This is a genomic window from Erythrobacter ani, assembly GCF_019204025.1.
Taxonomy (GTDB): Bacteria; Pseudomonadota; Alphaproteobacteria; order Sphingomonadales; family Sphingomonadaceae; genus Erythrobacter; species Erythrobacter ani.
The window spans coordinates 630,178-745,520 of record NZ_JAGSPB010000002.1 but is presented as its reverse complement, the minus strand read 5'-3'; the positions used below and the strand labels follow the sequence as shown (position 1 = coordinate 745,520).

Below are 115,343 nucleotides of genomic sequence, written 5' to 3'. Positions count from 1 at the left end.
GGATGACCGCTTCCTTTGCTCGCACCAGGAATTTCGCGACTGGGCCGAGGACCGCAAGCACCTGACAATGGAACATTTCTACCGCGAAATGCGCCGCAAGACGGGTATTCTGATCACGGGAGACGGGAAACCGGAGGGCGGCGACTGGAATTACGACAAGCAGAACCGCGAACCTCCGAAAGAGGAGATGGATCCGCCTCCCGTACCCAAGTTCGAACCGGACGCGATCACCCGCGAAGTCATCGAATTGGTGGCGGACGAATTCGGCGATCACTTCGGCGATCTCGAACCGTTCTGCTGGCCAGTCACCCGCGACGAAGCCGAAAAGGCGGCCGATGCCTTCTTCGCCGAGCGGATCGAGAAATTCGGTCCATACCAGGATGCGATGGTCCACGGCGAGGACGACATGTATCATTCGATGCTGTCGACCAGTATCAATTGCGGGCTGCTCGATCCATTGGAGCTGTGCCAGCGGGCCGAACAAGCGTACAAGGACGGCAAGGCTCCAATCAATTCGGTTGAGGGTTTCATTCGCCAGATCATCGGTTGGCGAGAATACATTCGCGGCTTCTACTGGCTGCACATGCCGGGGCTGGAAAGCGATAACAAACTGAATGCCCAGCGCGCGCTTCCCGAGTTTTTCTGGACCGGCGAAACCGACATGCGATGCCTTTCGGACTGCATCCGCTCGACGCGGCAGAATGCGCACGCGCACCATATCCAGCGCCTGATGGTCCTTGGCAATTTCTGTCTGCTTGCAGGAATCAACCCTCGCGACGTGCAGGACTGGTATCTCGCCGTCTATGCCGATGCCTATCAGTGGGTGGAATTGCCCAATGTCTCTGCGATGATCCTGTACACCGATGGCGGCAAGCTCGCGACCAAACCTTATGCAGCAAGCGGAAATTACATCAACAGGATGTCGAATTACTGCAAGGACTGCACCTATTCGGTCAGCAAGAAAACCGGCGAAGGCGCCTGCCCCTTCAACCCGCTTTATTGGCATTTTATGGACCGCCACCGCGACCGGCTGGAAAGCAACCGCCGCGTGGGACGCATCTATTCGAACTGGGACAGGATGGATGACGACAAGAAACAGGCCTACCTCGACAGCGCACAGAATTTCCTCGACAGCCTTACCTCCGCCGATAAGAGCTGGGCGCGTAACGAGTAGAGGGAGTTTCCAGACATGCTGACCGTCCACCACCTGCGTATCTCGCAATCCGAACGCATCGTCTGGCTGTGCGAGGAATTGGGCCTCGACTACGATCTCAAGCTCTACAATCGCGATCCCGAGACGCGGCTCGCGCCGCCTGAACTCAAGGCGATCCATCCTATGGAAATCGCACCGGTAATCGAGGATGGCGACCTGAAACTCGGTGAAAGCGGAGCAATCGTCGAATATATAGTCGGCAAATATGCACCCGATAAAGCGCTCGCGCCCGGCGCCGACAAGGCCGACTTTGCCGATCATCTCTATTGGTTTCACTTTGCCAATGCGACGTTCATGACCAACGGAATGATGCAGATCGCTGTCGGTGCCGTTGGTGCGGAGATGCCGCCGCCACTCGCCAAACGGATTACCAATGCGTGGTCGCAAATTGAACGACGGCTGGGAGAGGCCGACTATTTCGGGGGCAAGCAGCTGACGACCGCCGACATCATGATGGTGTTTCAGCTAACGACTAGCCGCGCCTTCAACGGTATGACCATCGACCACCTGCCCAACCTGAAAGCCTACCTCCAACGCATCGGTGCGCGGGAGGCGTATCGGGCGGCGATGGCGAAGGCCGAACCGGGATTCACGCCCAAGCTGGATTAGGTGGCAAACACCGTCCTCGCGGCATCTTCGATCTGCGCCATCGCGCTTCTCCAAGGCCCCGGTCCATAGCTGATCCGCGCGACCCCGAGCTTCGCAAGCTCGGCATTATTAGCCATTCCCGGTAGCCGCATGACGTTTATCGGCAACTCGACGGCTTCGCATAGCCGCGCGATGAGAGCCGGATCGCTCAATCCCGGAATGAAGAAGCAACCCGCCCCGGCTGTGCGATAGATCGACGCGCGCTCGATCGCTGCATCGACGAGCTCAGCGCGGTTCGGGTCTTCACCGGCCATCCACGGGCCAAGAAAAGTATCAGTGCGCGCATTCACGAACAGCCCTTCTCTGTTGATCGTGGCGATGCGCTCGGCCTGTTCGTCAACCGAGCGCAAGCCGCCGGGCCGGATTAATCGATCTTCGAGATTGCAGCCGATCACGCCGACATCGCGTAAAGCGGCGGCATTGTGGCCAAGGTCTGCGAGGTTGGTCGCGAAACCGGCTTCGATATCGACCGATATCGGCAGATCGACCGCTTCAGTGATTTGCTTGGCCGTATCGACCACCCGAGCAAACGGAATGTGCTCGCCATCGTCATACCCTTGCGATCCGGCCAGCGACGCGCTTCCAGTCGCAATTGCCTTCGCTCCCGCCTTGGCCACGGCTTTCGCGCTGCCCGCGTCCCAGATGTTGAAGAGGATCAGGGGATCGGCACTGTCATGCAACGCTGCAAAATCACCTTTATTCATGACTTTTCCTCGCTTTCGCGTTTGAGCAGTTCCGCTTTGATCTGCGGACCATAGGCATAGCCGCCCAGCGAGCCATCGGCCTGCACCACACGGTGACACGGTATCAGCACGGCAATCTTGTTTGCCCCGTTTGCGCCGCCGACCGCGCGGCTGGCTTTTGGATTGCCGAGCGCGGCGGCAAGATCGCCGTAGCTTCGGGTTTCTCCCGCTGGAATTGCTCTGAGCGCCTGCCAAACGCGCTGCTGGAAGGCAGTCCCCTTCACATCAAGCGGGATCGCCGAGACGTCGCTCGATGGTTCTTCGACTGCCGCGACCACTTTTTGGAACAAGGCTCTGAATTCGTCACCGGCCTTGATCAGCTCCGCTTTGGGAAAACGCGCGCGCAGCTCCGCCTCACCCTCGCCGAATGCTAGGCAGCAAACACCCTTGTCCGTCGCGGCCACAAGCATTTCGCCGAGCGAGGTTTCAATGACGCTCCAATGCACGGTTCGCCCCTTTCCGCCGTCGCGCCAATCGCTTGCCTCCATACCCAACCGTCCTTTCGTATCCGCATAAAAGCGCGAGGGCGCGGAATAGCCCGCATTATAGAGTGCATCGGTAACAGTTGCACCGGTTTCGAGAGCACCTCGAACACGTTCTTCGCGCAGGGCCCTTGCAAAGGCGGCAGGCGATAGCCCTACCGTGCGCTTGAAGAGCCGCTGGAAATGCGTCGGTGAATAGCCCGTCAGGTCTGCCAGCTCGGCGAGCGTTTTCGCGCCGTCCGAACGTATCGCAGAAATCGCAGCCAAAACGGACGCTTCCTCGGCGCTTTGGGTATTCGGAGAGCAACGCTTGCACGCTCGCAGTCCAGCGGCTTCGGCGTCGGCAGCACTCCTGTAAAAGCGCACGTTCTTGCGCAAGGGCGCGCGCGCCGGGCAGCTTGGCCGACAATAAATGCCTGTCGAATGCACCCCGGTAACGAATGCCCCGTCAAATCGGCGATCCTTGGCGAGCGCGATCTGCCAGCGTTCTTCGTCGGTGAGCTTCCCGGTATCAATCATGCGCCGCTTTTGTCACAAGCGGGGTTTCAGCGCATCCCGAAGCTTGCGGTCAATGACCCGCATTGCGTAAAGACCGCCGCGATGAAGAGATTGACGCACATTTTCGCAGCACTGCTAGCATTGCTGATCGCGCCGCAGGCCCTTGCCGACGCGGGCGATGTAGAAGCTGCATCGCGCGGCGTCGTGCGGGTCGTCATCATAAGCCAGAATGGCGATGAATTGGTACCGGTGACGCACGGTAGCGGTTTTGCCGTTACACCGACCAAGATTGTCACCAATGCACATGTTATCCGCGAAGCCTTGCAGGACGATACGCTGCGGATCGGTATCGTGCCCAGCGAAGGCGACAATGGCGCATTCGCCCGTGCGCTGGCGGTCAGCCCGCGCAATGACCTGGCTCTGATCGAGATTGCCGATGATGCCATGACCCTCCCGCCCCTGACGATCGCCGGCGGGGTCGGTGCGAATTTGGGTGAAGTGTCCGCGGTTGGCTACCCGATGAATGTCGATCTGGCGCAGGGACTGGAAATCAGCGACATCTTCAACGCGCAGCCGCCGGTGAAAAGCCGCGGCTTCCTTTCAGGTGAGAGACCGAGCCGCCAATTCGACACGATCCTGCACACCGCACCGATTGCACGCGGAAACTCGGGAGGTCCGTTGCTGGACGGATGTGGGCGTGTCTTGGGCGTGAATTCTTTCGGTGCGGATTCCAACGGGTCGGATGCCGAGTTCTATTTTGCGGTGAGTCTTCGCGAATTGCTTCCCTTTCTGCGCGCCAACGAAATTGAGCCGCAGACCAACGCTCTTCCGTGCCGCTCGATCGACGAGCTCAACGCTGCCGAACGTGCCCGCTTCGAGGCCGAAAGGGCCGATGCTCGCGCGCTGCTGGAAGCTCGCGAGGATGAAATGCGTGAAGCCCGCGCCGATGCGCGGCTGGCAGCACAAATGGCGGTCATGGAAGAACGCGACAACGCGATGGCGATGGCGGTGATTCTGCTCCTCGTCGCCATCGGATCGGGCTACGCCGCGATCCAGCTGCGCCAGCAGTCCCGGTCGGAAACCGAAGCCGATGCAAAGGCACAGGCGCGCACCATGATCGCTGCCGGTATTGCCGGTGCTGCAATTATCGGGACAATCCTGATCTGGATCACCCGCCCTGGCTACAGCGAGATCGAGGACCGAGTGGCAGCCGCTCTCGAAGAATTGGAGTTGAATGGCGGCGAAGGGACACAGCCCATCTCGCTCGCGGGTGATGGCACGCTGATCTGCACGCTCGTGCCGGAACGCAGCCGTATCACCGGTGCGCGGACCGACGATGTGGAGTTCGATTGGGCCGCCGATGGCTGCGTCAACGGGCGCACGCAATACGGCATGAACAATGGCGAATGGTCGCGCGTCCTTGTCCCGAATGACGAGGCGGCCGTCTCGATCAACACGTACGACCCGCAGACACGGATTTTCCGCACCGAACGTTACTTGCTGAGCCGGGCCACAATGCAAGCAGCGCGCGAGATCCGCAGCGCCTATACGCCGCCCGCGTGCGGAGTGCTCGATGCAGCGCGTATCCTGGGCGAGCAGCAATCGGGCGTGCTGGCGCAATTGCCAAGCAGGCCCAATGAACGCCTCGTTTACACCTGCGAGGCCGCTGCCGCACCGAGCGCGGGCGGCGAGGAATAGGGTTCAGCCGATTAAGCGGCCAGCGCGTCACCGGATAGAGTAATCCGGTGCATCTCGCGGCGGTGGCCCTGATAATCGTTGATCGCGTTATGCCACGTGGTCCGGTTGTCCCAGATCGCGACTGTCCCGAGCTTCCACTGCAGGCGGCACTGGTTATCGCCTGTTAAGGCAGCGTCGCACAGGCGCTGAAGCAGCGGCAGGCTTTCCTCGCGCGTCCGGCCGACAAAGTTGATCGTAAAAGCCGTGTTTACATAGAGCAGTTTTCGACCCGTAAGCGGGTGACGGATGACCACCGGATGGACGGCCCCGGTCTTCATATCCTGCCCGCGCAGGCTCTTGCCCATATCGGTCTGCGCATAAAGGCCGTCGGCCTTGTAGACGTGATCGGCGGTATGGAACGCTTCCAGGTCCTCAATCTCGTCTTTCAGATCATCAGGCAGTGCATCGTAAGCCGCGCCCATATGCGCCCATTCGGTGTCACCTCCCTGCGGAGGAAGCTCGCGCGCAACCAGCACCGATCCCATGGCCGGTATCTGATCGTAGGAATGGTCGGTATGCCACGCCCCGCCGATATTGGTCGCCTGATCGGCTTCCTTTTTGACCACTGCGATCTCGCCGTAATCTTCTTGCAGCGGAAAATAGTTGTTGATGTCGATCCCGCCCCAGCGTTTGCCGAATTTAATGTGATCTTCGGGAGAAAAGTCCTGATCGCGGAAGATCGCAACCCCGTGTTCGTAGATCGCCTGCTTGATGTCCTGCATCTCGGCATCTGTGCAATCGGCCAGCGAAACGCCTGAAATTTCGACCCCGCATTTGGGTGCCATCGGTGTGAGCTGCATAGTTCCTCTCCTCCGAGCGCATTCGCTCTTGAGTACAGTTGTGCCGTGGGCAATCTACGATGTCCAGAATTCCCGTGCGCTTCGCTTGCGGAATCACGAAGACATTGCTAGGCGCGCGCCAGCTTCGTCGGGATGCTCTCATGCGACCCGAGCCCTCGAAGCGATGCATCGTTATTCTCGAAGATCCTAAAGGACATCGAAACGCGTGGATATTTCCGCCGGTATTCAGGCTAGCCTGGCAGGCCGTTACGCCTCAGCTCTGTTCGAACTCGCTAGCGAAGCGGGGATGGTGACAGCTGTCGAATCCGATCTTGCCAAGCTGAGCGAAGCGCTCAGCGAATCGGACGACCTTCGCAGCGCCACCACCAATCCTCAGCTTTCACGAGCCGTGCAGGGTGAAGCGGTTAATGCCGTAGCCAAGCACCTCGGCCTCGCCGAATTAACCACCAATTTCCTTGGCGTGCTCGCGGACAATCGCCGTCTGGCATCGCTGCCCGACATGATCGCCGCATTCAAAGCCATCGCCGCTGCTCAGCGCGGTGAGGTCACCGCCAAGGTCACCAGCGCGCATCCGCTGACCGACGGCCAGCTTGCAGAACTCAAGAGCAAGTTGACCGCCCGCGAAGGCCGCACAGTCATGCTTTCAGCCGATGTGAACCCCGACCTGCTCGGCGGTCTCGTCGTCACCATAGGATCGCAGCGCATCGACGCCTCGATCCGCACCCGTCTCAATTCACTTGCCCAGGCCATGAAGGCTTAAAGGAAGAAACATGGAAATCCGCGCCGCAGAAATCTCCAAGGTCATCAAGGACCAGATCGCCAATTTCGGCACCGAAGCGCAAGTCAGCGAAGTCGGCTCCGTTCTCAGCGTGGGCGATGGTATTGCCCGCATCCACGGCCTCGACAAGGTTCAGGCCGGTGAGATGGTCGAATTCGCCAACGGCGTTCAGGGCATGGCCCTCAACCTTGAAGCGGACAATGTCGGCGTCGTGATCTTCGGGTCGGACGCCGAAATCAAGGAAGGCGACACCGTCAAGCGGACGGAAACCATCGTGGACGTTCCGGTTGGCAAGGCCCTTCTGGGCCGCGTTGTCGACGCTCTCGGCAACCCAATCGACGGCAAAGGCCCGATCGAAACGACCGAGCGTAGCCGCGTCGAAGTGAAGGCGCCGGGCATCATCCCGCGCGAGTCGGTCAGCGAGCCGGTGCAGTCGGGTCTCAAGGCAATCGACGCGCTCGTGCCAGTGGGACGCGGTCAGCGCGAACTGATCATTGGCGACCGTCAGACAGGTAAATCGGCTGTCGCCATCGACACCTTTATCAACCAGAAGGACGCGCACCAAGGCGACGATGAGAAGCAGAAGCTTTACTGCATCTATGTCGCCGTCGGTCAGAAGCGTTCGACGGTTGCACAGATCGTGAAGCAGCTCGAAGAAAATGGCGCGATGGAATATTCCATTGTTGTGGCGGCAACCGCTTCGGAGCCTGCACCGCTTCAGTACCTCGCGCCCTATACCGGCTGCGCGATGGGTGAGTTCTTCCGCGACAACGGCATGCACGCCGTGATCGTGTATGACGACCTTTCGAAACAGGCTGTTGCCTATCGTCAGATGTCGCTCCTGCTGCGCCGTCCTCCGGGCCGTGAAGCGTATCCGGGTGACGTGTTCTATCTCCACAGCCGTTTGCTGGAGCGCGCCGCAAAGATGAACGACGACAATGGCGGCGGTTCGCTTACCGCACTGCCGATCATTGAAACCCAGGCGGGCGACGTGTCGGCCTATATTCCGACCAACGTTATTTCGATCACCGACGGTCAGATCTTCCTCGAAACCGATCTGTTCTATCAGGGCATCCGTCCCGCAATTAACGTCGGTCTGTCGGTGAGCCGCGTGGGCGGTGCCGCCCAGACCAAGGCGATGAAGAAGGTCTCGGGCTCGATGAAGCTCGACCTTGCTCAGTACCGCGAAATGGCGGCGTTTGCGCAGTTCGGCTCCGATCTCGACGCATCGACGCAGAAACTCCTCAATCGTGGTGCGCGTCTGACCGAGCTGCTGAAGCAGCCGCAGTTTTCGCCTATGCCTTTCGAAGAACAGACCGTTTCGATCTTTGCCGGCACAAACGGTTTCATCGACGATGTCGCAGTCGACCGCGTCGGTGAATACGAAGAACAGATGCTGGCCTTCTTCCGCAGCGAACACGGCGACATTCTCGGCGACATTCGGACAAGCAAGAAGTTCGAAGGCGACGTGAAAGACCGCACGGTCGCGGCGCTTCAAGCCTTCGCCAAGCAGTTCGCGTAAGGTAACGCCAGATGGCAAGCCTCAAGGAACTCAAGGATCGGATCGGGTCGGTCAAATCGACCCAGAAGATCACCAAGGCCAAACAGATGGTCGCCGCGGCGAAGCTTCGCCGGGCGCAGTCCGCTGCCGAGGCCGCGCGTCCTTATCAGGAGCGTTTGGCTGCCGTCATGGCGAGCCTCGCGAGCAAGGTTTCGGGCGACAGCGCACCAAAACTGCTCGCCGGCACAGGCTCCGATAAGCGCAACCTGCTGGTCGTGGTCAACACCGACAAGGGTCTGTGCGGCGGGTTGAACTCGAACATCGTCAAGGCTGCCAAGGCCAAGGCGGAGGAATTGCTCGCAGCGGGCAAGGACGTCGAATTTTACCTCGTCGGAAAAAAAGGCCGCGCGCCGATCAAACGCGAATACGCAGATCGAATCGGGCAGCATTTCGATACAAGTACGGTCAAGACGCCCGGTTTCGAGGAAGCCGACGCGATCGCTGCAGAGCTGATCGAAATGTACGATGCTGGCAAGTATGACATCGCGCACCTTATCTACCCGACGTTTAAATCCGCGTTGGTTCAGGACCCGACCGTCAATCAGTTGATCCCGGTCCCCTCGCCCGATGTCGCAGACGATAGCGATGCCGTGGTCGAGTACGAGCCAGGCGAAGAAGAAATCCTCGAAGAATTGCTGCCGCGCTACGTAAAGACGCAGCTGTTCGGCGCTCTGCTGGAGCGTGAGGCATCGGAGCAAGGCGCCTCGATGACGGCGATGGACAACGCGACGCGAAATGCGGGCGATCTCATCAAAGACCTCAATATCGAATACAACCGCCGCCGTCAGGCCGCGATTACCACCGAACTCATTGAAATCATTGCAGGCGCGGAAGCGCTTTAATCGAAGGCTAAGGAACACAACATGGCCACCGCACCAGTCCTCAACCAGACCACCAACGGCACGATCAGCCAGGTCATCGGCGCAGTCGTCGACGTGCAGTTCGAAGGTGAACTGCCGGCGATCCTTTCCGCGCTGGAAACCAAGAACGATGGCAAGACCCTTGTTCTCGAAGTAGCCCAGCACCTCGGCGAAAAAACCGTTCGTACCATCGCTATGGATGCGACCGAAGGCCTCGTTCGCGGCGCTGAGGTGGTTGCAACCGGGGCGCAGATCTCCGTGCCCGTCGGTCCAAAAACCCTCGGTCGCATCATGAATGTCGTCGGTGAAGCCATCGACGAGCGCGGCCCTGTCGGCGCTGAAATGACCGCCCCGATCCACGCAGAGGCTCCTGCTTTCGTCGACCAATCGACCGAAGCGGCCATCCTGGTCACCGGGATCAAGGTGATCGACCTTCTCGCTCCTTACGCAAAGGGCGGCAAGATCGGCCTGTTCGGCGGCGCTGGCGTGGGCAAGACCGTTCTCATTCAGGAGCTCATCAACAACATCGCAAAGGGCCACGGCGGCGTGTCCGTCTTCGCCGGTGTGGGTGAGCGTACCCGTGAAGGTAACGACCTTTACCACGAATTCCTCGACGCTGGCGTTATCGCCAAGAACGAAGCTGGCGAAGCCATTTCCGAAGGCTCCAAGGTGGCTCTGGTGTTCGGCCAGATGAACGAACCTCCGGGCGCGCGTGCCCGGGTTGCTCTGTCGGGCCTGACCATGGCGGAATACTTCCGCGATCAGGAAGGGCAGGACGTGCTGTTCTTCGTCGACAACATCTTCCGTTTCACGCAGGCGGGTTCGGAAGTGTCAGCACTTCTCGGCCGTATCCCTTCGGCTGTGGGTTACCAGCCAACCCTGTCGACCGACATGGGTAATCTGCAGGAACGCATCACCTCGACCAACAAGGGCTCGATCACCTCGGTCCAGGCCATCTACGTGCCTGCCGATGACCTTACCGACCCTGCCCCGGCGACCTCGTTTGCCCACTTGGACGCGACCACCACGCTGAACCGCGCGATTTCGGAGCTGGGCATCTACCCGGCAGTCGACCCGCTCGATTCAACCTCGCGCGTTCTCGAACCACGCGTCGTCGGCCAAGAGCACTACGACACGGCTCGCCGCGTTCAGGAAACGCTGCAGAAGTACAAGTCGCTGCAGGATATTATCGCCATTCTCGGCATGGACGAGCTTTCGGAAGAAGATAAGCTCACCGTGGCCCGTGCCCGCAAGATCCAGAAGTTCCTGAGCCAGCCGTTCCATGTGGCAGAGGTATTTACCGGCATCGACGGCATATTCGTACAGCTCGAAGACACCGTAAAATCGTTCAAGGCAGTGGTCGACGGCGAATACGATCACCTGCCTGAGCAGGCATTCTACATGGTCGGCGGCATTGAAGACGTGGTTAAGAAGGCCGCTCAGATGGCCGAGGACGCCTAAGCGACATGCCACTCCACTTCGAACTCGTAACCCCGGCCAAGCTGGTCCGATCGGAAGACGTCCACATGGTCGTCGTCCCCGGTGCCGAAGGCGAATTCGGCGTACTTGAAGGCCATGCGCCCTTTATGTCTACGATCCGTGATGGCGCGGTGCAGGTCTATAAGAGCGAAGGCGCGGAGCCGGAAACCATCGAAGTCAGAGGCGGCTTCGCCGAAGTGGGCGATTCCGGATTGACCGTTCTCGCGGAGCACGTCGAAGGCTAAACTCTCCGATCTCGAAGCATTCAGAAGGGCGGTCCTGCTTTCATGGCAGAGCCGCCCTTCTTCATTTCGGAACTCTGCGCTCCGCCTCCCGTTGGTTAGTCGGTGGTTTTGGGTAGCATGGGGATTGGACTATCACTCGCATCTTGATGATGATCTGGCTGGCGCTGATTGCGTTTCCCATCGCCGCTCAAGGTCCGAGCGATGTGCCCGCCTCGTCCGAGCCCCACGTCTACGAGCTCGACGTCATCAATCCCGGCCTTCCGCAACCGGCGGAACTTCTCGATCTGGAAACCCCTCAGGCGCTGTTCGAAAGCCTGATGGATGCCGGACACGCCGAAGAATGGGACCGCGTCGCGACCGCGCTCGACCTCTCCGATTTGTCCGTCTCCGAACAAGCGGCTCGCGGCCCTGAACTCGCGCGGCAGGCCTTTGATATCGTCAACCGCTCGATCCTGATCGACTGGCGCGGGCTTTCAGACCGGCCTGATGCGGTCGAAGTGATCGCCAGCGACAAGGAGCCATTGGCAGGCGAACCGCGCCGCAGCATCGTGCTCACGCATTTGCGTGCCGATGGCCGCGATTACTCATTCCGCATTGCACGTTTAAAAACCCCGAACGGCGAGCCAGTCTGGATGATAAGCCGCCAGACGGTCGAGAACATTCCGGCGCTTTACGAGCGGTACGGTCCGTCGAAGTTCGAAAAGTCCCTGCCCCCACAGCTTCGCAAGCAGGCCTTCTGGACCCTCGCCTGGTGGGAAGTGATATCGCTGCCGGTCGTTCTGATTCTGGCGTTGATGGCCGCAGCGTTGGTTTATGCTGGCATCAGGCGGTTTCGAGAAAATCTCGATGAAGAGCGATTGGCACACAGCATCGCCCGCGCAATCCACCTTCCCGCTTCGCTCACAGCGCTCGCCGGGACCTTTGCCCTGCTGCGCAGCTCAATCTTCAATTTTTCTGGAACCGTCGCGAGTATCCTCGACCCACTGGAAATCACGCTGTTCGTCGCCGCCATCGGAGCTTTGATCCTCGTCATCATTGAGACGATCATTGACTTTGCATCGGGCCAGCGGACGCGGGAACTGGAAGATCCCGACAACGAAGAAGCGCGCGACTACTTCACAAAGCTGGCGGCGGGCCAGCGGATTATCACTGTGTTCGTTGTACTGATCGCGGCAGCAGTGGTGCTTATCCAGACCGACATCGCCAGCACGCTGGGCTTTAGTCTGCTCGCATCTGCCGGTGTGCTCGGCCTGATCCTCGTATTCGCCGCGCGGCAGGCGCTTGGCGACCTGATGGCGAGTATCCAGATCGCCTTCGCGAAAACCGCGCGCATCGGCGATGCAGTCTACTGGCAGGGACAGTGGTGCTATATCGAGCGGATCGGCTTCACCCATCTGCGCCTCCGCACTTGGGATGAGCGCCGCCTGATGGCTCCGGTTGCCGCATTCATCGGTGAAAGCTTCGAAAACTGGACCAAGACCGACCCAAGCCTGATGACCCATGTCGAGCTGATGCTGGACCACCGGGCGGATATCGACCGACTGCGAGAAGAGTTTCAGCAGTTTGTCGAGAACGACGACGCAGTGATGGATGCCGAAGAAGCTGAAGTCCAGGTCGTGGGCCACGATGCTCAGGCGATGACTGTTCGCTTTCTAGCGCGCGCGGAAGATCCGAAGGCCGGATGGAAACTGCAATGCCGCGTGCGCGAACACATCCTTGCTGCGATCGGGAAAATGGACGCCAGCGATGAACGGACGCCAGTTTTCCTTCCGCGCGAACGCGAGGTTCAGGTGGCACAACAGGCAAGCTGAAAACTGGCGGGAAATCCGCTGCTTAGCGCTTGGCTTTTCGCGATACCTTGGGCAAACCCAAGATACAAAATTCCCAAGCGGAGAGGACATTTGAGCTTTGTTTCAACACTCGCATTGGCGGCGGCCATGACTATTACTCAAGCGACCGGCGCATCTGCCAATAACCACGATCAGGAGGCGGCAGCTGATGGCGTACCAGGCCCCGAGCAAGATCCGTATATCTGGCTTGAAGAAGCGCGAAGCGATGAGGCACTGGCCTGGGTCGAGAACGAGAACCAGCTGACGCAGGCAGCGTTGGAAAGCGATCCGCGTTTCGAACACCTCAAGGCGGATGCTCTCGCTATATTCGACAGCGAAGACCGCATCCCGTTCGTCAGCTTCCGTCCCGACGGACTTTATAATTTCTGGCAGGACAAGCAGAATCCGAAAGGCCTCCTGCGGCGGACCACACTTGATAGCTATCAGACGGAAGAGCCCGTTTGGGAAACCGTGCTAGACGTCGACGCGCTGGCCGCGGCGGAGGGGAAGGAATGGGTCTACAAGGGATCGACCTGCCTTCCCCCTGCCCGCACCAAGTGCATGATCGCGCTATCGGATGGCGGCGAGGATGCGACCATCTTGCGCGAGTTCGATACAGCCACGAAAAGCTTCGTCGAAGGCGGCTTCGTCATAGAAGAAAAAAGCCAGGGCGGGATCAGCTGGATCGATGAAGACACACTTCTGGTCGGTCGCGACTTTGGCGAAGGAACGCTGACCGACAGCGAATACCCTTTCACCAGCCGCGTGTGGAAACGGGGCACACCGCTCTCAGACGCAGAGGAAATCTTTCGTGGTGAACCCAGCGACGTATGGGCCGGCGCGAGCCTGCTGCGTGACAACACGGGGACAATCCACGCACGTACGGCAATGAGAGGCGTCAGCTTCCACGAGGCGGAGTATTTCGTCGACATGGATGGCGAGTGGGTGAAGCTCGACATTCCGAAGAAAGCTTCGCCTTATGGAATCGTCGATGGTCACCTGCTCTATTCGACCGACGTCGATTGGGATGTGGACGGACAGACCTTCCCTGCCGACAGCTTGATAGCAGTCAATCTCGAACGATGGAAAGCCGATCCCAATGGCGCCGCCAAGACGCTGGTGTGGGCGCCGGGCGATCGCCAGACCAAGCGCGGCGGCGCGATAACCGGAAACGCGCTGTTCGTTGATATGCTCGATAATGTTGTCGGCAAGGTATTGCAGTTCAACTACGTTGACGGTTCCTGGGTGAGCGAGCAGGTCGCCCTGCCCGACAATGCGACAGTCGGCATCGTCGCGGCATCGGACGAAACCGACCAGATAATGTTCACGGTCACCGATTTCCTCAACCCGACGACGCTATACTATGCGGACGGAGACGGGGCGCCGCAGGTGCTCAAGACTTCGCCCAGCTATTTCGATAAAGCGGGAATGGAGGTCGAGCAGCACGAGGCGACGAGCGCCGACGGAAACAGAATCCCGTACTTCATTGTCAAGCCTGCCGGAATGGACATGAACGGCGAAACAGCAGTGCTAATGACCGGTTACGGCGGATTTCAGGTCCCGCGCCTGCCCGGCTATCTTGGCTCGACTGGTAAGCTGTGGCTCGAAAATGGCGGCGCATATGTGCTCGCCAATCTGCGCGGCGGCGGCGAGTTCGGTCCCGGTTGGCACCAGACAGCGATCCGCGAAAACAAGCAGCGCACCTGGGACGACTTTATCGCTGTTGGACAGGACCTCGTCGATAAAGGCTTCACCTCGCCCAAGCATCTCGGCATCCAGGGCGGCTCTCAAGGCGGACTGTTGGTCGGCACGGCGTTTACCCAGCGCCCCGATCTGTTCGGCGCTGCGATCGTCCAGATCCCGCTGTTTGACATGCTGCGCTACCACCTGATCGGCCGCGGTGCGTCGTGGATCGGCGAATACGGCGATCCACGGATCCCCGAACAGCGTGCATGGATCGAGGCGTATTCGCCCTATCAGAAGATCGAGAAAGGCGTGAACTACCCCACACCGTTCCTGTGGGCTTCGACCGCGGATGACCGCACTCATCCCGCACACGCGCGCAAAGGTGCCGCGCGTCTCAAAGAGCTCGGTCAGCCCTACTATTACTTCGAAGACATGACCGGCGGGCATTCCGGCGGTGTTGATAATGAACAACGCGCCAAGCTTCAGGCGCTACAATATGTCTACCTGATGCAGCAGTTGATGGACGATCAATCCGGCGGCTGACACGCGCTGTAATGCTGCGATGAACGGGGGCGATTCCTTTGATGGAACCGCCCCTTTTTCGTAGCCGAAATCAAAGGTGTAAAACAGAGCGACACTTCGCACTCACTTCACCGCAAGCCAGCCACGTAGGGCGGCGTCAACGCGGTCTTAACCATCCTTGGTAGGACCGAATTAAGCCTGAAAACCCGACTGTTCTGCCGTCAACAGAGGGCGCTTTGAAATTGGGGCACCTGAACTAAGGAGTAAAAACGTGGCATACCCCCGACACATGTCCATATCCGATGCGATCAAGCAATATGGTCTTCCGAAATCGCACCGGGTCTATTGGTCAAAGGCTAAAAAGGCAGACGTTGTTCAGGCGGTCCATGACCGCGTGATCAGCTTTCACGAAGCGCGAGAACGATACCTGTTGAGCCGCAGCGAATTCGAGCAGTGGGAACGGGAAAGCGGTCGGGCCTCGACCGCCGCAACCAAACGCACTCTCGAAGACGCGTAAAGTATGATCGGACCTTGGCGGCCGGCTGAGCCCCCTTATTCGGCCGCCACTTCGATCATGACTTCGTTGCGCCGCATTGGACCCGGAACCATCGGCGCATCGTAGCCAGCATATTCCGGCCCGCCGACTGTCGTCAGACCCCGGTTGGCTATCCAGTCCAACAGCTTCGCTTCCATTTCAATCAAGGTCGCCTCGCGCGCATTCCCACTGAACCGCACGGCTGCCATCCGGCGGGCCGGCACCTCAGCAAGGATGATGTCCGGCGGAGCGGCAGGGAGCGTCTCCAGTGTATATTTGGCAGGCATGACGAAACGCATCCGCCAGGTATCGCTGCCCGTCTGATCCTGCAGAACCGGCGCCGTCATCGCGATCTTCTCATCCTGGTCGACCCGGTCACTCAGCACCGGTGCTGTCATCGCTATCTTGTCGCCTCCACGTGGACGATCCTGTCCGAAAATATATGCTGCAAGGCGGCGAAAGCTTGCACTTCTTGCCTGCCGTCGCTGTCCGGTATGGGTAACTTCGGCGACGATAATCGCGGGATATTCCCGCACCTCGAACTCGCCGTCTTCCAGAACAACCTTATAAGGTGCCTCTTCGGTGTCGCTATATTGCGCATAGGCGGCGACTGCACCGACTGCCGCGATACCCAGACCTGCGGCGACCCATCGACCGATACCCATAGTAATGCTCCTGCTAATGCTTTGATTAATCAGCATCTGTGCAGGGCAAAAGTTCCCGAAAGCCGCAATTCAGCCGCGGGTGGGAGCGTGAAAGTCGGGCGGCTTGCCAGCCACCCACCGCATAAACTTTTCCACCGCCGGATCGCTGCGAACGACCTCCGCATCATTGCCGATGCGCGCAAGTTCGGAATTGGTGTAGTTCGCGTGGATGGTCTTGTGGCAGATCGGATGGACGGGGACAGTGCCGCGCCCCTTCTTCGATTTCGGGACCGGATGATGCCACTGGATCAGCGTCTCGAAGGGCCGGGAGCAGAGCCAGCAAGTGAGCGGCTCTTCGGAAGTCTCCAAAAGGCTCACCTTTTGTCCTTTGGCCGTTTCGCCATGGCCTTTTTCTTTTTCATAGTATCATGGAAACGGTCGGCCCAGCCCTGCTTCACTAATTGTTCGGCGCGTACCATGCGTAGCTCGCCTGCGCTGACATCTCGGCTGACGGTCGACCCGGCCGCCACAATGGAATCGGGACCGATGGTGACCGGCGCAACCAAAGCGCTGTTCGAACCGATGAATGCGCGATCGCCGATGGTCGTGTGGTATTTGAAATAGCCATCGTAATTGCAGGTAATCGTCCCCGCGCCAATATTGGCGTTCGCCCCCACCGTGGCATCGCCAATATAACTGAGGTGGCTGGCTTTCGCGCCCTTGCCCAAGGTCGCTTTCTTCATCTCGACGAAATTTCCGACGAAACTGTCTTCTTCGAGGACTGCACCGGGTCGCAGGCGCGCAAATGGGCCAACCTGCACGCCGCTTGCAAGGGTCGCGCCTTCGAGGTGCGAGAACGATTTGATATGCACGCCGTCGGCCACCGTCACTCCAGGTCCGAAGACAACATTAGGCTCGATCACGACATCCTTGCCCAATTCGGTATCCCAGCTGAAGAAGACGGTCTCGGGCGCCTTCAGGGTCGCGCCGCCCGCCATCGCCTCTTCGCGCTTGAAAGCTTGCCACTGCGCTTCGGCAGCGGCGAGTTCGGAGCGGCTATTGATCCCCGCAACCTCGGACGGATCTGTCTCGACCACTTTGACCGTATCGCCACGCGCTATCGCGCCGGTCGCGACGTCGGGAAGGTAGTATTCCCCCTGCGCGTTGTCGTTGCCAACCTTATCCAGAAGCGGCCACATATCGTCCGAATGCGCAACGATAAGGCCCGAATTGCACAGGTCGCAGGCCCGCTCCTCTTCGCTCGCATCCTTGAATTCGATCATCTTGCGCACCGTGCCGTCCGCGTCTGCGATCACGCGGCCATATTGCAGGGGATCTTCGGGCCGGAAGCCGAGCACCGCAACCTTTGCGCCGTCATCCAGCGCGGCTGTGAGCTTCGCCACCGTCGTGGCTTTCACCATGGGGCAGTCGCCAAAACAGATGAGGATATTGCCGGTAAAGTCCTTCAGCGCTTCGCGTGCCTGCAACGCCGCATGCGCTGTCCCGTGTTGCGGCTCCTGCAAAGCCGTCGTGATGGCCCGATCCGCGAGCGCATCGTCAAGTTGCTCTCGCTTGTCACCCACGACGATGACCGTGCGCTTGGGTGACAACTCACCGAAACTGTCGAGCAGATGCATCAGCATCGGCTTTCCCGCGATGGGATGCAAGACCTTGTGGAGGTCGCTCTTCATACGGGTGCCCTTGCCAGCGGCGAGGATGATGGCGGCAAAATCGGTCATGCTTTCTCCAATACGCGCCGCGGCGCTTGCCATCAAATGCTTGCGGTTTGAAGAGCGTTCCGTCACGCGGTCGTGCATGACTGACTTTGCTTTCACCGCAGTGGGGTTCGACCTCGACGGCACACTGCTCGATACGTTCCGTGATTTGGGCACGGCGGTGAACCATGCGCTGCAAATCGGCGGGTTCAATCCCGTCCCTATCGATAGCTGCAAGGACCTGATCGGTGGCGGAGCGAAAATTATGCTCGCGCGCGCTGTGGAGGCGCAAGGCGGGATGCCGGATGAGGATTTTCACGCGCTCTACAAGCAGATGCTAAGATATTACGCCGACCACAACGCCGTGCATTCAAAGCCGTACCCGCATGCCCGCGAAGTCGTGGCTGATCTGGCCGGACGCGGTGTGAAAATGGCGGTGGTCACAAACAAATTCGAGGATTTCGCCCGTTCGATCCTGACCCAGCTCGACTTCATCGAAACTTTTGAAACAGTCATCGGCGGCAACAGCATGGGTAAGGGAGACGACGGCAAGTACCTTTCAAAACCGCATCCCGCCCCCCTTGTCGAGGCCAGAAAACGCTGCGGCGGCGGGTCGTTCGCGTTCGTGGGCGATTCAACTTATGACGTGAATGCTGCCCGCGCTGCGGGCGTGCCCGTGATCGCGGCAGCATATGGATATTGCGATAAGCCGCCGCACGAACTGGGCGCAAACGGCGTGATTGATTCGCTAGACGGCCTGATTTCCGCCTTGGAAACACTCTGAAGCAAACGCTGCCCCTACGGCGTGCACGGTTCCCGCAAGCCGGTGTTGCAACGCAGCACAAATCCTGCCACCCAGCGGCACGTAACTTTACGCCCGCGTAAAGCGTAATTCATAAAGACAAAACGCACGGAAGGATCCAGTCATGAGCATCGATTTCAAGGACAAGGTAGCAATCGTCACGGGCGCAGGCGGAGGCCTTGGCCGCGCTTACGCGATCGAACTGGCAAAGCGCGGCGCGAAGGTCGTTGTAAACGATCTCGGCGGATCGCGCGACGGCACCGGCCATTCCGACATGGCGCTGGAAGTGGTCGAAGAGATCGAGAAAGCGGGCGGCGAAGCAATGTCGAACGGCGGATCGGTCACTGAATTCGATCAGATGGAAAAGATGGTCGCCGACGCCAAGCAGAAGTGGGGCGGCGTACACGTCCTCATCAACAATGCGGGCGTCCTCCGCGACAAGACATTCGCTAAGATGAGCCCGGAAGACTTCGAGTTCGTGCTCAAAGTGCACCTGACGGGCTCGGCGTTCGTGACCAAGGCATGCTGGGAAACCTTCCGCGAACAGGGCTATGGCCGCGTGCTCATGACGGCATCGTCCACCGGGTTATTCGGCAATTTCGGTCAGGCAAACTACGGCGCCGCAAAGCTCGGCCTTGCTGGCCTCACGAAAACGCTCCAGCTCGAAGGCGCGAAATACAACATTCGCTGCAACTCGCTTTCGCCGGTCGCAGGCACGCGCATGACCGAAGACCTCTTCCCCGAAGAAGCATTCAAGCTGTTCGCACCCGAGAACGTTGTTCCAGCCGCACTTTTCCTCGTGAGCGAAGATGCTCCCACTAACGCCATTGTTGGCGCCGGTGCCGGCGGTTTCCACTCAGCGTGGGTCGTGATGAATGATGCGGTCTGGCTTGAGGACGGCAATCGCACCGTCGAAGGTTTCGCCGAACGCTGGGATGACATCAGCTCGTTCACCAACCTCGTCGCTCCACAATCGGGCAACGAACAGTCTGGCGCGATCCTGAAAGCGATGCAGAAGGTTACCGGCACCGGACCGAGCAGCGCCCGCGGGTAAATGTCGGGATACTGGCTAGCAGCCGCAATCGGGGCGGGCAGCGGGTTACTGCTGCTCGCCTTTCTTGTGCGTCTCGATGCCAAGACCATCGCCAACCAGGGACTGATAGCGTTGGTCGCGATGCTCGCGATCTACGTTGGCGCACGGCTGGTTTCCGGGTCTCTCGAAGAGATACTGTGGGAGACGGCGCTGGCGCTGGCCGCGGCGAGCGTGACGCAGGCGATCATGCTCCGCTGGCCACCGATCGTCGGCGTCGCGATCCTGCTCCATGGCACCTATGATGCCCTTGTCGGCCCGCACACTGGCGTTGCCGAATGGTACCCGCCGTTATGCGCAGGATTCGACTTCGTCGTCGGGGCCGGATTGCTGGTTATCCTCCTCCGCCGTGAGCGGGCGTATTGACACAGTAATACACCGAGACTAGCTTCCCTTGCGAACGCAAGCGGAGGCTGGGCCCGATGTATAGTGAAGACGATATCAATTCTGCCGTTGCAGCAGGTGCGCTGAGCGCCGAGGCTGCGCAGAGTTTCCGCACCCATATGAGTGTGGTGCGTGAGATACCGCGTTCTTCGGAAGAAAATTTCCGGCTCATAAACAGCTTCAACGATATCTTCGTCGCAATCGGGATCGTTATCCTTCTGCTGGCGGTGGGTGCCATCGGGCAGGCCATTGCCGCGATGATCGTGCCTGCAGAAGATTATATGACAGCGTTCGCGACCGGGGCAGCTAGGACCGAGGCCGAAGTCACCGCATGGCGCGAGGCGAATGACCTGCAGCAAGCATGGCAGATTTCACTCGCAGGTCTGTTCGTCGCGGCGACGTCCTGGCCGCTTGCCGAATTCTTCACCAGCAAGCGGCGGATGGCGCTGCCTTCGATACTCCTTCTGCTGGCGTTCGTCGGGGGCACATTCGCAACGATCCTCGGTGTGGGCATTGCGCTGGTCGAAGGCGGAAGCGATCGCCTGGGTGCGCTGGCGATATCGCTTGCCGCGTTGGTCGCCGCTGGTGGTGCCTTTCTACATTGGCGCCGTTTCATGGTCCCGATCACTGTTGCCGCAGGTGCGGCCGCGGTCGCCGGGACGATAATAGGCCTGATAGTCACCGGGATTGGCCCCGACAATGTCAATGAGACAGTCGTGCTGTCTCTCGTTTTCGCTGCGGGACTCGCGGTGTTCGCCTTCGCGATGCGGTGGGATATTTCGGATCTCGAACGCACTTCGCGGCGCAGCGATGTTGCGTTCTGGCTGCACCTGCTTGCCGCACCAATGATCGCGCATCCTATCTTCGCTCTGATCGGTGTGACCGATGGCAACAATATCGGTATCGGCGCGGCCTTGGCCGTTATAGCGGTCTATATCGGGTTCGGATTGCTGGCCCTAGCCATCGATCGCCGAGCGTTGCTCGTATCCGCGCTCGCCTACGTGCTGTTCGCACTGACGTTCCTGTTCCGCGAGTTCGGAGCGGTAGAGCTAAACTTCGCTCTGACCGCGCTGGTCATCGGATCTGCGCTGCTCAGCCTGTCAGCATTCTGGCAGCCGATCCGCCGCGCGGTGGTCACAGCCTTGCCGGAAAGCATTCAGGAAGCGTTGCCAGCCACGCACGATCTGACACTGACGGCGCAGACTGCCTGAGGAGCGCCGGACAATTCGCCGCTAGCTGCCCTCGACCGATTTCATGAGCTGGCGTTCCATGGGTGCGAGCACCCCGGCCAGTTCGTGACCACGTTTGAGCACCTGTCCGTGCTCACCGAAGAGGGTCCACATGCCCTGCTTTGCCCTTAGCGCAGGACGTTTCTCAACGCGGGCCTGTGGTCGCTCCGACGCCCGGCGAAACGCGGCGAAGGTTGCGGCGTTCTTGCCGAAATCCATCGCATAATCGCGCCACTGGCCGGCAGCGACCATGCGGCCATAAAGGTCGAGAATTCGCTGTAGCTCATCGCGCTGGAAACCGACTTGGCCGCCCGCGCGGCCTGGAAATGCAACGACCTGTCCGGTACTGCCCGGCCTCGCTCCTGAGCTCATCAATCGTCGGTTCCGCTTTTCTTCGCATCAAGATCGAATGCGGCCTGTTCCGGGGAATTGGCGCTTTGCTCCGCACTCCTTTTCAGCGCGGCAATCTCTGCCTTCATGGCGGTCAGCTCGGTTTCGAGTTTTTCGATGCAGTCGACCCGATTGCCCTCGGCATCCTCGCACGGCGTCCCGTAAGGGATGAACTCCCGCATCCACTGCTCTGCCGGGACAAGCGTCGAGCGAGCCTTGAGACCGACCATGGTTGCGCCCGCTGGCACATCCTCCATCACGACCGCATTCGCTCCAACACGTCCCCGCTCACCGACAGTGATCGGGCCGATGATTTGTGCTCCCGATCCGATGATGACGTTGTCCTCCAGCGTCGGATGGCGCTTGCCTCCCTGCCCGTTGGTCGGGTTCGTGCCACCCAATGTCACGCATTGATAAATCGTCACGTTGTCGCCGATTTCGGCAGTCTCTCCGATGACGGTGAAGCCATGATCGATGAAGAAGTTTTTCCCGATGGTCGCCCCGGGATGAATATCGATGGCAGTCAGCGCACGCGAGAAATGGTTCACGAGGCGGGCGAGGAAATACAGCTTGGCATCGAACAGCCAGTGAGCAATCCGGTGGAAGAATACCGCCCAAACTCCGGGATATAAAAGGATTTCGGCGCGCGAGCGCGGTGCCGGATCGCGGGCCTGGATCGAGTCCAGATAACTTTTGAGCGTGTCGAACATCGCATTTTTCTCCCACCAAACGGGCGATTTTGCAAATCCTGCTTACAACAGTTTTTGTTGTTCGGGGCCTTGCAGGGCTTCCAAGGCGGCGCGCCAAACCGACATGGTGGCGGGGGCCTGACGTTCAAGACTGATGCGATCGATCGTCGCAACAAGGGCTTCGAGTGCGGCAAAACTGCGCTCGGTACGGGGAACGAGATATTCGGACGCACCATCTGCTAGCGAAAGCGCGCGCTGCTCCGCAAATGCCTCGATCAGTTCGGCAGCCATTGCGTCATCCGGCTCACCTATTTCTAGCTGCAGCGACCCGCCGAGCCGCGATGCAAGGTCCGGGAGCTTGATCTCCCACGGCCTTTCATTGGCGATCAGCAGGAGCGGCTCCCCCGCCCTCGATCCACCTTCCTGCCCGGCATTCCAGCTGTGGAACAGCTCCGTCTCATCGACCTCGTCCGCACTGTCGATCACCCTGATGCCTTGCGCTTCGGCCCAGCGACCCAAGAGTGATTTGCCGGAGCGCTTAGGCCCGGTCAGCACGGCGCTGCCAAATGGCCATCGTTCCGGCTCTCTTAGCGCTTCGATCACATGCGCATTGGCATTGCCGATGACAATGCGCTGTGCGGCGCCGCCATCATGTGAGACGAGAGGTAATGCAATCTGCTGGGCGGATGGTGCAGGTCTTGCCATCGAAGTCGGCGCCAAGACCTTAGCGACTGATGGCGAGAGCGTTTGCGCCCTGGCGCACAGTAAAGCCGCGCGCACGCAGAGCTGCGGCAAGCTCGTCCAGCGTGCCGCTGAAACTAACCGTCATTACCGAAGTGCCGCCCATTGCAGTGCTGGTTACGGCGACGCCGCGAACGCCCGGTGTCCCGCGCACGCTCGTCAGTGCGCTGTCGAAGGCGCTGCCATCAGCTGTCTCGAACTGGACGGTATAATTGCTTGAGCTGACCGGGGCTGGAGTTGCAGTTTCGACCTGAGCCGTGCCGGTCTGTGCGTTCGCACTGGCTTCTGCTGCTTCAGCCGCCGCCGCTTCGCGCGCCCGCACGGCCCGGCCGATATCGATAAGACGCTGGAGCGCTGGATCGATCTCTCCTGAGGCGCCCGCTGTCAAAGTCGGGTCGGGCTGCAATTTGCCATCGACCAGTGCGGTCTCGTAGATCGAATCGATCCTTGCCACCGCCTGCTGCAGCATATCGTCAACCTGCGCCGGGCTGCCCGCCGTCAATTCAAAAGTCTGAAGCACCCGGCTGTCAGGACCATAACGCGCTGTGAAGGTGCCGGTCACCGGACCTCCAGGAAACTGGTAATGCAGGCGAGCAATCGGAACCAGCGCATCGGCAGCGCCATATTGATCGAGCGTAGTGCGCCACCACGCGCGGCTGCGGCGGCCCGCCTGACCATAGCCGAGCAAAAGCGAATCGCCCCCTGCCCCGCTTGGCCGAACATAATCGATCCTGCTGCGACCCGGATTGAATTCAGCCCAGGCGCGCTGCCACGCATTGCGCACCTCGAATGTCGTGAAAGTCCCTCCGCTGACCGTGACCGGGAGAAGCAGCATGGGCGCTGAAGAGCGCGACGTCGCGGCGCCCCCGAGGTAGCGACCGGCACGCTGGCGATCGAAGATCACGCCAAGAGTGGCAATATACCGCTTGGGACCGATCCGCTCCTGCTGGATTACGATGGACGACACCATGCTGGAAAGCTGGCTGTCCGACACGGGTGGCCCTTCGATCTGCTGCCATGCAAGCCGCTGCGCGCGGCGCCACGCCTGCTCGCGGGCTTCCTCTCCTGTATCCGCGCGCTCATCGACCTCGATCCCGCGAACCTCGTAATCCGCTGAAGAGGCGGTGGGCGCGATCCCGCGATCGCCCTCAACCTGCGCGAGCACGATCGCGAACGCCCCGCCCAGGAGAACCAAGGCAATCAGCGTGGCACCGATACGGCGCAGCGCTGCGCCAAGCGATGCTTGCAGGAAGGCCCCGTTTAGGAGGCGAGAAGGGGCGATTGTCATGGCCATCGTGGAAATCAGCGGCCTTTTGCCCAAACCGAAGTGGAATTCCAAGCCAGAAAGGCTAAACGCATGGGCTTAGGTCGGGGATTGTATGACTACTGATACGGGTTCAGGCGGCAAAGACCGCGAGCGCCAGCATGGCGGCGGCTACACTTATGCCGGTGCAGGCGTGTCGATCGAGGCGGGCAACTCCTTGGTCAAGGCTATCGCCCCGCTCGCAAAAGCCACTGCACGCCCTGGCGCGACGAGCGAGCTTGGCGGATTTGGCGGGTTTTTCGATCCCAAGGCGGCCGGGTACAGCGATCCTCTGCTGGTCGCGGCAAATGACGGTGTCGGCACCAAGCTGAAGCTCGCGATCGAGCATGATCGCCACGACACCGTCGGGATCGACCTTGTCGCGATGTGCGTGAATGACCTGATCGTTCAGGGTGCGGAGCCGCTGTTCTTCCTCGATTATTTCGCGACCGGGCAGCTCGAAAACGGTGTCGCCGAAAGGGTTGTCGCCGGGATCGCCGAGGGCTGCAAGCTAGCGGGCTGCGCACTGATTGGCGGCGAAACAGCAGAGATGCCAGGCATGTATGCAGATGGCGATTACGACCTTGCAGGCTTTTGCGTGGGCGCGGTCGAGCGCGACGAACAATTGACCGGCGAGCGAGTTGCACCGGGCAACGTCCTACTCGGCCTTGCATCCTCTGGCGTGCATTCGAACGGTTATTCGCTGGTCCGGCGACTGGCGGACGATTTCGGCTGGAAGATGGATCGACCGGCCGTGTTCGATCAGGAACGCCTTCTCATTGATACCTTGATCGAGCCGACTCGTATCTATGTCGCCAGCCTGCTCCCGCTCATCCGCGAAGGTCTGATCAAAGGGCTGGCACACATCACCGGAGGCGGCTTGCTCGAAAATATCCCGCGCATCCTGCCCGAAGGCGCTCATGCGCATGTGGATGCGGATCGCTGGGACCAGCCGCGCCTGATGGCGTTCCTGCAAGCGCAAGGAAATATCGAGCCCGCCGAAATGGCCCGCACCTTCAATTGCGGCGTCGGAATGGTTCTCGCGGTCGAGGCTGAAAGGGCGGAGAGCGTTGCGGCGCGGCTCTCGGAAGTGGGCGAGACCGTATTTCGCGTAGGCACGGTAGCTGGCGGTGAGCGCGGATGCACCGTTCGCGGATCGCAAGGTACCTGGGCCGGCAGAATCGATTGGGAGGCCGTGCACCTTGGCTGAAAAAGCCAGAATCGCGATCTTCATTTCGGGCACCGGCACCAATATGGCGGCGCTGCTCTACGCCGGTCTGCTGGAGACCAGTCGATATGATGTCGTGCTGGTTGCAAGCAACGTCCCCGATGCACAAGGCCTCGAGATTGCCCGCGCAGAGGGGATCGAGACCTTCGTTCACTCGCATAAAGGCCATAGCCGGGAGGAGCACGACGCGGCGATGGAAGCCGCACTCATCGCTTCGGAAACGGAATATTTGGTTTTGGCGGGGTACATGCGGATCCTGTCAGACGATTTCGTTCGCCGCTGGGAAGGTCGCATTCTGAATATCCACCCCTCACTACTGCCCAAATACAAGGGCCTGGATACTTTCGCACGGGCGATCGCTGCCGGTGACAGCCATGCCGGGGCCAGCGTGCACATTGTAACACCCGAGCTCGATGCAGGAGAGGTGCTCGCACAGGCGAAGGTTGCGATCCGCGAATGCGAGACGCCCCAGACTCTCGCCGAGCGGGTCAAATATGCCGAGCACCAGCTCTTCCCGCGGGCCGTTACCGACTACGTTTCACGGCCTTACGATGCCCGCTACGTGTACGAGCGCGTGCGCGATATCGCGCTGGCGCTGCCGGAAACTCATGCGCGCGACAGCCACGGCTCCCCCGGATTCCGGGTTGGGGCCGAAAAGTCGGGCAAATTTTTCGCCCATTTCAGCGAAAATCACCACGGCAGCGAACACATCGCCGTGCTGGTCAAGACGAGCGGAATGGACGAGCTGCTGGACCTCGTTGAAGCGCAGCCCGACACCTATTTCAAGCCTGCCTATTACGGCGCGAGCGGTTGGATCGGGCTGATCCTGAACCGTCCCGGGACGGACTGGGTGCATGTGGCGGAGTGGCTTGAGCGCAGTTGGCGAAGTGCCGCCCCGGCGCGGCTGACGAAACTCCACGATGCCGCGGGCATGTTCTGATGACCGCTCACCCTACCCGCTCTCACCCCCTCGCCCGCGCACCGATCGTCGACCGATTGAGCGGCTGGCTGGGCACAGCGTGGCAAAGGGGCTGGTTGCCGGTACCTTCACTCGATCCGAATGAACTGTGGCATTCGGCGGCCAAGGGGTTTGGGGACCGAAGCGAAGAGGCCGAACAGGCGGGCCGAGATCCCGAAGACGTGGCAGATTTCCGTTTGCGGCTCGAGGCGCTTTGCCAAGCGGTAACGGAAGAGGCTCGCCTTAACCCGCTCGGCAAAGCGATGGCATGGGGCCAACTTGTCCGCGTCATCCGCAACCGGCTGCGCTTCGGCGCGCTTTGGGCAGAGCGTCCCGAGCTACTCGCGACAAAACTCGCACCTCCAATCATCGTCATCGGACATATGCGCAGCGGCACCACGCGTATCCACAAACTGCTGGCCGCAGACCCGGGGCATTCCGCGACGCGATATTGCGATGCCTCCCATCCGGTGCCGAGCTTCCCCGACATGCGGCGGTTGAAGGGCGCTTTCGATCTGATGATCATGCGCCGGATCAATCCGTGGATCGACACGATCCATCCCATGGCGAGCGGTGAGGTCGAGGAAGAACTCGGCTGGATTGCTGCCGCGCTAAACCATTCAATCTACGAATCGCAGTGGCGTATCCCAGGGTATTCCGCTTTCAGCGAAGCCCTCGATCCCGCGCCGATCTACCGAGAATTTGCGCGCATGCTGAAAACCGATGCGACGCATCGCCGCCTTGCCTCACGGCCGCGCGTGCTGAAAGTGCCCGCCTTTTCCGAGGACCTTGCGACCTTGCTCACGCAATTTCCCGATGCCCGGATCGTCATTGCGGAGCGTCAAAAAGAAGCAGTTCTACGCAGCGCTGTTTCACTGGTCGCGAACCAGATGGCAATCCAGTCCGACGAATGCGACCTGACCTGGATCGAAAACGAATGGCGGCGCAAGCTGGAATTGCGCGAGGCACGGATGGCGGCGGCGCTTGATCGCTGGAAGAAACCTGTCGCGCGGCTACATTTCGACGACCTCAACGCAAATTGGGAGCGCGAGATCAGACGTACCTACCGCGAAATCGGCATCAGTCTGAGCGGCGAGGCCTTAGCCGCAATGCGCCGTGAGATGTCGGGCAGTGAACGCGGCCAACACCGCGCGCATTCTGCGCAGCTTGCGCATTTCGCCAAGATTACAGCGACCGCAGGCTGATCAAACGAAAAAGGCCGCCCCAGAGGACGGCCCTTTCATACTCGGACAAAATCGAATGTTTATCCGACGATTTCTTCTTTGTTAAAGAAGAAGTCGATTTCGATCTTCGCGTTTTCTTCGCTGTCGGAGCCGTGAACGGTATTCTCGCCAATCGACAAGGCGTGCTCTTTGCGGATCGTGCCCGCTTCGGCTTCCGCCGGGTTAGTCGCACCCATGATGTCGCGGTTGCGCTTCACGGCGTCTTCGCCTTCGAGCACCTGTACGACCACTGGTTCGCTCATCATGAATTCGACAAGCTCACCAAAGAATGGGCGTTCCTTGTGAACCGCGTAGAACCCTTCGGCCTGCTCACGGCTCATGTGAATGCGCTTGGATGCCACGACGCGCAGGCCAGCTTCTTCCAGCATCTTGGTGACGACGCCGGTCAGATTGCGACGGGTGGCGTCGGGCTTAATAATCGAAAAGGTGCGGGTAACCGCCATGGTTCAGGTTCCTTGAGAAATATGCGCATGAATTGCGCCGGGGGAGGCCCGGTAGGCAGGCCGGTTGATTTCCGGCGCGCGCTTAGCCTCGCATGCGCAGCAATTCAAGCTTTACTAGCGCCTTACCGGCCCAGGTCACCAAGACCCGTTGTGAGCTGTCCGGTCGTTTTGCCCTCGTCAGTCGTCGCGTTCAATGCGAAGACCGAGCCATCCTGCGCCTTGCCGGCAAGCATTCTTCCGCCATTGATCGTCGCATCGACCTCTATCGCGATCCCGGCGCCTTCGGCCTCTGCTCTGTAATAGCTGGCAACATCTTCGGCGCTGTCATCGCTTTCGAATGATAGCAATACGACGCGCGTGCCCTCGCCCTGATTGACGACCGTGTTGGTGACCACGGTTGCGCCTGGGTAGAGGCTGAAACCATCCGGTAGATCGACGGGAACGTCCGCACCGGATCGCAGCGTGGCCGTTCCATCGGCTGTCTCGATCGTCGCGGTGGTTTCTCCGGTAGAACTGTCGATCGAATATTCGCCGGCTCCGCCGTCCTCGATTGTAAATTCGCCTGAGCTCTCCGATCCGCAAGCGCTCAAGAACGCGGCCGCGCAGGCGATCGTGGTGATGCGGTGCATTGTCGTTTCCCCTGTTGAGGAGCGAAGCATCTCTTATTGCAGGCAATTCTTCAAGGGATCAGGCGACTTTGACCCATTTGCCGTTTTCCTGTCGGAAATAGGAGCGCTCCAGATCATCCTGGTCATCGAGCGCACGCCACGTCTCGCGCGCCTGTTCCAGCGTCTTCTCGTTGAACAGCAGGAAGCTACGCGTGAAGCCGGAGATTTCGCGAAACTCGCCATCGGCGAAGATCACGTGGCTGGCCGTGTTAGACGCTTCTGTCGTTTCGGACAGCAGCACCGGCTGGCGTTCGTCACCCGCGGCCATCGCCTCACCATTAGCAAGAAAGCTGGTGGCAGATGCCTTCCACAGGGACTTCGAAATGGCTTCGCGCTGTCCCGCATCCTTGCTGACGACGAGTAGCCGCTCCCCAGAACCGAGCACGCGCTCCGCTATCAGAGCGCAAACCTTCTCCGCGGGATCGTGGGAGAGCTGCCAGAAATCAACTTTCATGAGGACGCAGGCTTACTGCGCCTGCACCGTTCGGAGCAATAGCGCACAGCGTCCCAGTCTCGTTCCCATTTCTTGCGCCATGTGAACGGCAATCCGCAGGTTTCGCAAATCTTCGAAGGAAGGTCGGATTTCCGTCTCATCTTGGTCATGAGACGTCTTCCTTATTCCGCGACATCTTTCACGAAGCGGTCGATCAGGCGTGCGCCGTAACCGGTCGCACCCTTGTCCCATGTGTGCCCGGGCTTGTCCGACCAGACCATTCCTGCAACGTCGAGGTGCGCCCAGGGAGTACCCTTCTTGATGAAACGGTGAAGGAACTGCGCCGCAGTGATCGAGCCTGCGGGGCGCGGTCCGACATTCTTAATGTCGGCAATGGGTGAATCGATCAGCTTGTCGTAAGCAGGGCCGATCGGAAGGCGCCAGAGTTTGTCGCCCGTCGCCTTGCCCGCGCCAAGCAATTCGTCTGCAAGCGTATCGTCGTTCGAAAACAGACCGCCATGCTCATGGCCGAGTGCAATGATCATCGCCCCAGTCAGCGTCGCGAGATCGACGATCCGGGCCGGGTCATACTGTTCCTGCGCCCAGTGCAGCGCGTCGCACAGCACCAGCCTTCCTTCGGCATCTGTGTTGAGCACTTCGACCGTCTGCCCACTCATGGTCGTGATCACGTCGCCGGGGCGCATCGCCTTTCCGTCCGGCATGTTCTCGACGAGGCCCATGACGGCGACGACATTGGCCTTGGCCTTGCGTGTGACGAGCGCCAGCATCCCGCCCGCAACCGCGCCTGCGCCGCCCATGTCCCACTTCATGTCTTCCATCCCGGGGCCAGGTTTGAGCGAGATCCCGCCGGTGTCGAAGGTCACTCCCTTGCCTACAAACACAGTTGGCTTATCGCCTTTCTTTCCGCCATTCCAGCGGATCGCGAGCAGGCGTGAGGGACGGTCCGAGCCGAGCCCGACACCGAGCAGGGCTCCCATGCCGAGCTCTTCCATTTCTTCATCGCCCAGCACTGTGATCTCCGCACCGCTTCCGGCAAATGCGTCCTTGCAGAGCTCGACGAAGCTTTCCGGGTAGAGAATGTTGGCGGGTTCGGTGATGAGCTTGCGCGTGAATTCCACGCCCTTGGCGATCGCCATGGATTCCTGCCAGGCCGCTTCGGTTCCCGAAGGCGCGCCAATCACGTGGACTCTCTCAAGAGTGGCCTGCTTTTCCTTGGCGAGTTTGGTGCGGTACTGGTCGTGGGTCCAACCGCGCAGGCGCACGCCGAGCAGCACCGCGGCAGCTTCCTCTCCGGACAGATCGGCATGGCTGAGATCCAGCACCATGTCGGTCTCGCCCGAACGAAGGAACTTTGCGGTCAGCGCGGCGCCAGCCTTCTCGACATTGAGGCGTCGATCGTCGGCATCGCTTTCCCCCGCTCCGGCAACAGCGATGCGGGTTAGTGTTCCGCCAGCCATTGCGAACCCTTCGAACACCTGGCCTGTGCGGCCCTTGAACCGAGCGGCCTTTGCACCATCGGCAAATGCTGCGTCCATATCGGAAAGGCTGTCGCCCTGGTTCACGATGCGGGCGGAGAGCCGAACGTTGGAGGGCGCGGTGTCGTCGAAATGGATTTGCATGGGTTCTCCCGGGAGCTGGCAGTAGCAGGTCGGTCGTTTCGGTGGTGTCATATCGAACGCACAAGGCAGCCGATCGGCACCGGGGGACCAGGCCCTCAATGGCGATTGCGATTAAGCGCGAGCGGTGCAATAGGCAAGGCATGTCGCGAGGTTGAGAGGTCGGCGGGTTGGTCGCAAACGGCACATTATTGCGTTGCAAGACAAGCCCGCTCGGGCTTGTTGCGCTTTGCGTGCCTGCGCTGGCTCTGGCCAGCCCTGTGGCCGCACAGGACGAAACCGATGCACTCTCGCCGTCTGCCGTTTCGCCTGACCAAAGCGATGACGAATCCACCGAGCTGGATGTGCCGCAGCTCGGCGATGCGATCGATTTCGAAGCGGATCAGCTGTCTTACGACAACGAAGCTGACACGGTAACTGCGAGAGGCAATGTTATCTTGCGCAGTGCCGACAACTCGGTGCGAGCGGATCAGGTCGTCTGGGACCGCGGCTCCGGCTCCATCCTGGCAACCGGCAACATCCGTTTCGTCGATGATGGTGGAAATCAGCTATACACCGACTCCTTAGAACTGAACGACCAGTTCGAAACCGGCGCAATGAGCGATCTCCTGCTGGCATTGCGCGCCGGAGGCAGGCTGGCAGCGAGGTCTGGCGCGCGCGGGGAAGACGGGACCGTCGTATTGACCGATGCGGCCTATACGGCCTGCGCCGTCACCACCGAAGATGGGTGCGCAAAAAATCCGAGCTGGCGCATCACCGCCGATCGAGTGACCTATAATCCAGAGGACAGCCAGGTGCGATTCAAAGGCGCAATGCTGGAACTGTTTGGTGCCCGCATCCTGCCGCTTCCGGGAATGTCGATCCGTACCGACGGAAGCGCCGTTTCCGGCTTTCTCGCACCGAATGTCCGTATTTCCGAGGTGAACGGGCTCGAGCTATCGGGCCAGTATTACTACCGGCTTGCGGATAACAAGGACGTGACGCTGGGTGCCTATGTGTTCTCAGAGGTTGCGCCGATGATCAACGCGCAGTGGCGTCAGCTGACTGACAAAGGTGCATTCCAGATAACCGGCTTTGCCACGGTTTCCAGCCGCGTGGCCGATTTTACTGGTGTCCCTACGACCGAGAGCGATCCGCGCGGATATCTGTTTGCGAATGGTAAGTTCCAGTTCACTCCTGAATGGAGCGTCACCGGGTCGGTTCGGGTGGCGAGTGACCGGACATTCCTGCGCCGCTATGACCTCAGCCGCGATGACCGGCTGCGCTCGACCGTTAATCTCGAAAGGATCGACGATCGCTCGTACCTGTCGCTCGCCGGATGGGCGACACAAACGCTCCGCATCACCGCCGATCAGGGTCAGATCCCTGTTGCGATTCCGGCGTTTGACTATCGTCAGATCCTCAAAGATCCGATCATGGGGGGAGACGTTGAGCTGCAGGTCAACACTCTCAACCTGATCCGTGACGACGGCCAGGATACCCAGCGAGCATTTGCAGGCGCCAAATGGGACATGCGGCGGGTGACCGGCATGGGGCAGATCGTCACGCTGACCGGGTTGCTGCGCGGCGACGTCTACCACACCAACGATTCGCTTTCGACGTTGACGGAGATTTATCGCGGCACCGACGGCTTCACCGCGCGCGGTGTTGCAACTGCTGCAGTAGACGTGGAATGGCCCTTCGTCGGTGAAGCCTTCGGCGGCACACAGGTCCTGACGCCGCGCGTCCAGCTCGTCGCGAGCCCAGATATTCGCAACCTCGCCGTCCCGAACGAGGATGCGCGCGCAATCGATCTCGAAGATTCGAACCTCTTCGCGCTCAATCGTTTCCCAGGATACGACCGCGTCGAGGACGGTGTCCGCGTCACCTGGGGCGTGGACTGGTCGCTGACAAAGCCAGACTGGCGGATCAAGACGAACGTCGGGCAATCCTACCGCTTCGATGAAGAGGGCACGATTTTCCCCGACGGCACCGGTCTGTCGGAGCGTTTTTCCGATTTCGTCGGCCGCACCGAGGTCCGCTGGCGCGACTACATCCAGTTCACTCACCGCTACCGCATCGACAAGGATAACTTTGCGATCCGGCGCAATGAAATCGATGCAACGGTCGGGTCGCAGCGCACCTATCTCGAAGTCGGCTATCTGAGACTGGATCGCGACATCAAAACGGTGGAAGATCTCGCCGACCGTGAAGAATTTCGCGCAGCGGCCCGCGTTGCCTTCGGCCCGCACTGGTCGGCCTTCGGATCGGGCGTGTTTAACCTCACTGGCGCTGACGAAGACCCGACTTTCGCACCCGATGGGTTCGAGCCGATCAGGACACGGCTCGGTGTGGCCTATAACGACGATTGTATCGAGTTCGGAGTGACTTGGCGCAGGGACTTCATAACGGCTGGTGACGCTGCCAGGGGAAATACCTTCCAGCTGTTCTTCGCCTTGCGAAATCTCGGCTTTCGATAGCGTCTCGAGAACGCGATCGGAACCTCGCGAATTGGCAGCAGGCAAAAAAGTAGCTAAAGGCCCGTGGCCGAACAAGGCGACGCACTCAGCCCTCGTTAAGCCGCCGGGTGCAATCGCCAAGCCAGACGCGCGAATGGGGCCGCGCCGACTTGGATACATGACCATAATTTGCGCTCTCAAGCGCGCTTGAATGAATCGGGATTGATTACGTGACGATGAAGGTTTTATCGAAGAATTCTTTTGGTCTGATGGCTGCAGGGCTGGTTGCAATGGCGCTGCCCACGGTGCCCGTCACCGCACAGAACCAGTCCGGCACCGCGCAAGCCCAGCCAACCACCAACAACCCATTCGGTATCCCGGACGACTTTTCGATCTTCGACCGTAACAGCGCCGGCGAACGTTCAGCGACGGCTGTGGTGAACGGGTACGTCATCACCGGAACTGACATCGATCAGCGCGTGGCGCTCGTCACGGCTGCTTCGGAAAACGAGCTTTCTTCAGAGGAGCTTGAGCGGCTGCGCGTGCAGGTGCTGCGCAACCTGATCGACGAAACGCTTAAGATACAGGCCGCACAGGCGCTGGAGCTTCCAGCGGATCGCGCTCAGATCGAACAGACTTTCAACCAATTGGCGACGCAGAATTTCGGCCGCAATCCTGAACGGATGACCGAATACCTTGAATCGATCGGTTCTTCCCCCGACGCCCTCAAGCGCCAGATTGAAGGTGAGCTTGCATGGGAGAACCTCCTGCGGCGCAATATCACACCATTCGTCAACGTTTCCGCCGAAGAAGTGAACGACGTGTTGCAGCGGCTCGAAGAGTCGCGCGGAACGGAAGAGTACCGCCTCGGCGAAATCTATCTGTCTGCGACGCAGGAAAATCGCGCGGAGGTGCTGCAAAACGCCCAACGGATCATGGAACAGCTTCAGCAGGGCGGCAGCTTTGTCGCGTATGCACGGCAGTTCTCCGAAGCGACGACCGCTGTCGTCGGCGGTGACCTAGGCTGGATCCGGCTTGGCCAGCTTCCCACAGCGCTCGCCGCCGCCGCACGCGAAATGCAACCCGGTCAGCTCAACGGGCCGATCGAGATTCCGGGCGGCTTTTCGATTCTTTACGTCATCAACAAACGTCAGGTTCTGATGGCAAACCCGAACGACGCGGTTCTCAGCTTGCGGCAAATCGCCATCACGTTCGAACCCGACGTCACGCAGGAACAGGCCGAGGCGCGGGTTAATCAGTTCGCGACATTCGTCCAGGGCCTGCGCGGTTGCGCCGATGCGGACCGGGCACGTGAGGAACTGGGCGCAAGCGTCGTCGCAAACGACCAGATCACGGCAGGGTCGCTTCCCGACCAGCTACGCAACATCATACTGCAATTGCAGGTCGGACAAACGACCCCGCCTTTCGGCAGTCCGCAGGAAGGCATCCGTGTTCTGATGCTGTGCGGGCGTGACGATCCCGAAGACGTGGGCGCACCTACGTTTGATGCGGTGATGAGCCAGATCGAGCAGGATCGGATCAACAAGCGCGCTCAGCGTTACCTGCGCGATCTGCGCAACGACGCCTATATCGAGTACAATTGAGCAAGCTTCGATGAGCGGTGCTCGGTTCCCATTAGCCGTATCGCTTGGCGATCCGGCGGGAATCGGTCCTGAGATTCTTTGCGCAAGCTATGGCCGGCTGAAGTCAGGAGCAGCGAATCCGCATCCTTTCTTCGTCGTCGGCGGCTTCGAAGTCCTGCGCGCCGCGGCCGCAAGGAGCGGCATTGACTGCCCGATAATACCGATCGCTCAGCCCGATGAGGCGCCCATGGCTTTTGCCGCGGGATTACCGGTCATGGCAGGCCTCGACACACGGTACGCCCCAGGTGCGCCGACTACGGATGGCGCACAGCTGGCCTTCTCTTCGCTGAAATGGGCAACCGAGTTCACGCTCCGCAGCGAGGCGGCTGCGCTGGTCACAGCCCCGGTCGCCAAGGCGCAGCTCATGCAGGTCGGATTCGATTTTCCCGGCCAGACGGAATTTCTCGCCAGCGCATGCGAAATGCAGCCGCGCGATGCCGTGATGATGCTCGCCGGTCCTTCCCTGAGGACTGTACCCCTCACCGTCCATGTCGCGCTTTCCGAGGTCCCGGCACTGCTCACCGCCGATCTCATCACGCACAAGGCCCGCATCGTCGCCAAGGGATTGCAGCGTGATTTCGGTCTGGAGCGGCCGCGTCTGGCTGTCGCCGGGCTGAACCCCCATTCGGGCGAAGGTGGGCAATTCGGTGGCGAGGAACAGCGCGTGATCGAACCTGCAATAGCCGAATTGGCAGCCGAGGGTTTCGACGTCATCGGGCCCATTCCCGGCGACGCGCTGTTCACGCCAATGATGCGAGGCAGCTACGATGCGGCTTTGTGCATGTATCACGATCAGGCACTTATCCCCTTGAAGGCGCTCGAATTCGACGAAGGAGTCAACGTGACGCTCGGCCTGCCGATCATCCGCACGTCACCCGATCACGGCACCGCATTCGATATCGCTGGCCAGGGGAAAGCCGATCCGAGCGCGATGTGCGCAGCGATCAGAATGGCGGCCAATTGCGCGGCAGCGCGCGCTGGGTGATGGCGGACCTGCCCCCGATCCGCGAAACTATCGCGCGCCACGGACTGTCCGCGTCGAAGGCGCTCGGGCAAAACTTCCTGCTGGACGAACAGCTACTTGGCCGCATCGCTGCGATACCCGGAAAGCTCGATGGGAAGGCCGTGCTCGAAATCGGCCCAGGCCCTGGCGGGCTGACCCGTGCGCTTCTTAGAGCAGGCGCGCGCGTCACCGCCATCGAAATGGACCGACGCTGTCTGCCAGCCTTGGCCGAGCTGTCCGAGGCCTTTCCCGGCCAGCTTACCGCGATCCAAGGCGACGCGATGAAACTCGATCATGGCGAGATCATGCGCGGGGAACCGTTCGCCGTCCTATCCAACCTCCCCTACAATGTCGGCACGGCGCTTTTCGTCAAATGGCTTTCCGGCGAAAACTGGCCGCCGCAATGGACCTCGCTGACGCTCATGTTCCAGCGTGAAGTGGCAGAACGCATTGCAGCGAAACCGGGCACCAATGCATATGGCCGCCTTGCCGTGCTTGCCAATTGGCGCGCCGAGGCAAGCATGGCGATGAAGGTGCATCGCAGCGCCTTCACGCCGCCGCCCAAGGTGATGAGCGCAATCGTCCATGTGACCCCGGGCGAGGCGCCGGAGGGGGTATCGGCACGCACGCTCGAACGCCTGACCGAGGCTGCATTCGGACAACGCCGCAAGATGCTTCGTCAAAGCCTTAAAGGCGTTCCGGGCGCACTCGACGCGCTGGCCAGAGTCGGCATCGACGAAACTCGGCGCGCGGAAACGGTGAGTGTGGGTGAGTACATCGCGCTTGCCCGCATGCTAAGATGACAAGTCAAACATCCATTTCGGACTGAACTACGTAGCTCGAAAGCCATCGAGAGATATTGCTGCCGAGGAGCTCCAATGATTTTTACGAAAACCTTTGCCGGATTAATTGCACTCCTGCTTCCTTCGCTGGCGACAGCGCAAAACGTCGATCTGGCGATTACCGATGTAAGTGTTGTCGATGTGGAACGCGGTACCATCGAGAGTGGGCGCACCGTTGTAGTCAACGAAGGAACAATCAGCCTGATCCTTGCACCGGAGGAGCCAAGGCCGGAAGCTTCCGAAACGATCGACGGGGCAGGGAAGTTTCTAATACCTGGATTGATCGACATGCATGTCCATCTGAACAGGGACTCTCTACCGCTGTTCCTGCGCTTCGGAGTGACCACCGTGCGCGATATGGGCACGCATTTCGCTCCACTGGAGGCCGATTCAGGCGGACAGTTGGCTATGCGACATGAGATCGCATCAGGCGAACTGGAAGGCCCGGAACTTGTGCTCGCTTTGCGTATTCTGGACGGCGACATTCCGCGCAATCCGGACTGGGCGATGCATTACGCTTCGATCGCCACCCCCGAAGAGGGCCGCTTGCTGGTCAATCAAGTCGCCAGCGCAGGCGCCGATTTCGTCAAGGTGTACACCGACTTGAAACCAGACGTGTTCGCGGCAATCGCAGACGAGGCAAAGCGGCGAAATCTATATATTGCAGGACACGTCCCGGGAGAAGTCGGGCATATCGCAGCGGCAGAGGCGGGTCTGCGAACGGCCGAGCATTTGCGCGGGATTTTCATCGACATATCCGCTGATGAAGACCGTTGGCGCGATGAATTCGCGGCCGAGGCTGCCAAACTCGATCCGTCAGCAACTTATCTTTTCACGAATAGCAAACTCATCGAAATGGCCGCTACCCGCGATACTGCGAAAGAGACAGCGCTGTTCGAAACCTTAAGGCGCCATGATGTCGGCATCGTTCCAACTCTGGTCGTACTCGATGATCCGCGTTGGCTCTATCCATCGGCGATGCCCGATCCTGCACTCACCGACGAGCTGTCATTTATCTACAAGAGCATCGTGACACCCCGGGGTGATCCTCGAGGGCCTTTTGACAGCATTGCCGACGGGATGGCCGCTCACAAGCTGAGAATGGAACTGGTCGGACGAATGCATGCGGCGGGAGTGACTGTTCTCGCCGGAACGGACGCTTCGAATCCATTTGTGGTGCCAGGCGTCTCAATGCACACAGAGCTAGCCAATCTCGTTCGCGCCGGAATGACACCTGCTGAAGCGATTCATGCCGCTACACTGGCAAATGCGCGCTACATCGATGCGGCTGATCGTATCGGCAGCGTCACGGTGGGCAAGGAAGCCGACCTTGTTCTTCTCGAAGCCAACCCGCTCGACGATATCACTGCGACCCGTCAAATTGCCGAGGTCATTGTCAACGGAAATCGCCTTGCGAAGGAAGCCAAGGAGAGACGGGCCGAGTAGAGGCGTCAACCAGCCTTCGCCTTTTGCCTCCATTCATGCAGCAGCGGCTCGGTATATCCCGATGGCTGCTCCACGCCCTTGAAGATCAGATCCTTGGCCGCGCGGAATGCGGGACCATCTTCGTTCCCGATAAGCGGCGTGTAAGACGGATCATCGGCATTCTGGGCATCGACCTTCGCCGCCATGCGGGTGAGCGAATCCATCACCTGATCGTCGCTCACGATCCCGTGGTGGAGCCAATTGGCAATATGTTGCGAAGAGATACGCAAAGTCGCACGGTCTTCCATCAGGCCAACATCGTTGATGTCTGGCACCTTCGAACATCCGACTCCGGCATCGACCCAGCGCACCACATAGCCAAGCAGACCCTGCGCGTTATTATCAAGCTCGTCGCGCAGTTCTTCTTCGGGCCAGTTTGTGTTCTCGGCGAGCGGAATGGTCAGCAGAGCTTCGAGGCCCGGTGGTTCGGGCAGGGTTTTCTGGATATCGAATACGTTCTCGCGGTGATAATGCAGCGCGTGAAGCGTCGCGGCGGTCGGAGAAGGCACCCATGCTGTGTTCGCTCCCGCCCTGAGATGGCCGATCTTTTCCTCCATCATTGCACCCATCAGGTCGGGCGCGGCCCACATGCCCTTCCCGATCTGCGCCTTACCTGAGAGGCCGTGCGCGAGCCCGATGGCGACATTGCGGGACTCATATGCCTTGAGCCAATCCGAATTCTTCATGGCGCCTTTGCGCATCATCGGCCCGGCCCGCATCGAGGTGTGAATCTCGTCACCTGTCCGGTCGAGGAAACCAGTATTGATGAAGACAATCCGGTCCCTCACCGCATGGATGCACGCGGCGAGATTGGCGCTCGTACGGCGCTCCTCGTCCATGACGCCGACCTTGATCGTATGGCGAGGCAAGCCGATCAGATCCTCGACCGCGTTGAACAGATCATTGGTGAAAGCACACTCTTCCGGACCATGCATCTTGGGTTTGACGATATAAATGCTGCCGGTTTTCGAATTGCCGTGTTTCGCGTGTCCCTCGACGTCGAGCGCGCTGATCGTGCTGGTGAAAACCGCGTCCATAATCCCCTCGGGAATCTCGCTGCCATCAGGCAGACGGATAGCGGGATTGGTCATGAGATGGCCGACATTGCGTACGAACATCAGGCTGCGACCCGGCAGACTGTGTTCCCTGCCCTCGCCGTCCCTGTAGGTCTTGTCGCCTGCGAGCGAGCGGGTCAGCGTGCGCCCGCCCTTTTCGAAACTCTCCTCAAGATCGCCGCGGATGATGCCTAGCCAGTTGGTGTAGGCGGTGAGCTTGTCCTCGCCATCGACTGCGGCGACCGAATCCTCGCAATCCGCAATCGTGGTAAGCGCGGATTCGACGATGATATCGGCTATGCCGGCCTGGTCCCCTTTGCCAACCGGGGTCTCGCGGTCGAAAACCACCTCGATGTGGAGGCCATTGTTCCTGAAAAGCAAACCTTTGTCAGTCTTGCCGATATACTGATTTTCGTCCCGCAGTTTTCCATCGTTCTCGTCGGCGAGATCGGCCCAGCTCTGATCCACGAGCGGCAGTGCGGAATCGAGGAATTCCCGGCCTCGCGCAATCACGGCATCGCCGCGCGCCTTGTCATAGCCGCCAGGCTTGGCTGGCGGCGCATCGAGCGCGTCCGTCCCATATAGAGCATCGTAGAGGCTCCCCCAACGCGCATTCGCCGCATTCAGCAGGAAGCGGGCGTTGAGGATCGGGACGACCAGCTGCGGGCCGGCCGTGGTCGCGATTTCGGGATCGACATTCTTCGTCCCGATATGGAAGTCGCCTGGCTCCGGCACCAGGTAACCGATATTCTCGAGAAACGCGCGGTATTCGGCCGCATCATGCGGCTTACCGCGACGCTCGTCGTGCCAATGATCGATCTGCGCCTGCAAATCCTCACGCCTTTGAAGCAGCGCGCGATTGCGCGGCGCGAAATCGGCGAGCAGCGCGGCAAGACCTTGCCAGAATGCAGTCGGATCGCGGCCAAGGTGCGCCAGGACCTGCTTTTCGAGAAATTCCGCCAGCTTCCCGTCAATCGAAAGTCCGGCGCGGTCTAGGTGTGCTGTCATTGTGGTCCTCATGGCTCCATCAAAGGAATCCTGGGGAGGAGGACGGATCGCGATATGGCCAAATGACCGGTGGATTGCAACGGCTTGGACAAGTCTCTTTACCCAGCTAGGGGTGGTTTCCGATGAAACCGGAAATTCTCTCTCAAATCGACGCCGCGGCCATGCTAGACGACGTGCAGAATTGGTGCGCGATCAACACCGGTACCGGTAACCTGGACGGACTCGGCGCACAGGCGAGCGCGCTTGCCGATGCGTTCAGAGTTCTTCCTGGTGAAGTCGAACTGGTCGATCCTTCGCCGGTGACCGGGATGGCCGCCGATGGCAGCGAATTCCAGATCGCCAACGGGCAGCACCTTGTCATGCGCGTGCGCCCAACCGCCAATCGCCGGGTGCTGTTTACCGGGCACATGGATACTGTTTTTCCGCAAGACCACCCGTTTCAGCAGCAGACATGGCTCGAAGACGATGTGCTGGGCGGTCCAGGTGTAGCGGACATGAAGGGCGGCATCGCTGTAATCCTGCATGCGCTCAAGGCGTTCGAGGCATCGGGCCGGTCATCCACGCTCGGTTATGACATTCTGATCAATTCGGACGAGGAGACAGGGTCGCTGGCCAGCTCCGACCTGATCGCGGAATTGGCGCGCGGGAAGTTAGCCGCGCTTACCTACGAACCAGCCGCCCTTCCCGACGGCACGCTCGCGCACGCGCGCGGCGGAACCGGAAACTATTCGATCACGCTATCCGGTAAGTCTGCCCATGCGGGGCGCAATCCCGAGGATGGACGCAGCGCGCTCGTCGCGGCAGCGGATTTGATCCTGCGGCTGAAAGCGATGGAACGCGAGGACATAACAATCAATCCCGCCAAGCTCGAAGGTGGCGGGCCGAACAATGTCGTGCCCGATCATGCCGTTCTTCGTTTCAATATCAGGCCAAAATCGACCGAAGCGATGGAGAGATTCGACAGCGCTTTAAACAACTTACTTAGTCAGATTGAGAGTGAGCATGAGGTCAGGGCGCACCGACACGGTGGTGTTACCCGTCCTCCCAAACCGGTCGATGCGAAGGCGCAGGCGCTGTTCGATCTGGTAAAGGAATGCGGTGCCGAGCTGGGCCAGCGCATCGGCTGGAAATCAACTGGCGGGGTGTGCGATGGAAATAATATCGCAGCTTGCGGTGTCCCTGTGGTCGACACGATGGGCGTGCGCGGCGGCTCTATCCATTCAGCGGACGAATTCCTGATCGTTCCCAGTCTTGAAGAGCGCGCCGCGCTCTCTGCCCTTGTCATTTCGCGCCTTGCCGATGGTGCGCTCGCCGGAGACCTGAATTGACCTTTCGATTGCGCGCCGCGCGCCCTTCCGATCTTGAGCACCTTTATGAAATGGCAAAACTGACGGGCGGCGGCTTCACCAACCTTCCGCCGGATCGCAAGGCGCTTGGCAGCAAGCTGGATCGTGCTGCACAGGCATTCGCCAACACAGAGGACAAGCTGGTGGATGAACAGTTTGTGCTGGTCCTTGAGAACCTCGAGACAAAGAAAGTCGCCGGGACCTGCCAGCTGATGACGATGGTCGGGCAGCAATGGCCGTTCTATTCCTACCGCTTGAATACTCTGACGCAGTACAGCCAGGAACTGGACCGAACGGTCCGGGCGGAATTGTTGAGCCTCGTCACCGACCTCGAAGGCGCGAGCGAAGTGGGTGGATTGTTCCTCCACCCCAATGAACGTGCTGGCGGTCTTGGTCTGCTGCTCGCACGAAGCCGCTACCTCTTCATCGCCATGCACCGCAAACGCTTCGCAGACCGGGTGCTCGCAGAACTGCGCGGCATTATCGACGAGCGCGGCGGTTCGCCGTTCTGGGACGGGGTTGCAGGCCGGTTCTTCGGCATGAGTTTTCAGGAGGCTGACTATTTCAACGCGATCAACGGCAACCAGTTCATCGCTGACCTGATGCCCAAGCATCCCGTCTATGTCTCGATGCTATCCGAAGACGCGCGCAGCGTGATCGGCGTACCCCACCCAACAGGCCGAGCGGCGATGCGGATGCTCGAAAATGAAGGTTTCCGTTACGACGGATATGTCGACATATTCGATGGCGGGCCAAGCATGGTCGCCGCGACCGATGACGTCGCGAGTGTAAAGGACAGCACAGCGGCCAAGGTAACCGGAGTCGACCTTGCCGAAGGCGAGCGGGCTATCCTCGCCGCCGGTCGGCTCGAAGAGTTCCGCGCCTGTTACGGAGCGCGCAAGCTTGACGATGACGGCGGTATCGCCATCGACGCGGCGGCGGCCGATGCGCTCGACGTGACCGAGGGCGACACCGTCTGGAGCGTGACGCGGTGAGCGACCTCAAAGAGATCAACTTCGACGGTATCGTCGGCCCGAGCCATAATTATGCCGGGCTCAGCCTCGGCAATATCGCCAGCGCAAGTCACAAGGGCGATCCCTCCTATCCACGCGCAGCAGCTCTTCAAGGCGTGGCCAAGATGCGCGGCAATCTCTCCAGGCTGGGCGTGCAAGGCTTCTTGCTGCCGTTGCCCCGCCCCAATACCGCGCTCGCCGAGGCATTGTGCTATAATGGAACGGAGGCGTCCGCGCTGCGCGCTGCGCCATGGTCAGCATCTTCGATGTGGACCGCCAACGCCGCAACCGTCTCTCCCGCGCCTGATACCGCTGACGGCAAGTGTCACCTGACACCCGCGAACCTCGTCACGATGCTCCATCGCGCCCAAGAATGGCCGGATACCAAACGCATGCTGGAGGTCGCGTTCGGAAATCGCGATCGTTTCACCATCCACGATATCGCGCCGATGACTTTCGGCGACGAAGGCGCGGCCAACCATATGCGTTTTTGCGAGGGTCATGGCAGCGCCGGGGCGGAAGTCTTTGTCTACGGCCGCCCCGGTGGCCGGTTCCCCGCGCGCCAGCATGAACAAGCCAGCCGTCTGATTGCGCGCCGACACGGACTGGATCCGGCAAGATGCGTGTTCGTCGAACAAAACCCTGCCGCGATCGAAGCGGGAGCGTTCCACAACGATGTGGTCTCGGTCGCCAATGAGCGGGTACTTTTCACCCATGCAGAAGCCTTCGCCGACCAGACGGGCGCCTACGATGCGATCCGAGCCGCCTTTCCCGCGCTCGAGGTGGTCGAGGTGCCAAGTGATGCGGTGACACTCGCGGAGGCAATCCGCACCTATCTTTTCAACGCGCAATTGGTGACGCAGCCCGACGGGACGATGGCGCTCATTGTCCCTGAAGAATGCCGAGAAAGCGCCAGGGTGTGGGCCTATTGCGAGCGCATGATGGCGGGGAACGGACCGATCAAGCATGTCGTTCCGGTCGACGTACGCCAGAGCATGGCCAATGGCGGCGGCCCCGCCTGCCTACGTCTACGGGTCGTGTGCGACCCTGCGAGCGTAGATCAGCGCTTCATGCTGGATAATGCAAAGGCCGATCTTCTCGAAAAGACGATCGCCGAAAACTACCCCGAGCAAATCGATCCGGCTGATATTGGCTCCGAAACCTTGGCAGGAGCCGTGATCGCCGCACGCTCGGCACTGCTCGCCGCGCTCGACATCCCAGAACTAGGTTAACGCGTTTGCAACCGTTTGCGTGATCAGCTTAGGGTAAATTCCTAGTTAACCAGCCCCTCGTGCATCATTGCGGCGCGCAGAATTTGGCAGGTTATTGAAGCCGATAGGCTCAGGAAGGACCGCACATGCTGCGAAAGATCGGAAGGCTGTTTGTAATCAAGAACAGGTTCGAAGCCTTCGTGATCATCTACGCCTTGGCGCTCGGTGCGACGGCACGCGGTTCTGCCTATCTGACGGAATATCCGGGCGCTGGCGGGCAGCTTTTGTACTTGGCGACAACCGGCGCAGTCTTCCTCGCGGGTGCGGCGATCCTCGATGGGTTGAAAGCGCGGAAAAAGCTGGCCGCCATATCACAAGAAGGCGCTGGCTGAGACAGCACGTATTCTGCGTCCTTGAAGCAAACGTCACTGTTCAGCGAAGCAACCGACAACCCGCTAGGAAGCGGTAAAGCTCGCCATCTATTTGCCGATCGAGTTCCTAAGCCGAACGAACGGAGCTTTCAGTTCGTCGGGGTCGGCCGTCTCCAAAGTGCCCGATTCAATTTCATCGGGTGACCAGAACAGCGAAGGCGACTCGTCGTCGAGCATGGACCATGCCGGGAACAGGCGTTCCGCCGAAGTTTCCTCCAGCAGCAGTTTCACGTTTGTGTGGCGATCATCGGCCTCAATGCGCGTGAACAACCGGTCGATCCTGTCGACGGGACCCTCTATCAACTGAAGATATATGTCTTGTCGGCAGATGAGTGCCCCGGTCACATCCGCTTTCTGGTTATTGCGGCGCGCCTGAGCCAATATACCGGCAAGCATTGCATTGTCGAAGCCAAACGGCTGCGATCGGTAGATCAATCGCTTTTCCAAGGTGCGTCTCCAAAAGATGATGGGGTAATCGAGCTACGCCAATCACCGCTTACGCTATAGCGGAGCCTGCGTCATTCATCGCGAACCGCCTCATGGAACTGCAGGGAGCTCTCGCCAGACGGGAACCATTGTGAGGGTCTGGGACCTTCCTGGCCGAGCTACGGCGCGGTCGGGGAAATAGGGGAAAATCGCCAGACCCGTTCCGAGTCAAAGGTTGATTGGGCGGCACTGGCGTCAAGCTGATATGTTTGCCGAATTCGCGGAACTACCGACGTCGCAAAGCAGACGCGCGTTCATCTCAAACGCTTTTGAGGTGGGGGTTTCTGTTGCTAGCTACCCCCGGAGCCCCGGAATCCGTTCTGTTGCCCGGTCGGTCCAACCGCGCTTAGCTTTGTAAATTCGGGCCGCTAGGCCCTAAAATTACGCAGCGATTGCGAGTGCGTCGTTATCGTTAGCACTTATGAGATTGAACAGTTTTACGGGGTACTCAGCCCGAGCAAAAACTACGCTTTTCAGTCCACGTCGATCCTGGTTCGGCCCCGTCATTTCCCCCGCGAAAACCGGGAGAGGTGGTGGAGCCGCCGGGTACTGCCCCCGGGTCCGTTGTACCTATTGCACGCAGCAATTTATCACCATAGTCCGCCGAAACGGACACAAGAGATATAGGATCGAGAAGTCCAAAAGAAAAGGGGCAGACCGCAAGGCCCGCCCCCTCCTACAATTCAAGTTCCGACAAATCAGACGCTTGGAATTGGTTCTTCAGCATCCGCTGCATCTTCCAGGGCGTCGGACTTGTCTTCGATCTGTTCAGCCTGCGCTTCGAGAGCGTCTTCCTGCGCCTCCGTCTCGGCGTCGTCGGCCAGATCTTCAACTTCGTCGGCGCGCTCTTCCATTTCTTCAGCTTCGGCTTCGGTCGCCGTCTCCGGACCACATGCCACGAGTGTCAGTGTAGCTGCCGCCACCGTGGCTGCAAAAATCTTACGCATAATCATCCCTTTCGATAGAGCCTGTCGAACTGCTCTGCGCAGAGACCGTTCAAAAGGCTCAATCGAGTGAAAATACGATTGGTTCCGAGAATGTGTCGAAAATGCGGCCTATTTTTTCAGCGCGTCCCTGATTTCCGTGAGCAGCTCGATTTCGGTAGGGCCTTCTGGCTCGGCCGGCGCTTCCTCCTTCTTCTCGAACTGGGCCATCACCTTCATCGTGTAGCGAACGAGCAAGAATATGATGAAGGCCAGGATCAGGAAGTTGATGATGGCGGACACGAAAGATCCCCATGCCAGCACGTTGGCGCCCGCCTCACGTGCAGCCTCGAGCGACATGCCTGTTTGGATCGTGTCTTCGCCCGACAAGACGATGTACTTGTCCGAAAAATCGACATCACCGAAAATAGCGCCGACGACCGGCATGATAACCTCGTCAGTGAGCGATTTTACGATAGTTGCAAAAGCCCCGCCGATGATCACGGCGACAGCAAGTTGCATGACATTGCCCTTGGCAATAAATTCCTTGAATTCAGACAGCATACCAATCCCTTCTTCGCAGTTCCGGATGTCTCTTCTATGCAAGAATGATCGGACCTGCCAAGCGTAGGAGCCGTGCCTGTGGACTTCTTGAAAGCCCCGGGCGGTGTGCTATATCGACAATACAGGCTCTAGCGCGCGCCAATCCATGGTCGCGGCACTTTTCTGGAGGATTTGCATGTTTTTGAAGACCGTGACCCGCGGCGTATTGGTCGCAGCCGCCTCGCTCACTCTCGCAGCCTGCGGGATCAACTCCGTGCCCGCTGCCGAAGAAGAAGCAAAAGCGAAGTGGGCCGATGTTGAGGCGCAATTCCAGCGCCGCGCGAACCTTATCCCGAACCTCGCCGAAGTCACCCAAGGTGCTGCCGAGAATGAGCGCGGTATTCTTACCGAAGTAACGGAAGCCCGCGCCCGAGCCACCGCGATCAACGTTTCAGCCGATGATCTCGACGATCCAGCGAAGATGGAACAGTTCGCCGCGGCGCAGGGTCAGCTAAGCCAGGGTCTTGGTCGCCTGCTTGCGAGCTTCGAGGCATATCCCACTATTCAGTCCAACCAGAACTTCCTGACGCTGCAAAGCCAGCTCGAAGGCACTGAAAACCGTATTGCGGTGGCAATTCGCGACTACAATGAGGCGGTGCGCAAATATAATACGACGATCCGCACTTTCCCAGATACGATCGGCGCGAATATCATCCACGGCGCAGAGCCGCTTGTGCCGTATTCGGCCGTGACCGAGGGTGCAGAAACTGCTCCCGAGCTCGATCTGACGTCGAGTTGAGAGCGCGGACCTGATCTCAGTGCTTCGCCAGATTATCCTCACACTCGCAGCAGTGGGGGCGCTCTTGGCGTCCCCTCTCGCCGCACAGCCTGAATTCCCGGCGTTGACTGGCCGCGTCGTCGACACTGCTGATATCCTTCCCCCCAACGTCGAAGCGGAGCTCGTGCAGAAATTGGAAGCGCTCGAAGAGCAGTCGCAGCGCCAATTGGTCGTCGCGACTGTCCCGGACCTACAAGGGTACGACATTGCCGATTTCGGATACCAGCTGGGCCGTGAGTGGGGTTTGGGCGATGCCGAACGCAATGATGGTACGCTGTTGCTGGTCGCTCCGAATGAACGGAAGGTCCGGATCGAAGTTGGTTACGGGCTGGAAGGCACCATGACCGATGCACTCTCTTCGCTGATCATCCAAAACCAGATCCTGCCTCGGTTCCGCGATGGCGACTATCCGGGCGGCATAGCTGCCGGCACCGATGCAATTGTGACGCAGCTTGTCCTGCCGCCCGACGAGGCGCAACGCGTCGCTCAAGAGGCAAACCAGCAACGCACCACCAGCTCACGCGACGGCGGTTTTCCGATCGGAGCCCTGATGTGGATGGGCTTCATGTTCTTCTTCTTCATCCTACCGCTGCTGCGCGGGCGTAGGCGGCGGCGTAAATACCGTTCGAAGGGTAAGGGACCATGGGGCGATCGCAGGCACGACCGTGATTGGAAAGACACCGCTGGCGATATCATCCTTTGGGAAGTGGGAAGCGCTATCGCGCGCGGAGCGATGGGCGGCGGACGCAGCGGCGGCGGTTTTGGAGGAGGCTTCGGCGGTGGCGGTTTCGGCGGCGGCGGCGGCTCGTTTGGAGGCGGCGGCGCCTCGGGCGGCTGGTGACGCATGAGCTATCTCAACGAAGAACAGCACGACATCGTCTCGAACGCAGTGCGAGAGGCCGAACTCACCACATCTGGCGAGATCGTTACCGTGCTTGCCGACCGCAGCGATGGTTATACAGATGTCGCATTGTGGTGGGCGATTGCGGGCAGTTTCACGGTCATGAGCCTGTTCGCCGCCCTGCCCCAACCCTTTCTCGACTTCTGGGACAGTCTGAGTGGAGGCTGGGGGAACGAATGGTCGATCGGCCAGCTCGCCAGCATGACCATCGCGCTCGGACTGATCGCCTTTGCCGCCATCATGCTGGTGCAGATGTGGGAGCCGCTGAAATTCTTCGCCGTTCCGAACCCGGTCAAGACGACGCGGGTGCACGAACAGGCCATCAAGCATTTCAAGGTCGGTGCCGAGCGCCGGACGCATGGGCGCACCGGGGTGCTCATCTACCTGTCGATGAGCGAACACCGAGCCGAGATCGTGGCGGACGAGCCGATCGCCGCGAAGGTTTCTGCCGAGGTTTGGGGCGAGGCCATGGCCGACATGCTGGTTGAAATCAAAGCGGGTCGGATCGCCGAAGGCATGGCCGTGGGTGTGCGCGATGTCGGCTTCGTGCTCTCGCAGCACTTTCCCCGCACCGAAGACGACGAGAATGAGCTTCCCGACCGGTTGATCGAAGTCTAAGCCTCCTCGCGAACATGACTCGCGACTTTCCCGATCTTACCCGAGACAAGGATGCCGACCAGGCGGAGAATATCCGCTGGGAAGGTCGCTTTATCACCGCCAGAACGCGGGGACGCTGGGAATACGCGACGCGCGCCCGCCGCATCCGCGCTGCAGCCATAATCGCGCTGGACGAGGACGACGACGGAACCCGTCACGTGATCCTGGTTAGCCAGTACCGGGTCCCGTTATCACGCTTTTGCCTCGAGATACCTGCTGGCCTGATCGGCGACGATGATGGCGAGGAAGACGAAGACGCAGCAACCGCCGCTGCCCGTGAGCTCGAGGAGGAAACCGGCTACAGCGCCGAAACGCTCGAAGAACTTGGCGAATTCTATTCTTCGCCCGGTATGGTTTCCGAAAGCTTCACCCTGCTCCGCGCCACGGGATTGACCAGAGTCGGTGAAGGCGGCGGTTTGGAAGACGAGACGATCAACGTGCACCGAGTGGCCCTTGCCGAACTGGCAAGTTTCGTCGCTGATTGGCGTGCCGCAGGGCACGGCGTCGATGTGCGGATCGGAATGCTGCTGACACCGGAATATTTGGGAGAAGGTTTGAAATGACGAATACGAAATCTGGCCGCTGCGAAGGGAAACTCGCGCTTGTTACAGGCGGCGCACAGGGACTTGGCCGTGCACATTGTATTCGGCTTGCCCAAGAAGGCGCACGGGTTCTCGCAACCGACATTAACGGCGACGGGGCCGCAGAAACGGCGGACATCGTGAACGCCGAGATGGGATCCGGCACTGCCTATTCGGTAGCGCATGACGTCACCGACCCGCAGGCGTGGAAAGCCGCGGTGGATGCCGCCCGCGAGAATATCGGCGGGCTCAATGTCCTCGTCAACAATGCCGGGATCGGTGTACCGGGCAATATCGAGGAATGCGATTTCGCCGACTGGCAGCGCTGTTTTTCGATCAACGTCGATTCGATTTTCCATGGCTGTCAAAAGGCGCTGCCATTGATGCGCGAGCACGCACCGGGATCGATCGTCAATATTTCCAGCATTGCCGGATTGATCGCTAGCGACACGATGCCCGCTTACAATGCGTCGAAAGCTGCAGTGTGGATGCTATCAAAGTCGATCGCACTGCACTGCGCAAAAAAGAACATGCAGATCCGCTGCAACTCTGTGCACCCGACCTTCGTCGATACGCCTATCCTCGACGGAACGGCGAGGGCACACGCGCTCGACAAGAATGTGCTGATGGACAAGTTGGCACGGCAGATCCCGCTGCGTTTCGTCGGCGAACCGAACGATATTGCCAATGCGGTGGTCTATCTCGCCAGCGACGAAAGCCGGTTCATGACCGGCGCCGAGATCAAGCTGGATGGCGGTATTTCGGCGATGTAGGAATCAAAAGAGGGGCCATATGGCCCCTCCCGGTTTCTTCGGATGTAGGTCGCGCAGTTTCCTGTGAAAACCGGCCAAGAAAACCGGGGCCGCCGTCAGGTCCTGCGCTCAGTCGGCGATAAGCGCGACTGCGAGATAGATCGGAATGGTCAGACCAAAGCCGAGCAGAGTGGCGACGACAAGGCCGATGCGCCAGATGGTCGCGTCAATGCCGGTCGAATTGGCCAGTCCGGAGCACACACCGAACAATTTGCCGTTTTGCTTGTCGAGGCGATAACCGTCCTGGGGCGGGCCGCCATTTCTGTGTGAGACGTTGTTCATGCGAGCACTCCTGCGAAAAACGGGGTGGCTGGGCTGGCCGGGACAATGGCGAAAGCCATCAGAGCGACCGTGATGATCGATGCGGTCAGACCTGCTGCGATGCGAGCGCCTGCCGTGCCGCCGAGGTCAAAGAACGAGTACATTTTTTCTGTTTCCTTTCAAGGTTGGATTGGACTTAGGCGAGGCCGGGGCTGCCGGGGATGATCGCGTAAGCGAAGAACGAGGCCGAAACGATCACCGAAAATGCTGCGGCGAAAATGCGAACTCCGGTTTCGTTGGTAGGCATGATGTTTTTCCTTTCGAGAGAATGTTGGCGATCAAGCCATCAGCGAAGGGCTGGCAGGGATGATTGCGTAAGCGAAGAAAGCGGCCGAAATTGCGACAGAGAAGGCAGCGGCAGCGAAGCGATTGGAAAGATCAGATACGAACATTGTTTGGTCTCCTGTTTGAGTTTTTCAGTGTCTTTCGGGATAATCCCTTGGGACACCCGATACATTGCAGGAGGTGTGCCAAACTCGGAGATTGGCGGAATTCTGGGCTTTTCACGGTCGGCGAACCTGAACGGTGGCTTAACAAATCCTACAGATTGGGAAATTTCGCCACCTGTTGGGATTGGTCATTTCGACCCGCTCCGCACTGGCCTTTAGCGCGCGCCATGCTACCGCATTTGGGCACATGGCTCTGACCCGGATTACTCTCCAGAATTTCCGTAACCACTCCTCCAGCGAGCTGGTGGACACCGCGCATTTTAACCTATTGGTAGGCGACAACGGGGCTGGAAAGACCAACGTGCTGGAGGCCCTCTCGCTGCTCAGTCCGGGGCGGGGATTGCGGCGCGCCAATCTTGCCGAGCTGGCCCGCAAGACCGATCCAAGCGCAGCCGCCGGCGCTTTTGCTATCGGCGCGAGCTTGATCGAGCAGGGGCAAACTTCCGCGCGCCTCGGCACCTACACCGAAGTTGAGCGGCCGACACGCCGCCTAGTGCGGATCAACGGTGCGGAGGCAAGCGCCAGCGCGTTGTCGGAATGGCATGCGGTTTCGTGGCTGACGCCAGCAATGGATGGGCTCTTTACGGACAGCGCGGGAGAACGGCGACGATTTGTCGATCGCTTGACGCTCGCAGTGGAACCCGCTCACGCAAAGAGCGTCTCGGCACTGGAAAACGCCCTGCGAGAACGCAACAAGCTGCTGGAAACAGGCGGCGATGCGCGGTGGCTCGATGCAATCGAAGCGCAGGCAGCGCAGCATGGCGCGGTGGTTTCACAAAACCGTGCGCGGCTTGTTTCCGAGCTCGCCGATGAATTGAGCGCCCTCCCCCCCGAACCTTTTGCACGCCCGATCTTAGCCTACCGCCCTGGCGGCCCGACCGATGTCGCCGGTCTTCTTGCGGAATTCGCGCGCGCCAGACCGCGTGACCGAGCGGCAGGTCGCGCGCTCACAGGCCCACATCGGGACGAGCTTGAAGTCGTGATGGCGTCAACGGGGGTTGCCGCAGCGTCCTGTTCGACGGGCGAGCAGAAGGCGATGCTCATTGCGATTACGCTGGCACAGGGCGTGTTGGCATCTTCCGGCCGACCGAGCGTGCTCCTGCTCGATGAAGTCGCAGCACATCTCGATCCGGTACGCCGCGCAGAACTGTTCCGACGGCTCGGCCAGGGTCAGGCTCAGGTTTGGATGACCGGAACCGAGCTGGCTCCGTTTGCGGACATCGAAAACTCGGCAGCAATCTGGCGCGTGAGCGGCGGGACGCTTAAGCGCCTCTAGACGCTCTTCAGGCCGCGTCGCGCCTCTCCTCGGTTTCGGGAAGTGCCGCTTGCACCTCGTCCACTGTCGAAGCGACCAATTCCTCAATCCCTTGCTCAGTCGGATGGATCCGATCCGACTGGAACAGTGATGGGTTCTGGTAGATGTCCTCGAGCCAGAACGGAATGAGCGCAGCATCATATTGCTCGGCTAGTTCACCGTAGAGCGCATCGAAATCGGCCTGGTATTCGGGCCCGTAATTCGGCGGAGCGCGCATACCCATCAGCAGCACGGGAATGTCGCGGCTCTGCAATTCTTCCATCATTGCAGCGAGATTGGCTTTAGTCTCGGCAGGAGACAGGCCACGAAGCAAATCGTTACCGCCGAGCTCGAGGATGAACAGGTCGGGTTTTTCCTGCTGCGCATCAAGCGTGAATTCGAGCCTTTGGAGACCGGCAGCGCTTGTATCGCCCGATACCCCTGCATTGACCGTCGCCGCATTCACGCCCTTTGCGCGCAGCGCCGCTTCGAGCTTGGCAGGATAGCTGTCCGATTTATCGACGCCGTATCCGGCAAACAGGCTGTCCCCGAATGCAAGGATTCGGACTTCCGGACCCATGACCGGGATTGCGGGCAAGTCACCCTCGGTACGCGCGGCACCGGATGCAGGAACCTGCACCGCGTCCTCGGCACTTTCGCTGCACCCTACCAATGCCAGCGGTGCCGCCATCGCCACCGACATAACAGCAAAAACCGGTTTCATTTTCGACCAAGTGCGTTCGTGCATCTATCAGTCCCTCAGGTGGGTATCTTGTTGAGAGCCCTCCCCTATGCCATCTGGTGCCTGTGACCAATACTTCTTCTGGCGACCCACTCGCCATCTCCGCCCGCAATCTCACCCTGACGCTTGGCAGCAATGCCGCGCCGACTGAAATCCTGCGCGGTATCGACCTCGACATCGCCAAGGGAGAGGTCGTTGCGCTGCTCGGCCCTTCCGGATCCGGCAAAAGCTCGCTGATGGCAGTGCTTTCCGGCCTCGAACGCGCAACCGGGGGCGGCCTGACCGTTGCCGGGGCAGATTTCTCCGGCATGGATGAAGACGGACTTGCGCACGCGCGGCGCGGTCGCATCGGGATCGTGCTGCAGGCGTTTCACCTGCTGCCCACCATGACCGCGACCGAAAATGTGGCGACTCCCATGGAGCTGGCCGGATCGGACGATGCACAGCCCCGCGCCAAGGCGGAGCTTGAAGCGGTCGGTCTGGGTCACCGCACCGATCATTATCCGACACAGCTTTCCGGCGGCGAACAACAGCGCGTTGCCATCGCACGCGCCATCGCGCCGCGGCCCGAGCTGATATTCGCCGACGAACCTACCGGAAATCTCGACGTCAGCACCGGAGAGGAAATCGTTAAGCTGCTATTCGAACGGCGCGCCGAGACGGGTGCCACTCTGCTGGTCATCACCCATGACAAGAGCCTCGCACAAAAGTGCGAGCGCGTGCTGACGATGGCAGACGGTGTGATCGTATCCGACACGAAGAACGCCAAGACCGCCGCCGCATGAGCGAGACCGGCGATCTCACCTGGAGCGGCGCCTGGCGCATTGCCCGGCGCGACCTCAATGCGCGTTTCCGCGGTTTGCGGCTGCTGCTTGTCTGCATTTTTCTCGGCACGGGTGCGCTAGCCGCGATCGGGACGCTTACAGCTGCAATCGAGCGTGAGCTTGCTGCGAGCGGGCAGGTGTTGCTCGGCGGCGATCTCGAGGTGGAGGTGTGGCAGCGCGATCTGACGCCCGAAGAACAGGCGGCCCTCGGTGAATACGGGACGCTGTCCGGCGGCACGCGCTTGCAGGCTATGGCGACCGCAGGCAGCGGCGATGACAGCCGCGCTGCGCCCGTCGAGCTGAAAGCGGTTGACGACAGCTGGCCGCTCTATGGCACTCTCACCCTGGCCGATGGCAGCGAGACCGGCGCGCCAACGGGCACCGACGCCTATCTGGCGCGCGGCGCTCTCGACAGGCTCGAGATAGAGATCGGCGACCGCTTTACCGTCGGCACGGTAGAACTGACTGCAGCGGGCGTTATTGAAAACGAGCCTGACCGTCTGTCCGAAGGGTTTCAGCTCGGCCCGACAGTGCTCGTCGCGGAGCAAGTGCCCTTGGATGGGGGACTGCTGCAACCCGGGTCGCTGTATCAGAGCAAATACCGCGTCGCCTTCGACGATCTCGGCGAAGACCCCGAAGTTATCGAGGAAGAGCTGACGGCGGCATTTCCGAATGCGGGCTTCGACTTTCGCAGCCGCGACCGCGCGTCACCCGGCGCAGACCGGTTTGTCCGGCAGATGAGCGACTTTCTGACCCTCGTGGGCCTCGCGGCGCTCGTAATTGCCGGGATCGGTATCGCCGGTGGGGTCTCATCCTATCTCGATGCGCGCCGCACCAGCATCGCGACGCTCAAGGTGCTGGGTGCTTCCTCGCGCGATATCGTCCGTATCTATGCCATCCAGATCGGAGTGGCCGCATTTATCGGCAGCGCCGCTGGCCTGGCGACCGGCGTTCTGATCACACCGCTGCTCGGCTCTGCGCTCGAAGGGTTGTTACCGGTCGAAAGCGGCTTCGTCATAGAGCCTGCGCCATTGCTGCTCGCGGGCGCTTACGGATTGCTGGTCGCGTTTGCCTTTGCCGCTGCTCCACTGCTCAGAGCGCGATCTTTCCCGGCAATGGCGCTCATGCGCTCGCGCGTCGTGCCGCTATCGCGTGACAAGCGGGCGCTGGTGGCGACCGCAGCCGGTATCGCCGCCATCTGCGCGCTCGCGCTCTTGACGACAGCGCAGCCACTGCTGTCGGGCGGGTTCCTGATCGGAGCCGGAGGTGCGCTGATCGCGCTCGCCGCGCTTGGACTGCTGATCCAATACATCGCCCGGAGGCTGCCGCGCCCATCCAACCCTCTTCTGCGCTCGGCGCTGTCCAACATCCATCGCCCCGGCGCACCGACCGGCTCGCTCGTCACTGCACTCGGTTTCGGGCTGGCCGCATTTGTGCTGCTGGCGGCGATCCAGTCTGCCATCGATGGCAACATTCAGAGCCGCGTCCCGCGCGAGGCACCCGATTACTTCGTGCTCGACGTGCCCGTAGATGGCAAGGACCGCTTCGAAGAGCTGATCACCACGCGCTATCCTGATGCCATGATCCGTACCGTTCCGACGATGCGCGGATCGGTGCTTGCATACGGCCCACAAGATTCAATGATCCGCGTCGCCGATCTTGAGGAATTACCGGAGGGCGCATGGGTCCTTCGCGGAGAACGCGGGATAACCTACGCCGACGCCATCCCGGAGGGAAATCGCGTTGTCGAAGGGGAATGGTGGGACGAAACCTATCGAGGTGAGCCGCTCGTCTCCATCGACGCCGAATTCGCCGAATCCGTAGATCTGGCCATTGGCGATTATCTCACCATCGGGATACTTGGAACCGAGCGCGACGTCCGCATCGCCAATATCCGCGAAATCGACTGGGAGAACATGGGATTCAACTTCACTCTGGTCTTTTCGAGCAATGCGATTGCAGATGCGCCGCATAACCTTTCGGCGACGGTCGAATTGTCCGACACTGCAGACACACAAGCGCAAGGATCGTTGCTGCGCGATCTGGTGCAGGAGTTCCCATCGAGTTCGGTCGTCGAGGTTGGCGAGGTACTCACCGAAGCGCGCACCATCCTTCAGCAAGTCAGCCTCGCAACCCTCGCCGCGGCGGCGGTCGCAGTTCTTGCCGGGCTTGCGGTGCTGATGGGTGCGATCGCAGCTGCACGCGCGGCGCGGATGTACGACACAGTCGTGCTGCGCGTGTTGGGTGCGAGCAGACGCCAGATTCTGCTCATGCAGCTTGCCGAATACGGGCTAATCGCGCTCGCCCTTGCTGGCGTCGCCTTGGCGCTGGGATCCACGCTTGGGTGGGTCATAATCACGCAGCTGTTCGAATTCGACTGGCTTCCCGATTGGGGGGAAGTGCTGGCGGTGCTGGGGCTAGGCCTGTTCATGGTTCTCGCCTTTGCCTTGGGCGGATCGCTACCTTTGCTGCGGGCGAAACCGGCACAGGCTCTCAGAGAGCTTTAGCGCGTCGGCAACCACGGGCCGGTCACCTCGTTCCCTTCGCTGCGCAAACACCCCGGACGTGCGTCATTCGAACACCGACATGTCGACCGCGCCTTCCCCCGGAGCGGCCTTCAGGACAAGCGTGCTCGCGATCAAATCGTGCAGGCCCTGCTTCCGTTCGGTGAACGCGGCCATGATGAAGCCGATCAAAAGGATGATTGCCGACAAGATTTTTGCAAAATAGCGACCAGCTGCACGCAGCGCGGAAATCCGACGACCGTCTGTATCGGTCACGATCAGTCCGAGCGCCCGCTTGCCCGGCGTTCCCTGCATATGTGAGGCCTCAAAGCCGACGAAATAAGCAATCCCTATGACCAGGCTGATCAGGTCGAATGCCCCAAGTTCGGCATCCGCACCGGTGCTGAAAAGCGCCACTCCCGTCAGCACCCCCAATACCACGCCAACCAAGGCCAGAATCACTGTGTCGATGATGTAGGCGAGCAGCCTTATCCAGAAACCGGCATAAATCATTGTCGATACTCCGCTTCAACGGTTGGAAGCCATGCCAACGCTGTTGAAGCCGCTGTAGCTAACGATCCTTGGCACATCGTAAATGAAAAGGCCCCGCCGTTTTACCGGCGAGGCCTTTCTTGTCTTGGATCGGTCTGATCGGGCGATCAGAACTTGAAGCGTACGACGCCGCCATAGGTGCGCGGTGCGTTCGGGTAACCCGAAACAGTGCCGCCCTGAGCCACGCCATCGAACACCGTCAGGATGTATTCGTCATCAAGAAGGTTACGCGCGAATGCGCCAACTTCGAGACCGTTGTTCAACGCCAGTGTCACAGACGCGTTCACGAGGTTGACCTCGCGGCGGAAGATTTCGGTTCCGCCCCGCGCAAAGTTGAACGTCGGCAGACCGTTGTTGATGTCGGTGTTGCTTTCGTGGTTGTAATCGATGCGATTGATAAGCCGCGTACCGCTGGCCCATTCGTGCGTGTAGGTCGCCGAAGTCGCAATCGACCACGATGGGATACCGCCCGGACGTGCGCCGCTCAGATCCCCAAGAACGCTGTTCGGGAAGCTGTCGAAGACTGGATCGAGGTGCGTCGCCGCAAAGGTCAGAACCAGACCGTCAACCGGGTTGATCGTGGTGTCGAGCTCGAACCCGCGAACCGATTGTTGACCGGCGTTAAGCAGTGTGAAGCCAAGCCCGGTAAAGACGAAGCTCTGGAAGTTTTCGATAGTCTGATCGAACAATGCGAGGTTGATGCCAACCCCTTCCCACTGAGCCTTCAGGCCGATCTCGTAAACCTCCGCCTCTTCAGGCGCTGCGAAACGGCTACCCGTGCTGAGGTTGGGCGTTGCGATCCCGGCATCGGTGATCGGCGAGGATGGCGCGAGGAATGTCGATCCGCGAGCCGCACTCGGGCCTGGTCCCGGGGTGAAGTCAGCAGGCGTCGGCCGGCTGTCACGCGACAGGTTGACTGAACTCGCCTTGAAGCCGGTCGCGTAACTTGCGTAGACGTTGACTTCGTTGGACACCTGATACGCCGCGCGGAACAGGTATGTGAACTCGTCATCGTTGGTTTCACCCGGTTCGACAACGTTCGGTACGTCCAGGAACCCGGTCTGGAATTGCAGTGCCGAGAGACCCAGGAAAGGGTTGGTCGCAGGATCGAGCGCCGCCGCGGCAAGTCCTTGCTGCTGTGCTGCCGGAAGCGTCAAAAACGCATCGCGCGAAGTGACAGCACCCATGGTCGCCGCAGTGATGAAAGCGTCGACCACGTTCACATTGGCAAGCGGATCGGGTGCCACCGTGTTGATGATGAAGTCTTTCTGGTCATCGGTGTAGTTGAAGCCCGCAGTGATGACGAAACCGTCAAACGGCTCGAAATCGACAGTACCGAAAATCGAGTACGATTCATTGTCGAGAGCGAACAGTTCACTGCTGAGAAGGTCGCCACCGAGAATGCTCCCGATCGGGAAGCCCGCACCTGCTTCTGCAGCCTGCAATGCGGCTTCACCCGCAGCGATCTGCTGTGCTGCGGTGATCCCTGGAATTTGCGAACCGATAAGCAACGGCTGCGCTGCAAATGCAGCGCCACTTGCCGCGCTGAACGCCGCGAAATCGCGGAAGTCTTCACCGATAGTCAGCGAGCTGTTCTGCTCGATGGATTCGTCGAAATAGTAGGCACCGAGCAGGAAGTTGATCGGGCCATCGAAATCCGATGCGATGCGCAGTTCCTGGGTGAACGTGTCGACCGCCTGGTCGCGCGTTTCGACCGAAAGGTCTGCGCTGGTGAAGTCAATGTCCTGATTGAAGAAGTTGCGCAGCTCGCGATAGGCCGTGATCGAAGTGACCGAAATCGGGCCGGAGCTCCAGTCGATCTGTGCCGAGATACCGTAGTTCTCGTTCTCATTGACCGGTGCAACGTTAAGGAAGTTGTCGAAGCTGAAGAAATCGCTCGGGAACTGTCCACCGACAGCAGTGATTGCATCGGCAGTCGACGGGCCGACGATCAAGTTGCTGGTCTGGCAGCAAACCTCGTCGATCTCGGAATAGTCACCGATAAGACGAACACTGAGATCAGGCGTTGGCTCGATCAGCAACTGGCCGCGTACCGTGTAGCGGTTACGATCGTTGATCTCTTCGTTCAGGTTGATGATTTCCCCGAAACCATCGCGGTTCTGGTATGATCCATCGACCGAGAAAGCGATCACGTCGTTGATCGGTCCGGTAATGTCACCCTTCAGGAAAACCTGATTGAAATTGCCGTAGACCGCCTCGACGCTGCCGCCGAATTCGAACTGTGGTGGACGTGTGACGACCGAGATCACGCCAGCGGAAGCGTTCTTACCGAACAGGGTCGATTGCGGACCGTTTAGGACTTCGATGCGCTGCACATTCGCGAGATCGTTCAAGGCAGAAGCCGAACGCGAACGGAACACGCCGTCGATGAATACACCGACAGAAGGCTCAATACCGAAGTTGTTATCGCCGTTACCAAAACCGCGAATGATGAAAGTGGATGCTGAAGATGTCTGCAGCTGGCTGACACGCAGCGACGGTGCCACGGTCTGAAGGTCGAGGACGTCCCGGATCTGAGCCTGCTCGAGCGTCTCACCGCTCGTTACGGAAACCGAAATCGGCGTTTCCTGTAGGGTCTGTTCCCGCTTGGACGCGGTAACGATGATAACGTTGCTGCTGCCCTCGTCTTCGAGTGTCAGTTCATCAGCATCATCGCTATCGGCAAGAACGCTGTTGTCCTGAGCAAAAGCAGCACTTGGCAAGGCGACTGCGAAAGCGGCAGCACCTGCAAGCAACGTAAAACGGTACGACCCGGCCGAGCCGGAAGAAATAGAACGCATGGAAGCTCCTCTCCAATATCCCCCTCGAGTGTCGGTTGCCGTAACGGCGCGCATCCCAGATACGCTTGACCTTCCTCTCGATTAGCTAATCTAATAGGCGAGCCTCGCGGCAGCGACAAGCATCAAGCCCGCAGTAAACCTCGGGAATTGGGGCATTGTTGCAACACCGACACACTGCCGTGATCACAACATACAGCGCAGATAATCGTCAGAGCTTGCCCAATGCGCGCTCCTACGCTAGGCGCGCTGCGCATGTTGCGTTGCAGCACCAAGAGGGATCAATCGGCGAATGCCGTAGCGTCACCTCAACTGTCGCAAACCCGCCACATACCTGCATTAACCCGCGCGTCACCCTGCGTTTCGGCCGATCCCACCTTTCGATCGGTCTCTTGACTGGAATTTTTAGACATGTCCTCCTCCTTGCGAAATATCGCGATCATTGCCCACGTCGACCACGGAAAGACCACGCTCGTCGACCAGCTGTTCCGCCAATCGGGCACGTTTCGCGACAACCAGCGGATCGAAGAACGCGCGATGGATTCGGGCGATCTCGAAAAGGAACGCGGGATCACCATCCTCGCGAAGTGCACCAGCGTCGAGTGGGAGCATGACGGCGAGACGACCCGTATCAACATCGTGGACACGCCCGGACACGCCGACTTTGGTGCCGAGGTCGAGCGTATCCTGAGCATGGTGGACGGGGTTATCCTGCTGGTTGACAGCGCCGAGGGCGCGATGCCGCAGACGAAGTTCGTAACCGGGAAAGCGCTGGCGCTAGGCCTGAAGCCGATCGTCGTCGTCAACAAGATCGACCGTCCCGATGGCCGCCCGCAGGAAGTGCTCGACGAAGTGTTCGACCTGTTTGCCAGCCTCGATGCGAGCGATGAGCAGCTGGACTTCCCATCGTTGTTTGCATCGGGCCGCGATGGTTACGCCAGCGACGACGAAAGCGCGCGCGAAGGCACGTTGGAGCCGCTGTTCAAGCTCATCACGCAGCACGTCCCTGCCCCAGGTCTGGATACAGAAGGCAAGTTCAGCTTCCTTGCAACCCTGCTTGACCGCGATAACTTCATGGGCCGCGTCATCACAGGCCGCGTCCAGTCCGGCACGATTAACGTCAACGACCCGATTCACGCGATCGACATGGACGGCAACGTGATCGAGACCGGTCGCGCAACCAAGCTGATGAGCTTCGACGGGCTGGAGCGGGTGCCGGTCGAAAGCGCGAAGGCAGGCGACATCATCGCGCTTGCCGGACTTGAAAAGGCGACCGTCGCCAACACCATTTGCGATCCGTCGGTCACCGAACCGATTGCCGCACAGCCAATCGATCCGCCGACGCTGGCCATGCGTTTTGCCGTCAATGACAGCCCTCTTGCGGGGCGCGAGGGCGACAAGGTCACGAGCCGCATGATCCGCGATCGCCTGCTGCGCGAAGCAGAAACCAATGTCGCCATCCGCGTGACCGAAGCCGATGACAAGGACGCTTTCGAAGTTGCTGGCCGCGGCGAGCTCCAACTCGGCGTGCTGATCGAGACCATGCGCCGCGAAGGTTTCGAACTGGGGATCTCGCGTCCGCGCGTTCTGCTTCGCGAAGAAGATGGACAGAAGATGGAGCCGTACGAAACAGTCGTGATCGATGTCGATGACGAGCACTCCGGCACGGTCGTCGAGAAGATGCAGCGCCGCAAGGCAGATCTCACGGAAATGCGCCCTTCCGGCCAGGGGAAGACCCGCATCACTTTCTCCGCCCCTTCGCGCGGCCTTATCGGCTATCATGGCGAATTCCTGTCCGATACGCGCGGCACGGGGATCATGAACCGCCTGTTCGAAAAATATGGCCCGTACAAAGGCGCGATCGAAGGCCGTATCAACGGCGTCCTCATTTCCAACGGCGACGGCGAGGCGAACGCATATGCGCTCAACATGCTGGAGGAGCGCGGCGAGCTGTTTGTTGCCCCGCAAATGAAGCTGTATGAAGGCATGGTCATCGGCGAGAACGCGAAACCAGACGATCTCGAAGTCAATCCCATGAAAGCGAAACAGCTTTCCAACGTCCGGTCCACGGGCAAGGACGACGCGATCCGCCTCACCCCGCCGCGTCGCATGACGCTCGAGCAGTCGATCGCCTATATCGACAATGACGAGATGGTTGAGGTAACCCCGCAATCAATCCGCTTGCGCAAGACATTGCTGTGCCCGCACGAGCGGAAGAAGGCGAAGCGCAAAAAGGACGTCTGAGCCGCGGCGCTAGTTCGCGTTGAGATCGCCTCGGACGAGCGCTTCCTTGTCTTTCATCCTGCTCGTGATGAAGTCGGCCACCGCGCGTATGCGCGGGGTCTGCTTGAGATCAGGGTGAGTGAGCACCCAGAAATCCTGCTGGGGCACAGGCGCCTGCGCGGAAAGGCGGACTAGGTTCGGTTGCGGGTCGGCCATGAAACACGCCCCCCGGCCAAGCCCCTTCCCTGCAACCAGTGCAAGGTGCCGCACCGATATATCGTCGATTACGAGTTCGATGGGGGCTTCAGGATAGGGCGAGCTTTCGCGCCAACCCGGCCAATATCCATCCGAGGCCGGGGCAATCCAGCGCAGCTCCTTGCGCGGTGTCGAAGCGAGATATTCGCGATCGGCATAATACGTCACGCAATTCGGGAACAGCCGCCGGCCGACAAGATGGCCGGGTGGCTCATGTGCGCCGCGAACCACGACATCCGCCTCCAACCGGTCGAGATCGACGAAGCGAGAACTGGTCTGCACGCGCAACTCGATTTGCGGAAACAGCTTTCCAAATTCGAAGAGGTCATCAAGCAGTAGGTACTGCGCGACTGGCTCCGACAAGGAAAGGTTGACCACGCCCGACAAATCCTGATCGACCGCCTTCTGGTGGCGAGCACCTGCCAAGGTCAGCCCCTCGATCCGCTGCGCCACGTCAATCAGAGCGGTGCCGAGCGGCGTCGCGCGATATCCATTGGGATTTTTTTCGAACACTCGGCCGCGCGCGTGTTCAATGCTGGCAAGGCGGCGCGATACGGTCGTGTGCGTCAGGCCAAGTTCCAACGCCGCCGCCCGCAATGTGCCGGCCCGGGCCAGTGCGAGTATCAGTCGGTAATCATCCCAATCGTTCATTGGAACGTTTTTGCACCATCAACCGAGAAATTCTAGCCGATACTTCACCCTCTGACCCGGTCATGGTGCGTAAATCAACCAACTCAGTGCGGAGCACTACTATGCCAGAGTTCAACACACTTCCGCTTTTAACGACCGCGGCAGCTGCCGGACTGCTCGCCGCGTGCGGCAGTCCGCTTGTTCCAAAATCCGCGCTAGCACAACCGACCGAGGCTCCTGCGCGTGCCGGATTCACTGTGGACTTGGATAAAGGTGATGTGCTGCAGGTCATTGCTCCGCAGTCGCGAGAGGACGGAGCCAGCACACGCGAGGCCTATTATCGGCAAACAATTCCAGCAGCCGAAGCGCTCGGCTTTCAGCGCCACGGTCAGCTCAATGTGCGGCAAAAGGTAATCAGCGATTGGGATCCGGGCGCTTTCATCTTCTTCTCGTGGCCGGACCAGCCGAGCCTTACCGCATTCGAGGCACGCCCCGAATGGCCATCGGTCTTAGCCACCCGTTCCAACGGGTGGGAAGAACTCCGGATTTTCAGCCTCGAACTCAAGCAAGACCTAGAATTGCAGTTCGATCCGGAAAAGCATTACACGGTCGTAGTCGCTTGGCTCAACTCGGATGGGAATGCCGATTACGATCGGTACCTCGACGGGATCGAACCAGCGATGGCGCGAGCCGGAGGGCGCTTCGTCCACAAGCTGCGTGGTCCATCGATGGAGGCGCTGGATGCGCCGCCCGGTGCGCCTGGCCAGATCACGTTCGTCGAATGGGACAGCACCGATGGCTTCGCGCAGGTCCAGCAATCGCCCGAATACCGCGCACACCAACAATACTTCGCATCCGGGGTGGAACGGTTCGAATTTTACTGGCTCGAAACGCCGCGATAGGACTGCTGTCATTGGTCATCTCCGCGTAGAATAAACTCAGCCATTTCCGATGAAGGCACGCACGATCCCCACGGCGGCCAAGCAGGCCGCTGGATGCAGACTTGGTCAGAACAATTCGAGCCTTGCGTTGATCCCAATGGTTACAAGCAAGGTCTGCCAGTTTACAGACGCTGGCATTTCTAGGGCTTGCCACCGTGTGCTCGACACCTACGATGCCCTTCCTCGTATAAGAATGTCCCATAATGACCATGAGATGATCGCTTGAGAACCAGCCTCCAGCTCCCATGTCAGTCTGATGGCCTGACGACGAAATATTTGTGAGAGCAACAATCTTGTCGAAGCGTCGGCACGCCATTTACCTTATGCTTTGTGCACTGTTGCTCGTATTTGAGGTCGCCCCGAATTACGCCCAATCACAAAGCGCCTGCGATCTCCTGTTGGCAGACCTGCCCCCGCGAGGGCCTGAAAGATTGGAAGCAGGGAGCACGTGCGTTTCAGAACTGCCCACTCTCCCGGCGGCAGATCAATCGCGCATCGTGCGTCACTATGCGCGGCAATTGCCCGATTACATCAATCCTGCGGAAATCGACGCTCTGGTATCCCGGCTCGACCCCGATATTTCTCTGCCGCTCGCTGCCTACGCTGCCCGATATTCTGCGATTGGCCCCGGCGAAGAGCGGTCTCGGCAAGTTGCGGATATCGTAAGAAGAGCCGATCAGCGAGGTGATACGCTGGCGAGAGCACATATAGAATTCGTCGTTGCCGCGCGTATTTTTCGAAGAGGCGGTGATAGTGCCGCGATGGAACGACACCTTGAGCGTGCGTTTGCCTACGCGGTGGCGGCGGATGCGGTCGGCCTGTTCCCGTACATCACCAATTCGCTCGCTGTGCGCGCCAAGATCGATGGCGAGTACGATCTGGCAATTACCCGCTATCGGGCGGCCCTGAAACAGTTCGAGCTGATCGGCGACCTGGGATCGACCGGCATCGCCTATGCCAATATCGCCAATATCTTCTCAGATTTGGGAGACAATCAGCAGGCGACAGAAATGAATCGCCGAGCGATAGAAATCTACAGGGAGCACTCACCCGAACAAGAGCAGAGGCTCGCGACTGCTTATACCAATCTTGGTACCACCTATTCGGCTGAACAAAAGCACGACGAAGCGATCGCTGCATTCGAACAGGCGAGGAGGTATAGTGATCGGCTCGACACGCGCAGGCTGGATGGCCTGATAAATTACCAGAACGCATTGGCGCTTTTTGCCATGGGAAATCGCAGTGAAGCGATCGAAATGGCCGAACAGTCGATCAATGAAACTCTCGAACATCGCGATCCATCGGAGGCTGCAACAGCGCTCAACTGGCTCGCCGCTCGTTACCTCGAAAATGAAGAGCTTATCGCGACACAGCAGGCGCTCGACCGTGCCAGAGCGATCATGGAACCCGATCAACAAGGCGCGGATGGCCTGCTGGCCAATCCCGGCAACACCTATTGGGCACAGGAGTATGCCCAGAGTATGGGTTCGCTGCTTGTCGCGCTCGGTCGAAAGAGCGAGGCCTCGGAATACTTCGATGTCGCGCTGCAGCTGAGCAATGAACGCTTCGAACGTGAAAAACTGAGCGCTGTCGTAAACAGCGAGCTCTTGTTCGAAGTTCGCGATCGAGATCTGCGCCTTCAGTTGATGGAGGACAACGCCACCATTGCAGAACTTGAACTGCGACAATCTCGGTTACAGCTGCTTGTTGCGATCGCCGCAGCGCTGGTTATCGCGATGGTCGGTTTGGTCCTGTATCGCTCCTACCGCGAGCAAAAACGCGAGGCGAAAGCGAAACACGTTTTCTTCAATGAAATCCATCATCGCACCAAGAACAATCTGCAACTGCTCTCGAGCGTGCTGAACCTTGAGGCGCGGCGAGCCGATAACAAAGAGGGCGGTCCCGGCAGCCGCGAAAGTGCAGCGAACCGGGCGCGGCTGATGGCTCTCGTCCACGATCACATCTACGCTGACGAAGCTCTTAACTCGACAATGTTGGATCTCCACGAATTCATTGATGACCTCATGGTCCTTCTGGAAGGAAGTTTGGGCCGCGAGGATATCGCGCTCACTTGGCGCGTGGATTGCAACCGCCTTGACGTTAATGAACTAACCCCGCTCGGCTTGCTGATTAGCGAGCTCGTCACCAACGCGTACAAGCATGGCTTTACCGACAGCGGCGGGACGGTGAATGTACTCTTGGAATCGCATAAAGCGGGCTTCCGTCTGGTGGTGGAGGACGATGGCTGCGGTTTTTCAGGGGACCCCATGGTCCGCAAGTCAGGGAGTTTGGGCCTGACCTTGGTCGACGACCTGGTCGAGCAGCTCGATGCGACCTGCGATGTCGAAACCGGCCGTGATGGAACACGTTGGATTATCGTATCGCGCGCTAAATCCTGATCGAAGCGAGCATTCAGATACGGGCAGCAGTGCTGCCAATGTCGGAAACCACTCACCGAACTTAGCCCTCGCGTCCGTGACCCGTTGTCCCAGCGGTTCAGTGGCCAAACCATGCGCTCCCTGTTAGGCGCGCTTGCATCATGAACACCGCCACCCTCGCCTCGCTCGCCGCCTATTTTGTCCTAATGATCGGCATCGGTATCTACGCCTGGCGCAAATCGACTTCGGACAGCGAGGGATATCTGCTCGCCGGGCGCAACCTGCCGCCGTCCGTCGCTGCATTGTCGGCCGGAGCGAGCGACATGTCCGGCTGGCTGCTTCTCGGCCTGCCTGGCGCGCTTTACGCTGCTGGTCTGGTAGAGGCGTGGATCGGCATTGGTCTGTTCGTGGGCGCGGTTGCCAACTGGTTCATCGTCGCCCCGCGCCTGCGCGAGCAAACGGAAAGGTTTGGCAATGCGCTCACGATCCCGCAATTCCTAGCCAATCGCTTCCCGGACAAGGCGATAGCGCTGCGTGTCATCTCCGCTATCGTTATCGTTGTATTCTTCACCGTCTACACCGCCGCAGGTCTGGTAGGCGGAGGCAAGTTGTTCGAAACCGCGTTTGCCGGGCTGCTCCCCGGCGTCGGAATGAGCGATTACATGCTCGGGATCTTCATCACGGCAGGCATCGTCTTGGCCTATACGATGGTCGGCGGTTTTCTGGCAGTCAGCCTCACCGATTTCGTCCAGGGTATCATCATGATGCTGGCTCTGGTCATCATGCCACTGGTCGTGATGTTTGGCAGCGGCGGCGATGCGGGCGGTTCGATTGCCGATGTGCCTGTGCCGGGATTTCTGAGCCTCACCGAAGGGCTTACTGCGCTCGGCTTCATCAGTGCAGTCACCTGGGGTCTCGGCTATTTTGGGCAGCCGCATATCATCGTGCGCTTCATGGCCATCGATACGGTCGCCAAGGTCGCCCGCGCGCGAAACTACGGATTGAGTTGGATGGCAATTTCGCTGATGGGCGCGATCGCCATGGGCCTCGCCGGACGTGCCTATGCGGAGCGAAATGGACTGGTTGTGGAAGATCCCGAAACGATCTTCATCATCCTGTCCGAATTGCTTTTCCATCCGCTCATCACAGGCTTTCTGTTCGCCGCGTTGCTGGCCGCGATCATGAGCACGATTTCATCGCAATTGCTGGTATCTTCGAGTTCCTTGACCGAGGATTTCTACCGCCTGTTCCTGCGCAAGCAGGCCAGCGAAACCGAAGCGGTCAATGTCGGCCGCGTCTGCGTCGCGCTGGTAGCGATTGCAGCGATTGTGATCGCAAGCAATCCGGACAGCCAGGTGCTCGGACTGGTCGCGAATGCGTGGGCAGGTTTTGGGGCGGCATTCGGTCCACTTATCATACTTTCACTGACATGGCGGGGCATGACCGGCGCGGGCGCAGTGGCCGGGCTGGTGACCGGAGCGCTTGTCGCCGGACTTTGGATCGCGTTCGGCTTCAACGCCGATTTTGTCGGCGGTCAGGGCCTGTATGAAATTGTGCCGGGATTCGTCGCCGCATGGCTGGCGATTGTCACCGTAAGCAAGGCGACGCAGGCGGGTACGCGCCAGGTGCCGGCGGAATAAACTTGCGCAGGCCTGTAACTTTGTAGGGGAGAAGGGCGAATTCCATGGTGAACTTGCCGGCGCTTTGCCGGTTTATTTTTAGGACCCTGGAGCCCCTTTTCACATGACCCGACTGTTCATTCTTATCGCCACAATTGCGGCCGCCGTCGTCGGCGCGATGCAATTGTCCGCCGCCGCCAATACCGATGGCTGGCAAGTCTACGACGAAGCCGAATTTGTTATGGCGCAAGGCAAAGGCAAGACGATCGTCGTCGATGTCTACGCCAATTGGTGCCCGACCTGCCGCGCGCAGGCTCCGATCATGGACGAGCTTCGCGCCGAGAAGCAGAGCGGCGACGTGCTTTTCGTCAAAGTCGATTTCGATGAGGAGAAAGACTTCCTTCGCCAGCATCGCATCCCGCGCCAGTCCACCATCCTGGTGTTCGACGGCGAAGCCGAAGTGATGCGGTCCATCGCGGAAACCGATAGGACCCGGCTGCGTCAGAAGGTGCTCGGCGCGCTCTGACGCGCCGGCCATCAATCTCGGGCTGATCTGTAATGTTCGTTAGTGCATTTCTGTCTTTCGTCGCCGGGTTGGTGACGATCCTCAATCCGTGCGTGCTTCCGCTGGTGCCGATCCTAGTTGCTTCGGCGCTCGGCAAGAGCCGGTTCGGCCCACTTGCGCTGGCGGGCGGACTGGTGACGAGCTTTACACTGTTCGGCTTTACCGTGATCGCGTTCGGATATTCGCTCGGCATCAACGAGCAAGCCGTGCGTGTGTTTGCGGGAGCCATGTTGGCCGCAGCCGGATTTGTTCTGCTCGTGCCGCAGGCGCAGGCTGCGCTGACAGCAGCGGCCGCCCCAGTAGCGAATTTCGGCAATCAGCGCCTCGCGAAACTGAGCGGAGACGGCGCGGGCGGCCAGTATGCCATCGGGTTGCTGCTCGGGATTGTCTGGGCGCCCTGCGTCGGCCCCACGCTCGGCGTGGCAATTGCCGCCGCGAGCCAGGGCCAGAACCTTGTCGGCAGTTTCCTGGTATTCCTGATCTTTGGCCTCGGCGTCGCAACATCGGTGCTGGCATTTGCCTATGGATCTCGCAAAGCACTGGGCGAACGGCGCAAGTCGCTCCAGACGCTTGCCAAATACGGCAAGCCACTGTTCGGCGCTGCGTTGCTGGTTGTCGGGTCGATGGTCCTTACCGGCTTCGACAAGGTGGTCGAAATCATCGTGCTCGATGCACTTCCAGCAGGCCTTGTCCAGTTCACGACCCAGTTCTGATCGCTTCATCCTTTTCCCTGCGCTGCCATTGGTTCATATTGCTGCAGCTTTTGGAGAGGGAGAGCCAATATGAATGATGAAACCGGCCCGCGGGTCACAGGGCTAGGCGGCGTATTCTATGTTGCGGCGGATCCTGAGGCGACCCGAGCATGGTATCGCGACATGCTGGGCGTGGATGGCGAATATGGACCGCAGCTAGCATGGTCGGAAGAACCCAAAGCCAATCCCTATTCGCTGATCAGCCACTTCAAGGACGAGCAATACATCAAGCCGGGTAAAGGCGGCTTCATGATCAATCTGCGGGTCAACGATCTCAACGGGTTTTGCAAAAAACTCAAAACCAAAGGCGTGAAAGTGCTCGACACTGCCGATGAAGGGTACGGCAAGTTTGCCTGGATACTCGACCCCAACGGGATCAAGATCGAGCTGTGGGAGCAGGTCGCCGAAGAACTTCCGTGAGCGGTCGCCAGGCGCGGTTCCTTAGGCTTCTATTAACCATAAGTCGCTGATACCTTATCGCATGATGACTTTCGCGATCCGTTGGACCCGGCATTGTCGCAATGCGGCGCTGCTTTCTGGTGCCTTGTTATTGGGAGCCTGCGGGGGTGCTGTACCCCACGGATCGGCAAGTCGCACTTCCAGCGACACCTCCTCCCCAGGCCGGCTCGCTTCCACGCCGCCGCAGATCGCGCCGCGCGCAGGTGACGCACGGTGCATGGCAGGACTGCGCGATGCGGGCGCACGGTTTTCTGCCTTGCCTGACTCTTATGCGGGGCCGGGATGCAACAAGATCGGGACAGTTCAGCTCTCCGCCCTTGCGGGCGATGGATCGCAATTCGGCATTACGAATATCGGTCCGGTCCAGTGCCAGACGGCATCGGCATTCAGCGCGTGGGCCCGGTATGGTGTCGACCGAGCCGCTCGGCAAATCCTTGGCAGCCCGCTCGCCCGGATCGAAACTATGGGTAGCTATGCCTGCCGCAACATTGCCGGATCCGGGCGCCGCTCGGCCCATGCGACTGCGGGCGCGATAGACGTATCGGGATTTGTACTCGAAGATGGCCGCCGCATTACGGTTTCCAGAGACTGGAATGGTGGAAGTGCCGCCGAACGCGAATTCCTGAGAGTGATCCACGAGAGCGCGTGCAAGCGGTTCGGCACTGTACTCGGCCCGGATTACAACCGCGCGCATGAGGATCATTTTCACCTGGAAGGAACCGGCGCCGAATTCTGCCGATAATCCGTGCATTCAAGCGCTAATGTTAGGCTCAAGCTTCGCCTCGAGCCGCAGCCGTACCGCATCCGCTGCATGGCGCGCACCCAGCTTATGCATCATGTTCGCACGGTGGATTTCGACCGTTCGCGGGCTTATTTCCAGCCGCCGCGCTATCACCTTGTTGCTGCTTCCCTCAGTCAACCAGTCGAGCACTTCGCGTTCACGAACCGAAAGATTGGCGATCCGGCCGCGCGCCTCGATCATTCGGCGGCGCGCCGCTCCGAAGACTTCGGCTTCTTTCTCAACCCGGGCGAGGCATCGCGCAACCCGGTCGGCATCCAGTGGCAAAGACAGATATCCAGCGCCCCGGCCTTTATCGCCTCGACGATCCGTCCTGGTCGTGGCTGCGCTTCCACAGCGATCAGGGGTAACCAGATACCCAGCTTGCCCAGGCGATCCAGGATAACAGCGACCCCGCCCTCCTCAGCACTGTCGCGCGCGATGATGATTCCCTCGCGCGGCGGATGCGAGGAAAGCTCCGACAGGTCGCCATAGACCTCGGAATGGTGGCCCAGCGAAAATCCCACTCTCGCCAATTCGGCGCGGTGGCGGCTCGATGAGTCGATGAAATGAAGAGAAGCTTTGCGTGACATGGCCAACGTGAAACCACGTAACGCAACCGCGATCACGCAAGACTGAAACCGATCTCGATCAATCGGAGTGAGGCAGCGCGAATAAAGACTCAAACCCCTGGAATTCGTGGATAATTACATCCAAATTGGACAATACTCCAGTCCAGAGTGCGGCCGGCTCCAGGCTAACTTATTCCGAATGGTGACTAATCTTGCGGTGTGAAGCTGTACCCTGGCAGCGAATGGAACGCCGCTTTCAATGCGTCGCCCCATCCCGAGGAAATCGAATTGAAGTACGCATCCTCAGCGGTAACCCGGTGTTCGTGGGTCGGCCCGAATTTGTCTTTCTCAACGACCAGCAGGTCCAGCGGGAGGCCAACCGAAAGGTTTGCCTTGAGCGTGGAGTCGAACGACACCATGAGCAGCTTAACTGCATCTTCGAAACTCATGTCGCGGTCATATCCGCGAAGGATAATCGGCCTGCCGTACTTGGTCTCGCCAATCTGGAAGAACGGCGTGTCCCAGCTTGCCTCGATGAAATTGCCCTCGGGGTAGATCATGAACAAGCGCGGCTCCATGCCCGCAATCTGCCCGGCAACGATGATGGAGGCGGTAAAACGGCCCTTCCCGCGATCGCCGTTCGCCTGTTGACGTTCTTCGATTGTGGTGCGGAGCAGCTTCCCAATTTCGCTGACCACGCTGAACATCGTCGGACCGTTCAGCAGCGTCGTCTCGCGCTCATCGGGCTCCTTCGTGCGCTCTTCGAGCTTGCTGACGACGGCCTGCGTCGTGGCTAGGTTCCCGGCGGTCATGACCGCGATCATGCGCTCTCCCGGCACCTGCCAATGGAACATCTTACGAAAAACCGAGATGTTATCGACGCCGGAATTGGTGCGTGTGTCGCTCATCAGGACAAGTCCCTTGTCGACGATCATTCCGACGCAATATGTCATCTAGTTTCTCCGAATTCTGGCGCAGTTGTGAGGTGAAGCCGCTGCTGCCTGATGAATAGTGTGAAGTTTTGTCGCCATGGCGGCATGCGCGTGCTCAGACAATCGCTTATTGCTGTGACTGTTCCTGCTGCACCTGTTCGTGCTGTTGCTCCACCGAGATATCGACCGTTAAACGGTCAGCGGACGAGCCGAAGCTGATCCCCGTAATCGGGGCTGCATCGCGATAATCGCGGCCCGTGGCGACACGCACGTAGCGCGGATCGGGGCTGATCCCGTTGGAGATATCGAAACCGACCCAGCCGAGGCCATCGACATGCGCTTCTGCCCAGGCGTGGCTCGCCTCCTGATCGATCCGGTCGTTCATCATCAGATATCCGCTGACATATCTTGCCGGAATGCCTGCCGCACGCGCCGCGCCAATGAAAATATGGGCATGATCCTGACAGACGCCTCGCCCGGAATCGACCGATTCCTCTGCGGTAGTGGAGGCGTGCGTGGTGCCGGTTTCATAGACAATTTCATCGCGGATTCGCGCCGACAGGGCGTGGAGGTAGGCCAGCGCATCGCCGTCTTTGCCGTCACTGAGGTCGCTGATCAACGATCGCACTTTAGGACCCGGCTTCGTAAGGTGCGTCTGGCCAAGGAAGCTCCAAAGTGGCAGGTGACCCGAATGGCGTCCGATGATGCCGCCTTCGTCCTGGGTCTCGACTGTGCCGCTGCATGTGACAGTCACTGCGCTCGCGCCCGGTTCTACCGACACCAGCGTCACCGTGTTGAAATGCTGGTCATCGTATTCAAGCTCGGCTTGAGCGTTGGTGTAGGTCATCTTCCAATCGATAATCTGTTGGCCCTGAGTTTCCTTAGGCGTCAGGCGTAACCGCTGGAGCGCGTGAACCACGGGCTCTTTGAATTCGTAAGTCGTTGTGTGGCGGATCGAAAGTTTCATGACTGGAACCGATAATCTTCGGCGATAGCGAGTGCGATCGCGGCGTTGCGAGCCATGAAGTCGGTCAGGAATTCGTGCAGGCCCTGCTCCAGGATCTGATCGACGGTGATGTCGCTGATATGCATGTCGGCGGCCCGCATCAGCTCATTGCTCGACCCCTCCTGTCCGTGCAGGCGCGCCAATGCGGCGAGATTGTCGCGGAGGGCAGTGCGACAAAACGCGAGGCTTCGCGGAAAACGATCGTCCAGCACCAGGAATTCCACGATGCCGCGCGCATCGATTTGGCCCGCGTTAAGCCAGCTATAGGACTGCGCACCCGCGACCGACCGCAGAACCTGATCCCATTGCCCGGAATCAAGGCTCGATCCGACGTAGGAAAGGGAGGGCAGCAGCAGGTAATATTTCATGTCGAGGATACGCGCCGTGCTTTCCGCGCGTTCGGCGAACGTCCCGGCGCGCGCGAAATGAAACGCTTCCGAACGCAGCATCGACCCATCGAGAGCACCGTGCACCCGCATGCCTGCACGCCTGATGGTGCCGACGACGTCGCCAATCGCGCCGCGCCCGACAGGCCGCGAAAGCAATTCGTCGAGACGCATCCAGCTTTCGTTGACCGCTTCCCAGACATCGCTCGAAATCGTCGTTCTGGCCAGGCGCGCATTGGTCCGCACAGCTTCGAACATTTCGCGCACATTGGTCGGATTGCTCTTTTCGCGCAGGACGAAATTCCACGCGGTCATCCCGTCATAGCTATCGTGCTTTGCCTCGTAATTGGCTTTCTGGCCAATTGTGGAAATGACCGAAGCCCATTCCTCCTCGGCGTAATCCGTGCCCCGGGTCAGCGACATGCGCAGGCCTGCGTCAAGAAGACGCGCTGTGTTCTCTGCCCGCTCAAGATAGCGGAACATCCAGAACAATCCATTGGCTGTCCGTCCCAGCATCAGTCTTTCAGCACCCACGTATCCTTGGTGCCGCCTCCCTGGCTGGAATTCACCACCAGCGAACCTCCTTTCAGCGCGACACGCGTTAGGCCGCCGGGCGTGATGTCGACGCCGCTCGGCGAGACCAGCACGAATGGACGCAGGTCGACATGGCGCGGTGCAAGCCCCTCCTTAGTGAAGATCGGGCAGGTGGAAAGCGAGAGCGTTGGCTGCGCGATATAATTTTCGGGGTTCCCTTTGAGCTTGGCTCGGAACTCGTTGATCTCTTTCTTGCTCGCGGTTGGACCGATCAGCATTCCGTATCCGCCCGAGCCATGCACTTCCTTGACCACGAGCTCCTCCAGATGGTCGAGCACGTAGGCGAGGCTATCGGGATCGGCGCAGCGCCACGTTTCGACGTTCGGCAAAAGCGGCTTTTCGCCGGTGTAGAATTCGACGATCTCGGGCATGAAGGAATAGATCGCCTTATCGTCGCAAATCCCGGTGCCGGGCGCATTGGCGATCGTGATTCCGCCCGCGCGGTAGACGTCCATTATGCCGGGTACGCCGAGCATGCTGTCCGGGTTGAAAGTCAGCGGATCGAGAAATTCATCATCAACGCGTCGGTAGAGGACATCGAGCGGTTTGAATCCGCTTGTCGTGCGCATTTGCACAAGTCCGTTTACAACTCGTAGATCGCTGCCCTCGACCAGTTCCGCGCCCATCTGGTCGGCCAAAAACGCATGTTCGAAATAGGCCGAATTGTAGATACCCGGCGTCAATACCGCGACGGTCGGTTTCGCGCGTCCGCTTTCCTTGAATGCAGGCGGCGCGCTCGCGGCAAGCGATCGGGCAAGGCGGCGGGGATAATTAGAGACGGTCTCGACCGGCACCTGGCTGAACAGGTCCGGGAACATGCTCATCATGGTTTCGCGGTTCTCGAGCATGTACGAAACACCCGAAGGTGTCCGGGCATTGTCTTCCAGCACGAACCACTCGTCCGGCCCGGTGCGAACCAGATCGATCCCGACGATATGGGTGTAAATCCCGCCGGGCGGTGTGAAGCCGACCATATGCGGGAGCCATGCCTCGTTCTGGCGAAACAGCCTTTCTGGAACGCGGCCCGCGCGGATGATCTCCTGCCGATGGTACAGGTCATAAAGGAAGCTGTTGAGCGCTCTGACGCGCTGCTCGATCCCGCGCGTCAGCCGCCGCCATTCGCCTGCGCCGATGATCCGCGGCACCATGTCGAAAGGGATCAGGCGCTCTTCGGCCTCATCTTCTCCATAGACATTGAACGTTATCCCCGTGCGCCGAAAACTGTCGTCGCAATCTGCGCTTTTCTGGCGCATCCACGAGGTTTCCTGGTGATCATACCAATCGCAATATCCGGTATAGGCAGGGCGAGTATTGCCGCTCGCATCGAACATCTCGTCAAAATTGTCGGATGGTGCGGCCATCAATCCCCCGGTCGGTTGGATGAAATATCGCGCACCGTACCCGTCACGGCGCAAAAGAAAAGGTCGGGGTACTAAAGGCTCAGCAGCGCCGAAGTTCCGACAAAACCGCCTGGATCGCTTCGGGGGAGTAAGAAAAACCCATATGCGTGCATCGAAGGGCAATCGCGCGGTCACGTTCTCCCGGATACCCGGCAGCGCTGCGTGGGGCGATCGCACCGTCGTTCGGGCTCCACAAAGCCACCGTTTCCACGGGTGGCTTGACCGCAAAGTCGCCTTCCACTGGCGGCTTGTCCACGCGGTGACCGGTCACAAATTGATAGAGGCGCCAGACATTGTTGGCGCGGGGTGAACCCGAAAACGGCGTCCCCATCGTGATGACCTTGCTGACGAGCTCAGGCTTTCGCTTGGCCAGTTCTCGCGCATAGAGCCCGCCGAGGCTCCACCCGAGCAGCACGGCCGGCCGGTCATAGCGCGCGAAAACCTCGTCCAGCCGGTCGCTCAGTCTGTCGAGTGTCGTGTCGCTTGGCCCCCAATTCCAGCCCAGCTTCCAACGCTTGGCCTTGTGCCTGGCGCGCTCGATCTGACGCGCCATGTAGCGCATTCTGGACGCGCTCGTCGCAAAACCCGGAAGGATCAGCACGATCTGAGGGTTATCGCACGCCTCGACATTGAGCGTGCGGAATGGACGGCGGAATGGCTCCGCAAGATGCTGCAACTCTGAAGCCATCCGCCAGAGCGTAGGCCGCGAAACGGGTTCCGGCTCAGGCTCGCGGGCAAGCTCGATCCTGCGCGCGAGTTCTCCATCGCCCAGCGGGAGCTTGGGCATTTTCGGAAGGTCAGGGAAACGCTCTCGGGTGCTCATGGGATCGCAACACTACTTTCTTGCGGTGAACGACCCATGAAATCACCCGACCCCCTCTCCTGATCCTGGTCCTTAACCAATAGGTTCAGCTATCGCAGGCTCCGATCCGCTCCTGCACAAGCTTCATTTCCATCTTGGCCTCGCCAAGATCGCCCATGACGCCTTCCGAGACAACATTCAGTTCGGAACGCGTTGGCGAAACGGTGCCGGTCATCGCGATTTGCATCTGGCCTGCGCCTTCCCCGCTGCAAGTCATCGCCATATCAACATCTGTGTCATCGATATTGAGGCGGCTGATGGTGCAGCTGTCGTCCTGTCCTTCTTGCAAGGCCTCGCCAAAGCCCTGCTCTGCCATTTCGGGGGTCAGGCAGAATTCGTAGGTGTTGCTCATCGAAGAGCCCATCATGTCCTGCACCTGAGGCGGCGCACCGGGAATTTCCGCACTGATGAACGTCATCGATGCGCGGTATTTGCCCGGCTGCGGCCTGATCGTGTCGCCCGCAGCTTCGGCAGCAGCGCGCGCTTCGGTAGCGGTAACTGTTCCGTCGCCATCCGTGTCGGCATCACCGCTGGGGCTGCCGCAGGCTGATAGTGCGAGTGCTGCGATGATGGGCGCGGCAAAGTATTTCATTGAATTCCTCCAGATATGACGGGCCGCTCGGCGATCGGGCCTGTGATTGAATTGATAAGTGCCGACGCGACTTGTGTTTGAACGGAACGATACGCGTGCGCGCGCATGCCCGCAATGCGCCTTGGCATCGCGCGCTCTCAGCGATTGCGAAACGGGACGTATGCTCCCATATCACCGCCATGTCCGAACTCGTTATCCGCCGCGGTCTGGAAGAACCCGACACGACCGGTGATTTCACCCCGCATCGCCCAGACCGTCCTGAAAAATCCATGCCGGGCAAGCGGTTCGAGCTCGTGTCCGATTATCAGCCTTCAGGTGACCAGCCGACCGCAATTGCTGAATTGGTAGCGGGCGCGCGTGACAATGAGCAGACGCAGACCCTGCTCGGCGTAACCGGATCCGGCAAGACCTTCACCATGGCCAAGGTCATTGAGGAATTGCAGCGCCCCGCGCTGATCCTCGCCCCCAACAAAATCCTCGCGGCGCAGCTTTACGGCGAGTTCAAGAGCTTCTTCCCGAACAACGCGGTGGAGTATTTCGTCAGCTATTACGACTATTATCAGCCCGAAGCGTACGTCCCGCGGTCGGACACTTATATCGAAAAGGAATCGAGCGTGAACGAGGCCATCGACCGGATGCGCCACTCAGCCACGCGCGCGCTGCTAGAACGCGATGATGTGATCATCGTGGCGTCGGTTTCGTGCCTTTATGGTATCGGTTCGGTCGAAACCTATTCAGCGATGATCTTCGACATCAAGAAAGAGGAAACGGTCGATCAGCGCGAGCTCATTCGAAAACTCGTCGCGCTGCAGTATAAGCGCAACGACGCGGCCTTCGCGCGCGGCAATTTCCGGGTTCGCGGCGACAATCTCGAAATCTTTCCATCACATTACGAAGACATGGCGTGGCGCATCAGCTTCTTCGGTGACGAAATCGAGGAAATCAGCGAATTCGATCCGCTGACGGGAAAGAAGGGCGCGTCGCTGGAAACCGTGCGCGTCTATGCGAACTCGCACTACGTGACGCCCGGCCCAACGATGAAGCAGGCGACCGAGGCTATCAAGTTCGAGCTTCAGGAACGGCTCAAGGAACTGGAGGCGGAAGGCAAGCTGCTCGAACATCAGCGGCTCGAGCAGCGGACCAATTTCGACCTCGAGATGATCGCCGCAACCGGCAGCTGCGCCGGCATCGAGAACTACTCGCGCTTTCTAACGGGCCGCCTTCCCGGCGAACCGCCGCCCACTCTGTTCGAATACCTCCCCGAAAATGCGCTCCTGTTCGTGGATGAGAGCCATCAGACGGTGCCGCAGATCGGTGCGATGTCGAAGGGAGACCATCGGCGCAAGATCACGCTCGCCGAATACGGGTTCCGCCTGCCATCCTGCATCGACAATCGTCCCTTGCGCTTCAACGAGTGGGACGCGATGCGCCCGCAGACATTCGCCGTCAGCGCCACGCCCGGAAACTGGGAAATGGAGCAGACCGGCGGCGTCTTTGCCGAGCAGGTCATCCGCCCCACCGGCCTCATCGATCCGCCGGTCGAAATCCGCCCGGTCGAAGACCAGGTGCAGGATTGCATCCAGGAATGCCTCGCCACCGCAAAGAAAGGCTATCGAACGCTGGTAACCACGCTGACCAAGCGGATGGCGGAAGATCTTACCGAGTTCATGCACGAAGCAGGCGTGCGCGTTCGTTACATGCACTCGGATGTCGAAACGCTGGAACGGATCGAGCTGATCCGCGATCTGCGCATGGGCGTTTACGATGTGTTGATCGGGATCAACCTGCTGCGCGAAGGGCTCGATATTCCTGAATGCGGACTGGTGTGTATTCTCGACGCGGACAAGGAAGGGTTTCTGCGTTCGGAAACCTCTCTCGTTCAGACCATCGGCCGCGCGGCGCGAAATGTGGACGGGAAAGTCATCCTGTATGCCGACCGCATCACCGGCAGCATGGAACGCGCGATCGCCGAAACCGATCGCCGCCGAGAGAAACAGAGAGCTTATAACGAAGAGCACGGCATTACGCCGCAGACTATCAAGCGCGACATCGCCGATATCGTTGCCGATACCGCATCGAAGGACGGCGTTACCGTCGACATCGGCGATGAGGAGGTGAACAACCTCGTCGGCCACAACCTGCGCGCTTATATCGAAGACCTTGAAAAACGCATGCGCGATGCAGCTGCCAATCTCGAATTTGAAGAGGCGGGCAGGCTGCGTGACGAAATCCGGCGGCTCGAGAATGACGAGCTGGGCCTACCCGATGGCGAGAAAAAGGCACCAAAGGTCGGCCGATCCGATGCCGGAAGGCCGGGCACGCGCAAGACGCGCTATGGCAAGACCCGCTACAAACGGATGGGTGGAAAGCCGTGAGGGCAGTGGTTGTTGCAGGGACGCTGGCAGCCCTCGGCGCGTGCAAGCCTCCGCCAACCGATGCCGACCTTACGCGGGACATGCCTGCCGAACCTGAAACTTTCGCATCCGAACCCTTGCCCTCGCCCGAAACCGAGGGCGCGATGTGGGCGCGGTCTTCGGAGGACGGACGCATCATCTATGGCATTCCGGGTGAACCCGCATTGCTCGCACTCAGCTGTGCCGAAAGTGGCGGCATCACAGGTACGCTGCGGATCATCCGCATGGTCGAAGCCGATGAAGGAGCGCAGGCCTTGCTCGCCCTGATCGGGAATGGTGCCATTGGCAGGATCGCCGTCGATGCGACTGAAATCGGCAATCGCACCGTCTGGCAGGGCGAACTCGCCGCATCGGATACCGCGTGGGAACCGCTCGCCGGACCGCGGAGCATGACCGTTACCGTGCCGGGTGCCGGGATTGTTTCGGTCAATCCAAGCGCGCTCCCCGAACAACTTCTCGACCGGTGCCGCGCTTCAGCGGACGTTACTTTGCCCGCTCCGTCAGCAAGTCCGGAGTGAGCACCTGCGGCAGCTGTTCAGGCTCGCCACTATCCGCCGGATACCAAAGGTAAAGCGGCACTCCCGCTGCACCCCGATCGGTCAGGAACATGGTGATCTCCTCATCTCGCACGGTCCAGTCGCCCACCATGGTGATGACACCTGACTCTTCGAAAGCGTCGCGGACAACCTCACGTTCTATGGCTACGCTTTCATTGACTTTGCAGGTGACGCACCAGTCAGCGGTGAACCAGAGGAAGATCGGCTGGCCGCTGGCGCGAGCTTCGGCAAGCGCCTCATCGCTGAAGGCAATGGGCTCGTGAATCGATTCCGACGGCTGTGAACCGGGAGCGGCATAACTGGCAGGGAGCGCGAAAGCGCCGAATATGACGAAGGGCGCAGCGACTAAACCGAAGGCGGGCCAAGCCATCTTGCCCGCTCTCTGCAGGCGCCCGACAATCGCCAGCGCCAGCACGATACCGAACAGCATCACGAGCGCGAACAGGCCAAAGCCGCGCCCGCCGAGCTGCACGGTCAGCCAGATCAGCGCCAGTGCAGTGAGGCCCATCGGGATCGCCATCACCTTTCGGAAGGTTTCCATCCACGGGCCGGGCCTCGGAAGCCTTTTCCGGAGCGCAGGTACCAACCCGATAAGCAGGAATGGCAAAGCCAGCCCCAACCCCAGCATCGCAAACAGCATCAGCGCAAGGCCGGTCGGCAGCAGCAGCGCCGCTCCCAAGGCAGCCGCCATGAACGGCCCGGTGCAAGGCGTTGCGGCGAAGGCTGCAAGCAGTCCGGTAGCGAAAGCGCCGCCCGGTTCTCCGCCCTGCGTGAACGAAAAAGACGGCAATTCGAACAGGCCAGCGAAATTGACCGTAATGACGACCGCGAGCACAAGGAGGAGGATCACGACGCCCGGCTCCTGCAACTGGAATGCCCAACCGACCTGCTCGCCCGCGGCGCGTAATGCCAGCAGCAGCGCGCCGAGGCCGACGCACGCGAGCACGACGCCGGCGGTGTACGCCATTCCTTCGTTGCGGGCTTTCGCTTCACTCTCGCCAGCGCGCGCCAATGACAGCGCTTTCAGGCTCAGAATCGGAAATACGCACGGCATTATATTCAGGATCAATCCGCCAGCCAGCGCGCCGAGGATCAGCGTCCAGAGCGGCGGCGTTTGCATGCCGATGGGTCCGGCGATCAATTTGCCTCCGTCAGGTACGTCTCCCGATCCGGCTTCGAAACGGACGCCCGCGCCATCGCCGAAAGAAAGGATGCCGGCGATCGTTCCGGCCTCTTTCGTGCCGAAATCGTCCAGCGGGATCTCGGCGATCAGCAGATCACCTTCGCGCATAAACGTCTGCACCGCCGCGTAATCGACAAGCCGTTCATTGGCGATGAAGATGTGCGGATCGGAAAGATCGACGGCTGCGGGGAGCGGCACGGCGATACGCAGACGGTCACTGGAGATCTCGAAGTAGCCCGATGCATCGAGCAACGGCGCAACCTCGGCCCGCCACCGCGTGAAATCGCCACCCTGCCCCGCGTTCAGCGCGGCGTCTTGCGGAACACAGACCCGATCGGTGCACGCGAGATATTCGACGAAGCCAGTCACTTCCGGCAGACCAGTGGCCTCGGCGTCTTCAGGCACTCGCACCGGGACCAGCACCGCATACATGCCCTCGTAAATGTGGTTCATCAGGCCGCTGATCAGCAAGCGATCGGGAACGGGATAGAGCGGTTCGCCCATCTCCCATCCGTCTGGCAGGTCGAGATCGAGCATCATGCCCTGCCCTGCATCGCCGGGATTGGACCAGTAACCATGCCATTCGGGCGCGCTCGGAATGAAGCGCAGTGCGAGCATCCATTCCTCACCTGCGACGGGCATCCCATCCGCGACCAACTGGACGGAGATGTTGTCGTCGCCATAGCGCGCTTCGCGCACTTCCTCTTGCGCCGACACCGGTACGACAAGCACGAACATTGCGGTTAGCGCAACGAGCCATGCAACGAATTGACGGACTGGAGAGAGGAACATTCTTGCTTCGGACACGGCGAACCCTCTAGGCATTTGAGCCTAGCTTCGCAATGAACGCGAACACATGGATGCAAACACGATGAACGACACTCGCGATCTCCTGATCCTCGGCGGCGGACTTGTCGGCATGACGCTGGCGCTGGCCGCAGCGCGGCAGGGCATGTCCAGTCACGTGATCGACCGCGCCGATCCTGCCGAGCTAACCGCCGAGGGGTTCGACGACCGAGCCACCGCGATCTCGACCGCGAGCTGGCACCTGTTCCGCAATATTGGCATCGCGGACAGTCTCGAGAAATTCGCCTGCGACATCGCCAGCATTGCGGTGACCGACCAAAACCTGCCCGGACGGCTCGATTTCCAGCCGGAACCGCATGAAGGGACGCTGGGTCGGATGTTCCCCAATCGCCGCCTGCGCCTTGCCCTGTTCGAGGCCGCAGCCGACGAACCATTGATAAACTGGGTTTCCAAAGCGGAGGTTATCGAGCGTCAGCGCAGCGAATTTGGCGCGGCAGCGGTAATTGCGCGCGGCGGCGGCGAACCGGAAAAGCTCAAGGGGCGATTGATGGTCGGCGCGGAAGGTCGCGGATCGCCGACACGTGACGCGGCGGGCATCACCATTGCGAAGTGGGATTACAAGCACCGCGCGGTGATCGCCGGGCTAACCCATTCGAAACCGCACGAAAATGTCGCGTGGGAAATTTTCTATCCGGCAGGGCCTTTTGCTCTGTTGCCAATGAACGACGATGCTGATGGAACCCACCGTTCCTCGCTGGTCTGGACTGTCTCAGAAGAGGACGGAAAGGCCGTGACCAAGCTTGGCGACCGCGCATTCCTAGCCGAGGTGCAAAAACGCATGGGCGACGTGCTTGGACAGGTCACGAGCGTCGGCGCGCGCTCCTCATGGCCGCTGGGCTTTCATCACACGGCTAAGATCACGGGTGAACGGCTCGCCCTGATCGGAGATGCCGCGCACGGCATCCACCCGATCGCAGGGCAAGGCCTCAACCTCGGTCTGCGCGATGCAGCTGCTCTGGTTGAAGTGCTGGCAGATGGTGCTCGCATCGGGCTCGATCCGGGGGATGCGCACTTGCTCAAACGCTACGAGAACTGGCGCGGTCTCGACAGCTTCATGGTAGCGCTAGCCACGGATGGACTGACGCGGCTTTTCGGTGTTCCCGGGAAGACTGCCAGCGCGGTCCGGCGGCTCGGCATGGCGGGAGTCCAGCGCAGCGGTGCGCTCAAGACATTCTTCATGGATGAGGCACGTGGTGTGTCGGGCGACCTGCCGGAACTGCTGAAAGCCTGAGCGGACTATTCGCCGCCCGAGGTGCCAACCGGGCTCGGTTGATTCACCCGCGTTCCGGTGCCGTCCCGCAAACCGCTCTGGTCTAGCACAGCGGCCGTTTCGATATTCTCGAGCGCGGCCATGGCATCGCGAAACCGTTCCGCATCGGCGATCCAGCCCGCCGCCTTTTCGGCACCGGGCATGTTGCGAATCTCGTCGATGGCATTCTGGTAACGCCCCTGTTCAAGGGCGTAACGCGCGCGCTCCAGCCGTCTTTCCGGCTGCGGCGAGGGCGTGCTTTCGCGGCGGATCACGAACAACTGGCTAAGTTCACGCTGAAGCGCCGCCCAGGATGGCCCTTCGGTGGTTTCGGCAAGATCGGGGCCCAAACCTTCGAGCCGGGCCAGCAGGGTATCGAGCCGGATCGGCGGATCGATGCGCGAAAAATTGATGATGGTGTTGACTGCATTGGGCCGTTCGTCACCAAACCGCAGACGCAATTGATCGGCGAGGTAGCCGAGTTCCGCCCCGCGCTCGACCGCGCGGCGAGTGGCAAATGCGATGAGAAGCCCCTCCGCGCGCGCAGCATTCCCCGCTGCTGCCTGCGACTGCAGATCGAGCCGCGCGAGCCGTTGTTCCGCCGCGGCGAGGCGCTGATCCAGCCCGCCCTGCTGTTCTGCCAGGCCCGACACCGCCTCAACCGCCTGCTCGGCGTTTTCGGGCTCAACAGGTTCCGACAGAGGCGTCGGCGAGGGTGAAAGGACCGGACTAGGCGATGACGTCGGGCTCGCCGCGACCTGTTGCACCGGGGCGTTCTCAGATGTTGCTGCGTCCCGCCGCTCCGTGGCGTTGTACCAGACGACATAACCCACCAGGAGGCCGCCCGTAATAAATGAAGCGATCCCAGCCAGCCAGATCCCCTTCCTAGAGGATGGCTTTCGCCGGCTACCGTATTTCGATTCCATCGTATCCCAGTCTTTGACCCATGGCGCGCCCCACCCGGCGCATACGTCCCGCGCGCATTACTGGCACAATGCTTTCACCATTGCCAGCAACGCTGCATCATTGGGGCTTTCCGAAACGTGGATAGCGCCCCATCCCTTGCCCGCAGCTGAAGCGATGCGCGGGCCGAGGGCAGCGATCTCATAGTGGCTGCGATCCAGTTCCAGCCGGTCACATTCGGCGGCGAAATGCTCTGCGGCGACGGCGGAATGGAGCAGGATGACGGTCCGCTCACCCCATTCGACCAGCGCCCGATCGAGCGGGAGCGCCACGCTTTCGTACGCGATCGCAGTCTCCACGGTGACGCCATCGGGTGCCTCAAGCGGCACGTGCTCCGCACCTGCGACCCTGAGTAACCGGGCTGGGGCCGGAACCGCGTCGAGCACGTTTTGCAACCCGCCTTCACCCACAGAGCCGATGGCAAAACCAGCCTCCTTCGCCGCCTTTTCCGTTGTTTTCCCAACAACATGGACGGGCTTGCCGAGAAAACGCTGCAATTGTTGGCCGCCGTGACGGATCGCATTGGCGCTGCCAATCAGCAGCGCGTCTACGTGCGTAGGTTCGGGCGCCTTCCACTGGCGTGGTCGAATTTCAAACAGCGGCGAGCCCCTGACCGGCAACCCCATGTCGCGGCCGGCATCGATGGTGGCGGCCAATCCCTGCCGGGGCCGGATCGCAATTATTTGTGTCACTGGCCGGGGTTGAACAATTGCCGGATCGCCTCGCCCGAACGGGTCAGCAAGTCATCGGCCAAGGCTTCGACAGGGCCGTGATCACCCGGCGTGAACTCTGCGATTCCATCGACCCGCTCGCCTCCATGCGCGCTGAACAGGGCAGCGCGCATGAACAGCGAGCCACCCCCGCCTTCGCAGAGCACCGCGACGGGGCTGTGGCACGTACCGCCAAGCCGGGCGAGCAGTGCACGCTCCGCTTCGATTTCGGCGCGGGTCTGCGCGTGGTCGATTGCGGCTAGTGCCGTAGTCGTCTCGGCATCGCTTGCCCGGCATTCGAGCGCGATTACGCCCTGCGCCGCCGCCGGGATCCAGCCATCCGGTTCAAGCGGGTTTCCAAGATCCGATTGGCCAAGCCGCTCAAGCCCCGCGGCTGCGAGAAACGTCACATCGGCCTCGCCCGCTTCGAGCTTGCCCAAACGCGTCGCGACATTGCCGCGAAAAGTCACGACCTTGCAATCTGGCCGCAAGTTGAGCAGCTGCGAGGCACGACGCGGCGCGCTCGTCCCGACTATTGCACCCGGCGCAATGGCGGCGATACTCTGCGCTCCGACAAGCGCATCGCGCCGGTCCGCGCGCGGCAGAAATGAAGCGAAATGAAATTGGTTCGGACGGATCGTCTCCACGTCCTTTGCCGAGTGGACCGAGGCGTCGATCCGACCTTCTGCAAGCCAGACATCCAGTTCCTTGGTCCAGAGTGCCTTGCCGCCTATCTCCGCAAGTGGTCGGTCGAGAACCTTGTCCCCGCTAGCCATGACGGGAACCAGTTCGACTTGGTCTTCGCTCCAGCCATGCGCGGCGCATAGCCGCGTCTTCGTTTCGACCGCCTGCGCCATCGCCAACGGCGAATTGCGCGTCCCCAACCGCATCATGACGGCCCCTGATTGTGCATTACTATTCATCGGTATGCTTGCCCTAGCCCGCACAGTGATTAAGTGGAAGCGCGATGGGATCGGATGCGAAAATTGTCCTCGGGATTGAATCGAGTTGCGACGAAACCGCTGTGGCCCTCGTCGCGAGCGACCGCACGATCATAGCCCAGCACATCGCCTCCCAAGAGAAAGAGCACGCGCCCTACGGCGGCGTCGTGCCCGAAATCGCTGCGCGGGCGCATGCAGAACGGCTCGCCCCGATGCTTGAGGCGGTGATGGACGATGCTGGAATGAGACTGGCCGATGTCGACGCGATCGCGGCCACTGCCGGTCCGGGATTGATCGGCGGAGTTATGGTCGGCCTTGTCAGCGGAAAAGCGCTGGCGATGGCGGCGGACAAACCACTCTTGGCAATCAATCACCTCGAAGGGCATGCGCTGTCACCGCGACTGGCGGACGAAACACTCGCATTTCCGTATCTGTTGCTGCTCGTTTCCGGCGGGCATTGCCAGATTTTGAAAGTCGAGGGGGTCGGCGAATACCGCCGTCTTGCAACGACAATCGACGATGCGCTTGGCGAGGCCTTCGACAAGACCGCGAAGATACTAGGCCTCGGCTATCCCGGCGGGCCGGCGGTGGAAAAGCTCGCACGCGGAGGCAACCCGAAGGCCGTCCCGCTTCCCCGTCCGCTGAAGGGGAGCAAGGAACCGCATTTCTCCTTCGCAGGTCTAAAGAGCGCGGTCATGCGGGCCGCACAGAGCGGCGAGCATTCTTCCGCTGACATCGCCGCGAGTTTCCAGCAGGCAGCGGTAGACTGCCTGATCGACCGGCTCGAACACGCGCTTGCGAGAACCGATGCCGTTCCCGCGCTAGTCGTTGCAGGCGGTGTCGCGGCGAACCAGACCGTCCGCAGTGCGCTCGAAGGGCTGGCTGCGAAACATTCGATGCGATTTGTCGCACCGCCGCTGGCGCTGTGTACCGACAACGCGGCGATGATTGCGTGGGCAGGCTGCGAACGGTTACCGCTGGGCGATAGCGCGCCGCTCGATCTGAAGGCGCGGCCGCGCTGGCCGCTCGATCCGGAAGCGGAAAGCGTTCGCGGCGCAGGGGTGAAAGCATGAGCGATCTGGAAACCATCGGAGTGGTCGGCGCGGGCGCCTGGGGCACAGCGCTAGCGCAAATGCTTGCGAGCGATAGCCGGAGCGTGATCCTCTGGGCTTTCGAACCTTCGGTCGTGAAAGAGATCAATGCCGCGCATCGAAACTCCGACTATCTGCCGAGCGCCGAGCTGTCCCCGACCATTCATGCAACTGGAGAACTGTCGGAGATAGCCGAGCTCGATACGGTCCTTTGCGTCACACCGGCGCAGGTCTTGGGCAGCGTCCTGGCCCAGATACCAACGTCACCGCGCGATCTCGTCCTATGCTCCAAGGGCATCGAAGCCGGCACCAGGCGGCTGATGAACGATGTCGCACGCGCCGCTTGCCCGGACAGTGCGATCGCCGTGCTTTCCGGTCCGACATTCGCGCATGAGGTCGCCGCCGGACTGCCGACGGCCGTCACGCTCGCTTGTGAAGGGGGACGCGGACAATGGGACCGGCTTTCGCCCGCTATCGCGCGGCCCGCTTTCCGACCGTATTACACGGACGACGTAACCGGTGCGGAGATCGGCGGGGCCATCAAGAACGTGCTCGCCATTGCGTGCGGCCTCGTTGATGGGCTGGAGCTGGGTCAGAATGCCCGCGCCGCGCTGATCGCGCGCGGTTATGCCGAAATGCTTCGATTCGGCGAGGTCATGAGTGCGCGGGCCGAGACGCTTAGCGGACTTTGCGGCCTCGGCGACCTCGTGCTTACCTGTTCATCGACATCGAGCCGCAATTTCTCGCTCGGGAAAGCCCTCGGCGAAGGCCAGAAGGCCGCGGATCTTATGGCCGATCGTCGCACCGTCGCGGAGGGCGCATACACCGCGCCAGTTCTCGCGGAGCTTGCCAATGACCGCGGCATCGCAATGCCGATCGTGACCGCTGTCAACGCGATCCTCGCAGGCGATAGTCCGCGCGAAGTGGTCGCCGGATTGCTGGCGCGCCCGCTCAAGGCTGAACGCGGCGAATGACAGCTCCGCCTACCCAACCGGAACCTGCCAAGGGCGGCGACGATATGGCGACCCTCGCCAAGGGTGGGCGCACGAACACGATGGGCTTCGTCATCCGCGCGCTTGGCGGCATCCCGTTCCTGTTCATTGGATACCGGCTTTACGGCGTGGAAGAGATGGGCCGTTTCGCCGCCGCTTTCGTCATTATCGAGATTTTCGCGCTGGTCTGCGCGCTCGGCGAAAAGCGCGGGCTCGCCCAGCGGCTGACCGAAGGCGCCGAGCAAGAAGGCGTGCCTCAGACCAATCTCGTCTTTGACGGGATGCTGACGTCCCTTCTGTTTTCCATCGCTGCCTGCGCGCTGCTGCTGCTGTTTCCGGTCGTGATCTTCCCGAGCGGAACCAACAGCCCTTTCGATATCTGGATGATCGCCGCGATCCCGGCCTTCGCGCTGACGGAAATCCTGCTGGCCGCGCAGGCATACAGGTACGACATAGCAACCACTGTCCGAGCCCGCGCAATTACCGAGCCATGGACCAAGTCGATTGCGGTGGGGGCGATCTTCTTCATTCCAGTCATTAGCGAGGGCGGTCTTGCGCTTGCTTATGTGACCGCGATCTACGCCGCATTTGCCACATCGTTGTGGTCATTCCTGAAAACCTATGGCTGGCCGAAGGGTTGGCGGCCTCGCCCGCGCTATCTCGGCAAGATGACCGCACGCGCCCTGCCCCTGATCGGCGCAGACGTGATCGAGCGCGGCACACGCCTGCTCGACGTGTTCTTGCTAGGTCAATCAGCATCAGCAGGCGCGGTCGGAATCTACTTTTTCGCCAAGGAAGTCGTCAGCGTCCCTCAGAAGCTGAAGACGAGTTTCGAACCGATACTCTCGCCCGTCATCACCAAGAATCTGAAGATAGGCGATTATGCTGCCATCGCGAGTCAGGTGCAGAAAGTGGGTTTCTGGATCATCGCGCTGCAGCTCGGCATAGCGCTTGCTCTCGTGATTCCTGGTGAGGCGGTCATGGGGCTTGGCGGGCCGGCGATCGTCGGCGGCACCGGCGCACTTGCGATCCTTCTCGCCGCAGAGGTTGTCGCATCCATGGCGGTCGTTTCTGAAAGCGTGCTGGTCTATATCGCCCGTAAACGGAACCTCGCGATCTCGGTAGGGGTCATATTGCTCCAAGGCGTCCTCACCGTGGCGTTCATCCTGCTTGCCGAGCATCTCGGGCTGGGTGAAGGGTTCAAGGCTGCAGGTGCAGCGCTCGCGCTGTTCATCGCCTTGCTGGTCTCAAGCCTGGTAAAAGCGCTGGTGCTCAAGACCCTGCTGAAAGCTCCGGTCGGAAACCTGCGACTTGCGCTGTTCTGGGCGACCGCACCTGCCGTTGCGGTGGGCATAGCCTTCACGTTCCTGCCGGAATGGGTGGAGCTGATTTTCGGCGTTCCGGCGATCCTTGCGACCTATCTTGCGATTATCTGGAAACGCGGATTTACTGCAGAAGAGCGGCAGCTTTTCAGCCGGAAAGTCGTGGCCGTGGAGCCCGAGACAGCGCCTCAGAAAACCGTCTGATAACGCGCCCGCCAAGGAACCCGCCTCCGCCACATTTCATCGCCCTTACAGGGCGTTCAGTCGCTATTCACGGCCCGAATACGACCCTCGATCCGGGTTTCAAGGGGAGTGTGAAATGCGCAAGTTTCAACTGACCGGTGTTCTGGTGCTGGGTGTCATGATCGCAAGCTGCGCGACGCCGTATCAGGACAGCAGCTCGGGCCAGGAAAAATCACCCGGTGATCTGGCTGAGGGGTCGGCACCGCCACCTCCTCCAGGAGCGAGCGCAGAAACCATCACGGTAACGGCCTCGCGTATGGCAGATCATGCCCAATCAGCGCCAAGCGTGATCGCGCAGTCACGGCATGAGACTTATATCCCTCCGGTCAGGGTCGCGGTCGATCCGGGACGAGAGCAATATGACGGCGAAGAAATCTCGCCTGTCAAACTGACCAGCACAGAGCCGGTGTCCACTTTCTCCGTCGATGTCGACACCGGGGCGTATGCCAACACCCGGCGTTTTCTTTCGCAAGGCATGACGCCGCCGAAAGACGCGGTCCGGACCGAGGAGATGATCAACTATTTCCGCTACGATTACGACCGTCCGACTGACAGAGAGACACCCTTCACCGTCAACACCGACGTCGCCAAGACGCCCTGGAACGAAAACACGTACCTGATGCGCATCGGTCTGCGCGGTTACGATATCGACACGGCGGAGCGGCCAGCTGCGAATCTGGTCTTCCTCATGGATGTCTCCGGTTCCATGAACCGCCCGGACAAGCTGCCACTGGTGAAGACTGCGCTTTCAGGCCTTGCTGGTGAGCTTTCTGAAAAGGACCGGGTATCGATCGTCGTTTATGCCGGCGCTGCCGGTCTCGTGCTCGAGCCGACAAATGACACTGGCAAGATCCGCCGCGCTCTGGATGAATTGTCAGCTGGCGGATCGACTGCGGGCGGTGCGGGCCTGCAACTGGCCTACAACATCGCCGCCGACAACTTCATCGAAGGGGGCGTGAACCGCGTCATCCTCGCCACGGACGGCGATTTCAATGTGGGTCTGTCGGACCGTGATGCTTTGGTCGAAATGATCGAGGAAAAGCGCGACAGCGGCATTACGCTGACCACGCTCGGCTTTGGCACGGGCAATTACAATGAGGCGATGATGGAACAGATCGCCAATCACGGTAACGGCAATTACGCCTATATCGACAGCGCACTCGAAGCGAAAAAGGTGCTCGGCGATGAAATGAACTCGACGCTGTTCACGATCGCAAAAGACGTGAAGATCCAGGTCGAATTCAACCCGGCCGTCATCAGCCAGTATCGGCTGGTCGGCTATGAAAACCGTATTCTTCGCGAAGAGGATTTCGATAATGATGCGGTCGATGCGGGCGATATCGGTGCCGGGCATCAGGTCACCGCGATTTACGAAGTCGTACCTGCGGGCAAGCGGGGCTGGATCGCGCCGCGACGGTACGAAGAACAACGCTCAGGCGAAGCGCTGCGGCGCCTGACCGAAGCCGCCCATATAAAACTGCGTTACAAGCTCCCCGATGGCGAAACGTCGCGACTGATCAATCGAGTGGTGATGGGCAGTGCATTTACACAAGCTGGAAAGCCGACAGGCGATTTCGCTTTCGCCATTTCAGTGGCAGCATTCGGCCAATTGCTGCGCGGCGATGATCTGATGAACGGTTTCGATCATGAGGATATCGGCGCATTGGCAGGCAGTCAGGACAATTACTGGCGGCAGGAATTTCTGCAGTTGAATGCGCTCGCCGCGGCCATGCGCAGTGGAGGCTAAATCCTTACCCTCGGAACCGGTTCACCGCTAACGGACTTGGGAAAGTGTGCGCGGTCCTGTTAAAGGGCCGCGCGTTTCCTTTGGTTAAGAGGCCGATCCATGTCACCTGAACTTCAAACACTCTTGCCTTTCATCATCAGCGGGCTGATCCTGCTCGTTTTCGTCATCTGGCTCGTCACGCGCTCGAACCGCAAAACGACTGTGGTAGACGAGGACAGCGCTGGACCGAAGGATGTGCTCGATGAAGGTGCAGATCGCGCACAGCGCAACCAGGCGCTGATCGATGCCCCCACATCCGTCTCGCAGGATGTCGGTCAAACCTCTGCAAATGCCAATTCGGCCAAAGTGGCCGCCGCTGGAGCTACGGCCGACGCAGAGGCTGGCGTCTCGGTCGCTCCAACCGTTGGCGATCCCGTTCCGGAGCCGGTTCCGGCCGCCGACGTCCCGCCCCCTGCCCCGGCCCCTGCCCCTACTGCGGCACCTTCGGGCGGCGCCGATGATTTGAAACAGATCAAGGGTCTCGGCCCCAAACTTGTTACAATGCTGGCCGAACTTGGCGTCACACGGTTCGATCAGATCGCCGCGTGGAGCGATGCCGACGTTGAACGAGTCGATGCGCAACTTGGCCGGTTCAAGGGCCGGATCACCCGCGACCAATGGGTTGAGCAGGCAAAATTGCTCTCGGCAGGCGATCAGTCGGGCTTTTCTGAAAGATTCGGACAAAATAAATGATTCAGATAGGAACAAAGTTGTTCCGCATGTGTTAGGTATCGATCGGGGTCAGAATAACGACGAAGCAGGGAGAGTGTGATGAGTCATAAAATTCTGGTCGCCGAAGATGAGCTAATTGTCGCTTTTGATTTGTGCGATACGGTCGCCGAGGCCGGTTTCGAAGTCGAAGGCCCGCATTCCGGAATCTCCGATGCGATGCTCGCATTCCAGAAGGAAAAGCCCGATCTCGCGATACTGGATATCCAGCTCGACGATGGGATCGTTTTCCCTCTCGCCCAGAAATTGGCGGATGAAGATGTTCCGATCATCTTCCACTCGGGACGTCACACGCGCGAAGAAGTGAAAGCGCGTTTCCCGCACGCCAAGACGCTGACCAAACCCTGCCCCCCTGCGGCGATGATCAAGGCGGTGAACCAGGTGCTCCACGCCGCCTGACGTTTCCCGCAATCGTCCTTTTCTCTTTGCTCGCAAACGCCTAGGCTTCCCCTCGTACAACGAGGGAGAGCAGGCGTGAGCGACGAGATTTTTCCGGTTCCTGACAAATGGGCAGAGACCGCCAAAATCAACGAAGCCGAATATCATGAACGCTATGCCCGTTCGCTGACCGATCCGGACGGGTTCTGGAACGCAGAAAGCCAGCGGATCGACTGGATCCATCCATACGAGACCCTCAAGGACGTCAGCTACGACGAAGCCGATTTCCGCATCGGCTGGTTCCTCGGCGGGAAGCTTAATATTTGCGCCAACGCGCTCGACCGGCATCTCGAAGAGCGCGGCGATACACCTGCGATCATCTGGGAGCCTGACGACCCGGAGACACAGGCTCGCACTCTCACCTACCGCGATCTGCATGCGCGGGTCTGCAAGTTCGCCAACGTGCTGACGGTTAATGGCGTCGGCAAGGGCGACCGGGTTACCATCTACCTGCCCATGATCCCGGAGGCGGCCATCGCGATGCTGGCCTGTGCGCGGATCGGCGCGGTGCATTCGGTGGTGTTCGCCGGGTTCTCCCCCGATGCCCTGGCCGGACGGATCGAAGACTGCCAATCGAACATCGTTATTACCGCCGACGAAGGTCTGCGCGGCGGAAAACCTGTGCCGCTGAAGGCCAATGTCGATGCGGCCCTTGAAAAGGTCGAGGTTGGGCGGGTGATCGTCTATCGCCATACCGGCGCGGATGTGGACTTCAACCCGGTGCGGGATGTATGGTGGGATGACGCGATCGAGGTCGCAGCGCCGCTTTGCGAACCTGAAACGATGGACGCGGAGGACCCGCTTTTCATTCTCTACACCAGCGGCTCAACCGGGAAGCCCAAAGGCGTGCTGCATACGACTGGCGGCTATGCCGTCTGGGCCAGCATGACCCACGAATACGTTTTCGATTACCGCCCCGGTCAGATTTACTGGTGCGCGGCGGATGTCGGCTGGGTCACCGGTCACAGCTATGTTGTCTACGGGCCGCTTATCAATGGCGCGACGCAAGTGATGTTCGAAGGCGTGCCCAACTATCCCGATCACAGCCGTTTCTGGCAGGTGGTAGACAAGCACAAGGTCGAAATTTTCTATGCCGCGCCGACCGCTCTTCGCGCGCTCATGCGCGAGGGGGATGAGTGGGTCACGAAAACCGACCGCTCCTCGTTGCGCTTGCTCGGCAGCGTTGGTGAGCCGATCAATCCCGAAGCGTGGGACTGGTATCACCGCGTCGTGGGCGAGCGGCGCTGCCCCATCGTCGACACGTGGTGGCAAACCGAAACGGGCGCGGCGATGATCACTCCTCTTCCCGGTGCAACCGCGCTCAAACCCGGTAGTGCGAGCAAACCGATGTTCGGTGTGCAGCCCGCTCTGGTCGATCCGGAAAAGGGCACGTTGCTCGACGGAGCGACAGCGGGAGCGCTGGTCATCACCGACAGCTGGCCTGGCCAGATGCGCACCGTTTACGGCGACCACGACAGGTTCTTCCAGACCTACTTCAGCCAATATCCAGGCTACTATTTTACCGGCGATGGCGCGCGCCGGGACGAAGACGGATATTACTGGATCACCGGACGGATCGACGACGTCATCAATGTGTCGGGACACCGGATGGGCACTGCCGAGGTGGAAAGCGCGCTGGTCGAGCACCCGCTGGTGTCCGAGGCGGCGGTCGTGGGCATGCCGCACGAGGTCAAGGGTCAGGGCATCTATGCCTACGTCACGACCAATGCGGGCACCGACGATAACGATGAGCTGCGCAAAGAACTGGTCCAGTGGGTTCGCAAGGAAATCGGCCCGATCGCAACTCCCGACGTGCTGCAATTCGCACCCGGCCTGCCCAAGACCCGGTCGGGAAAGATCATGCGCCGCATCCTGCGCAAGATCGCCGAGAACGACATGAGCAATCTGGGCGATACCTCCACGCTTGCCGACCCTTCGGTGGTCGATGATCTTGTCGCGAACCGTCCGCAATAATTCTCACCTCCCGGGGACTTTATCAATGAACAGACTTCTTGCCGCCTGCGCTGCCATCGCCCTTATCTCGCTGCCATCGCAGGCACAGTCCGATAGAACCGCGGAAACGGAGGCCCGCCCGGTCAGCGAGCAAATAGGTGCGGGCGGACGGCCCGTAGGCGCGATCTGGAGCCGCAGCCCGGTCCACGCCGAAAACGGCATGGCTGCAACCGCGCACCCGCTCGCGACGCAGGTGGCGCTCGATATCCTCAAAAGTGGCGGCAATGCCGTGGACGCAGCAATCGCTGCCAACGCTGCGCTCGGATTGATGGAGCCGACCGGCAACGGGATCGGGGGCGATCTGTTCGCGATCATTTACGATCCCAAGACCGGCGAACTCCATGGGATCAACGGATCGGGTCGATCGCCTTCGGGTCAGACGCTCGACCAGCTGAAGGAAAAGCTCGGCGGCGCGGACAGCCTGCCGCCAGTGGGCGTGCTGCCCGTGACCATTCCAGGCACGGTCGATGCGTGGTTCGCAATGCACGCGCGTTTCGGGTCGAAGCCGATGGCGGAAATCCTCGCCCCAACCGTCACCTACGCGCGCGAAGGGCATCCCGTTGCCCCTGTAATCGGCATGTATTTCGACCGCGCGCTGCGAGCCTTCGAACGGCGGCAGGAAACCACACCGTTTGAATTCGACAATGCCCGCGCGACATGGTTTGCCGATGGTCCGCCCAAGGCTGGCGAGATCTACCGGAACCCTGATCTCGGCAACACGCTGGAGGCGGTCGGGCGCGAAGGCCGCGATGCGTTCTACGAGGGCCGCCTTGCAGAGGTCATGGTCGATTACCTCCAGCGGCAAGGCTCTGCCTATACAGCCGAGGATTTCGCCAATCACACCAGCACATGGGTCGAGCCTGCCTGCGTCACATACCGAAACGGTTTCGAGCTGTGCGAATTGCCGCCCAACGGTCAGGGTTTTGCCGCGCTGCAGATGGTGAACATACTCAAGAACATCGATATCGCCCAATGGGAGCGGGGATCACCCGAAGTCATCCACTACATCACCGAAGCGAAACGGCTAGCACATGCCGATGTCGCCCGGTTTTACGCCGATCCCGATTTCTCGCCTTTCCCAATGCAGCTGCTCACCGACGAATACGGTAAAGAACGTTTCGCCCTGATCGATCCCAACCGCGCGACTCCCGAATTCGAGCCTGGCACGATCGAAATCGAACCGAAGCTGGAAGGTGAAGGTGACACGACATACCTTACCGTCGTCGATGGTGACGGGCTGATGGTCAGCCTGATCCAGTCGAATTATCGCGGCATGGGCTCGGGACTGGTGCCCGACGGCCTCGGTTTCATGTTCCAGGACCGGGGCGAGCTCTACAGCCTCGATTCCAACCATCCCAACGCCTACGAACCTTCCAAACGTCCGTTTCAGACGATCATCCCCGCCTTCGTCAAAAAGGATGGGCAGCCTTACATGACGCTCGGATTGATGGGCGGCGGAATGCAGCCTCAAGGCCATGTGCAGGTCCTGATCAATATCGCGGATTACGGGATGAATCTGCAGGAGGCAGGCGACGCTGCGCGGATCAATCACGATGGTGGGCGCCAGCCGACCGAACCGCTGGGCGGACCCTCCAAAGACCCGCTCGGCACGCTCAACGTCGAACCCGGCATTCCGGCGGAAACTGTAGAGGCACTGAGGGCGATGGGCCATAACGTGCGCGTCGTAAGCAACGGCATCATGTTCGGCGGATACCAAGCCATCGCCCGCGACCCGGAGACCGGCGTCCTCACCGGAGCGACGGAAATGCGCAAGGACGGACAGGCGCAAGGCTATTGATCCCGTTCGAGCACACCTCTTGCCCCGCGCAGTCCAAGCTGCGAAAGGGACAGTCAAACTAGTTTCAGGAGTAACTTGTGGCCGGAATGGTGCCGTTTAACTGGGAAGATCCGTTCGATCTGGAAACCCAGCTGACAGAAGACGAGCGGATGATCCGCGACACGGCCAATGCGTTTGCGCAGAGCGAATTGCAGCCGCGTGTCATCGAAGCGTATCGCAACGAAGTCTCTGCACCCGAGCTGTTCCCGCTGATGGGTCAGGCAGGCCTGCTCGGAGCGACAATCCCGGAGGAATATGGCGGCGTCGGCGCGACCTATGTCGCCTACGGACTGATCGCCCGCGAAATCGAGCGGGTGGACAGCGGATACCGGTCGATGGCCTCGGTCCAATCCAGCCTCGTGATGCATCCGATCCATGCCTATGGCTCTGAGGAGCAGCGGCGCAAATACCTCCCCGGCCTCGCCAGTGGCGAACTGATCGGGTGTTTCGGCCTGACCGAGCCCGATGCCGGTTCCGACCCGGCGGGCATGAAAACGGTCGCGAGGAAAGACGGTGATGGCTACGTCATCAACGGGTCGAAAACCTGGATTTCGAACTCACCCTTCGCCGATGTTTTCGTGGTCTGGGCGAAATCCGAAGAGCATGGCGGCGGCATTCGAGGGTTCGTCCTCGAAAAAGGCATGAAAGGCCTTTCTGCGCCAAAGATCGACGGCAAGATATCGCTGCGCGCCTCGACCACTGGCGGCATCGTTATGGAAGATGTGAAACTGCCCGCCGATGCGTTGTTGCCCGATGTGCAGGGGCTCAAGGGCCCATTCGGTTGTCTCAACCGCGCGCGTTACGGCATCAGCTGGGGCGCGATGGGCGCGGCGGAATTCTGCATGCACGCCGCACGGCAATACGGCCTTGATCGCAAGCAATTTGACCGTCCACTCGCAGCGACCCAGCTGTTCCAGAAGAAGCTGGCCGACATGATGAGCGATATCGCGCTGGGCCTGCAGGCCTCGTTGCGCGTCGGCCGCCTGATGGATGAAGGCCGCTTCGCACCGGACATGATCTCAATTGTAAAACGCAACAATGTCGGCAAGGCGCTCGATATTGCGCGGCAAGCACGTGACATGCACGGCGGCAATGGCATCTCTGAGGAGTACCAGGTTATCCGCCATATGGTGAACCTCGAGACGGTCAACACCTACGAAGGGACACATGATGTCCATGCGCTGATCCTGGGCCGAGCCATTACGGGGATTGCGGCGTTCGGGTGATGTTGCGCTGTCCTACACATGGCCTGATTGGCATTATCGCCGAATGACCGGAACGACCGCCCTTCTTACCCATTGGTTTTCCATGGCCAGACATGTTGAAATCGCCCGCCATTTCATGCCTCAGGACCGTGTAACATGCGGTCCATGTCTCGGCTGGGAAGGAGTGGTCACGTGATGATGAAGCTCTACGGTTACTACCGCAGTTCGACCTCGTACCGGCTGCGAATCGCGCTTGAGCTGAAAGGGCTCGAATACGAGCAGGACCCGGTGAACCTGCTGGAAAGTGCGCAAAAGGGCGAAGCCTTCAGCAGCCGCAATCCGTTCGCTTCGGTTCCCATGCTGGAAGCGCAGGGCCGCGACCGCGCCCAATCGATGGCGATGCTCGAATGGCTGGACGAGGCGTACCCGGAAAACCCGCTGCTGCCGACCGATATCGAGGATCGCTACACGGTCCGCGAACTGGCCTATGCGATCGCGACCGAACTGCACGCGCCGCTCAACCTGCCGGTCCTCAAATACCTGAAAGACCCTCTCGGACATTCGCAGCGCGTGGTCGATCACTGGTATCGCCACTGGCTGAAACGGACCTTGACGCCGGTCGAGACGCGGCTCGCCCAACTCGATACCGGTGACTTTCTGCTGAACGCGCCCGGCATGTTCGAAGCGGTCCTGATCCCGCAAATCTACAACGCGCGGCGATTTCACTACGACCTGTCGGAAAGCCCGCGCATCTGCCGGATCGAAACCGCCTGCCTTGCCCTGCCCGCTTTCCAGCGCGCACATCCCAACAATCAGCCCGACAATCCCGGTTAATTGGCCCACAGAAAGGCAGAAGCCTCATGAAACTCGCAACGCTCAACGATGGAACCCGCGACGGAAAACTCGTCGTCGTGTCCAAGGATCTCACCCGCTGCTGCGCCGCCGGCTACATCGCTCCGACGATGCAGTACGCGCTCGACAACTGGGAGCGTGTTGCCCCGGAGCTCGAGGTTCTGGCAAGAGACGTCGAGCATGAAACGGTGCCGTGCGAACGCTTCCATGAGCGTCAGGCGCATTCCCCGCTGCCTCGCGCTTACCAATGGGCGGACGGCTCCGCCTACATCAATCACGTCGAACTGGTGCGTAAAGCGCGCGATGCCGAAGTGCCGGACAGCTTTTACCACGATCCATTGATGTACCAGGGCGGCAGCGACGGCTTCCTGCCCCCGCGCGCCGATATCCCGCTGGGCGATCCGGCCTGGGGCTGCGACATGGAGGGCGAAGTCGCCATCGTCACCAATGACGTGCCGATGGGCGTAAGCGCCGAAGATGCAGCCGATCACATCAAGTTGATCATGTTGGTCAACGACGTGTCACTGCGCGGCCTGATACCAGGCGAACTCGCGAAGGGATTCGGCTTCTTCCAGTCGAAACCTGCGAGCGCGTTCTCACCCGTTTGCGTCACGCCGGATGAATTAGGCGATGCGTGGAAAGACAGCCTGATCCATCTGCCATTGATGGTCGACTACAATGGCGAGCCCTTCGGACGCGCCGAGGTGGGTAAGGACGCGACCTTCAACATGGCGCAGCTGGTCGCGCATGCCGCCAAGACCCGCGATCTGTGCGCAGGGACCATCATCGGCTCGGGCACGATCAGCAATAAGGGCGAAGATGGCGGTCCTGGAAAACCGGTCTCCGATGGCGGTCTCGGTTATTCGTGCATCGCCGAGATTCGCATGATCGAAACGATCCGTGACGGGGAGCCAAGCACCCGTTTCATGCGCGCAGGCGACACGGTGAAGGTCGAAATGCGCGATGCGGACAACCACTCGATCTTCGGTTCGATCGAACAGACGGTGGTCGACGTCTAGTCGCCGGCCTCAACCGTCTGCCAACGACCGGCGCCGCGCGATCTTGCCTTCGCGCCGCTCATCGATCCTTTCGACAAAGCAGTGGTTCACGTCGCGATGTTCGGCCTCATCTGCTCGGACAGCGATGATGACATCGCGCAGGCGCGCATCACTCGGAAGCTGCCAGTAATCGATGGCGATCTGCGGCGCGGGCACGTTTTCGTGGCGTCCCGCATCGACCTCTTCGAGATATTGCGAGTAGCTGAACACCGCTTCCTCCTCAAAATAGCCGACGACGCGGTGAGCTGTGCGCGGTGCGAGGAGGTAGAGGAAAAAGTAGAAGTTGTAGAAGATCATCTGGACCGCGACTATCAAGGCGCGCTCTAACCAGTTCGGCTGTGCGATCTCGATGAAGGTCATCAGGTGCATCCGCTCGTTTTCGGCCTCATCCAGCAGCGTGCGGATCCAGCCTTCATCGTCGCGCATATTGCGGAGCGCTTTCAGATGCTGCCAAAGCCCGCCGACCATGCCCGGCACCGCCGCAACCGTTTCGAGCACAACTGCCCGGTGGCCATAGCGTTGTGCAAAGAACGTATCCGCGAAGAACCGGAGCGTTTTTACGAAAGCAAACGCGACGCGATCGCTCATGGACTCTGGCGCTACATGAACAGCGATGTCGGCATCGAAATTGACCTGCCGAACTAATGGACGCGCATCAAAATGTTGCATGGGGCTCTCCTTCGATTGCCCCGGAAATATAACGATTCAGAGTGTGAAATTCCCGCGAAACAGGCACACCAAGTGTTCGGTTTCACGCAACATTCAGAAGCCGAGGCTCTCCGCGACTGCAGGATTTACAATCCTGCCCTGATGCACGTTCAGCCCCAGTGCGAGGTGCGGATCATCCTCGCACGCCGCAATGCCCTTGTTCGCCAGCGCAAGGCCGAAGGGCAGTGTTGCATTATTCAAAGCATAGCTTGAGGTATGCGGAACAGCACCGGGCATGTTCGCGACGCAATAGTGAATGATGTCGTCGACAAGGTAGGTCGGATTTTCGTGCGTGGTCGGCTTGGACGTCTCGAAACAGCCGCCCTGATCGATGGCAACGTCCACCAATACTGCGCGGTGCTTCATCAGCGGCAGCATATCGCGGGTAATCAGACGGGGGGCGCTGGCTCCTGGTACGAGAACCGCACCGATGACCACATCGGCTTCGGTAATGGCATCCTCGATCGTTCCGGCATTCGAGTAACGCGTCGTGGCGCGACCCTGGAACATATCGTCAAGTTCGCGGATGCGCGGAAGCGAGCGGTCGAGAATCTCGACATTCGCACCAAGGCCGACGGCCATGCGCGCGGCCTGCGTGCCGACCACACCGCCGCCGATCACGACAACCTTAGCGGGAAGTACACCAGGCACGCCCCCCATCAGGATGCCTCGGCCGCCATTGTTCTTGTGGCTGGCCTGCGCACTCGCTTCGATTGACAGCCGCCCGGCGACTTCGCTCATCGGCGCGAGCAGCGGGAGAGAGCCGTCAGGTGCTGTGACCGTCTCGTATGCCACCGCCGAAACGCCGGACTCCATCAGGCCGCGTGCCTGATCGGGATCGGGAGCTAGGTGCAGATATGTGAAAAGGATCTGCCCTTCGCGCAGCTGCACCCACTCGTTGGGCTGCGGCTCCTTCACCTTTACGACCATGTCGGCGCGCGCAAAGACTTCCTCCGCGGTGTCGACGATCATCGCCCCGATCTTTTCGTAATCCTCATCGGTCTTGCTGATACCAAGCCCCGCACCGCTTTCGACGATCACTTCGTGACCGGTGGTCACGTATTCGCGAGCAGCCTCGGGCGTCAGGCCGACGCGGTATTCGTGGTTCTTGATCTCTTTGGGGACGCCGACGAGCATGATTCTCTCCTGGGGAAGCAGACTCGCAAAGCCATAATACCCGCGTAACAATGTTTCAATTGAAACAAACAGGATTACATGGCTAGACTGAATGCCAACAGTCGCGATTGGTACTGGCAGGCCTTGGCCAGCACGTTCGCCAAGTTCGACTTACTCGCAACCGGTTTGAGCAGGAGTTCGACCATGACCGCATATCCGACCGTAAAGATGTTGATTAAGGGCGAATGGGTCGCCGATGGCGGGAACGGCACGATGCCGGTTCACAATCCTGCGACCGAGGCCAAGTTGGGCGATTGCCCCAAGAGTTCGAAAGAGCAGCTCGACGCTGCGCTCACCGCAGCCGAAGAAACATTTCCCACCTGGGCGAACACGTCGGGGGCGCAAAGACACAAGATAATTAGCGGCGCAGCCCAATTGCTGCGTGAGCGAGCACCCGAGATTGCACGCGTCGTTACTCTGGAAATGGGCAAACCACATGCGCAAGCGCTCGCCGAAACGGTTGGAGCCGCGGACCTGATCGATTTTCTCGCAGAGGAAGCGAAGCGTCAGGGAGGGCGGCTTGTCCCGGTGCGCAGTCCGAACCTGCTCCAGCAGCGCGTCACGCAGGAGCCGATTGGACCCGCAATGCTGTTCACGCCGTGGAACTTCCCGATCAACCTGCCGGCGAAGAAGCTGGCGGGCGCACTTTCAGCCGGATGTTCTTGCATTCTCAAGCCTGCGGAAACGACGCCGGCCTCGGCGCAAATGCTGGTCGAATGTTTCGTCGATGCGGGCATTCCGGCAGGCGTGATCAATCTGGTCTATGGCGATCCGGCGATGATTTCGGAGCACTTGATTACTGCTCCCGCGACACGAAAGGTCAGCTTCACGGGTTCGACCGCGGTTGGCAAACAATTGGGAGCGCTTGCTGCGCAAGGGCTGAAACGGTTTACCGCTGAACTAGGCGGCCATGCGCCTGTCGTGATCGGAGAGAGTGCGGATTTCGACCGAACAGTTGCGGCCTGCGCGGGCACCAAGTTCCGCAATGCCGGCCAAGTCTGCGTTTCGCCGACACGCTTTCTGGTGGCGCGCGGCATTTATGACAAGTTCGTTGCCGAGTTCGCCCGGCGCTCTCAGGAACTCAAAGTCGGCGATGCCAGCAGCGACGAAGCGGTCGAGATGGGACCGCTTGCCCATGCGGGCCGCGTGACCGCGATGCAGGACTTGATGGACTCGATGGGCGGAGAACAGGGCGAGATCGTCGCCGGTGGATCCGCCATCGAAGGTTCGGGCCATTTTTTCCAGCCGACCGTCATCGCAGGACCATCCGCTGGCAGCCGGTTGATGACCGAAGAACCATTCGGCCCGGTCGCGGGGATAGTGCCCTACGACGATATCGAGGACGCCGTGCGGATCGCCAATTCGCTCCGTTACGGCCTCGCCGCATATGCCTTCACCGCCGATCTCGACGAGAGCCATTATCTCGGCAGCGCATTGCGTGCGGGCATGGTGGCGATCAACCATTTCGCGGTTGGATCACCGGAAACTCCGTTCGGCGGTACCGGCGACAGCGGCTTCGGATCGGAAAGCGGCGTTGAGGGCTACCTCGGTTATACCGAAACGAAGCTGGTGACAGTCGCCAAGTCAGGCGGCTGACCGCGCTCAGCGATCGGTGCGGCGCACGCCGGCGGCCCGCACGTCATCAAGGGTGGGATAACCATTGACCGCCATCAGCAGGTCCGCCTCTGCCAAGATGGAACGAAGCACCCAAGCCGCGCCGTCTGCCCCTCCGATCGCGAGGCCATAGGTATAGGGTCTGCCGACGCCAACCGCCCTCGCCCCGAGCGCGATCGCCTTCACCGCATCGGAACCTGACCGAATGCCGCTGTCGAACAGGACTGGGACATCGCCCGCTGCCTTCACGATCTCTTCCAACAGATCAATCGTCGCGATGCCGCCATTCGCCTGACGTCCCCCGTGATTCGAGCAATAGATCGCGTCGGCTCCCGTATCGACCGCTCTTCGCGCATCATCCGGGTGGCAAATCCCCTTGAGCACGATGGGCATCTTGGTGACGGACTTGAACCATTTCATGTCCTCCCACGTCAGCACCTGGCCAAAAACCTGCGCGAACATGCCGATGGCGGCAGCCGGGTCTTCTTCAGGCGGTTTGTCGAGCAGCGAACGGAAGACCGGATCGCAGAAATAATTCTTGAGCACCTTACCGCGCAGCTGGGGGAAATTGGAAGCGTTGAGATCGCGCGGCCGCCAGCCGGTCACCCATGTATCGAGCGTCACAACGAGCGCGGAATAGCCAGCTTTCTCAGCGCGCCCGATCAGACTTTCCGCGAATTCCCGATTGCGCGGCGTGTAAAGCTGGAAGAAAGCGGGCGTATCTCCGCATGCCTTCTTCACCTCCTCCAGCGGATCGTTCGACAACGTCGACGCGCAGAATGGGACGCCGGTCATCGCCGACGCTTTCGCCGCAGCAATATCGCCGTGCTGGTCCTGCGTGGCCTCTCCAGTCAGTCCGATCGGTGCCATGAAAAGCGGTGCGTCGAAGGAGTGTCCGAACAGCTCGATCGACAGGTCGCGCTCAGTGCAATCGACCATCATACGTGGGACCATGCCCCAGTGATGGAAGGCCGACGCGTTGGTATCCTGCGTGTGCTCATCACCGCATCCGCCGGCAACATAGTTCGTCAGCATCGGCCCCAGCGCTTCATGAGCGCGTTGTTCCAGCGTCGCGAAATCAACCGGAAAACGCGGCAATTGCCCGCTCAGCCCGGCATTGTAGATTTCGTTCTGCATTCCGCCGAAATTACGCATCTGGTGTTCTCTCCCATCGAATTCTTTGGAGCGAGAGTGGACCACACATGTGGCGCGATGGGCAAGCGGTTTGTCGGCTGGCTATTCGAACCGGCGCGCGAGGCTTTGCAATTGCGGGCGAATGCGCAGGTGCCATACGTACAAACGTTCAAGCAATCTCAAGATCACGCCATTGCGCGCGATTAACCCCAGCGGACGAATAGCTGGAATTGCGCGCCACATCGCCGCGAAGGCAGCAGCACCGCTAAGGATAGTGCCACTCTCCTCCGCGTGGAACCGCTCAAGCAACTTGGTTTGATCAATCGGGCAGTTCGGATCTGCCTCGTGCGCAACATCGATGAACCGAATGGCATCTTCCCGGTCGAGTTTGCGCATGAATGCGATTTCACGCTGGCACAAGGGACAGGCGCCGTCGAACCAGACGGTCACTTTATGCATTTTGAAATCTGTGACGGAGGTCGGTTCACTGATCATGCACTCGAGACGGCTTTGCCGCGAGGTTTGGGCCTGGTCTGGATCGTGAAGTAGATGATGAGGCTAACACCGATAATGCTCGGTCCCGCCCAGATGAGGGGATTGAAGACCTGATCCGGAATCCACCTGATCAATCCGACCGAAAGAAACGCGGTATAGGCCGATATCCCCATGCCGAGCAGTGCGCGAAAATGCTCGCCGACATAGCTTCGCGGATGGACATCTGTGCGCCAGATGAAAACCTGCTGTAGTGTCATGGCGACGATGCCGACCACGGCGACAAGCTGCATCAAAGGGTGTCCGACCCGCATGCCGAAATATCCGCACCACAATCCGGACAAAACAACGGCGCCCATGACAAGTTGATATCTCGGAGAACGCAGCGAAGGTCTGCTGTGGGCATGACGCACCACAGCAAGCCCGTAGTCGACAAACCCGATCGTCAGAATGCCCAGATACAGCATCATCCAACCGAAAAGTCCCGCGAACAGCTCCCTGTCGGTCACGGAAGGTATCCGCTCTTCCGGCCCGAATAGCGAAAGCAGCGCCATAGCAATCGCCAGGGCTCCCGCCGCGGCAAAACCATAGCAGGCGACCCGCCCGCCTTTTCGGTGGATGAGGGCCCCCTTCTTGGTCGCGATCGGCACCCAGAACGCAATGAGCCCGGTCGCACCGGCGATCACGTGGATCAAGATCAGGACTTCGAACAGGTGCATGTGGAGAACCTGTACACTTTGCCTTTGCCGCGCAAGTCCAACCACAGCGGTAACCGCTCTGGACCTCCGGGATGCAGCCGACAGACCGGTCAGCGCGGCATTCGGTTAATTCCCGTTTACCTTTCTTGAGAACCAAATTTTACGGCCCGGGCTGCATGTGTGGCCTCATGCCAAAGTCGCATATCTCGAAAGGCGCCCTGAGCGTTGGTCTGGCCGGGTTGGCTGCAATAGCGTCGGCACCTGCCAATGCAGCGCCTACGCTGGCAGCAAATGTCATGGCCAATCCCATGGCCTTCGCGCTCGATATGCCAATGCCAGCCGCCAATTACGGATGTTTCGGCGTCGCTGGACAATCGCTTGCATCGACGGCACCCCAAACCGCAGCAGCACCTTACAATAAGAGCGCAGCGATATTGGGCGGCGAGATGAGCGCTCTTGAGCGTATCAAGGCGCAACAAGCAGGGCCGAGCGTTGCAGGCACTTTATCCGTTAAGGCATTGGCCCAGGCGGCTCCCGTCAAACGTATGACGCCGTCGGCATCGGGTATTCGCATAGCGGCTTCGAATTGCACGACATTCGGCAACGCGGCACCACCTTCAATCAGCGGCGCGTCGCGCTGGAGTGAAAACCCGAACGAGTTTCTCGCGTCAAAGCGTGTCCGTATCGGGAAGACAAACTTCGACCGCGAATGGCAGCGCGTTGGCGCTCAGAGCATGTCGGGAACCTTCCGCAGAGCTTTCGGCGGCGACGTCGATCAAAGCCGCTCGACGATCGAACAGGTCAACCGCTGGGTGAATGATGAAATCAGCTATGTCGAGGACCGCGATCTCTTCGGCCGGGCCGATTACTGGGCTGGTGCTCGATTGACGATGACGCTGCGCAAGGGCGACTGCGAAGACATCGCGCTTACCAAGATGCAACTGCTCGCAGCAGCCGGTTTCCGGCGCGAAGACATGTATCTCACCATCGCCCGCGATACAGTTCGCAATGCGGACCATGCTTTATTGATCGTGAAGCTCGGTGAGAGGTTCGTAGTGCTCGATAATGCGACGGACACTGTGCTCGATGGGGCGTACTCTCACGATTACAGCCCGGTGCTCAGCTTCAATGCGAAGAGTGCCTGGGTCCACGGTTACTGAGAACGCCTTTATCAGCGTTCGGTCAATGCCCGGTCGAAAGCCTTGGATACCGGTTTGAGCAAATAGCTCAGGATCGTACGCCGACCCGTCAGAATCTCGACATCGCAGATCATCCCAGGAACGATCGGAAGCGATTGGCCACCCCGCTCAATTGCAGCACGATCCGTTTCGATGAGAACCGTATAGTACGCCTCGCGCTCGACTTCGTCGAAGATGCTGTCTGCGGAAACCTGCTGGACGACGCCGTTAAGCCCGCCATAGATCGAGAAATCGTATGCCGTGACCTTGACGTTGGCGCGGTCGCCAACCTTGATGAACGCGATATCGCTCGGGGCCACGCGGGTTTCGACGAGCAGCTTGTCCCCTACGGGGATGACCTGCATGATCTTTTCGCCGGCATTCACGAAGCCACCCTCGGTAGTGATCTGAACGTCGTTGACGATGCCATCGGCAGGCGCGCGGAGCTCGTTGCGTTGCTGGCGCGCTTCGGCGCCGCGGATCGTCTCTTCATTGACCGCAATGCGAGTGTTGACCTCGCTGCGCTCATTGAGCGCTTGCTGCCGGAAATCGAGCCGCGCGGAATTGAGATCCGCCTGTGCCTGACGGATTGCGGCGGAAGACCGCCCCGCGGCTTGCTGAGCCGCCGAAAGCCGCCCACGCAGATCGGTGAGTTCGCGCTGCGCGGTAAGAAGTTCGGTTCGCGGAACAATGCCCTGCCCTGCCAGCGGCTCGAGCATGCTTACCTGTTCGCTGGAAAGCCGAACGCTCTCGCGCAGTGACGAAACGGTTGCCTCGGCCTCGCGCAGATCGCGCCGACGCTGTTCCACTGCAGCCGCCAGCGATCGTTCGCGCGCGTTGGCCGCTGCGACGCGGGCCTGTTGCAAATTCTGTTCATCCGCGCAGATGGTACCGTCTTCGCACCCTAGTGAGCCGCCCGAAGCTTCCTGGGCCAGGCGCTCTGCACGTACGGAAAGCCGTTGATTCTCGGTCTGCAATTGTCCGAGTTCAGATGCCGATTGCGCATCGTCGAGCCGGACCAGCAATTGGCCCTTCTTCACCGACTGCCCACCTCGCACGAGGATTTCCTCGATCACCGCCGGTTCCGCCGGCTGGACAAGTTGAGCCTTGCTCGACGGGATGACACGGCCCGTCCCGCGCGTGATGCTGTCAACCTGAGCGAACGCCGACCACAGCAAGAGCATGGCGAGACCTGCGGCGGAGACTACGATCAACCGGCGCGGCGCGTCGAGAGCGGACCATTTCGCGAGCACGCTCATTGGGGGACTGCTCCATCGTCGATATTCGCAGCGACTTGCGACTGGATCGTTGCGCTATAGCTGCCTTCGGCAGATACTGGATCGGGGATTGAAAGGCGCCATTGCTTGGTTGTGTCGATCCGCCCGCCAATATCGGCAGCGGCATGGCGATCTGCGGGATCTGGCGCCACGGTTAGACCCGGAACCCAATTTTCTTTGACAGCGGGCTCGTTCGTGCCCGCGGCATCCGAAGAGAAGCGCGACCAGTTGATCTGAGGTATACGTTCGGATCGCGCCCAGTCGGCCGCAAAAGCGCGCGGCTCACCAGCTCTCCCTGGGAATCGATAGAAGATGTGGCGGCCGATCACATCGAGCTTGGAGAGCGTGTAGGCCCATTTCGGCACTACGTAGTCGGCGTGGTAATGGGTTGCTGTGCCGACGGCGCGCATCTGACTGCCGGCCAGCGCGTCTTTCGCCACTCGCTCGGATTCCTGCCATTGGCGTTGCAGCGGCGCCCGGGTTAGAGCCCCGTCGCAGGTAAAACTGAACTGGCAAACCCGCGCATTCACGCCTTCGTATACTACGCCGCAAACCGAATTGGGATAGGCCGGATGGCGCATGCGGTTCAGCACCACCTGGGCGACCGCACGCTTGCCATCGCGCGGCTCATTCGCGGCCTCGTAATATACTGCCTGGGTGAGGCATTTGAGCGCGTTCGAGTACGCTCCTGACCCGAACGCGATCGGGGTATATGCAGAAAGCGAGCGCGTCTTGCCTTTGACCACAGCGATGCGCGCATTGCGCGACTGCGCGTCACCACCCGAAAGCAAGACTTCCTGATGATCACCCGTCGACATTTCATCGAGATGATCGCTGATCGCCGGACCAAGCTGCTGCTCGATCGACTGCTGAGAGACACGCTCGATCGGCAAGCTCGGCGATGCTGCGAGGGTCACGACTGCGCCAAGGCAAATCGTTCTAATCACCAACTTGCCATTCTTGTTCATTGAGTCAGACCATCCAGATTAGCCCCGGCTGATTTGATGACCTCTTTGATGGGGCCATCCGCAACCACGCGGCCATTGCTGAAAACAATAATACGCTCACACAGCGCGAACAATGCCGGGCGATGCGTTGCGATGACCAGTGTCTGATTTTCGGACAGAGACGTGCGTAAACGTTCAACAAATTGTTTTTCGGTCTGGCTGTCCATCGCGCCGGTCGGCTCATCAAGGTAAAGCAGCTCGCACGGCGTGACCAGCGCCCGCGCCAGCGAAAGGAAAGAGCGCTGACCGCCGGAAAGCCGCCTGCCGCCCTCGCCTACCGGACGGTCGAAACCGCCGCTGTCGCGCGCCAGGAATTGGTCGGCACCGGTTTCGCGCAATGCGTCGAGGATACGTTGATCGGTAGCCTCGCGCCGTCCAAGCGACATGTTGTCCCGGATCGATCCGGAAAACAGGTCGGCATCTTGCCCCACGAAACGCAGCGTCTCGCGAAGCTGATTGGGACGGTGCTGCGCCGCATCGAGGCCATTGATAAGCATCGCGCCTTCGCTTGGCTCATACAGCCCGCACAGAACGCGGCCGAAGGTCGATTTGCCGGAGGCAACACGGCCAACCACCGCGATCCGCTCACCCGGCTTGATCTCGAGATTGATGTTTTCCAGCGCAGGCTGACCGCTCTCTGGATAGGAAAACCGCATGTCCTTGAACTGGATCAGCGGCTTCGTGATGGCGGATGGAGCGAGCGAACCACCTTTCTTGCGTTCGTCGCTGGCCTCGAAAAGCCGTTCGATGCTGCTCAGCATTTCAGTGGCCTGCCGCCCGCGCGTCAGGAGGAAGGCGATCTGCCCTGCCGGAGCAAGCGAGCGTGACGCCAGCATCACGATAGCGATGATCGCACCCATCGAAATCGATCCGGCAGCGAAGAGATAATAGCCGCCGATGATGAGCGAGACGGTCGAGAGTTGCTGGAATGTCTGCGCGAGACCGACCGCGACCGAATTGATATTGCGGAGTTTCTCCTGCGAATTCGCGCCTGCATCAGCGAGGCGATACCAACGCCCCAGCGTGCCGCCTTCGCCGCCCATGCTTTTCAGCGTTTCGATGCCTGCCAGCGATTCCACCAGAAGCGTCTGCTGCAATCCGTAATCGGCCTGCGCGTCCTGCGCGGCCTCCGTAACTTTACGCTGGAGAATAAAACCGGCGATCATCATCGCGGCGATGATGACGAGAGGGATCAGCGCGAGCCAACCGCCGATGATCGCGATCACGCCCACGAATACGAACAGGAACAGCAAATCGATCACGAGGACAACGGTGGTCGATGCGAAGAAATCGCGGACGATCGCATATTCCGATACGCGTGCTGCGAGCGCGCCGGTATGGCCTTGTCGTTCCTGCAGCGGCGTCGCGAGCAACCGGCCGAATATCTTCTGTGATAGCTTCAAGTCGAGCCGCCTCGAAATCTGGTCGAGGACAGCGGTCCTGCCTCTTCGCAAGGCGAATTCAAGCGCGAACACCAGAAGCACGCCGACGCCAAGCACCCACAATGTCTCTGTCGCCCTGTTGGGGATAACGCGATCATAAACGTTCATCGTGAACAGCGGCAGCGCCACAGCCAGCAAGTTGATGACCAAGGAAGCGAGGATCACCGGCCAGAACGAGCGTCTCTCTTTGCGCAATTCGCTCCAGAACCAGTGGCCACGAGCCTTGGCATGCCAGGGTGCTTCGCCTTTACGCTGGACGTCGGGATTGCTGAAGACGGAATACAGTCGCCCCGCAAAAGCGCTGGCGACGTCATCGTACGGAACCCAGTTTTCCTGAGCGATTTCAGGAGACCAGACGAGCATGTCGGTGCCGCGCGCTTCCAGCACGACGACGAAACGTTCATCGGCGAGTTCAATCAGTGCCGGATAGATCGCCTCAGCTTGTGGAAGCTTGCCGGGCTGCCTCGCATCGAAGTGAACACCCGCAAGTTCCAGCGCAGTTTCCGCCTGATGCCACGGCAAACGCCCATCCGCCTTTTTAGGCAGCTGGGCGAGAGCCGATGGCGACAAGCCATTGGCGTGACGTGCGGCCAGTTCGGCTACACAGAGTGATAGGCTGTCGACTTCAACGCCCAGCGATGGTTCATCTACCTTGGTCATGGGTCAACACTACGCGATATTCCCTTACTTGGGGTATACGCGCCGCTGCAGCTCCGCCTCGACAGGTGGCCCGTAATCGAACCGCGCGCGCTCTTCCTCTCCGGCACCCGTGCCTGCGGAAACGCCAAGCGCATCAAGGAAGTTGTTCGTCGCGGCCAAGATTTGATAACGCGCAAAGGTTTCCGAGAAACGCGCTGTTTCGAGACGGACCTGCGTGTTGAAACGCGTGTTCTGCGCATCGAGAACATCCAGCAACGAACGCCGTCCGATGTTGAACTGGCTGCGATAGGAAAGCAGCAAGTCGTCCGATACGGTGGACTGACGCTCAAGAGCGGTCAGCACGCGGCCCTGCGTTTCCAGAGCGTTCCACGCAGAACGCACGTCTTCTTCCGCCTCACGCTGACGCTGGTGAAGCGCATAGCGAGCGATCGATGACTGACGGACCGTTTCCTGCACGCGGGCATGACGGATACCGCTGTCGAAGACATTCCAGCGGAACACGACACGCCCTTGCACGTCGTTCGTTTCGCCGGCGAAGCCGTCGATATCGTCGCCAATCCGGCCGCGAACCTCGACGCCGATCGTCGGGTAGAGGTCGCCCTCAGCCGATTTCACGAGAGCATTGGCAGCATCAACGTCCGCCTGCGCTTCACGCACCAGCGGATTGCGGATCCTGGCTTGGCCGATCGCCTGATCGAGAGCCGTTGGAACCTGTGCCGAAAGTTCAGGCGGCATCGTCGCCGAATAGAGGTCCAAACCGGTCAGCGCGCGAAGTCGGATTTGTGCATCGACGACGTCACGGTTCGCTTCCTCTTCGCGAACGATCGCAGCTTGCAAGCGCTCTTCGGCCTGCTGCTGGTCCGCGATACTGATCGAGCCCTGCTCGACCCCCTGGGTAAGGTCGCCAACAAGCAATTCGTGAAAGCGACGGTTATCGCTCGCCGATGCCTGAATGCGCTCCTGCAGAAGGACATCGAGGTATTGCCTCGACACCTGGAGTGCGATGAATTCCGAACGTTCAAGAACGCGCAGCGATGCGCCATCGACGCGGGCGGCCTGACGAAGCAGTTCACCGCGACGCCGACCGAAATCGATTGCGGTCCATTCACCAGTGATCGCTGCTTCGAGTGGGAAGAGCTCATCATCGGCAATCCCGAGATTGCGCCGCGTGGTGTTTTCCAGCCTGCGAACGCCAGCCGAAGCTTCGACGTCGATGCGCGGACCGAATAGACCTTGAGCCTGCTTGCGCTCGAATTGGATCGCTTCTTTGTTAAACTGCGCCTGAAGGATCTCAGGGTTCGCCCGCATGGCGGCATCGATCGCCGCCTGCATGGAGATAACGTCCTGCGTTTCCTGGGCGTAAGCAACAGGTGCGGCGCTGGCGAGCATGGCTGCCATTACGGCTGGAACTAAGAGCTTTTTCATTTTCATTTCCCCCACCTCACTGCGAAACAGTGATCTCGACCCGGCGATTTTCCGGGCTACGAATACCATCTGCAGTCGGGACCCGAGGGTTGGTTTCACCCTCGGCGCTAATTGACATTGCGCTGCGTTCGATACCGAGATCGACCATCAAATCCGCGATCGCCTCCGCACGCCGTAGCGAAAGAGTTTCGTTATAGGAATTGCTTCCTGCTCGGTCGGCATGGCCGACGACGCGGAATGAATCCCATCCGCATGTCGCGGCATTACCCGCGAGGAACTGGATCGTCTGGCTTGCGCCTTCCGCAGGTTCGGCAGAATCGAACGGGAAAAACACGATGCCCGGTTGCTGATCCGCGCACACCTCTGGGGCTGGCGGCGGAGGTGGTGGAGCCGGCGGTGGCGCGACAGGACGGCGCGGAATTTGCGTCATCAGGCCGTAAGCGTAATCGCATTTAGCGATGCTCGGTTCGTCACGCGTATCGGATTTCAAGAAGCCAAGCGCAATCGCGCACTGAGCTTTCGCCTCGGAAGCCCAAAGATAACGCGGATCGTTGGCGGCGACGACATCGACATTGTTGGTCGCGGCCAATGCGGCGTCATAACGCATCTGAACCGCGCCCCGCAATTCATCAGTGTCATTGCTCGCCAGATCGGCACTCAATTCCTGCGCAGATAGCGAGGCAGGAACCGAGGCGCCAATCATGGCCAGTGCGCCTATCACGGTGTTGTTCATTCGCATTTAAAGTCCCCCCGAGGGTTGGTATTCTTATCAGGCTGGTACGGCATTGGCAGCGGCTTCGTCCGCATGCGAATCCGGCATCGCCATCGGTTTGGCAGAACTGATTGAGCTTTCAACCAGTTGATCGAGCAACCCATCGTTCAGGGCACCGGTATGGGCTGCAAGGTAACCCACGGCATCCGAATCTTCGGTTAATGTGTCGATCAGATTTTCGAACTCGGCCTCGACAGCCATGTCGGCAAATACGGCCTCCGCGTTGTCGCCAAGCGCTTCGCCGGAGCCATCGGCCGTGCCTTCACCGCTGGCTTCCATGGCCAAGAGCGCTTCCATGGCTTGATCGATCTGAACAGTCCCGCTCGAATCGCCCGTTTCCGCGAAGTTGAAGGCCGAGTGATCGTTCGATCCGGCATTCGGTTCTGCACGCTGAAGGTCCGCTTCATTGTCGAACTTGGCAAGTTCGTTGGACACTGCGTCAGACCCGTCCTCGGCGCTGCGGATCGCATCGTCGCTTGGCGCTGCACCGTCTGAAGCCTCCGGATCGGTGAACAAGTCACCTGCATCCACCGAAGCGTCTTGCGCAGGTGCTGTGACGAGCCCTTCGGCGTCGGCAATTTCCAGTCCTTCGAACGAACTCAGTTCGACAGCTTCGATCGGTTCATGAGCGACCGAATATTCCGTCGTCACCAGAACCGCCGAAGCTGCAGCGGCTGCAAGAGCATGTTCCTGCGTCCGGGACTGACGCTCGGCAACAAACGTGGCGTCCGCAACTTCACCCTCTTGTCCGCTGGCACGGGTGAAGACCGACTTTCCGTTGATGAAGACATCACCGTCGAATGCGTTGCCTTCCTTGCCGTCGGAAATGAGTCCGATCGACGTGATGCCGGCATCGAGAAGCGAGGTGAACTCGCCTTCATCAGCCACGCCGTCGCTGTCGGCATCCTGCCAAATGCCGAATTCTGCAAAGGCAGCATCGGAAGCATCCAGCACGCCGTCCTGGTTGGTGTCGAAGCGCTCAGCGACAGCCTCGAGATCGGTCACGCCGTTCCCGCCGAAAACAAACTCGGAAGCGTCGGTGACCTGACCGTCTCCATCGGCATCGAAGGCGAGGATTGCATCATCCGCACCGACCCAGCTGGTGGCCTCGGCAACACCGTCACCGTCGAAGTCATAGGTAACGCCTGCGTCGAGGCCGAGGAATTCTGCTCCGTCACCGTCGAGGTCCAGAACGACCGGGTCAATGGTGGTTCCGCTGACCAGCGTGTTGAAGTTCGTGATGGTCACGCCTTGCAACAGGACGAGCGAGTCCTGGCTCGGCGTCGGTCCCGCGTTATCCTGATAATAGACATAGGTGTCGCTACCAGCGGTGAACGCGACGACTGAGTTGTCGTTGCCGATATCGTTGTTCTGCAGATAGTCGACGACCGCAGCGATATTGCCTTCGCCCGACAAGCTCAGCGCGCTGCTGAAAGTGTCGGAGTCATCGAAGCGGATGATGCCGTTGACGACCGAGTGCGATTTGATCGTCGCGCCATTGATCGTCAGCGTCGAGTCATTCCCGTCGATACCCGAAGTCTGGATCGCCTGGACAGTCAATCCATCGAAATTCAGTCGATCATTCGCGACATCGAAGTCGACGATAACGTCAAAGCCCGAAACCGTGCCCGCGTCGCCAGACCCACCGACCACGGCGAGTGAATCGCCGTCGCGAAGGAAGAACTGGTCCGATCCGCCATTGCCGACCAGGATATCGCCGCCGTCGCCGCCGACCAGCGTGTCGTTTCCGGAGCGACCGACAAGAATATCGGCCTCACTTGTGCCATCCAGCTGGTTTTGGCCAGCTTGCTCACGGTTTACCGTAACAAACGCATTGTCGGCATTGGACGTGTAAACGAAGCTGCCGCCAGCGGTGGCATCGTCGGTAAAGATCACATCTCCACCAGACAATGCGACATTGGCTGCGCCGTTGAAGCTGCCGATCCCTGTAATTGTGGTCGAGGGATCATCGTTGGCCTGCAGCCACGCCTGGTCGATCGAGATCGGCGAACCATCATTCGTAATGACGGTATCATTGCGCGTCAGATTGTTATTCTCGGACACGGCTTCGATATCGATGCGCAGAACCGCGCTGTCGGTATCGCCGTCATTGTCGGCCACGAAATACTGGAAATTCTCGATTTCGGCGACAGACATTTGAGGCGGCAGGTAAGTGTAGCTTCCATCCGAGAAATCGAATGTCAGCTCACCGCCGAACGCCGTTGTTGCAGTAAAGCTTGTACCGGAAACCGACCCGCCGGAACTCAGCGTAATCGTGTCCACGCCGTCAAATGCGTAAACGACATTGTTCACTGTAATCGAGATCACTTCGATGCCGTTGGCTGCCGGCGCATCGTTCGACAGAACGTTGCCCGAGATTTCCGGAACAACTACCTCGATCAGCGTGTCGACGAGATCGGTGAAGTTGGCCGCGAGGACCGGTGCACCTTCG

Annotated in this window: 109 protein-coding genes and 1 other RNA gene (2 of these 110 only partly in view); 59 read left to right on the top strand and 51 right to left on the bottom strand. The window is 60.1% G+C overall.

Features of this window, described 5'->3' with window-relative positions; all coding sequences use genetic code 11:
• Positions 1–1,174 carry the 3' portion of a cryptochrome/photolyase family protein gene (locus KCG45_RS10485; protein WP_218317178.1) on the top strand. It extends 395 nt beyond the left edge of the window, so 1,174 of the gene's 1,569 nt are visible here — the last part of the coding sequence; the start codon falls outside the window, past its left edge; the stop codon is at positions 1,172–1,174.
• A gap of 15 nt (positions 1,175–1,189) precedes the next feature.
• A complete protein-coding gene (locus KCG45_RS10480) occupies positions 1,190–1,822 on the top strand; it encodes a glutathione S-transferase family protein (protein ID WP_218317177.1) in 633 nt (210 codons plus the stop codon).
• Here KCG45_RS10480 and KCG45_RS10475 read toward each other — a convergent pair.
• Positions 1,819–2,565 carry an isocitrate lyase/PEP mutase family protein gene (locus KCG45_RS10475; protein WP_218317176.1) on the bottom strand — a complete coding sequence of 249 codons (747 nt, stop codon included), beginning with the start codon at positions 2,563–2,565 and terminating at the stop codon, positions 1,819–1,821. The genes KCG45_RS10480 and KCG45_RS10475 overlap by 4 nt on opposite strands.
• A complete protein-coding gene (ada, locus tag KCG45_RS10470) occupies positions 2,562–3,605 on the bottom strand; it encodes a bifunctional DNA-binding transcriptional regulator/O6-methylguanine-DNA methyltransferase Ada (protein ID WP_218317175.1) in 1,044 nt (347 codons plus the stop codon). Before ada ends, KCG45_RS10475 begins: the two co-directional genes overlap by 4 nt.
• Positions 3,606–3,686: 81 nt before the next feature.
• On the opposite strand from ada, the gene KCG45_RS10465 reads away from it, so the two are divergent.
• The gene (locus KCG45_RS10465) at positions 3,687–5,282 is read left to right on the top strand and encodes a S1 family peptidase (RefSeq protein ID WP_218317174.1); all 1,596 of its coding nucleotides are present in this window, start codon (positions 3,687–3,689) and stop codon (positions 5,280–5,282) included.
• Between the two features lie 11 nt (positions 5,283–5,293).
• On the opposite strand, the gene KCG45_RS10460 is transcribed toward KCG45_RS10465, so the two are convergent.
• The gene (locus tag KCG45_RS10460) at positions 5,294–6,121 is read right to left on the bottom strand and encodes a TauD/TfdA dioxygenase family protein (RefSeq protein WP_218317173.1); all 828 of its coding nucleotides are present in this window, start codon (positions 6,119–6,121) and stop codon (positions 5,294–5,296) included.
• A gap of 205 nt (positions 6,122–6,326) precedes the next feature.
• Here KCG45_RS10460 and KCG45_RS10455 point away from each other — a divergent pair, with 205 nt between their 5' ends.
• From KCG45_RS10455 to KCG45_RS10420, 8 genes are all read left to right on the top strand, one after another.
• A complete protein-coding gene (locus KCG45_RS10455) occupies positions 6,327–6,881 on the top strand; it encodes a F0F1 ATP synthase subunit delta (protein ID WP_218317172.1) in 555 nt (184 codons plus the stop codon).
• A 10-nt stretch (positions 6,882–6,891) separates the two neighbouring features.
• Positions 6,892–8,421: a F0F1 ATP synthase subunit alpha gene (atpA, locus tag KCG45_RS10450; protein WP_218317171.1), complete on the top strand. Its 1,530-nt coding sequence runs from the start codon at positions 6,892–6,894 to the stop codon at positions 8,419–8,421.
• 11 nt (positions 8,422–8,432) lie between these two features.
• A complete protein-coding gene (locus KCG45_RS10445; protein ID WP_218317170.1) occupies positions 8,433–9,302 on the top strand; it encodes a F0F1 ATP synthase subunit gamma in 870 nt (289 codons plus the stop codon).
• 21 nt (positions 9,303–9,323) lie between these two features.
• Entirely contained in the window at positions 9,324–10,781 is a 1,458-nt protein-coding gene (gene atpD, locus KCG45_RS10440) for a F0F1 ATP synthase subunit beta (RefSeq protein WP_218317169.1), read from the top strand.
• 5 nt (positions 10,782–10,786) lie between these two features.
• Positions 10,787–11,044 (top strand): ATP synthase F1 subunit epsilon, encoded by a 258-nt coding sequence (locus KCG45_RS10435; RefSeq protein WP_218317168.1) that lies wholly within the window; start codon positions 10,787–10,789, stop codon positions 11,042–11,044.
• Between the two features lie 146 nt (positions 11,045–11,190).
• Positions 11,191–12,855, top strand: coding sequence for a mechanosensitive ion channel family protein (locus KCG45_RS10430; protein WP_218317644.1), 1,665 nt, complete (start codon positions 11,191–11,193; stop codon positions 12,853–12,855).
• 126 nt (positions 12,856–12,981) lie between these two features.
• Entirely contained in the window at positions 12,982–15,102 is a 2,121-nt protein-coding gene (locus tag KCG45_RS10425; RefSeq protein ID WP_218317167.1) for a prolyl oligopeptidase family serine peptidase, read from the top strand.
• 250 nt (positions 15,103–15,352) lie between these two features.
• Positions 15,353–15,598, top strand: a complete 246-nt coding sequence (locus tag KCG45_RS10420) for a DUF1153 domain-containing protein (protein ID WP_218317166.1) — start codon at positions 15,353–15,355, stop codon at positions 15,596–15,598.
• 35 nt (positions 15,599–15,633) lie between these two features.
• On the opposite strand, the gene KCG45_RS10415 is transcribed toward KCG45_RS10420, so the two are convergent.
• From KCG45_RS10415 to glmU, 3 genes are all read right to left on the bottom strand, one after another.
• Entirely contained in the window at positions 15,634–16,281 is a 648-nt protein-coding gene (locus KCG45_RS10415; protein WP_218317165.1) for an SOUL family heme-binding protein, read from the bottom strand.
• Between the two features lie 69 nt (positions 16,282–16,350).
• A complete protein-coding gene (locus KCG45_RS10410; RefSeq protein ID WP_218317643.1) occupies positions 16,351–16,629 on the bottom strand; it encodes an HNH endonuclease in 279 nt (92 codons plus the stop codon).
• A 5-nt stretch (positions 16,630–16,634) separates the two neighbouring features.
• Positions 16,635–17,999, bottom strand: coding sequence for a bifunctional UDP-N-acetylglucosamine diphosphorylase/glucosamine-1-phosphate N-acetyltransferase GlmU (gene glmU / locus KCG45_RS10405; RefSeq protein ID WP_218317164.1), 1,365 nt, complete (start codon positions 17,997–17,999; stop codon positions 16,635–16,637).
• 76 nt (positions 18,000–18,075) lie between these two features.
• Here glmU and KCG45_RS10400 point away from each other — a divergent pair, with 76 nt between their 5' ends.
• The 4 genes from KCG45_RS10400 (at position 18,076) to KCG45_RS10385 (ending at position 21,462) form a co-directional block, all read left to right on the top strand.
• A complete protein-coding gene (locus KCG45_RS10400; RefSeq protein ID WP_218317163.1) occupies positions 18,076–18,759 on the top strand; it encodes an HAD-IA family hydrolase in 684 nt (227 codons plus the stop codon).
• Between the two features lie 142 nt (positions 18,760–18,901).
• Entirely contained in the window at positions 18,902–19,831 is a 930-nt protein-coding gene (locus KCG45_RS10395) for an SDR family NAD(P)-dependent oxidoreductase (protein WP_218317162.1), read from the top strand.
• Complete coding sequence (locus KCG45_RS10390) at positions 19,832–20,233, top strand: hypothetical protein (protein ID WP_218317161.1); 402 nt, start codon at positions 19,832–19,834, stop codon at positions 20,231–20,233.
• A 56-nt stretch (positions 20,234–20,289) separates the two neighbouring features.
• Complete coding sequence (locus KCG45_RS10385; RefSeq protein ID WP_218317160.1) at positions 20,290–21,462, top strand: hypothetical protein; 1,173 nt, start codon at positions 20,290–20,292, stop codon at positions 21,460–21,462.
• Between the two features lie 21 nt (positions 21,463–21,483).
• Here the strand turns inward: KCG45_RS10385 and KCG45_RS10380 are convergent, their stop codons facing one another.
• The 4 genes from KCG45_RS10380 to KCG45_RS10365 are packed head-to-tail and all read right to left on the bottom strand — an operon-like array spanning position 21,484 to position 24,594.
• Positions 21,484–21,852, bottom strand: coding sequence for a DUF2794 domain-containing protein (locus tag KCG45_RS10380; RefSeq protein ID WP_218317159.1), 369 nt, complete (start codon positions 21,850–21,852; stop codon positions 21,484–21,486).
• Positions 21,852–22,580, bottom strand: coding sequence for a serine O-acetyltransferase EpsC (epsC, locus tag KCG45_RS10375; RefSeq protein WP_218317158.1), 729 nt, complete (start codon positions 22,578–22,580; stop codon positions 21,852–21,854). The genes KCG45_RS10380 and epsC overlap by 1 nt, the downstream gene beginning before the upstream one ends.
• A 42-nt stretch (positions 22,581–22,622) precedes the next feature.
• Positions 22,623–23,264, bottom strand: coding sequence for an HdaA/DnaA family protein (locus KCG45_RS10370; RefSeq protein WP_218317157.1), 642 nt, complete (start codon positions 23,262–23,264; stop codon positions 22,623–22,625).
• Between the two features lie 19 nt (positions 23,265–23,283).
• Complete coding sequence (locus KCG45_RS10365) at positions 23,284–24,594, bottom strand: heavy-metal-associated domain-containing protein (RefSeq protein WP_255548131.1); 1,311 nt, start codon at positions 24,592–24,594, stop codon at positions 23,284–23,286.
• Positions 24,595–24,679: 85 nt separating this feature from the next.
• Here KCG45_RS10365 and purM point away from each other — a divergent pair, with 85 nt between their 5' ends.
• Genes purM through KCG45_RS10350 form a run of 3 tightly spaced genes read left to right on the top strand, consistent with a single transcriptional unit; the run spans position 24,680 to position 27,994 of the window.
• Complete coding sequence (gene purM / locus KCG45_RS10360; RefSeq protein WP_218317156.1) at positions 24,680–25,813, top strand: phosphoribosylformylglycinamidine cyclo-ligase; 1,134 nt, start codon at positions 24,680–24,682, stop codon at positions 25,811–25,813.
• On the top strand, positions 25,806–26,771 hold the full coding sequence (gene purN, locus KCG45_RS10355; RefSeq protein WP_218317155.1) for a phosphoribosylglycinamide formyltransferase: 966 nt from the start codon (positions 25,806–25,808) through the stop codon (positions 26,769–26,771). Before purM ends, purN begins: the two co-directional genes overlap by 8 nt.
• The gene (locus KCG45_RS10350) at positions 26,771–27,994 is read left to right on the top strand and encodes a sulfotransferase (protein ID WP_218317154.1); all 1,224 of its coding nucleotides are present in this window, start codon (positions 26,771–26,773) and stop codon (positions 27,992–27,994) included. Before purN ends, KCG45_RS10350 begins: the two co-directional genes overlap by 1 nt.
• 59 nt (positions 27,995–28,053) lie before the next feature.
• Here KCG45_RS10350 and ndk read toward each other — a convergent pair whose 3' ends face one another.
• The 5 genes from ndk to KCG45_RS10325 form a co-directional block, all read right to left on the bottom strand.
• The gene (ndk, locus tag KCG45_RS10345; protein ID WP_218317153.1) at positions 28,054–28,476 is read right to left on the bottom strand and encodes a nucleoside-diphosphate kinase; all 423 of its coding nucleotides are present in this window, start codon (positions 28,474–28,476) and stop codon (positions 28,054–28,056) included.
• A gap of 122 nt (positions 28,477–28,598) precedes the next feature.
• On the bottom strand, positions 28,599–29,105 hold the full coding sequence (locus KCG45_RS10340; RefSeq protein WP_218317152.1) for a hypothetical protein: 507 nt from the start codon (positions 29,103–29,105) through the stop codon (positions 28,599–28,601).
• 58 nt (positions 29,106–29,163) lie between these two features.
• The gene (locus KCG45_RS10335; protein ID WP_218317151.1) at positions 29,164–29,598 is read right to left on the bottom strand and encodes a DNA polymerase III subunit chi; all 435 of its coding nucleotides are present in this window, start codon (positions 29,596–29,598) and stop codon (positions 29,164–29,166) included.
• Positions 29,595–29,747: a DUF2256 domain-containing protein gene (locus tag KCG45_RS10330; RefSeq protein ID WP_218317150.1), complete on the bottom strand. Its 153-nt coding sequence runs from the start codon at positions 29,745–29,747 to the stop codon at positions 29,595–29,597. Before KCG45_RS10330 ends, KCG45_RS10335 begins: the two co-directional genes overlap by 4 nt.
• Before the next feature lie 12 nt (positions 29,748–29,759).
• Positions 29,760–31,217, bottom strand: coding sequence for a leucyl aminopeptidase (locus KCG45_RS10325; RefSeq protein WP_218317149.1), 1,458 nt, complete (start codon positions 31,215–31,217; stop codon positions 29,760–29,762).
• 188 nt (positions 31,218–31,405) lie between these two features.
• Between KCG45_RS10325 and KCG45_RS10320 the strand changes: the two genes are divergently transcribed.
• The 5 genes from KCG45_RS10320 to KCG45_RS10300 all read left to right on the top strand — a co-directional run bounded on the left by KCG45_RS10320 (position 31,406) and on the right by KCG45_RS10300 (position 38,586).
• The gene (locus tag KCG45_RS10320) at positions 31,406–33,673 is read left to right on the top strand and encodes an LPS-assembly protein LptD (RefSeq protein ID WP_255548129.1); all 2,268 of its coding nucleotides are present in this window, start codon (positions 31,406–31,408) and stop codon (positions 33,671–33,673) included.
• A gap of 248 nt (positions 33,674–33,921) precedes the next feature.
• Entirely contained in the window at positions 33,922–35,256 is a 1,335-nt protein-coding gene (locus tag KCG45_RS10315) for a peptidylprolyl isomerase (protein ID WP_255548128.1), read from the top strand.
• A gap of 10 nt (positions 35,257–35,266) precedes the next feature.
• Complete coding sequence (pdxA, locus tag KCG45_RS10310; protein ID WP_218317147.1) at positions 35,267–36,280, top strand: 4-hydroxythreonine-4-phosphate dehydrogenase PdxA; 1,014 nt, start codon at positions 35,267–35,269, stop codon at positions 36,278–36,280.
• Positions 36,280–37,101 carry a 16S rRNA (adenine(1518)-N(6)/adenine(1519)-N(6))-dimethyltransferase RsmA gene (gene rsmA, locus KCG45_RS10305; protein WP_218317640.1) on the top strand — a complete coding sequence of 274 codons (822 nt, stop codon included), beginning with the start codon at positions 36,280–36,282 and terminating at the stop codon, positions 37,099–37,101. The genes pdxA and rsmA overlap by 1 nt, the downstream gene beginning before the upstream one ends.
• Positions 37,102–37,176: 75 nt before the next feature.
• Positions 37,177–38,586 carry an amidohydrolase family protein gene (locus KCG45_RS10300; RefSeq protein WP_218317146.1) on the top strand — a complete coding sequence of 470 codons (1,410 nt, stop codon included), beginning with the start codon at positions 37,177–37,179 and terminating at the stop codon, positions 38,584–38,586.
• 5 nt (positions 38,587–38,591) lie between these two features.
• Here KCG45_RS10300 and KCG45_RS10295 read toward each other — a convergent pair whose 3' ends face one another.
• Entirely contained in the window at positions 38,592–40,688 is a 2,097-nt protein-coding gene (locus KCG45_RS10295) for a malate synthase G (RefSeq protein WP_218317145.1), read from the bottom strand.
• A gap of 122 nt (positions 40,689–40,810) precedes the next feature.
• On the opposite strand from KCG45_RS10295, the gene KCG45_RS10290 reads away from it, so the two are divergent.
• From KCG45_RS10290 to KCG45_RS10275, 4 genes are all read left to right on the top strand, one after another.
• Positions 40,811–42,016, top strand: coding sequence for a hydrolase (locus KCG45_RS10290; RefSeq protein ID WP_218317144.1), 1,206 nt, complete (start codon positions 40,811–40,813; stop codon positions 42,014–42,016).
• Entirely contained in the window at positions 42,013–43,029 is a 1,017-nt protein-coding gene (locus KCG45_RS10285; protein ID WP_218317143.1) for an arginine N-succinyltransferase, read from the top strand. Before KCG45_RS10290 ends, KCG45_RS10285 begins: the two co-directional genes overlap by 4 nt.
• On the top strand, positions 43,026–44,279 hold the full coding sequence (locus KCG45_RS10280) for an N-succinylarginine dihydrolase (RefSeq protein WP_218317142.1): 1,254 nt from the start codon (positions 43,026–43,028) through the stop codon (positions 44,277–44,279). Before KCG45_RS10285 ends, KCG45_RS10280 begins: the two co-directional genes overlap by 4 nt.
• 125 nt (positions 44,280–44,404) lie before the next feature.
• Entirely contained in the window at positions 44,405–44,650 is a 246-nt protein-coding gene (locus KCG45_RS10275) for a hypothetical protein (RefSeq protein WP_218317141.1), read from the top strand.
• 87 nt (positions 44,651–44,737) lie between these two features.
• Here KCG45_RS10275 and KCG45_RS10270 read toward each other — a convergent pair whose 3' ends face one another.
• The 4 genes from KCG45_RS10270 to mscL form a co-directional block, all read right to left on the bottom strand.
• A complete protein-coding gene (locus KCG45_RS10270; RefSeq protein ID WP_218317140.1) occupies positions 44,738–45,136 on the bottom strand; it encodes a BLUF domain-containing protein in 399 nt (132 codons plus the stop codon).
• Positions 45,137–45,484: 348 nt separating this feature from the next.
• Positions 45,485–45,828: a transfer-messenger RNA gene (ssrA, locus tag KCG45_RS10265) on the bottom strand.
• Between the two features lie 45 nt (positions 45,829–45,873).
• Positions 45,874–46,122 carry a hypothetical protein gene (locus tag KCG45_RS10260; RefSeq protein ID WP_218317139.1) on the bottom strand — a complete coding sequence of 83 codons (249 nt, stop codon included), beginning with the start codon at positions 46,120–46,122 and terminating at the stop codon, positions 45,874–45,876.
• Positions 46,123–46,230: 108 nt separating this feature from the next.
• Positions 46,231–46,662, bottom strand: a complete 432-nt coding sequence (mscL, locus tag KCG45_RS10255) for a large conductance mechanosensitive channel protein MscL (RefSeq protein ID WP_218317138.1) — start codon at positions 46,660–46,662, stop codon at positions 46,231–46,233.
• Positions 46,663–46,837: 175 nt separating this feature from the next.
• On the opposite strand from mscL, the gene KCG45_RS10250 reads away from it, so the two are divergent.
• Genes KCG45_RS10250 through KCG45_RS10230 form a run of 5 tightly spaced genes read left to right on the top strand, consistent with a single transcriptional unit; the run spans position 46,838 to position 50,391 of the window.
• The gene (locus tag KCG45_RS10250) at positions 46,838–47,440 is read left to right on the top strand and encodes a LemA family protein (RefSeq protein WP_218317137.1); all 603 of its coding nucleotides are present in this window, start codon (positions 46,838–46,840) and stop codon (positions 47,438–47,440) included.
• A 19-nt stretch (positions 47,441–47,459) separates the two neighbouring features.
• Positions 47,460–48,320 (top strand): TPM domain-containing protein, encoded by an 861-nt coding sequence (locus KCG45_RS10245; protein ID WP_439648919.1) that lies wholly within the window; start codon positions 47,460–47,462, stop codon positions 48,318–48,320.
• Positions 48,321–48,323: 3 nt separating this feature from the next.
• Entirely contained in the window at positions 48,324–48,998 is a 675-nt protein-coding gene (locus KCG45_RS10240; protein WP_218317136.1) for a TPM domain-containing protein, read from the top strand.
• Positions 48,999–49,012: 14 nt separating this feature from the next.
• Complete coding sequence (locus KCG45_RS10235) at positions 49,013–49,600, top strand: NUDIX hydrolase (RefSeq protein WP_218317135.1); 588 nt, start codon at positions 49,013–49,015, stop codon at positions 49,598–49,600.
• Complete coding sequence (locus KCG45_RS10230) at positions 49,597–50,391, top strand: SDR family oxidoreductase (protein WP_218317134.1); 795 nt, start codon at positions 49,597–49,599, stop codon at positions 50,389–50,391. The genes KCG45_RS10235 and KCG45_RS10230 overlap by 4 nt, the downstream gene beginning before the upstream one ends.
• 108 nt (positions 50,392–50,499) lie before the next feature.
• Here KCG45_RS10230 and KCG45_RS10225 read toward each other — a convergent pair whose 3' ends face one another.
• From KCG45_RS10225 to KCG45_RS10210, 4 genes are read right to left on the bottom strand one after another with little or no spacing between them, the layout of a single operon-like run.
• Complete coding sequence (locus KCG45_RS10225; RefSeq protein ID WP_218317133.1) at positions 50,500–50,712, bottom strand: PspC domain-containing protein; 213 nt, start codon at positions 50,710–50,712, stop codon at positions 50,500–50,502.
• Positions 50,709–50,855, bottom strand: coding sequence for a hypothetical protein (locus tag KCG45_RS10220; RefSeq protein ID WP_218317132.1), 147 nt, complete (start codon positions 50,853–50,855; stop codon positions 50,709–50,711). The genes KCG45_RS10225 and KCG45_RS10220 overlap by 4 nt, the downstream gene beginning before the upstream one ends.
• Before the next feature lie 32 nt (positions 50,856–50,887).
• Positions 50,888–50,998: an enoyl-CoA hydratase gene (locus tag KCG45_RS10215; protein WP_190786815.1), complete on the bottom strand. Its 111-nt coding sequence runs from the start codon at positions 50,996–50,998 to the stop codon at positions 50,888–50,890.
• 31 nt (positions 50,999–51,029) lie between these two features.
• Entirely contained in the window at positions 51,030–51,143 is a 114-nt protein-coding gene (locus KCG45_RS10210; RefSeq protein ID WP_190786814.1) for an enoyl-CoA hydratase, read from the bottom strand.
• Positions 51,144–51,387: 244 nt separating this feature from the next.
• Between KCG45_RS10210 and recF the strand changes: the two genes are divergently transcribed.
• Positions 51,388–52,476, top strand: a complete 1,089-nt coding sequence (recF, locus tag KCG45_RS10205) for a DNA replication/repair protein RecF (protein ID WP_218317638.1) — start codon at positions 51,388–51,390, stop codon at positions 52,474–52,476.
• A gap of 7 nt (positions 52,477–52,483) precedes the next feature.
• Here recF and KCG45_RS10200 read toward each other — a convergent pair whose 3' ends face one another.
• Entirely contained in the window at positions 52,484–53,242 is a 759-nt protein-coding gene (locus tag KCG45_RS10200) for an arylesterase (RefSeq protein ID WP_255548126.1), read from the bottom strand.
• A 59-nt stretch (positions 53,243–53,301) separates the two neighbouring features.
• Here KCG45_RS10200 and KCG45_RS10195 point away from each other — a divergent pair, with 59 nt between their 5' ends.
• Both KCG45_RS10195 and KCG45_RS10190 read left to right on the top strand, forming a co-directional pair.
• Positions 53,302–54,021 carry an ABC transporter ATP-binding protein gene (locus KCG45_RS10195; protein WP_218317131.1) on the top strand — a complete coding sequence of 240 codons (720 nt, stop codon included), beginning with the start codon at positions 53,302–53,304 and terminating at the stop codon, positions 54,019–54,021.
• Positions 54,018–56,567 carry an ABC transporter permease gene (locus KCG45_RS10190; protein WP_218317130.1) on the top strand — a complete coding sequence of 850 codons (2,550 nt, stop codon included), beginning with the start codon at positions 54,018–54,020 and terminating at the stop codon, positions 56,565–56,567. Before KCG45_RS10195 ends, KCG45_RS10190 begins: the two co-directional genes overlap by 4 nt.
• A gap of 63 nt (positions 56,568–56,630) precedes the next feature.
• On the opposite strand, the gene KCG45_RS10185 is transcribed toward KCG45_RS10190, so the two are convergent.
• Both KCG45_RS10185 and KCG45_RS10180 read right to left on the bottom strand, forming a co-directional pair.
• On the bottom strand, positions 56,631–57,077 hold the full coding sequence (locus tag KCG45_RS10185; RefSeq protein WP_218317129.1) for an RDD family protein: 447 nt from the start codon (positions 57,075–57,077) through the stop codon (positions 56,631–56,633).
• 146 nt (positions 57,078–57,223) lie between these two features.
• Positions 57,224–59,917 carry a TonB-dependent receptor gene (locus KCG45_RS10180; RefSeq protein ID WP_218317128.1) on the bottom strand — a complete coding sequence of 898 codons (2,694 nt, stop codon included), beginning with the start codon at positions 59,915–59,917 and terminating at the stop codon, positions 57,224–57,226.
• Between the two features lie 408 nt (positions 59,918–60,325).
• Between KCG45_RS10180 and typA the strand changes: the two genes are divergently transcribed.
• The gene (gene typA / locus KCG45_RS10175) at positions 60,326–62,158 is read left to right on the top strand and encodes a translational GTPase TypA (protein WP_218317127.1); all 1,833 of its coding nucleotides are present in this window, start codon (positions 60,326–60,328) and stop codon (positions 62,156–62,158) included.
• A gap of 9 nt (positions 62,159–62,167) precedes the next feature.
• Here typA and KCG45_RS10170 read toward each other — a convergent pair whose 3' ends face one another.
• Positions 62,168–63,043: a LysR family transcriptional regulator gene (locus tag KCG45_RS10170; protein ID WP_218317126.1), complete on the bottom strand. Its 876-nt coding sequence runs from the start codon at positions 63,041–63,043 to the stop codon at positions 62,168–62,170.
• A 101-nt stretch (positions 63,044–63,144) separates the two neighbouring features.
• Between KCG45_RS10170 and KCG45_RS10165 the strand changes: the two genes are divergently transcribed.
• The 7 genes from KCG45_RS10165 (at position 63,145) to KCG45_RS10135 (ending at position 70,478) form a co-directional block, all read left to right on the top strand.
• The gene (locus KCG45_RS10165; RefSeq protein WP_218317125.1) at positions 63,145–63,924 is read left to right on the top strand and encodes a DUF1330 domain-containing protein; all 780 of its coding nucleotides are present in this window, start codon (positions 63,145–63,147) and stop codon (positions 63,922–63,924) included.
• A 470-nt stretch (positions 63,925–64,394) separates the two neighbouring features.
• Positions 64,395–66,362: a tetratricopeptide repeat protein gene (locus KCG45_RS10160; RefSeq protein ID WP_218317124.1), complete on the top strand. Its 1,968-nt coding sequence runs from the start codon at positions 64,395–64,397 to the stop codon at positions 66,360–66,362.
• A gap of 140 nt (positions 66,363–66,502) precedes the next feature.
• Positions 66,503–67,981 (top strand): sodium/proline symporter PutP, encoded by a 1,479-nt coding sequence (gene putP, locus KCG45_RS10155; RefSeq protein WP_218317123.1) that lies wholly within the window; start codon positions 66,503–66,505, stop codon positions 67,979–67,981.
• A gap of 103 nt (positions 67,982–68,084) precedes the next feature.
• Positions 68,085–68,486, top strand: a complete 402-nt coding sequence (locus KCG45_RS10150; RefSeq protein WP_218317122.1) for a thioredoxin family protein — start codon at positions 68,085–68,087, stop codon at positions 68,484–68,486.
• Positions 68,487–68,518: 32 nt separating this feature from the next.
• Entirely contained in the window at positions 68,519–69,238 is a 720-nt protein-coding gene (locus KCG45_RS10145; protein WP_218317121.1) for a cytochrome c biogenesis CcdA family protein, read from the top strand.
• 69 nt (positions 69,239–69,307) lie between these two features.
• Positions 69,308–69,697, top strand: a complete 390-nt coding sequence (locus tag KCG45_RS10140; protein WP_218317120.1) for a VOC family protein — start codon at positions 69,308–69,310, stop codon at positions 69,695–69,697.
• Between the two features lie 256 nt (positions 69,698–69,953).
• Positions 69,954–70,478, top strand: a complete 525-nt coding sequence (locus KCG45_RS10135) for an extensin family protein (protein ID WP_369410775.1) — start codon at positions 69,954–69,956, stop codon at positions 70,476–70,478.
• 9 nt (positions 70,479–70,487) lie between these two features.
• On the opposite strand, the gene KCG45_RS15505 is transcribed toward KCG45_RS10135, so the two are convergent.
• The 8 genes from KCG45_RS15505 to KCG45_RS10100 all read right to left on the bottom strand — a co-directional run bounded on the left by KCG45_RS15505 (position 70,488) and on the right by KCG45_RS10100 (position 76,858).
• Entirely contained in the window at positions 70,488–70,718 is a 231-nt protein-coding gene (locus KCG45_RS15505; protein WP_255548125.1) for a response regulator transcription factor, read from the bottom strand.
• Entirely contained in the window at positions 70,715–71,143 is a 429-nt protein-coding gene (locus KCG45_RS15500; RefSeq protein WP_255548124.1) for a response regulator transcription factor, read from the bottom strand. Before KCG45_RS15500 ends, KCG45_RS15505 begins: the two co-directional genes overlap by 4 nt.
• Positions 71,144–71,292: 149 nt before the next feature.
• Positions 71,293–72,039 carry a proteasome-type protease gene (locus tag KCG45_RS10125; protein ID WP_218317119.1) on the bottom strand — a complete coding sequence of 249 codons (747 nt, stop codon included), beginning with the start codon at positions 72,037–72,039 and terminating at the stop codon, positions 71,293–71,295.
• A 106-nt stretch (positions 72,040–72,145) separates the two neighbouring features.
• On the bottom strand, positions 72,146–72,985 hold the full coding sequence (locus KCG45_RS10120; protein ID WP_218317118.1) for a transglutaminase family protein: 840 nt from the start codon (positions 72,983–72,985) through the stop codon (positions 72,146–72,148).
• On the bottom strand, positions 72,982–73,926 hold the full coding sequence (locus tag KCG45_RS10115; protein ID WP_218317635.1) for an alpha-E domain-containing protein: 945 nt from the start codon (positions 73,924–73,926) through the stop codon (positions 72,982–72,984). Before KCG45_RS10115 ends, KCG45_RS10120 begins: the two co-directional genes overlap by 4 nt.
• Positions 73,926–75,365, bottom strand: coding sequence for a circularly permuted type 2 ATP-grasp protein (locus tag KCG45_RS10110; protein WP_218317117.1), 1,440 nt, complete (start codon positions 75,363–75,365; stop codon positions 73,926–73,928). The genes KCG45_RS10115 and KCG45_RS10110 overlap by 1 nt, the downstream gene beginning before the upstream one ends.
• A 79-nt stretch (positions 75,366–75,444) precedes the next feature.
• The gene (locus KCG45_RS10105; protein ID WP_218317116.1) at positions 75,445–76,227 is read right to left on the bottom strand and encodes an esterase/lipase family protein; all 783 of its coding nucleotides are present in this window, start codon (positions 76,225–76,227) and stop codon (positions 75,445–75,447) included.
• Between the two features lie 85 nt (positions 76,228–76,312).
• Positions 76,313–76,858: a DUF3617 domain-containing protein gene (locus KCG45_RS10100; protein WP_218317115.1), complete on the bottom strand. Its 546-nt coding sequence runs from the start codon at positions 76,856–76,858 to the stop codon at positions 76,313–76,315.
• A 179-nt stretch (positions 76,859–77,037) separates the two neighbouring features.
• Between KCG45_RS10100 and uvrB the strand changes: the two genes are divergently transcribed.
• Together uvrB and KCG45_RS10090 are read left to right on the top strand one after the other, a co-directional pair.
• The gene (gene uvrB / locus KCG45_RS10095; RefSeq protein ID WP_218317634.1) at positions 77,038–79,233 is read left to right on the top strand and encodes an excinuclease ABC subunit UvrB; all 2,196 of its coding nucleotides are present in this window, start codon (positions 77,038–77,040) and stop codon (positions 79,231–79,233) included.
• Positions 79,230–79,790 (top strand): hypothetical protein, encoded by a 561-nt coding sequence (locus tag KCG45_RS10090; RefSeq protein WP_218317114.1) that lies wholly within the window; start codon positions 79,230–79,232, stop codon positions 79,788–79,790. Before uvrB ends, KCG45_RS10090 begins: the two co-directional genes overlap by 4 nt.
• On the opposite strand, the gene KCG45_RS10085 is transcribed toward KCG45_RS10090, so the two are convergent.
• A complete protein-coding gene (locus KCG45_RS10085; RefSeq protein ID WP_369410774.1) occupies positions 79,756–81,819 on the bottom strand; it encodes a protein-disulfide reductase DsbD family protein in 2,064 nt (687 codons plus the stop codon). The genes KCG45_RS10090 and KCG45_RS10085 overlap by 35 nt on opposite strands.
• A gap of 64 nt (positions 81,820–81,883) precedes the next feature.
• On the opposite strand from KCG45_RS10085, the gene KCG45_RS10080 reads away from it, so the two are divergent.
• Complete coding sequence (locus KCG45_RS10080; RefSeq protein ID WP_218317113.1) at positions 81,884–83,110, top strand: FAD-dependent monooxygenase; 1,227 nt, start codon at positions 81,884–81,886, stop codon at positions 83,108–83,110.
• Positions 83,111–83,115: 5 nt separating this feature from the next.
• On the opposite strand, the gene KCG45_RS10075 is transcribed toward KCG45_RS10080, so the two are convergent.
• The 3 genes from KCG45_RS10075 to hemC all read right to left on the bottom strand — a co-directional run bounded on the left by KCG45_RS10075 (position 83,116) and on the right by hemC (position 85,691).
• Positions 83,116–83,961 carry a hypothetical protein gene (locus KCG45_RS10075; RefSeq protein ID WP_369410773.1) on the bottom strand — a complete coding sequence of 282 codons (846 nt, stop codon included), beginning with the start codon at positions 83,959–83,961 and terminating at the stop codon, positions 83,116–83,118.
• 150 nt (positions 83,962–84,111) lie between these two features.
• A complete protein-coding gene (locus KCG45_RS10070) occupies positions 84,112–84,783 on the bottom strand; it encodes a uroporphyrinogen-III synthase (protein ID WP_218317111.1) in 672 nt (223 codons plus the stop codon).
• Positions 84,780–85,691 carry a hydroxymethylbilane synthase gene (gene hemC, locus KCG45_RS10065; RefSeq protein ID WP_255548201.1) on the bottom strand — a complete coding sequence of 304 codons (912 nt, stop codon included), beginning with the start codon at positions 85,689–85,691 and terminating at the stop codon, positions 84,780–84,782. The genes KCG45_RS10070 and hemC overlap by 4 nt, the downstream gene beginning before the upstream one ends.
• Positions 85,692–85,768: 77 nt before the next feature.
• Between hemC and tsaD the strand changes: the two genes are divergently transcribed.
• From tsaD to KCG45_RS10010, 11 genes are all read left to right on the top strand, one after another.
• Positions 85,769–86,815 carry a tRNA (adenosine(37)-N6)-threonylcarbamoyltransferase complex transferase subunit TsaD gene (tsaD, locus tag KCG45_RS10060; RefSeq protein WP_218317109.1) on the top strand — a complete coding sequence of 349 codons (1,047 nt, stop codon included), beginning with the start codon at positions 85,769–85,771 and terminating at the stop codon, positions 86,813–86,815.
• Positions 86,812–87,807: an NAD(P)H-dependent glycerol-3-phosphate dehydrogenase gene (locus tag KCG45_RS10055; protein WP_218317108.1), complete on the top strand. Its 996-nt coding sequence runs from the start codon at positions 86,812–86,814 to the stop codon at positions 87,805–87,807. Before tsaD ends, KCG45_RS10055 begins: the two co-directional genes overlap by 4 nt.
• Complete coding sequence (locus tag KCG45_RS10050) at positions 87,804–89,351, top strand: lipopolysaccharide biosynthesis protein (protein ID WP_218317107.1); 1,548 nt, start codon at positions 87,804–87,806, stop codon at positions 89,349–89,351. Before KCG45_RS10055 ends, KCG45_RS10050 begins: the two co-directional genes overlap by 4 nt.
• Positions 89,352–89,466: 115 nt before the next feature.
• On the top strand, positions 89,467–91,137 hold the full coding sequence (locus KCG45_RS10045) for a vWA domain-containing protein (protein ID WP_218317106.1): 1,671 nt from the start codon (positions 89,467–89,469) through the stop codon (positions 91,135–91,137).
• Positions 91,138–91,236: 99 nt separating this feature from the next.
• Complete coding sequence (locus KCG45_RS10040) at positions 91,237–91,869, top strand: helix-hairpin-helix domain-containing protein (RefSeq protein ID WP_218317105.1); 633 nt, start codon at positions 91,237–91,239, stop codon at positions 91,867–91,869.
• A gap of 78 nt (positions 91,870–91,947) precedes the next feature.
• Positions 91,948–92,304, top strand: a complete 357-nt coding sequence (locus KCG45_RS10035) for a response regulator (protein ID WP_218317104.1) — start codon at positions 91,948–91,950, stop codon at positions 92,302–92,304.
• Positions 92,305–92,379: 75 nt separating this feature from the next.
• Positions 92,380–94,317 carry an acetate--CoA ligase gene (acs, locus tag KCG45_RS10030; protein WP_218317103.1) on the top strand — a complete coding sequence of 646 codons (1,938 nt, stop codon included), beginning with the start codon at positions 92,380–92,382 and terminating at the stop codon, positions 94,315–94,317.
• A 25-nt stretch (positions 94,318–94,342) separates the two neighbouring features.
• Positions 94,343–96,154 (top strand): gamma-glutamyltransferase family protein, encoded by a 1,812-nt coding sequence (locus tag KCG45_RS10025; RefSeq protein WP_218317102.1) that lies wholly within the window; start codon positions 94,343–94,345, stop codon positions 96,152–96,154.
• A gap of 86 nt (positions 96,155–96,240) precedes the next feature.
• Entirely contained in the window at positions 96,241–97,419 is a 1,179-nt protein-coding gene (locus KCG45_RS10020; RefSeq protein ID WP_218317632.1) for an acyl-CoA dehydrogenase, read from the top strand.
• A gap of 177 nt (positions 97,420–97,596) precedes the next feature.
• A complete protein-coding gene (gene maiA / locus KCG45_RS10015) occupies positions 97,597–98,232 on the top strand; it encodes a maleylacetoacetate isomerase (protein ID WP_218317631.1) in 636 nt (211 codons plus the stop codon).
• A gap of 26 nt (positions 98,233–98,258) precedes the next feature.
• Complete coding sequence (locus KCG45_RS10010; RefSeq protein ID WP_218317101.1) at positions 98,259–99,269, top strand: fumarylacetoacetate hydrolase family protein; 1,011 nt, start codon at positions 98,259–98,261, stop codon at positions 99,267–99,269.
• Between the two features lie 9 nt (positions 99,270–99,278).
• On the opposite strand, the gene KCG45_RS10005 is transcribed toward KCG45_RS10010, so the two are convergent.
• Positions 99,279–99,977, bottom strand: a complete 699-nt coding sequence (locus KCG45_RS10005; protein WP_218317100.1) for an alternative oxidase — start codon at positions 99,975–99,977, stop codon at positions 99,279–99,281.
• A 93-nt stretch (positions 99,978–100,070) separates the two neighbouring features.
• Positions 100,071–101,153, bottom strand: a complete 1,083-nt coding sequence (ald, locus tag KCG45_RS10000) for an alanine dehydrogenase (protein ID WP_218317099.1) — start codon at positions 101,151–101,153, stop codon at positions 100,071–100,073.
• A gap of 78 nt (positions 101,154–101,231) precedes the next feature.
• Here ald and KCG45_RS09995 point away from each other — a divergent pair, with 78 nt between their 5' ends.
• The gene (locus KCG45_RS09995; protein WP_255548123.1) at positions 101,232–102,788 is read left to right on the top strand and encodes an NAD-dependent succinate-semialdehyde dehydrogenase; all 1,557 of its coding nucleotides are present in this window, start codon (positions 101,232–101,234) and stop codon (positions 102,786–102,788) included.
• Between the two features lie 6 nt (positions 102,789–102,794).
• On the opposite strand, the gene KCG45_RS09990 is transcribed toward KCG45_RS09995, so the two are convergent.
• The 3 genes from KCG45_RS09990 to KCG45_RS09980 all read right to left on the bottom strand — a co-directional run bounded on the left by KCG45_RS09990 (position 102,795) and on the right by KCG45_RS09980 (position 105,151).
• A complete protein-coding gene (locus KCG45_RS09990) occupies positions 102,795–103,961 on the bottom strand; it encodes an alpha-hydroxy-acid oxidizing protein (RefSeq protein WP_218317098.1) in 1,167 nt (388 codons plus the stop codon).
• A gap of 81 nt (positions 103,962–104,042) precedes the next feature.
• Positions 104,043–104,399 (bottom strand): thiol-disulfide oxidoreductase DCC family protein, encoded by a 357-nt coding sequence (locus KCG45_RS09985; protein ID WP_218317097.1) that lies wholly within the window; start codon positions 104,397–104,399, stop codon positions 104,043–104,045.
• 32 nt (positions 104,400–104,431) lie between these two features.
• Positions 104,432–105,151 (bottom strand): hypothetical protein, encoded by a 720-nt coding sequence (locus tag KCG45_RS09980; RefSeq protein ID WP_218317096.1) that lies wholly within the window; start codon positions 105,149–105,151, stop codon positions 104,432–104,434.
• A gap of 167 nt (positions 105,152–105,318) precedes the next feature.
• Here KCG45_RS09980 and KCG45_RS09975 point away from each other — a divergent pair, with 167 nt between their 5' ends.
• Complete coding sequence (locus KCG45_RS09975) at positions 105,319–106,290, top strand: transglutaminase-like cysteine peptidase (RefSeq protein WP_218317095.1); 972 nt, start codon at positions 105,319–105,321, stop codon at positions 106,288–106,290.
• Between the two features lie 11 nt (positions 106,291–106,301).
• Here KCG45_RS09975 and KCG45_RS09970 read toward each other — a convergent pair whose 3' ends face one another.
• The 6 genes in view from KCG45_RS09970 to KCG45_RS09945 are tightly spaced (at most 30 nt apart) and all read right to left on the bottom strand, a layout consistent with a single transcriptional unit that may run on beyond the window.
• Positions 106,302–107,567: an HlyD family type I secretion periplasmic adaptor subunit gene (locus KCG45_RS09970; protein ID WP_218317094.1), complete on the bottom strand. Its 1,266-nt coding sequence runs from the start codon at positions 107,565–107,567 to the stop codon at positions 106,302–106,304.
• A complete protein-coding gene (locus tag KCG45_RS09965) occupies positions 107,564–108,553 on the bottom strand; it encodes a cell wall hydrolase (RefSeq protein ID WP_218317093.1) in 990 nt (329 codons plus the stop codon). Before KCG45_RS09965 ends, KCG45_RS09970 begins: the two co-directional genes overlap by 4 nt.
• On the bottom strand, positions 108,550–110,694 hold the full coding sequence (locus tag KCG45_RS09960) for a type I secretion system permease/ATPase (protein ID WP_218317092.1): 2,145 nt from the start codon (positions 110,692–110,694) through the stop codon (positions 108,550–108,552). Before KCG45_RS09960 ends, KCG45_RS09965 begins: the two co-directional genes overlap by 4 nt.
• Before the next feature lie 24 nt (positions 110,695–110,718).
• On the bottom strand, positions 110,719–112,119 hold the full coding sequence (locus KCG45_RS09955) for a TolC family protein (protein WP_218317091.1): 1,401 nt from the start codon (positions 112,117–112,119) through the stop codon (positions 110,719–110,721).
• Positions 112,120–112,135: 16 nt separating this feature from the next.
• Positions 112,136–112,858, bottom strand: a complete 723-nt coding sequence (locus KCG45_RS09950; RefSeq protein ID WP_218317090.1) for an OmpA family protein — start codon at positions 112,856–112,858, stop codon at positions 112,136–112,138.
• A 30-nt stretch (positions 112,859–112,888) separates the two neighbouring features.
• Positions 112,889–115,343 carry the 3' end of a DUF5801 repeats-in-toxin domain-containing protein gene (locus KCG45_RS09945; protein WP_218317089.1) on the bottom strand. It continues 10,112 nt past the right edge of the window, so 2,455 of the gene's 12,567 nt are visible here — the last part of the coding sequence; its start codon lies off the right edge, out of view — the gene reads right to left on this strand; its stop codon occupies positions 112,889–112,891.

Coding starts and splice junctions, on each gene's coding strand:
- KCG45_RS10480 (WP_218317177.1), top strand. CDS start 1,190: ATGCTGACCGTCCACCACCTGCGTATCTCGCAATCCGAACGCATCGTC.
- KCG45_RS10475 (WP_218317176.1), bottom strand. CDS start 2,565: ATGAATAAAGGTGATTTTGCAGCGTTGCATGACAGTGCCGATCCCCTG.
- ada (WP_218317175.1), bottom strand. CDS start 3,605: ATGATTGATACCGGGAAGCTCACCGACGAAGAACGCTGGCAGATCGCG.
- KCG45_RS10465 (WP_218317174.1), top strand. CDS start 3,687: ATGAAGAGATTGACGCACATTTTCGCAGCACTGCTAGCATTGCTGATC.
- KCG45_RS10460 (WP_218317173.1), bottom strand. CDS start 6,121: ATGCAGCTCACACCGATGGCACCCAAATGCGGGGTCGAAATTTCAGGC.
- atpA (WP_218317171.1), top strand. CDS start 6,892: ATGGAAATCCGCGCCGCAGAAATCTCCAAGGTCATCAAGGACCAGATC.
- KCG45_RS10445 (WP_218317170.1), top strand. CDS start 8,433: ATGGCAAGCCTCAAGGAACTCAAGGATCGGATCGGGTCGGTCAAATCG.
- atpD (WP_218317169.1), top strand. CDS start 9,324: ATGGCCACCGCACCAGTCCTCAACCAGACCACCAACGGCACGATCAGC.
- KCG45_RS10435 (WP_218317168.1), top strand. CDS start 10,787: ATGCCACTCCACTTCGAACTCGTAACCCCGGCCAAGCTGGTCCGATCG.
- KCG45_RS10430 (WP_218317644.1), top strand. CDS start 11,191: ATGATGATCTGGCTGGCGCTGATTGCGTTTCCCATCGCCGCTCAAGGT.
- KCG45_RS10425 (WP_218317167.1), top strand. CDS start 12,982: ATGACTATTACTCAAGCGACCGGCGCATCTGCCAATAACCACGATCAG.
- KCG45_RS10415 (WP_218317165.1), bottom strand. CDS start 16,281: ATGGGTATCGGTCGATGGGTCGCCGCAGGTCTGGGTATCGCGGCAGTC.
- glmU (WP_218317164.1), bottom strand. CDS start 17,999: ATGACCGATTTTGCCGCCATCATCCTCGCCGCTGGCAAGGGCACCCGT.
- KCG45_RS10400 (WP_218317163.1), top strand. CDS start 18,076: ATGACTGACTTTGCTTTCACCGCAGTGGGGTTCGACCTCGACGGCACA.
- KCG45_RS10395 (WP_218317162.1), top strand. CDS start 18,902: ATGAGCATCGATTTCAAGGACAAGGTAGCAATCGTCACGGGCGCAGGC.
- KCG45_RS10390 (WP_218317161.1), top strand. CDS start 19,832: ATGTCGGGATACTGGCTAGCAGCCGCAATCGGGGCGGGCAGCGGGTTA.
- KCG45_RS10385 (WP_218317160.1), top strand. CDS start 20,290: ATGTATAGTGAAGACGATATCAATTCTGCCGTTGCAGCAGGTGCGCTG.
- KCG45_RS10380 (WP_218317159.1), bottom strand. CDS start 21,852: ATGAGCTCAGGAGCGAGGCCGGGCAGTACCGGACAGGTCGTTGCATTT.
- epsC (WP_218317158.1), bottom strand. CDS start 22,580: ATGTTCGACACGCTCAAAAGTTATCTGGACTCGATCCAGGCCCGCGAT.
- KCG45_RS10370 (WP_218317157.1), bottom strand. CDS start 23,264: ATGGCAAGACCTGCACCATCCGCCCAGCAGATTGCATTACCTCTCGTC.
- KCG45_RS10365 (WP_255548131.1), bottom strand. CDS start 24,594: ATGGCCATGACAATCGCCCCTTCTCGCCTCCTAAACGGGGCCTTCCTG.
- purM (WP_218317156.1), top strand. CDS start 24,680: ATGACTACTGATACGGGTTCAGGCGGCAAAGACCGCGAGCGCCAGCAT.
- KCG45_RS10350 (WP_218317154.1), top strand. CDS start 26,771: ATGACCGCTCACCCTACCCGCTCTCACCCCCTCGCCCGCGCACCGATC.
- ndk (WP_218317153.1), bottom strand. CDS start 28,476: ATGGCGGTTACCCGCACCTTTTCGATTATTAAGCCCGACGCCACCCGT.
- KCG45_RS10340 (WP_218317152.1), bottom strand. CDS start 29,105: ATGCACCGCATCACCACGATCGCCTGCGCGGCCGCGTTCTTGAGCGCT.
- KCG45_RS10335 (WP_218317151.1), bottom strand. CDS start 29,598: ATGAAAGTTGATTTCTGGCAGCTCTCCCACGATCCCGCGGAGAAGGTT.
- KCG45_RS10330 (WP_218317150.1), bottom strand. CDS start 29,747: ATGACCAAGATGAGACGGAAATCCGACCTTCCTTCGAAGATTTGCGAA.
- KCG45_RS10325 (WP_218317149.1), bottom strand. CDS start 31,217: ATGCAAATCCATTTCGACGACACCGCGCCCTCCAACGTTCGGCTCTCC.
- KCG45_RS10315 (WP_255548128.1), top strand. CDS start 33,922: ATGGCTGCAGGGCTGGTTGCAATGGCGCTGCCCACGGTGCCCGTCACC.
- pdxA (WP_218317147.1), top strand. CDS start 35,267: ATGAGCGGTGCTCGGTTCCCATTAGCCGTATCGCTTGGCGATCCGGCG.
- rsmA (WP_218317640.1), top strand. CDS start 36,280: ATGGCGGACCTGCCCCCGATCCGCGAAACTATCGCGCGCCACGGACTG.
- KCG45_RS10300 (WP_218317146.1), top strand. CDS start 37,177: ATGATTTTTACGAAAACCTTTGCCGGATTAATTGCACTCCTGCTTCCT.
- KCG45_RS10295 (WP_218317145.1), bottom strand. CDS start 40,688: ATGACAGCACACCTAGACCGCGCCGGACTTTCGATTGACGGGAAGCTG.
- KCG45_RS10290 (WP_218317144.1), top strand. CDS start 40,811: ATGAAACCGGAAATTCTCTCTCAAATCGACGCCGCGGCCATGCTAGAC.
- KCG45_RS10275 (WP_218317141.1), top strand. CDS start 44,405: ATGCTGCGAAAGATCGGAAGGCTGTTTGTAATCAAGAACAGGTTCGAA.
- KCG45_RS10260 (WP_218317139.1), bottom strand. CDS start 46,122: ATGCGTAAGATTTTTGCAGCCACGGTGGCGGCAGCTACACTGACACTC.
- mscL (WP_218317138.1), bottom strand. CDS start 46,662: ATGCTGTCTGAATTCAAGGAATTTATTGCCAAGGGCAATGTCATGCAA.
- KCG45_RS10250 (WP_218317137.1), top strand. CDS start 46,838: ATGTTTTTGAAGACCGTGACCCGCGGCGTATTGGTCGCAGCCGCCTCG.
- KCG45_RS10240 (WP_218317136.1), top strand. CDS start 48,324: ATGAGCTATCTCAACGAAGAACAGCACGACATCGTCTCGAACGCAGTG.
- KCG45_RS10235 (WP_218317135.1), top strand. CDS start 49,013: ATGACTCGCGACTTTCCCGATCTTACCCGAGACAAGGATGCCGACCAG.
- KCG45_RS10230 (WP_218317134.1), top strand. CDS start 49,597: ATGACGAATACGAAATCTGGCCGCTGCGAAGGGAAACTCGCGCTTGTT.
- KCG45_RS10225 (WP_218317133.1), bottom strand. CDS start 50,712: ATGAACAACGTCTCACACAGAAATGGCGGCCCGCCCCAGGACGGTTAT.
- KCG45_RS10220 (WP_218317132.1), bottom strand. CDS start 50,855: ATGTACTCGTTCTTTGACCTCGGCGGCACGGCAGGCGCTCGCATCGCA.
- KCG45_RS10215 (WP_190786815.1), bottom strand. CDS start 50,998: ATGCCTACCAACGAAACCGGAGTTCGCATTTTCGCCGCAGCATTTTCG.
- KCG45_RS10210 (WP_190786814.1), bottom strand. CDS start 51,143: ATGTTCGTATCTGATCTTTCCAATCGCTTCGCTGCCGCTGCCTTCTCT.
- recF (WP_218317638.1), top strand. CDS start 51,388: ATGGCTCTGACCCGGATTACTCTCCAGAATTTCCGTAACCACTCCTCC.
- KCG45_RS10200 (WP_255548126.1), bottom strand. CDS start 53,242: ATGCACGAACGCACTTGGTCGAAAATGAAACCGGTTTTTGCTGTTATG.
- KCG45_RS10190 (WP_218317130.1), top strand. CDS start 54,018: ATGAGCGAGACCGGCGATCTCACCTGGAGCGGCGCCTGGCGCATTGCC.
- KCG45_RS10185 (WP_218317129.1), bottom strand. CDS start 57,077: ATGATTTATGCCGGTTTCTGGATAAGGCTGCTCGCCTACATCATCGAC.
- KCG45_RS10180 (WP_218317128.1), bottom strand. CDS start 59,917: ATGCGTTCTATTTCTTCCGGCTCGGCCGGGTCGTACCGTTTTACGTTG.
- typA (WP_218317127.1), top strand. CDS start 60,326: ATGTCCTCCTCCTTGCGAAATATCGCGATCATTGCCCACGTCGACCAC.
- KCG45_RS10170 (WP_218317126.1), bottom strand. CDS start 63,043: ATGAACGATTGGGATGATTACCGACTGATACTCGCACTGGCCCGGGCC.
- KCG45_RS10165 (WP_218317125.1), top strand. CDS start 63,145: ATGCCAGAGTTCAACACACTTCCGCTTTTAACGACCGCGGCAGCTGCC.
- putP (WP_218317123.1), top strand. CDS start 66,503: ATGAACACCGCCACCCTCGCCTCGCTCGCCGCCTATTTTGTCCTAATG.
- KCG45_RS10150 (WP_218317122.1), top strand. CDS start 68,085: ATGACCCGACTGTTCATTCTTATCGCCACAATTGCGGCCGCCGTCGTC.
- KCG45_RS10145 (WP_218317121.1), top strand. CDS start 68,519: ATGTTCGTTAGTGCATTTCTGTCTTTCGTCGCCGGGTTGGTGACGATC.
- KCG45_RS10140 (WP_218317120.1), top strand. CDS start 69,308: ATGAATGATGAAACCGGCCCGCGGGTCACAGGGCTAGGCGGCGTATTC.
- KCG45_RS10135 (WP_369410775.1), top strand. CDS start 69,954: ATGGCAGGACTGCGCGATGCGGGCGCACGGTTTTCTGCCTTGCCTGAC.
- KCG45_RS15505 (WP_255548125.1), bottom strand. CDS start 70,718: ATGATCGAGGCGCGCGGCCGGATCGCCAATCTTTCGGTTCGTGAACGC.
- KCG45_RS10125 (WP_218317119.1), bottom strand. CDS start 72,039: ATGACATATTGCGTCGGAATGATCGTCGACAAGGGACTTGTCCTGATG.
- KCG45_RS10120 (WP_218317118.1), bottom strand. CDS start 72,985: ATGAAACTTTCGATCCGCCACACAACGACTTACGAATTCAAAGAGCCC.
- KCG45_RS10115 (WP_218317635.1), bottom strand. CDS start 73,926: ATGCTGGGACGGACAGCCAATGGATTGTTCTGGATGTTCCGCTATCTT.
- KCG45_RS10110 (WP_218317117.1), bottom strand. CDS start 75,365: ATGGCCGCACCATCCGACAATTTTGACGAGATGTTCGATGCGAGCGGC.
- KCG45_RS10105 (WP_218317116.1), bottom strand. CDS start 76,227: ATGAGCACCCGAGAGCGTTTCCCTGACCTTCCGAAAATGCCCAAGCTC.
- KCG45_RS10100 (WP_218317115.1), bottom strand. CDS start 76,858: ATGAAATACTTTGCCGCGCCCATCATCGCAGCACTCGCACTATCAGCC.
- uvrB (WP_218317634.1), top strand. CDS start 77,038: ATGTCCGAACTCGTTATCCGCCGCGGTCTGGAAGAACCCGACACGACC.
- KCG45_RS10080 (WP_218317113.1), top strand. CDS start 81,884: ATGAACGACACTCGCGATCTCCTGATCCTCGGCGGCGGACTTGTCGGC.
- hemC (WP_255548201.1), bottom strand. CDS start 85,691: ATGCGGTTGGGGACGCGCAATTCGCCGTTGGCGATGGCGCAGGCGGTC.
- tsaD (WP_218317109.1), top strand. CDS start 85,769: ATGGGATCGGATGCGAAAATTGTCCTCGGGATTGAATCGAGTTGCGAC.
- KCG45_RS10055 (WP_218317108.1), top strand. CDS start 86,812: ATGAGCGATCTGGAAACCATCGGAGTGGTCGGCGCGGGCGCCTGGGGC.
- KCG45_RS10050 (WP_218317107.1), top strand. CDS start 87,804: ATGACAGCTCCGCCTACCCAACCGGAACCTGCCAAGGGCGGCGACGAT.
- KCG45_RS10045 (WP_218317106.1), top strand. CDS start 89,467: ATGCGCAAGTTTCAACTGACCGGTGTTCTGGTGCTGGGTGTCATGATC.
- KCG45_RS10040 (WP_218317105.1), top strand. CDS start 91,237: ATGTCACCTGAACTTCAAACACTCTTGCCTTTCATCATCAGCGGGCTG.
- KCG45_RS10035 (WP_218317104.1), top strand. CDS start 91,948: ATGAGTCATAAAATTCTGGTCGCCGAAGATGAGCTAATTGTCGCTTTT.
- KCG45_RS10025 (WP_218317102.1), top strand. CDS start 94,343: ATGAACAGACTTCTTGCCGCCTGCGCTGCCATCGCCCTTATCTCGCTG.
- KCG45_RS10020 (WP_218317632.1), top strand. CDS start 96,241: ATGGTGCCGTTTAACTGGGAAGATCCGTTCGATCTGGAAACCCAGCTG.
- maiA (WP_218317631.1), top strand. CDS start 97,597: ATGAAGCTCTACGGTTACTACCGCAGTTCGACCTCGTACCGGCTGCGA.
- KCG45_RS10010 (WP_218317101.1), top strand. CDS start 98,259: ATGAAACTCGCAACGCTCAACGATGGAACCCGCGACGGAAAACTCGTC.
- KCG45_RS10005 (WP_218317100.1), bottom strand. CDS start 99,977: ATGCAACATTTTGATGCGCGTCCATTAGTTCGGCAGGTCAATTTCGAT.
- ald (WP_218317099.1), bottom strand. CDS start 101,153: ATGCTCGTCGGCGTCCCCAAAGAGATCAAGAACCACGAATACCGCGTC.
- KCG45_RS09995 (WP_255548123.1), top strand. CDS start 101,232: ATGGCTAGACTGAATGCCAACAGTCGCGATTGGTACTGGCAGGCCTTG.
- KCG45_RS09990 (WP_218317098.1), bottom strand. CDS start 103,961: ATGCGTAATTTCGGCGGAATGCAGAACGAAATCTACAATGCCGGGCTG.
- KCG45_RS09985 (WP_218317097.1), bottom strand. CDS start 104,399: ATGCATAAAGTGACCGTCTGGTTCGACGGCGCCTGTCCCTTGTGCCAG.
- KCG45_RS09980 (WP_218317096.1), bottom strand. CDS start 105,151: ATGCACCTGTTCGAAGTCCTGATCTTGATCCACGTGATCGCCGGTGCG.
- KCG45_RS09975 (WP_218317095.1), top strand. CDS start 105,319: ATGCCAAAGTCGCATATCTCGAAAGGCGCCCTGAGCGTTGGTCTGGCC.
- KCG45_RS09970 (WP_218317094.1), bottom strand. CDS start 107,567: ATGAGCGTGCTCGCGAAATGGTCCGCTCTCGACGCGCCGCGCCGGTTG.
- KCG45_RS09965 (WP_218317093.1), bottom strand. CDS start 108,553: ATGAACAAGAATGGCAAGTTGGTGATTAGAACGATTTGCCTTGGCGCA.
- KCG45_RS09960 (WP_218317092.1), bottom strand. CDS start 110,694: ATGACCAAGGTAGATGAACCATCGCTGGGCGTTGAAGTCGACAGCCTA.
- KCG45_RS09955 (WP_218317091.1), bottom strand. CDS start 112,119: ATGAAAAAGCTCTTAGTTCCAGCCGTAATGGCAGCCATGCTCGCCAGC.
- KCG45_RS09950 (WP_218317090.1), bottom strand. CDS start 112,858: ATGCGAATGAACAACACCGTGATAGGCGCACTGGCCATGATTGGCGCC.